Source organism: Mycobacterium sp. IS-1590, assembly GCF_001500025.1.
In the GTDB taxonomy this organism is placed as follows: Bacteria; Actinomycetota; Actinomycetes; order Mycobacteriales; family Mycobacteriaceae; genus Mycobacterium.
Genome location: NZ_LQIW01000002.1, coordinates 57,672 through 170,285, shown reverse-complemented (window position 1 = coordinate 170,285; position 112,614 = coordinate 57,672). Strand labels below are relative to the sequence as shown.

General features: G+C 67.8%; 113 protein-coding genes and 1 pseudogene (1 of these 114 cut by a window edge). 36 read left to right on the top strand and 78 right to left on the bottom strand.

What is annotated here, in order from left to right; genetic code table 11:
* The first annotated feature begins 66 nt into the window (after window positions 1-66).
* Complete coding sequence (locus AU197_RS03570) at window positions 67-1,572, top strand: HNH endonuclease signature motif containing protein (RefSeq protein ID WP_064401142.1); 1,506 nt, start codon at window positions 67-69, stop codon at window positions 1,570-1,572.
* 987 nt (window positions 1,573-2,559) lie between these two features.
* Window positions 2,560-3,216 carry an enoyl-CoA hydratase-related protein gene (locus tag AU197_RS03565; RefSeq protein WP_064401141.1) on the top strand — a complete coding sequence of 219 codons (657 nt, stop codon included), beginning with the start codon at window positions 2,560-2,562 and terminating at the stop codon, window positions 3,214-3,216.
* Here AU197_RS03565 and AU197_RS26755 read toward each other — a convergent pair.
* From AU197_RS26755 to AU197_RS03550, 4 genes are read right to left on the bottom strand one after another with little or no spacing between them, the layout of a single operon-like run.
* Complete coding sequence (locus AU197_RS26755; protein ID WP_286145547.1) at window positions 3,203-3,331, bottom strand: hypothetical protein; 129 nt, start codon at window positions 3,329-3,331, stop codon at window positions 3,203-3,205. The genes AU197_RS03565 and AU197_RS26755 overlap by 14 nt on opposite strands.
* A 21-nt stretch (window positions 3,332-3,352) precedes the next feature.
* Window positions 3,353-4,357, bottom strand: a complete 1,005-nt coding sequence (locus AU197_RS03560; protein ID WP_064401140.1) for an NAD-dependent epimerase/dehydratase family protein — start codon at window positions 4,355-4,357, stop codon at window positions 3,353-3,355.
* Window positions 4,354-4,860 (bottom strand): nuclear transport factor 2 family protein, encoded by a 507-nt coding sequence (locus AU197_RS03555; protein WP_064401139.1) that lies wholly within the window; start codon window positions 4,858-4,860, stop codon window positions 4,354-4,356. Before AU197_RS03555 ends, AU197_RS03560 begins: the two co-directional genes overlap by 4 nt.
* Before the next feature lie 38 nt (window positions 4,861-4,898).
* Window positions 4,899-5,297, bottom strand: coding sequence for a hypothetical protein (locus AU197_RS03550; RefSeq protein ID WP_064401138.1), 399 nt, complete (start codon window positions 5,295-5,297; stop codon window positions 4,899-4,901).
* A gap of 59 nt (window positions 5,298-5,356) precedes the next feature.
* Here AU197_RS03550 and msrB point away from each other — a divergent pair, with 59 nt between their 5' ends.
* Window positions 5,357-5,818: a peptide-methionine (R)-S-oxide reductase MsrB gene (gene msrB / locus AU197_RS03545; protein WP_064401137.1), complete on the top strand. Its 462-nt coding sequence runs from the start codon at window positions 5,357-5,359 to the stop codon at window positions 5,816-5,818.
* Window positions 5,815-6,330 carry a peptide-methionine (S)-S-oxide reductase MsrA gene (gene msrA, locus AU197_RS03540; protein WP_064401136.1) on the top strand — a complete coding sequence of 172 codons (516 nt, stop codon included), beginning with the start codon at window positions 5,815-5,817 and terminating at the stop codon, window positions 6,328-6,330. Before msrB ends, msrA begins: the two co-directional genes overlap by 4 nt.
* Window positions 6,331-6,334: 4 nt before the next feature.
* Here the strand turns inward: msrA and AU197_RS03535 are convergent, their stop codons facing one another.
* Both AU197_RS03535 and AU197_RS03530 read right to left on the bottom strand, forming a co-directional pair.
* Complete coding sequence (locus AU197_RS03535) at window positions 6,335-7,666, bottom strand: cytochrome P450 (protein ID WP_064401135.1); 1,332 nt, start codon at window positions 7,664-7,666, stop codon at window positions 6,335-6,337.
* The gene (locus AU197_RS03530; protein ID WP_064401134.1) at window positions 7,663-9,042 is read right to left on the bottom strand and encodes a cytochrome P450; all 1,380 of its coding nucleotides are present in this window, start codon (window positions 9,040-9,042) and stop codon (window positions 7,663-7,665) included. Before AU197_RS03530 ends, AU197_RS03535 begins: the two co-directional genes overlap by 4 nt.
* A gap of 99 nt (window positions 9,043-9,141) precedes the next feature.
* Here AU197_RS03530 and AU197_RS03525 point away from each other — a divergent pair, with 99 nt between their 5' ends.
* The gene (locus AU197_RS03525; protein WP_064401133.1) at window positions 9,142-9,747 is read left to right on the top strand and encodes a TetR/AcrR family transcriptional regulator; all 606 of its coding nucleotides are present in this window, start codon (window positions 9,142-9,144) and stop codon (window positions 9,745-9,747) included.
* 2 nt (window positions 9,748-9,749) lie between these two features.
* Here the strand turns inward: AU197_RS03525 and AU197_RS03520 are convergent, their stop codons facing one another.
* Complete coding sequence (locus AU197_RS03520) at window positions 9,750-10,319, bottom strand: TetR/AcrR family transcriptional regulator (protein WP_064401132.1); 570 nt, start codon at window positions 10,317-10,319, stop codon at window positions 9,750-9,752.
* Window positions 10,320-10,384: 65 nt separating this feature from the next.
* Between AU197_RS03520 and AU197_RS03515 the strand changes: the two genes are divergently transcribed.
* On the top strand, window positions 10,385-11,032 hold the full coding sequence (locus AU197_RS03515) for a class I SAM-dependent methyltransferase (protein WP_064401131.1): 648 nt from the start codon (window positions 10,385-10,387) through the stop codon (window positions 11,030-11,032).
* Here the strand turns inward: AU197_RS03515 and mmpH are convergent, their stop codons facing one another.
* Genes mmpH through manT form a run of 3 tightly spaced genes read right to left on the bottom strand, consistent with a single transcriptional unit; the run spans window position 11,033 to window position 14,059 of the window.
* Entirely contained in the window at window positions 11,033-12,112 is a 1,080-nt protein-coding gene (gene mmpH / locus AU197_RS03510) for an MMP endo-(1,4)-3-O-methyl-alpha-D-mannosidase (protein ID WP_064401130.1), read from the bottom strand. It abuts the gene before it with no gap.
* Window positions 12,099-12,830, bottom strand: a complete 732-nt coding sequence (locus AU197_RS03505; RefSeq protein WP_064401191.1) for a class I SAM-dependent methyltransferase — start codon at window positions 12,828-12,830, stop codon at window positions 12,099-12,101. The genes mmpH and AU197_RS03505 overlap by 14 nt, the downstream gene beginning before the upstream one ends.
* On the bottom strand, window positions 12,824-14,059 hold the full coding sequence (manT, locus tag AU197_RS03500) for an MMP alpha-(1->4)-mannosyltransferase (RefSeq protein ID WP_064401129.1): 1,236 nt from the start codon (window positions 14,057-14,059) through the stop codon (window positions 12,824-12,826). The genes AU197_RS03505 and manT overlap by 7 nt, the downstream gene beginning before the upstream one ends.
* Before the next feature lie 222 nt (window positions 14,060-14,281).
* Here manT and AU197_RS03495 point away from each other — a divergent pair, with 222 nt between their 5' ends.
* From AU197_RS03495 to AU197_RS03475, 5 genes are all read left to right on the top strand, one after another.
* Window positions 14,282-14,683 carry a DUF3224 domain-containing protein gene (locus AU197_RS03495; RefSeq protein WP_064401128.1) on the top strand — a complete coding sequence of 134 codons (402 nt, stop codon included), beginning with the start codon at window positions 14,282-14,284 and terminating at the stop codon, window positions 14,681-14,683.
* A 212-nt stretch (window positions 14,684-14,895) separates the two neighbouring features.
* Window positions 14,896-16,254, top strand: coding sequence for a type VII secretion-associated serine protease mycosin (gene mycP, locus AU197_RS03490; RefSeq protein ID WP_286145546.1), 1,359 nt, complete (start codon window positions 14,896-14,898; stop codon window positions 16,252-16,254).
* Window positions 16,251-17,648, top strand: coding sequence for a type VII secretion protein EccE (gene eccE, locus AU197_RS03485; protein WP_064401127.1), 1,398 nt, complete (start codon window positions 16,251-16,253; stop codon window positions 17,646-17,648). The genes mycP and eccE overlap by 4 nt, the downstream gene beginning before the upstream one ends.
* Before the next feature lie 26 nt (window positions 17,649-17,674).
* Window positions 17,675-19,204 carry a PPE domain-containing protein gene (locus tag AU197_RS03480; RefSeq protein ID WP_064401126.1) on the top strand — a complete coding sequence of 510 codons (1,530 nt, stop codon included), beginning with the start codon at window positions 17,675-17,677 and terminating at the stop codon, window positions 19,202-19,204.
* The gene (locus tag AU197_RS03475; RefSeq protein WP_231744808.1) at window positions 19,201-19,530 is read left to right on the top strand and encodes a YbaB/EbfC family nucleoid-associated protein; all 330 of its coding nucleotides are present in this window, start codon (window positions 19,201-19,203) and stop codon (window positions 19,528-19,530) included. The genes AU197_RS03480 and AU197_RS03475 overlap by 4 nt, the downstream gene beginning before the upstream one ends.
* On the opposite strand, the gene AU197_RS03470 is transcribed toward AU197_RS03475, so the two are convergent.
* Genes AU197_RS03470 through AU197_RS03455 form a run of 4 tightly spaced genes read right to left on the bottom strand, consistent with a single transcriptional unit; the run spans window position 19,527 to window position 22,633 of the window.
* On the bottom strand, window positions 19,527-20,021 hold the full coding sequence (locus tag AU197_RS03470) for a TIGR04338 family metallohydrolase (RefSeq protein ID WP_064401125.1): 495 nt from the start codon (window positions 20,019-20,021) through the stop codon (window positions 19,527-19,529). The two genes, AU197_RS03475 and AU197_RS03470, sit on opposite strands and share 4 nt — an antisense overlap.
* Window positions 20,018-20,794, bottom strand: a complete 777-nt coding sequence (locus AU197_RS03465) for a DUF2786 domain-containing protein (RefSeq protein WP_064401124.1) — start codon at window positions 20,792-20,794, stop codon at window positions 20,018-20,020. Before AU197_RS03465 ends, AU197_RS03470 begins: the two co-directional genes overlap by 4 nt.
* A 10-nt stretch (window positions 20,795-20,804) precedes the next feature.
* Window positions 20,805-21,761, bottom strand: coding sequence for an alpha/beta hydrolase family protein (locus AU197_RS03460; protein WP_502687852.1), 957 nt, complete (start codon window positions 21,759-21,761; stop codon window positions 20,805-20,807).
* A gap of 32 nt (window positions 21,762-21,793) precedes the next feature.
* On the bottom strand, window positions 21,794-22,633 hold the full coding sequence (locus tag AU197_RS03455) for an alpha/beta hydrolase (protein WP_064401122.1): 840 nt from the start codon (window positions 22,631-22,633) through the stop codon (window positions 21,794-21,796).
* A gap of 16 nt (window positions 22,634-22,649) precedes the next feature.
* Between AU197_RS03455 and AU197_RS03450 the strand changes: the two genes are divergently transcribed.
* Window positions 22,650-23,672: a sigma-70 family RNA polymerase sigma factor gene (locus AU197_RS03450; protein ID WP_064401121.1), complete on the top strand. Its 1,023-nt coding sequence runs from the start codon at window positions 22,650-22,652 to the stop codon at window positions 23,670-23,672.
* Window position 23,673: 1 nt separating this feature from the next.
* Here AU197_RS03450 and AU197_RS03445 read toward each other — a convergent pair whose 3' ends face one another.
* Window positions 23,674-24,594, bottom strand: coding sequence for a DUF8686 domain-containing protein (locus AU197_RS03445; protein WP_064401120.1), 921 nt, complete (start codon window positions 24,592-24,594; stop codon window positions 23,674-23,676).
* 153 nt (window positions 24,595-24,747) lie between these two features.
* Between AU197_RS03445 and AU197_RS03440 the strand changes: the two genes are divergently transcribed.
* The gene (locus tag AU197_RS03440) at window positions 24,748-25,872 is read left to right on the top strand and encodes an NDMA-dependent alcohol dehydrogenase (protein WP_064401119.1); all 1,125 of its coding nucleotides are present in this window, start codon (window positions 24,748-24,750) and stop codon (window positions 25,870-25,872) included.
* On the opposite strand, the gene AU197_RS03435 is transcribed toward AU197_RS03440, so the two are convergent.
* Window positions 25,847-26,311: a MarR family winged helix-turn-helix transcriptional regulator gene (locus tag AU197_RS03435; RefSeq protein WP_064401118.1), complete on the bottom strand. Its 465-nt coding sequence runs from the start codon at window positions 26,309-26,311 to the stop codon at window positions 25,847-25,849. The genes AU197_RS03440 and AU197_RS03435 overlap by 26 nt on opposite strands.
* A 68-nt stretch (window positions 26,312-26,379) precedes the next feature.
* Here AU197_RS03435 and AU197_RS03430 point away from each other — a divergent pair, with 68 nt between their 5' ends.
* Window positions 26,380-27,141 (top strand): pirin family protein, encoded by a 762-nt coding sequence (locus AU197_RS03430; RefSeq protein ID WP_064401117.1) that lies wholly within the window; start codon window positions 26,380-26,382, stop codon window positions 27,139-27,141.
* Complete coding sequence (locus AU197_RS03425) at window positions 27,119-28,423, top strand: PQQ-dependent sugar dehydrogenase (protein WP_064401116.1); 1,305 nt, start codon at window positions 27,119-27,121, stop codon at window positions 28,421-28,423. Before AU197_RS03430 ends, AU197_RS03425 begins: the two co-directional genes overlap by 23 nt.
* 8 nt (window positions 28,424-28,431) lie before the next feature.
* On the opposite strand, the gene AU197_RS03420 is transcribed toward AU197_RS03425, so the two are convergent.
* Window positions 28,432-28,725, bottom strand: coding sequence for a GlsB/YeaQ/YmgE family stress response membrane protein (locus tag AU197_RS03420; protein ID WP_064401115.1), 294 nt, complete (start codon window positions 28,723-28,725; stop codon window positions 28,432-28,434).
* A 220-nt stretch (window positions 28,726-28,945) separates the two neighbouring features.
* Here AU197_RS03420 and AU197_RS03415 point away from each other — a divergent pair, with 220 nt between their 5' ends.
* Complete coding sequence (locus AU197_RS03415) at window positions 28,946-29,971, top strand: phosphodiester glycosidase family protein (RefSeq protein WP_082696487.1); 1,026 nt, start codon at window positions 28,946-28,948, stop codon at window positions 29,969-29,971.
* Here the strand turns inward: AU197_RS03415 and AU197_RS26570 are convergent.
* The 18 genes from AU197_RS26570 to fadD5 all read right to left on the bottom strand — a co-directional run bounded on the left by AU197_RS26570 (window position 29,968) and on the right by fadD5 (window position 51,357).
* Window positions 29,968-32,466 carry an alpha/beta hydrolase family protein gene (locus AU197_RS26570; protein WP_064401113.1) on the bottom strand — a complete coding sequence of 833 codons (2,499 nt, stop codon included), beginning with the start codon at window positions 32,464-32,466 and terminating at the stop codon, window positions 29,968-29,970. The genes AU197_RS03415 and AU197_RS26570 overlap by 4 nt on opposite strands.
* Before the next feature lie 142 nt (window positions 32,467-32,608).
* Entirely contained in the window at window positions 32,609-33,376 is a 768-nt protein-coding gene (locus tag AU197_RS03405; RefSeq protein ID WP_064401112.1) for a fructosamine kinase family protein, read from the bottom strand.
* Between the two features lie 3 nt (window positions 33,377-33,379).
* On the bottom strand, window positions 33,380-34,210 hold the full coding sequence (locus AU197_RS03400) for an SDR family NAD(P)-dependent oxidoreductase (protein WP_064401111.1): 831 nt from the start codon (window positions 34,208-34,210) through the stop codon (window positions 33,380-33,382).
* 9 nt (window positions 34,211-34,219) lie between these two features.
* Complete coding sequence (locus tag AU197_RS03395; RefSeq protein WP_064401110.1) at window positions 34,220-34,903, bottom strand: YoaK family protein; 684 nt, start codon at window positions 34,901-34,903, stop codon at window positions 34,220-34,222.
* 14 nt (window positions 34,904-34,917) lie between these two features.
* Window positions 34,918-35,835 (bottom strand): hypothetical protein, encoded by a 918-nt coding sequence (locus AU197_RS26195; protein WP_064401109.1) that lies wholly within the window; start codon window positions 35,833-35,835, stop codon window positions 34,918-34,920.
* The gene (locus AU197_RS03385) at window positions 35,802-36,353 is read right to left on the bottom strand and encodes an Rv1363c family protein (protein WP_064401188.1); all 552 of its coding nucleotides are present in this window, start codon (window positions 36,351-36,353) and stop codon (window positions 35,802-35,804) included. Before AU197_RS03385 ends, AU197_RS26195 begins: the two co-directional genes overlap by 34 nt.
* On the bottom strand, window positions 36,350-37,324 hold the full coding sequence (locus AU197_RS03380; RefSeq protein ID WP_064401108.1) for an RDD family protein: 975 nt from the start codon (window positions 37,322-37,324) through the stop codon (window positions 36,350-36,352). Before AU197_RS03380 ends, AU197_RS03385 begins: the two co-directional genes overlap by 4 nt.
* Window positions 37,321-37,962, bottom strand: coding sequence for an Rv1363c family protein (locus tag AU197_RS03375; RefSeq protein ID WP_064401107.1), 642 nt, complete (start codon window positions 37,960-37,962; stop codon window positions 37,321-37,323). The genes AU197_RS03380 and AU197_RS03375 overlap by 4 nt, the downstream gene beginning before the upstream one ends.
* A complete protein-coding gene (locus AU197_RS03370) occupies window positions 37,932-39,497 on the bottom strand; it encodes an MCE family protein (protein WP_064401106.1) in 1,566 nt (521 codons plus the stop codon). The genes AU197_RS03375 and AU197_RS03370 overlap by 31 nt, the downstream gene beginning before the upstream one ends.
* 127 nt (window positions 39,498-39,624) lie before the next feature.
* On the bottom strand, window positions 39,625-41,190 hold the full coding sequence (locus tag AU197_RS03365; RefSeq protein ID WP_064401105.1) for an MCE family protein: 1,566 nt from the start codon (window positions 41,188-41,190) through the stop codon (window positions 39,625-39,627).
* A gap of 3 nt (window positions 41,191-41,193) precedes the next feature.
* Window positions 41,194-42,348: a virulence factor Mce family protein gene (locus AU197_RS03360; RefSeq protein ID WP_064401104.1), complete on the bottom strand. Its 1,155-nt coding sequence runs from the start codon at window positions 42,346-42,348 to the stop codon at window positions 41,194-41,196.
* Window positions 42,345-43,985 (bottom strand): virulence factor Mce family protein, encoded by a 1,641-nt coding sequence (locus tag AU197_RS03355; protein ID WP_064401103.1) that lies wholly within the window; start codon window positions 43,983-43,985, stop codon window positions 42,345-42,347. Before AU197_RS03355 ends, AU197_RS03360 begins: the two co-directional genes overlap by 4 nt.
* Before the next feature lie 11 nt (window positions 43,986-43,996).
* The gene (locus AU197_RS03350) at window positions 43,997-45,565 is read right to left on the bottom strand and encodes a virulence factor Mce family protein (protein ID WP_064401102.1); all 1,569 of its coding nucleotides are present in this window, start codon (window positions 45,563-45,565) and stop codon (window positions 43,997-43,999) included.
* Window positions 45,562-46,593, bottom strand: a complete 1,032-nt coding sequence (locus tag AU197_RS03345; RefSeq protein WP_064401101.1) for a virulence factor Mce family protein — start codon at window positions 46,591-46,593, stop codon at window positions 45,562-45,564. Before AU197_RS03345 ends, AU197_RS03350 begins: the two co-directional genes overlap by 4 nt.
* Complete coding sequence (locus AU197_RS03340) at window positions 46,590-47,801, bottom strand: MCE family protein (protein ID WP_064401100.1); 1,212 nt, start codon at window positions 47,799-47,801, stop codon at window positions 46,590-46,592. Before AU197_RS03340 ends, AU197_RS03345 begins: the two co-directional genes overlap by 4 nt.
* 4 nt (window positions 47,802-47,805) lie before the next feature.
* Window positions 47,806-48,675 carry an MlaE family ABC transporter permease gene (locus tag AU197_RS03335; protein WP_064401099.1) on the bottom strand — a complete coding sequence of 290 codons (870 nt, stop codon included), beginning with the start codon at window positions 48,673-48,675 and terminating at the stop codon, window positions 47,806-47,808.
* A 1-nt stretch (window position 48,676) separates the two neighbouring features.
* Window positions 48,677-49,474: an MlaE family ABC transporter permease gene (locus AU197_RS03330; protein WP_064401098.1), complete on the bottom strand. Its 798-nt coding sequence runs from the start codon at window positions 49,472-49,474 to the stop codon at window positions 48,677-48,679.
* 212 nt (window positions 49,475-49,686) lie between these two features.
* Window positions 49,687-51,357, bottom strand: coding sequence for a fatty-acid--CoA ligase FadD5 (fadD5, locus tag AU197_RS03325; protein ID WP_064401097.1), 1,671 nt, complete (start codon window positions 51,355-51,357; stop codon window positions 49,687-49,689).
* 124 nt (window positions 51,358-51,481) lie between these two features.
* Here fadD5 and AU197_RS03320 point away from each other — a divergent pair, with 124 nt between their 5' ends.
* A complete protein-coding gene (locus AU197_RS03320) occupies window positions 51,482-52,174 on the top strand; it encodes a GntR family transcriptional regulator (protein ID WP_231744806.1) in 693 nt (230 codons plus the stop codon).
* Window positions 52,175-52,607: 433 nt separating this feature from the next.
* Window positions 52,608-52,946, top strand: a complete 339-nt coding sequence (locus tag AU197_RS03315; RefSeq protein ID WP_064401095.1) for a hypothetical protein — start codon at window positions 52,608-52,610, stop codon at window positions 52,944-52,946.
* A 10-nt stretch (window positions 52,947-52,956) separates the two neighbouring features.
* Here the strand turns inward: AU197_RS03315 and AU197_RS03310 are convergent, their stop codons facing one another.
* The 4 genes from AU197_RS03310 to AU197_RS03295 form a co-directional block, all read right to left on the bottom strand.
* A complete protein-coding gene (locus AU197_RS03310) occupies window positions 52,957-53,397 on the bottom strand; it encodes an SRPBCC family protein (protein ID WP_064401094.1) in 441 nt (146 codons plus the stop codon).
* 19 nt (window positions 53,398-53,416) lie between these two features.
* Window positions 53,417-53,851 (bottom strand): acyl-CoA thioesterase, encoded by a 435-nt coding sequence (locus tag AU197_RS03305; RefSeq protein ID WP_064401093.1) that lies wholly within the window; start codon window positions 53,849-53,851, stop codon window positions 53,417-53,419.
* Window positions 53,852-53,984: 133 nt separating this feature from the next.
* The gene (locus AU197_RS03300) at window positions 53,985-54,704 is read right to left on the bottom strand and encodes a class I SAM-dependent methyltransferase (protein WP_082696482.1); all 720 of its coding nucleotides are present in this window, start codon (window positions 54,702-54,704) and stop codon (window positions 53,985-53,987) included.
* A gap of 93 nt (window positions 54,705-54,797) precedes the next feature.
* The gene (locus AU197_RS03295) at window positions 54,798-55,841 is read right to left on the bottom strand and encodes an alpha/beta fold hydrolase (protein WP_064401187.1); all 1,044 of its coding nucleotides are present in this window, start codon (window positions 55,839-55,841) and stop codon (window positions 54,798-54,800) included.
* 93 nt (window positions 55,842-55,934) lie between these two features.
* Here AU197_RS03295 and AU197_RS03290 point away from each other — a divergent pair, with 93 nt between their 5' ends.
* Complete coding sequence (locus tag AU197_RS03290; RefSeq protein WP_064401091.1) at window positions 55,935-57,041, top strand: alcohol dehydrogenase catalytic domain-containing protein; 1,107 nt, start codon at window positions 55,935-55,937, stop codon at window positions 57,039-57,041.
* A 3-nt stretch (window positions 57,042-57,044) separates the two neighbouring features.
* Here the strand turns inward: AU197_RS03290 and AU197_RS03285 are convergent, their stop codons facing one another.
* Complete coding sequence (locus AU197_RS03285) at window positions 57,045-58,841, bottom strand: acyl-CoA dehydrogenase (protein ID WP_064401090.1); 1,797 nt, start codon at window positions 58,839-58,841, stop codon at window positions 57,045-57,047.
* Entirely contained in the window at window positions 58,838-59,521 is a 684-nt protein-coding gene (locus AU197_RS03280) for a TetR/AcrR family transcriptional regulator (RefSeq protein ID WP_064348586.1), read from the bottom strand. Before AU197_RS03280 ends, AU197_RS03285 begins: the two co-directional genes overlap by 4 nt.
* 134 nt (window positions 59,522-59,655) lie before the next feature.
* Between AU197_RS03280 and AU197_RS26420 the strand changes: the two are divergent.
* Window positions 59,656-59,772 (top strand): annotated as a pseudogene (locus AU197_RS26420) (CAP domain-containing protein); the annotation flags it as partial.
* On the opposite strand, the gene AU197_RS03275 reads toward AU197_RS26420, so the two are convergent.
* The 8 genes from AU197_RS03275 to AU197_RS03240 all read right to left on the bottom strand — a co-directional run bounded on the left by AU197_RS03275 (window position 59,769) and on the right by AU197_RS03240 (window position 66,711).
* On the bottom strand, window positions 59,769-60,296 hold the full coding sequence (locus AU197_RS03275; protein ID WP_064401089.1) for a DUF2231 domain-containing protein: 528 nt from the start codon (window positions 60,294-60,296) through the stop codon (window positions 59,769-59,771). The pseudogene AU197_RS26420 and the gene AU197_RS03275 overlap by 4 nt on opposite strands.
* Window positions 60,297-60,338: 42 nt before the next feature.
* The gene (locus tag AU197_RS03270) at window positions 60,339-61,148 is read right to left on the bottom strand and encodes an ABC transporter ATP-binding protein (RefSeq protein ID WP_064401088.1); all 810 of its coding nucleotides are present in this window, start codon (window positions 61,146-61,148) and stop codon (window positions 60,339-60,341) included.
* Complete coding sequence (locus AU197_RS03265) at window positions 61,132-62,160, bottom strand: taurine ABC transporter substrate-binding protein (RefSeq protein WP_064401087.1); 1,029 nt, start codon at window positions 62,158-62,160, stop codon at window positions 61,132-61,134. The genes AU197_RS03270 and AU197_RS03265 overlap by 17 nt, the downstream gene beginning before the upstream one ends.
* A 5-nt stretch (window positions 62,161-62,165) precedes the next feature.
* Complete coding sequence (locus tag AU197_RS03260) at window positions 62,166-63,029, bottom strand: ABC transporter permease (RefSeq protein ID WP_064401086.1); 864 nt, start codon at window positions 63,027-63,029, stop codon at window positions 62,166-62,168.
* A 149-nt stretch (window positions 63,030-63,178) separates the two neighbouring features.
* Window positions 63,179-63,796, bottom strand: coding sequence for a DUF3159 domain-containing protein (locus AU197_RS03255; RefSeq protein ID WP_064401085.1), 618 nt, complete (start codon window positions 63,794-63,796; stop codon window positions 63,179-63,181).
* Window positions 63,797-63,824: 28 nt separating this feature from the next.
* The gene (locus AU197_RS03250; protein WP_064401084.1) at window positions 63,825-65,258 is read right to left on the bottom strand and encodes an NAD(P)(+) transhydrogenase (Re/Si-specific) subunit beta; all 1,434 of its coding nucleotides are present in this window, start codon (window positions 65,256-65,258) and stop codon (window positions 63,825-63,827) included.
* Window positions 65,255-65,593: an NAD(P) transhydrogenase subunit alpha part 2 gene (locus AU197_RS03245; protein WP_064401083.1), complete on the bottom strand. Its 339-nt coding sequence runs from the start codon at window positions 65,591-65,593 to the stop codon at window positions 65,255-65,257. The genes AU197_RS03250 and AU197_RS03245 overlap by 4 nt, the downstream gene beginning before the upstream one ends.
* Window positions 65,593-66,711 carry a Re/Si-specific NAD(P)(+) transhydrogenase subunit alpha gene (locus AU197_RS03240; protein WP_064401082.1) on the bottom strand — a complete coding sequence of 373 codons (1,119 nt, stop codon included), beginning with the start codon at window positions 66,709-66,711 and terminating at the stop codon, window positions 65,593-65,595. Before AU197_RS03240 ends, AU197_RS03245 begins: the two co-directional genes overlap by 1 nt.
* A gap of 114 nt (window positions 66,712-66,825) precedes the next feature.
* On the opposite strand from AU197_RS03240, the gene AU197_RS03235 reads away from it, so the two are divergent.
* Both AU197_RS03235 and AU197_RS03230 read left to right on the top strand, forming a co-directional pair.
* The gene (locus AU197_RS03235; RefSeq protein ID WP_231744805.1) at window positions 66,826-67,758 is read left to right on the top strand and encodes a DUF4436 domain-containing protein; all 933 of its coding nucleotides are present in this window, start codon (window positions 66,826-66,828) and stop codon (window positions 67,756-67,758) included.
* Between the two features lie 68 nt (window positions 67,759-67,826).
* Window positions 67,827-68,966: an acyl-CoA dehydrogenase family protein gene (locus AU197_RS03230; RefSeq protein ID WP_064401081.1), complete on the top strand. Its 1,140-nt coding sequence runs from the start codon at window positions 67,827-67,829 to the stop codon at window positions 68,964-68,966.
* A gap of 2 nt (window positions 68,967-68,968) precedes the next feature.
* Here the strand turns inward: AU197_RS03230 and AU197_RS03225 are convergent, their stop codons facing one another.
* Together AU197_RS03225 and AU197_RS03220 are read right to left on the bottom strand one after the other, a co-directional pair.
* Complete coding sequence (locus AU197_RS03225; RefSeq protein ID WP_064401080.1) at window positions 68,969-70,162, bottom strand: sensor histidine kinase; 1,194 nt, start codon at window positions 70,160-70,162, stop codon at window positions 68,969-68,971.
* A gap of 7 nt (window positions 70,163-70,169) precedes the next feature.
* Window positions 70,170-70,820 carry a response regulator gene (locus AU197_RS03220; protein ID WP_286145548.1) on the bottom strand — a complete coding sequence of 217 codons (651 nt, stop codon included), beginning with the start codon at window positions 70,818-70,820 and terminating at the stop codon, window positions 70,170-70,172.
* 178 nt (window positions 70,821-70,998) lie between these two features.
* Between AU197_RS03220 and AU197_RS03215 the strand changes: the two genes are divergently transcribed.
* Window positions 70,999-71,241 (top strand): hypothetical protein, encoded by a 243-nt coding sequence (locus tag AU197_RS03215; RefSeq protein ID WP_064401079.1) that lies wholly within the window; start codon window positions 70,999-71,001, stop codon window positions 71,239-71,241.
* A 56-nt stretch (window positions 71,242-71,297) separates the two neighbouring features.
* Here AU197_RS03215 and ahpD read toward each other — a convergent pair whose 3' ends face one another.
* The gene (gene ahpD / locus AU197_RS03210; protein ID WP_064401078.1) at window positions 71,298-71,831 is read right to left on the bottom strand and encodes an alkyl hydroperoxide reductase AhpD; all 534 of its coding nucleotides are present in this window, start codon (window positions 71,829-71,831) and stop codon (window positions 71,298-71,300) included.
* A 2-nt stretch (window positions 71,832-71,833) separates the two neighbouring features.
* The gene (locus tag AU197_RS03205) at window positions 71,834-72,421 is read right to left on the bottom strand and encodes a peroxiredoxin (RefSeq protein ID WP_064394629.1); all 588 of its coding nucleotides are present in this window, start codon (window positions 72,419-72,421) and stop codon (window positions 71,834-71,836) included.
* A 215-nt stretch (window positions 72,422-72,636) separates the two neighbouring features.
* Here AU197_RS03205 and AU197_RS03200 point away from each other — a divergent pair, with 215 nt between their 5' ends.
* The 3 genes from AU197_RS03200 to AU197_RS03190 are packed head-to-tail and all read left to right on the top strand — an operon-like array spanning window position 72,637 to window position 75,005.
* Window positions 72,637-72,891, top strand: coding sequence for a hypothetical protein (locus tag AU197_RS03200; RefSeq protein ID WP_064401077.1), 255 nt, complete (start codon window positions 72,637-72,639; stop codon window positions 72,889-72,891).
* 35 nt (window positions 72,892-72,926) lie between these two features.
* A complete protein-coding gene (locus AU197_RS03195; protein WP_197415450.1) occupies window positions 72,927-74,201 on the top strand; it encodes an acyl-CoA dehydrogenase family protein in 1,275 nt (424 codons plus the stop codon).
* Window positions 74,202-75,005 carry a tyrosine-protein phosphatase gene (locus AU197_RS03190; protein ID WP_064401075.1) on the top strand — a complete coding sequence of 268 codons (804 nt, stop codon included), beginning with the start codon at window positions 74,202-74,204 and terminating at the stop codon, window positions 75,003-75,005. It begins immediately after the preceding gene.
* Window positions 75,006-75,012: 7 nt separating this feature from the next.
* On the opposite strand, the gene AU197_RS03185 is transcribed toward AU197_RS03190, so the two are convergent.
* From AU197_RS03185 to AU197_RS03145, 9 genes are all read right to left on the bottom strand, one after another.
* Complete coding sequence (locus AU197_RS03185; protein WP_064401074.1) at window positions 75,013-76,176, bottom strand: LLM class flavin-dependent oxidoreductase; 1,164 nt, start codon at window positions 76,174-76,176, stop codon at window positions 75,013-75,015.
* 9 nt (window positions 76,177-76,185) lie between these two features.
* Window positions 76,186-76,671, bottom strand: coding sequence for a DUF456 domain-containing protein (locus AU197_RS03180; protein WP_064401073.1), 486 nt, complete (start codon window positions 76,669-76,671; stop codon window positions 76,186-76,188).
* Window positions 76,672-76,680: 9 nt separating this feature from the next.
* Window positions 76,681-77,424 carry a methyltransferase domain-containing protein gene (locus AU197_RS03175; RefSeq protein WP_064401072.1) on the bottom strand — a complete coding sequence of 248 codons (744 nt, stop codon included), beginning with the start codon at window positions 77,422-77,424 and terminating at the stop codon, window positions 76,681-76,683.
* A 77-nt stretch (window positions 77,425-77,501) separates the two neighbouring features.
* Window positions 77,502-78,209, bottom strand: coding sequence for a haloacid dehalogenase type II (locus AU197_RS03170; RefSeq protein ID WP_064401071.1), 708 nt, complete (start codon window positions 78,207-78,209; stop codon window positions 77,502-77,504).
* The gene (locus AU197_RS03165; RefSeq protein ID WP_064401070.1) at window positions 78,209-79,171 is read right to left on the bottom strand and encodes an NADPH:quinone oxidoreductase family protein; all 963 of its coding nucleotides are present in this window, start codon (window positions 79,169-79,171) and stop codon (window positions 78,209-78,211) included. The genes AU197_RS03170 and AU197_RS03165 overlap by 1 nt, the downstream gene beginning before the upstream one ends.
* A gap of 5 nt (window positions 79,172-79,176) precedes the next feature.
* Window positions 79,177-80,040 (bottom strand): SDR family oxidoreductase, encoded by an 864-nt coding sequence (locus tag AU197_RS03160; protein WP_064401069.1) that lies wholly within the window; start codon window positions 80,038-80,040, stop codon window positions 79,177-79,179.
* 49 nt (window positions 80,041-80,089) lie between these two features.
* On the bottom strand, window positions 80,090-81,490 hold the full coding sequence (locus AU197_RS03155) for an aldehyde dehydrogenase family protein (RefSeq protein ID WP_064401067.1): 1,401 nt from the start codon (window positions 81,488-81,490) through the stop codon (window positions 80,090-80,092).
* Window positions 81,491-81,682: 192 nt separating this feature from the next.
* The gene (locus AU197_RS03150) at window positions 81,683-82,618 is read right to left on the bottom strand and encodes a class I SAM-dependent methyltransferase (protein ID WP_064401056.1); all 936 of its coding nucleotides are present in this window, start codon (window positions 82,616-82,618) and stop codon (window positions 81,683-81,685) included.
* A 64-nt stretch (window positions 82,619-82,682) separates the two neighbouring features.
* Window positions 82,683-83,318 (bottom strand): TetR/AcrR family transcriptional regulator, encoded by a 636-nt coding sequence (locus AU197_RS03145; protein ID WP_064401184.1) that lies wholly within the window; start codon window positions 83,316-83,318, stop codon window positions 82,683-82,685.
* A 147-nt stretch (window positions 83,319-83,465) separates the two neighbouring features.
* Here AU197_RS03145 and AU197_RS03140 point away from each other — a divergent pair, with 147 nt between their 5' ends.
* A complete protein-coding gene (locus AU197_RS03140) occupies window positions 83,466-84,032 on the top strand; it encodes a TetR/AcrR family transcriptional regulator (protein ID WP_064401052.1) in 567 nt (188 codons plus the stop codon).
* Window positions 84,033-84,046: 14 nt separating this feature from the next.
* Window positions 84,047-86,215, top strand: a complete 2,169-nt coding sequence (locus tag AU197_RS03135; RefSeq protein WP_064401051.1) for an FUSC family protein — start codon at window positions 84,047-84,049, stop codon at window positions 86,213-86,215.
* Here the strand turns inward: AU197_RS03135 and AU197_RS03130 are convergent.
* Window positions 86,196-87,164, bottom strand: coding sequence for a pirin family protein (locus AU197_RS03130; RefSeq protein WP_064401049.1), 969 nt, complete (start codon window positions 87,162-87,164; stop codon window positions 86,196-86,198). The genes AU197_RS03135 and AU197_RS03130 overlap by 20 nt on opposite strands.
* 100 nt (window positions 87,165-87,264) lie before the next feature.
* Here AU197_RS03130 and AU197_RS03125 point away from each other — a divergent pair, with 100 nt between their 5' ends.
* Window positions 87,265-87,534, top strand: a complete 270-nt coding sequence (locus AU197_RS03125) for a hypothetical protein (protein ID WP_064401048.1) — start codon at window positions 87,265-87,267, stop codon at window positions 87,532-87,534.
* Between the two features lie 72 nt (window positions 87,535-87,606).
* On the opposite strand, the gene AU197_RS03120 is transcribed toward AU197_RS03125, so the two are convergent.
* Window positions 87,607-87,915, bottom strand: coding sequence for a hypothetical protein (locus AU197_RS03120; RefSeq protein WP_064401045.1), 309 nt, complete (start codon window positions 87,913-87,915; stop codon window positions 87,607-87,609).
* 271 nt (window positions 87,916-88,186) lie between these two features.
* On the opposite strand from AU197_RS03120, the gene AU197_RS03115 reads away from it, so the two are divergent.
* The 3 genes from AU197_RS03115 (at window position 88,187) to AU197_RS03105 (ending at window position 90,816) form a co-directional block, all read left to right on the top strand.
* Window positions 88,187-88,486: a hypothetical protein gene (locus AU197_RS03115; RefSeq protein WP_064401044.1), complete on the top strand. Its 300-nt coding sequence runs from the start codon at window positions 88,187-88,189 to the stop codon at window positions 88,484-88,486.
* A gap of 104 nt (window positions 88,487-88,590) precedes the next feature.
* Window positions 88,591-89,973 carry an acyl-CoA dehydrogenase family protein gene (locus AU197_RS03110; RefSeq protein WP_064401042.1) on the top strand — a complete coding sequence of 461 codons (1,383 nt, stop codon included), beginning with the start codon at window positions 88,591-88,593 and terminating at the stop codon, window positions 89,971-89,973.
* A gap of 30 nt (window positions 89,974-90,003) precedes the next feature.
* A complete protein-coding gene (locus tag AU197_RS03105) occupies window positions 90,004-90,816 on the top strand; it encodes a DUF427 domain-containing protein (RefSeq protein WP_064401041.1) in 813 nt (270 codons plus the stop codon).
* 12 nt (window positions 90,817-90,828) lie between these two features.
* Here the strand turns inward: AU197_RS03105 and AU197_RS03100 are convergent, their stop codons facing one another.
* The gene (locus AU197_RS03100) at window positions 90,829-92,307 is read right to left on the bottom strand and encodes a neutral zinc metallopeptidase (protein WP_064401040.1); all 1,479 of its coding nucleotides are present in this window, start codon (window positions 92,305-92,307) and stop codon (window positions 90,829-90,831) included.
* A gap of 90 nt (window positions 92,308-92,397) precedes the next feature.
* Complete coding sequence (locus tag AU197_RS03095) at window positions 92,398-93,564, bottom strand: FHA domain-containing protein (protein ID WP_064401038.1); 1,167 nt, start codon at window positions 93,562-93,564, stop codon at window positions 92,398-92,400.
* A gap of 281 nt (window positions 93,565-93,845) precedes the next feature.
* On the opposite strand from AU197_RS03095, the gene AU197_RS03090 reads away from it, so the two are divergent.
* The 4 genes from AU197_RS03090 to AU197_RS26750 all read left to right on the top strand — a co-directional run bounded on the left by AU197_RS03090 (window position 93,846) and on the right by AU197_RS26750 (window position 99,228).
* Window positions 93,846-95,027, top strand: a complete 1,182-nt coding sequence (locus AU197_RS03090; RefSeq protein ID WP_064401037.1) for a sensor domain-containing protein — start codon at window positions 93,846-93,848, stop codon at window positions 95,025-95,027.
* Between the two features lie 28 nt (window positions 95,028-95,055).
* Window positions 95,056-95,787, top strand: a complete 732-nt coding sequence (locus tag AU197_RS03085) for a sensor domain-containing protein (protein ID WP_197415447.1) — start codon at window positions 95,056-95,058, stop codon at window positions 95,785-95,787.
* A 156-nt stretch (window positions 95,788-95,943) separates the two neighbouring features.
* The gene (locus tag AU197_RS03080) at window positions 95,944-97,128 is read left to right on the top strand and encodes a DUF7373 family lipoprotein (RefSeq protein ID WP_064401032.1); all 1,185 of its coding nucleotides are present in this window, start codon (window positions 95,944-95,946) and stop codon (window positions 97,126-97,128) included.
* 72 nt (window positions 97,129-97,200) lie between these two features.
* Window positions 97,201-99,228: a serine/threonine-protein kinase gene (locus tag AU197_RS26750; protein ID WP_064401030.1), complete on the top strand. Its 2,028-nt coding sequence runs from the start codon at window positions 97,201-97,203 to the stop codon at window positions 99,226-99,228.
* Between the two features lie 10 nt (window positions 99,229-99,238).
* On the opposite strand, the gene eccD is transcribed toward AU197_RS26750, so the two are convergent.
* The 12 genes from eccD to AU197_RS03015 all read right to left on the bottom strand — a co-directional run.
* Window positions 99,239-100,765 carry a type VII secretion integral membrane protein EccD gene (eccD, locus tag AU197_RS03070; RefSeq protein WP_064401028.1) on the bottom strand — a complete coding sequence of 509 codons (1,527 nt, stop codon included), beginning with the start codon at window positions 100,763-100,765 and terminating at the stop codon, window positions 99,239-99,241.
* Window positions 100,762-102,156 (bottom strand): MinD/ParA family ATP-binding protein, encoded by a 1,395-nt coding sequence (locus tag AU197_RS03065; protein WP_064401025.1) that lies wholly within the window; start codon window positions 102,154-102,156, stop codon window positions 100,762-100,764. Before AU197_RS03065 ends, eccD begins: the two co-directional genes overlap by 4 nt.
* An 89-nt stretch (window positions 102,157-102,245) precedes the next feature.
* On the bottom strand, window positions 102,246-102,545 hold the full coding sequence (locus tag AU197_RS03060; protein WP_064401023.1) for a WXG100 family type VII secretion target: 300 nt from the start codon (window positions 102,543-102,545) through the stop codon (window positions 102,246-102,248).
* Between the two features lie 28 nt (window positions 102,546-102,573).
* Window positions 102,574-102,873, bottom strand: a complete 300-nt coding sequence (locus AU197_RS03055) for a WXG100 family type VII secretion target (RefSeq protein WP_064348547.1) — start codon at window positions 102,871-102,873, stop codon at window positions 102,574-102,576.
* Between the two features lie 85 nt (window positions 102,874-102,958).
* Window positions 102,959-104,257, bottom strand: coding sequence for a PPE family protein (locus tag AU197_RS03050; RefSeq protein ID WP_064401021.1), 1,299 nt, complete (start codon window positions 104,255-104,257; stop codon window positions 102,959-102,961).
* A 46-nt stretch (window positions 104,258-104,303) separates the two neighbouring features.
* Window positions 104,304-104,597 carry a PE family protein gene (locus AU197_RS03045; protein ID WP_064401019.1) on the bottom strand — a complete coding sequence of 98 codons (294 nt, stop codon included), beginning with the start codon at window positions 104,595-104,597 and terminating at the stop codon, window positions 104,304-104,306.
* Window positions 104,598-104,764: 167 nt separating this feature from the next.
* Window positions 104,765-106,522 (bottom strand): type VII secretion protein EccCb, encoded by a 1,758-nt coding sequence (eccCb, locus tag AU197_RS03040; RefSeq protein ID WP_064401017.1) that lies wholly within the window; start codon window positions 106,520-106,522, stop codon window positions 104,765-104,767.
* Window positions 106,519-108,747: a type VII secretion protein EccCa gene (gene eccCa / locus AU197_RS03035; protein ID WP_064401016.1), complete on the bottom strand. Its 2,229-nt coding sequence runs from the start codon at window positions 108,745-108,747 to the stop codon at window positions 106,519-106,521. Before eccCa ends, eccCb begins: the two co-directional genes overlap by 4 nt.
* Window positions 108,744-110,219 (bottom strand): type VII secretion protein EccB, encoded by a 1,476-nt coding sequence (gene eccB / locus AU197_RS03030; RefSeq protein ID WP_064401014.1) that lies wholly within the window; start codon window positions 110,217-110,219, stop codon window positions 108,744-108,746. Before eccB ends, eccCa begins: the two co-directional genes overlap by 4 nt.
* Before the next feature lie 2 nt (window positions 110,220-110,221).
* Window positions 110,222-111,943 carry a type VII secretion AAA-ATPase EccA gene (gene eccA / locus AU197_RS03025; protein WP_064401183.1) on the bottom strand — a complete coding sequence of 574 codons (1,722 nt, stop codon included), beginning with the start codon at window positions 111,941-111,943 and terminating at the stop codon, window positions 110,222-110,224.
* Window positions 111,936-112,406, bottom strand: a complete 471-nt coding sequence (locus tag AU197_RS03020; protein WP_064401012.1) for a hypothetical protein — start codon at window positions 112,404-112,406, stop codon at window positions 111,936-111,938. Before AU197_RS03020 ends, eccA begins: the two co-directional genes overlap by 8 nt.
* 1 nt (window position 112,407) lies before the next feature.
* Window positions 112,408-112,614, bottom strand: partial view of an ESX secretion-associated protein EspG gene (locus AU197_RS03015; protein ID WP_197415449.1) — the end only. The gene runs 573 nt beyond the window's last position; the window shows 207 of its 780 coding nt (coding positions 574-780); its start codon lies beyond the right edge, outside the window; it ends in the stop codon at window positions 112,408-112,410.

Genomic DNA, 112,614 nt, shown 5'->3' with positions numbered 1-112,614 from the left:
AACGCCAACGTACGAGGTGGCGGCTCGATTCCGGACGTGTCATACCCCGGTGGCATACTCGAACACATGTTCGGAGGACAGTTCGCGGAGGTGGACGACGCCGCTCTCGTCGCCGCCATCGCCGACGGTGCGCGTGCGGAGGCCGAGGCCGCGGCGCGCCGGTTCGCGGCCATCGCGGAGCTGATCCGCCGCAAGGTCAGCGATGATGACGAACGCAATCTGTGTGCCTTCGACCCGTGGGACAGTGTCGCCGCCGAGGTGGCCGCAGCGATGACGATCGGGCATCGACGCGCGTCCGGGCAGATGCGGATCGCGCAGGCGTTGCGCGAGCGGCTGCCCCGGGTGGCCGCGTTGTTCGAGCAGGGAGAAATCGGTGCGCGGATCGTCTCGGCGATCACCTGGCGCACCCAACTTGTCGAGGACCCTGAGGCGTTGGCGCTCATCGACACGGCGCTTGCGAAACGGGCGTCTCGATTGGGTCCGCTGTCAGAGCAGCGGCTGGAGGCGGCGATCGACGCGCTCGTCGGCAAGTTCGACCCGCTGGCGGTGCGGAGAAGTCAGTCGACGGCACGCACCCGGGATTTTCGCGTCGGTAATCTCGATGACCCGGCCGGCACCACTTCGGTGTGGGGCAGGTTGCTGGCCACCGACGCCGCGATCCTCAAACGCCGCATCGCTGAGATGATGCAGGGTCTGTGCGACAACGATCCACGCAGTATGGGCGAGCGGCGCGCCGACGCTATCGGCGCCTTGGCCGCCAACCAAGACCGGTTGGGATGCGCATGCGGATCGCCGACGTGCGCCGCGGCCGGTCCGCAGACGTCGAACATCGTCGTCCACGTGATCGCCGACCAAGACGCTTTCGAAAACGCCGCTGCTGCAGCAGGTAACGACGCGACTCCAGAAACGAAAGACGACGAATCAGACGCCGCGGACAGCACCGCCGCTGAAGGCGCCACCCCACCGCAGTCGGACGCGAAAACTTCCGAGAACCGGGGCACCGCAGTACTACTGGGCCACGGGGCGTTGCCCCCGTCCCTGCTGCCCTGGCTGATCAGCCGCGGGGCGAAGGTGCGCCCGATCAAGACCCCGGGACCAGAGGCCGAGTCCCGTTATCAGCCGTCGGCGGCGCTGGCCGAATTCGTGCGCATGCGTGATATGTACTGTCGCGCACCGGGATGCGACGTTCCCGCCGACCTCTGCGATATCGACCACACGATCCCGTGGCCGCTGGGACCCACGCATCCGTCGAACCTCAAATGCCTGTGCCGTAAGAACCACATGATGAAGACGTTCCATGGCGGCCCCGACGGCTGGCGCGACGTACAGCTCCCAGATGGGACCGTCATCTGGACCGCACCAAGCGGCCACACCTATACCACCCATCCCGGTAGCAAGCTGTTCTTCGACTGGGACACCACGACCGCGAACCTGCCTCCGCCGCCAGAGATTCCACCGCCCGCGGCCGATCGCGCCGCGAAGATGCCGAAGCGAAGACGCACTCGCGCAGCCGATTTCGCCGCTCGGATCAAGGCCGAACGGGCACGCAATGTCGATCCTGCACCGTTCTAGTTCGACCAGTTAGGACCCCGGGCCAAACGGTGCCTCCGGCGTCAACCGCTGCACCCCGCGGCCGAATGATTGAGGTAACCGACTTCGGCCTATCCCGCCGGATCAAATGTCATCGATGGATCGATTGGACTGGGGTGCACAAGGGGTGGAGCAGGCTGCACCGGCTGCAGCGTTCCCACGGGCAGGTTGCCCGGAATCTGCGGTGGAACGCTGGCGGGCGGTGCCACGCACTTACGATCGGCCGAACTCCAAACTCCGCCGGATCGATCGCAGCAGAACCGCGCATCGTCTTCGAATTGCGAATTGTTGGTCTCGCCGCGTAAGTGGCGATCCACTGCCTTGTTCATGCAGAAGTCGAAATCAGCTACGTCCCACTCTCTGGGCTCGGCGCCGGCTGTCATAGGCGGCCCCGTCGCAATGCCACCAAGAGTTGCGGCCGCTATTGAAGCGGCGGCGACGGTGTGACGCAGGCGGCGGCGGTGAGTTGCCATCCGTTCCCCTCATTTCGACTTTGGACCTTCACGTCGATCCCCACGCCGGGCGAAGGTCGCGTTTGTGTTTTCAGTAACCTCACAGCATCCTCCCAGCCGATGAGCACTTCAAGCGTTCATTGCTGAATCAAGAATCTTCTTAGTCAGACGCCCGAAACATCAAGCGACTTCGTGCGATTCGGCAACTCCAACCCGCCTGGCTCGGTCGGTCTTCGACCTGCCGGACCTGACGTCCGATCGGCGCTGACGACGATCGTCGCGCGAGCGAATCAGGTCCTTCCTCCGCACAAGCCGAGATCACCATCGATGCCGACCCCGAAGCGATCTACCGCCTCATCTCCGATCTCGCCGCTGGCCTCACTGGCCGAGCAGGCGCACGCAATGGAGTGGCGCAAACGGGTGTGGCGGAGTCCGGCGCGGCGTTTCGGGGGTCCAACCGAAATGGGGCACGAACGTGGTCGTGATGTGATTCGGCAGCAGGTGGTGTAATCGAGTGATGGCTGACCTTCAACGGCGCGGCGCGGTGTATGTGTTGACCCTCGGCGAGGACGAGAACCGCTTCCACCCCGACCGGCTCACCGCGATCAACTCCGCACTCGACGAAGTCGAGGCGGCCGACGGCCCGAGAGCCGTCGTCACCACGGGCAGCGGCAAGTTCTACTCCAACGGGCTCGACCTCGAGTTCATGGCCGCCAATCCCGATGCGGCCGAGGCGAACCTGGCCGATGTGCACGCGCTGCTGGCCCGGGTGCTGGCGTTCCCGGCGCCGATCATCGCCGCAGTACAGGGGCACGCCTTCGCCGCCGGTGCGATGCTGGCGCTGTCTCACGACCAGATCGTCATGCGCGCCGATCGCGGCTTCTTCTGCCTGCCGGAGGTCGACCTCGGTATCCCGTTCACGGCCGGGATGAACGCGCTCATCCGGTCCCGCCTGCCGGTCGCGACCGCGCACGAGGCCATGACCACCGCGCGGCGCTACGGCGGTGCAGACGCCCTCGCGGCGGGAATCGTCGCGGCCACTGCCGGGGAGGGCGAAGTGCTCGACGCGGCGGTCTCCCGCGCCGAGGCATTGGCGGCGAAGGCCGGCGCGGTGTTCGGCGCGATCAAAGCGCGGCTCTACGCCGAGGTGATCGCCGAACTCAACGTCCGCTGATCCCGAAACTGAACTCCTGCACGAAAACTTCAGCAGTCGACATGCAGATGTTCAGTTTCGAGCGAGCCGCCTCAGAAGGCGCACCGGACAGATCGACGGACAGCTTGCCGGGCATCTGTTCGAGCCTGTCCGCGTGCTAGCCGGCCTTGCTTGTGCGTCGCGCATCCCGCAGCCCCGCCCAGAACCTCGCCGCCTCACGGATCGACTCCTCGACAGGCCTTGGCTGCCAACCCAATTCGCGTCGAGCCTTGCTGCAATCGACGGGCGCTTCCGCGCGCATCAGTCGCAGCGAACCGAGCGAGAACTTCTCGTCCTTGCCGGTCATACCCGCCTTGGCGGTACCCAGGGCGGCCATCGCGTACGAGACCGGCAGCGGGATCGACTTCGTCGGCGCAGGCATCCCCGCGGCTTCGGCGGCGATGCGCACCACCTCCGCGTTGCTGATCATCTTCTCCGAGATCAGGTACCGCTCGCCGACCCGGCCGCGTTCGGCGGCCAGCAACATGGCGCGGGCGGCGTCGTCGACGCCGACGGCCTCGAGTTCGATACCGCGCATCACGAAGGGCAACTTGCCGAACGCCGCCCCGGCGATGATCGCGCCGTGCGGGGTGCGGCCCCAGTCGCCGCCGCCGTAGGTGGTCGACACACACATCGCCACCGCGGGCAGGCCGTGCTCGCGCGCATATCGCAACACGAGCGTCTCGGCCTGCACCCGGGAGCGCACATAGGGCGTCAAACCCTTGTCGACGATCACGTCGTCCTCGGTCGCCACGTGCCCGCGCCTGCGGCCCACCGTCACATAGCTGCTGGTGTAGACGAACCGTCGCAGGCGCATGTCCTTGGCGACCTCGAGCACGTTGCGGGTGCCTTCGACGTTCGTATAGAACAGCGGCGTCGGGTCTTTCAGCCAGCCGCGGGTGTCGACGACGCAGTAGTAGACGTCGTCGACTCCCGTCATCGCCACGCGCAGCGTGTCGTCGTACCAGATGTCACCGAGGAAACGCTCGACGGGCAGATCGTCGATGCTCCTGGTGTTCGCGTTCGGGCGCACCATGACGCGGACGTCGTGACCGGCGGCCACCAGCTGGCGGGTGACATGGGATCCGAGGAAACCGTTGGCTCCGATGACCAGCTTGCTCACTTGCCTCCTCCGTACTGCTTCATCCACTCCTCGGCCTCGGGCGGCAAGGTGCCGAGCTCGGCGGCCTTGCGGCACCACTTGACCGTCGCCTTGACGAACCGCAGCGGGTTGTAGATGTCCTCCTGCCGGCGCCACAGTCCGTCGCCGGCGTAGGTGACGATCGAGATGTTGGTGGCGCTGATGACGGTGCCGTCGCCGGGATCGCGCATTGGATTGTCGAGCTCGCAGATGACCCTGCCGGTCGCCTCGTCGATCACCGTCCACAGCGACGGGAACGATGTCATGTAGCTGCCGGGGAACGACTCCATCGTCTTCCAGATCCAGGGGCGCACCTGTTCGCGGCCGCGCATGGTGCCTGCCGCGTGTTCGACGTAGAGGACGTCGTCGGTGTACTGGTCGACCCAGGGATCCCAGTCGCGGGTCTGCGCGGCACGGTCGACCGTCGCCTCGAATTTCTGGAATGCCGCGGCAAGTTCCTCGCGGCTGAAGGTGCTGCCCGTCACACCAGAACTAGAACACGTTCTACCGAGCTTGTCGAGGGTCAGAACGCGGTGAGTACCTGGCGGCTGCCCAGCGGATTCTGCAGCGGGACGTCGAGGATCCCCGCCACCGCGATCAAGATGCAGGGCCGGTCCACGGCTTCGGGGAGCGTGCCGCCGAAGAGTTCGACCGTGACGGCTTCGGGCGTCTCCTGCACGGTCGCGTGGACGCCGTAGCACTGCGGGGTGCCGGTGGTGAAGTGCACGCCGACGGCGCGGTCGCCGGGGACGCGGTTGTACGACTCCGCGCGCAGCGGGTGAGGGTCGACGATCGCGGGGTTGTCGACGAACAACAGGCCCGGATAGCCCGGCCGCTCAGCCAACACCGCCGTCTCCGCCGATGCCACCGGCGCCGCCCATACGGCCAGCGCGGCGGCGATGAGGACGAGGAACAAGCGCATCACACAACCGTAATGAACAGCAGGAACACCGCGTTCGGTTCGGCGGTTATACAGGCACTATGGCAAAGCAATACAACAGGAATCCGGCCGCGGTTAACGCCTTGTCGCCGGAGCAGTACCGGGTCACGCAGCGCAACGGCACCGAGCGGCCCTTCACCGGCGAGTATTGGGACAACCACGAGCCGGGTATCTACGTCGACGTGGTCTCCGGCGAGCCGCTGTTCGCATCGGTCGACAAGTTCGAAAGCGGGTCGGGCTGGCCCAGCTTCACCCGGCCGATCGAGCCGGCCAACGTGGTGGAGAAGCGTGACTTCTCGCACCTGATGATCCGCACCGAGGTGCGCTCGGCACACGGCGACAGCCACCTCGGCCACGTCTTCACCGACGGGCCGCGCTCAGAGGGTGGGTTGCGCTACTGCATCAACTCCGCTTCGCTGAGGTTCATCCACCTCGACGACCTCGAGGCCGAGGGTTATGGCGACTACAAGAAGCTGTTCGTGAATGAGGAGGCGCAGGCATGAGTGAACACAAGAAAGCCATCCTGGCGGGCGGTTGCTTCTGGGGCATGCAGGATCTGATCCGTAAGCAACCGGGCGTGGTGGCGACGCGGGTCGGCTACACCGGCGGCGAGAACGCCAACCCGACGTACCGCAATCACCCCGGCCACGCCGAGGCGATCGAGATCGTCTACGACCCGGCGCAGACCGACTACCGCGCGTTGTTGGAGTTCTTCTTCCAGATTCACGATCCGACCACGAAGAACCGACAGGGCAACGACGTCGGCACCAGCTACCGGTCCGAGATCTTCTACCTCGACGACGAGCAGAAGCGCGTCGCGCTGGACACCATCGCCGATGTCGACGCGTCGGGGCTGTGGCCCGGCAAGGTCGTCACCGAGGTGAGCCCGGCCGCCGACTTCTGGGAGGCCGAACCCGAGCATCAGGATTATCTGGAGCGGTACCCGAGCGGGTACACCTGCCACTTCCCGCGCCCGGGCTGGAAGCTGCCCAAACGCGAAACGGCCAACCAGTAGCGCGCTAGGTGCGGTGCCGCACCACCACGCGGCCGCCGTCCTTCGGGGTGAACGCGATGCCACGGAAGTGCACCTTCTCGTCGGGCTCGTCGTCGGTCTCGATCACGAAGTGGCGCAACACCGTTCGCAGGACGACGTCCATCTCGACGTTGGCGAATGCGGCGCCGATGCAGCGGCGGGTCCCGCCGCCGAACGGCACCCACGCCGTCGGCGGGCGCTTGCCCAGGAACCGGTCCGGGTCGAAGCGTTCGGGGTCGGGAAAGACTTCGGGGTTCGCGTGCATGTTCGCCAGTGCGACCATCACGGTGTAGCCGTGCGGGATCCGCCACGGGCCGACGTCGAAATGCGGTGCCAGGACGTGGCGTCCGGAGAAGTCGATGACGGTCCGGTTGCGCTGCAACTCGTTGATGAAGGCCTGGCGGTACTCGTTGCCGCCGGCGTCGTTCTCCTCGACCAGCTTGGCGAGCACCGCGGGATGGCGGCGCAAGCGCTCAAACGCCCAGCCGAGCGTCGACGCCGTCGTCTCGTGCCCGGCGCCCAGGAGGGTGAGCAGCTCGTCGGAGATGTCCTGGTGCGACATCGGGGTGCCGTCCTCGTAGGTGCTGCCCAGTAGCAGCGCCAGGATGTCGGTGCGCTCCTCGCGGGCAGGATCCTTTTCGGCCTTCTCGATCAGCGCGAAGACGGTGCGGTCGAAGTTGCGCCGGAACGTCTCCAGGCGCCCCCAGGGGCTGAACGGGCCCGTCTTGAACGGCGGTTCGGGCAACGTCGCCATGCGCGAACCGAGTTTGGCCCACGGCGGGATGATCTCGCGCAGATAGTCCAGTTCGGCACCGTCGGCACCGAACACGGTGCGCAGGATGACATTCAACGTGATCCGGTTCATCGGTTCGAGCGTCGCGAACTCGACGCCCTCGGGCCAGGTCGCGGTCTCGCGAAGCGTCTCCTCCTCGATGATCTTCTCGTAGTTCTTGATGCTCTGGCCGTGAAACGGCGGTGCGAGCAGCTTGCGACGCTTACGGTGCTCGACGCCGTCGAGCGCGAACACCGAACCGGGACCGAAGATCCGGGACAGGTTCGGCTGCACGTTGATCAGGTCGTCGGTGCTCGCCAGATACACCGTCCGGATCAGGGCGGGATCGGCGATCACCACGCTGCGGCCGAAGAACGGCACGTTGATCGCGAACACCGGACCGTATCGCTTGAGCGCCTTCCCGAGGAACCAGCGGCGAAATCCCGCCATCAGCACCATCTGAACCGGTTTGGGCAGCGGTACCGTCGGCGGCAACTTGCCGGGCGTGACCGGGGCGTGCTGATCGGTGGCGGTCGCGTTCGTCATCGGTTCCTCGGCTCCTCCTGCGCGAGCGGTGTCTTGCGGCGGTGCACCACGATGCGGCCGCCGTCCTTCGGGGTGTAGGCGACGCCGCGCGAGTGCGTCTTCTCCGCGGGCGCCCCGGTGGTGTCGATCACGAAGTGGCGCAGAACGGTTCGCAGCACGACGTCCATCTCGACGTTGGCGAACACGGCGCCGACACATCTGCGGGTGCCGCCGCCGAACGGAAGGAAGGCGGGCGTGGGGGGCCGGGCGCCCAGGAAGCGTTGCGGGTCGAAGCGCTCGGGCTCGGGGAATTCGGCGGCACTGTCGTGCATCAGCGAGATGCTCGCCAGCATCGTATAGCCCTGCGGGACAACCCATTCGCCCAGCTCGAAGGTCGGCGAGTAGACGTGTCTGCCCGCGAAGTCGATCACGGTGCGCGACCGCTGCACCTCCGCGAGGACGGCCTGACGGTAGCCGTTTTCCTCGGTGTCCGCCTCGGACACCAGCCTGGCCAGGACGTCGGGATGGCGGGTGATCCGCTCGAACGCCCAAGCCAGCGTCGATGCGGTGGTCTCGTGTCCGGCCGCAAGGAGAGTCAGCAGCTCGTCGCCGATGTCCTTGCGGGACATGGCGGTACCGTCCTCGTAGGTGCTGCGCAGCAACAACGCCAGAACGTCGGTCCTCTCGTCGAAGGCGGGGTCCGCCGTGACCCGGTCGATCAGCTTGTCGATGGCCCCGTCGTACTGCCTGCGGTACTCGGCCAGCCGCCCCCACGGACTGAACCGGCCGTAGGTGCGTGACGGTGCGGGCAACGACGCCAGCCGCGAGCCGAGCGTCACCCACGGGGGAATGATGCGGCGCAGGTCGTCCAACTGCTCACCATCGGCGCCGAATACCGCACGCAAGATCGCGTTGAGGGTGATTCGCATCATCGGCTCCAGAGTCGGAAACGCCTGGCCCTCGGGCCAGTTGGCCGATTCGCGCAGGGTTTCCTCTTCGAAGATCGCCTCGTAGTTCTTCACGCTCCTGCCGTGGAACGGCGGCGTCAACAGACGCCGTCGACGCCGGTGTTCGGACCCGTCGAGCGCGAACACCGAGCCGGGGCCGAGCACCCGCGACAGGTTGGGCTGGATGTTGCCGACGTCGTCGGTGTTGGCTGCGAACATCTGCTTGGCCAGCTGCGGATCCCCGACGACGACGGTGCGCCCGAAGACGGGGACGTTCATTGTGAAGACGGGGCCGTAGAGGCGGGCGAACCGGGCGACGGTCCAGCGTCGGGAGACCGCGAAGGCCAGGCCCAGGAGCGGCTTGGGAATCGGCGCCTTCGGCGGCAGGTTGACCGCGGCCCGCGACGGCGCTGCGGGTGTGGGCTTCTCGACGACCAAAGCTTCGCTCATGACGCTCCCAGCCTCTTCCCCGGTACTACGATGTACCGCAGATTCGTGTAGTACGGTACCGCTTGGTACCAGGGGACGCAAGGCTGTCGAGGAGGCGGTATGACCACTGCGCTGGACAACGGCGCGCATACCGCGGCCGACGGCGCATTCCGCGACCGCCTACTCGACGGCATGGCCGCGTCGATCGCCGAACGCGGCTATCGCGACACCACCGTCGCCGACATCGTGCGGCAGGCCAGAACCTCCAAGCGCACGTTCTACGAACAGTTCGCGAGCAAAGAGGAATGCCTGATCGAGCTGCTGCGGCGCAACAACGAGACGATGATCGCCGGCGTCCGCGCAGCGGCCGACCCCGATGCCGACTGGCGTGACCAGGTCCGCTCGGCGGTGACCGCCTACGTCGACCACATCGCGGCGCGACCGGCCATCACGTTGGCGTGGATCCGCGAGGCACCCGCACTGGGCGCCGTCGCGCATCCGCTGCATCGAGAGGCCATGGAGCATTTCACCGACATGCTGGTCGACATCAGCAGCACCCCCGGCTTCCAACGCGCGCAACTGATCCCGGTCTCGCGTCCGCTGGCCCTCATCATCCTGGGCGGTCTGCGGGAGTTGACCGCGCTCTTCGTCGAGGACGGCCACGATCTGCGCGGCATCATCGAGCCGGCCATCACCGCGTCGGTGGCGATCCTCGGATCGCGCTGAGATCAGTTCAGGATCAGTCGCGCCGATTTCTCCAGTCGCTCCGCGATTTCGAGGTACGACGCATATCCCATGCCCGCGCGCACCAGCGCGCCGGAGTAGAGCATCTCCAACGTGTCGATGACGTCGGGATCCGTGTCGGCGCCCAGCGCCGCGGCCAGCCGGTCGCGGATCTCCCGGCCGATGCGCAACCGCAGCACCTCCACGTCGGGGTCGCGACCCAGCAGGGCCGTGGTCACCGCACCGGCGAACGCGGGCTCGTCGGCCACCAGCAGGGCGATGTGACGCAGCACCTCGATGACCCGGGCGGCGGGGTCCTCCGACTCGTGCGCCGCCGGTGGAGACGCCGCGAGCCTGCGCCAGAACACCTCGGCGACAAGGTGTTCCTTGGAGGAGAAGTAGGTGTAGGCGGTGGCCGCGCCGACGCCGGCATCGGCTGCCACGCGGCGCACCGTGAGACCCGCGAAGCCCTCGCGGTGCAGGAGTTCGACCGCAGCGCGGCCGAGGCGGTCGACAGTGTCGGCCTGTTTGGCGGTCAGACGGCGCCGAGTCGACTCCATGGCCGTGTCGGACACATGTCCGGACGCTACTACAACACCCCTGCACCAGCAATGATTCGCGCCGAGTAGGTTCGTTACCGATGCGCACCACAGACGAACTCTTCGCCCTGGCCGAGCAGGTCATCGGATTCATGCCCGCCGACGAGGGCCGTGCCCTGTTCGATGCTGCCGTGAAGTATCTCGGCGACGGTATCGGCGTCGAGATCGGCACGTACTGCGGCAAGTCCACCGTGCTGCTCGGCGCCGCCGCACAGCAGACCGGCGGCGTGATCTACACCGTCGATCACCACCACGGGTCCGAAGAACACCAACCGGGCTGGGAGTACCACGACGAGTCGATGGTCGATCCCGTCACCGGCTTGTTCGACACCCTGCCAACCGCCAGGCACACCCTCGACTCCGCTGGTCTCGACGATCACGTCGTCGCGATCGTCGGCCGGTCCCCGGTGGTGGCACGCGGATGGCGAACTCCGTTGCGCCTGTTGTTCATCGACGGCGGTCACACCGAGGAAGCCGCACAGCGCGACTTCGACGGCTGGGCCAGGTGGGTGGAGGTGGGCGGCGCGCTCGTCATCCACGACGTGTTCCCCAACCCCGACGAGGGCGGGCAGGCGCCGTTCCACATCTACCAGCGGGCGTTGGACACCAACCGGTTTCGCGAGGTTTCGGCAACCGGATCCATGCGGGTGTTGGAGCGCACGGGAGGCACCGTCGGCGAGCCGCTGTAACTAGCGGTCGCTGGTCGCGCACTCGCAGTCGTACTCGCCTTCGAGTCCGCGCGGAAGGTCTGCCCCCCGGAAGATCCCGCTGGCGGCCGACGTCGACGACAGCGCGTCGGCGGCCAGAATCATCGCCGCGCCGGTCCACGTCGTGCGTTCCTCCGGCCAGCGCTTGCCGTCGGCGAACACCAGGCCCGTCCAGTAGGAGCCGTCGCCCTCACGCAGATGGTGCATCGCCGCGAACTGCTCCCTGGCACGCACCGGATCGCCCATCGCATCCAAAGCCAGGACCAGTTCACAGGTTTCGGCACCGGTCACCCACGGCCGGTCGTCGACGCATCGGATACCCAGACCGGGAACCACGAAGTCGTGCCACCGCTCGTCGATCCGCATCCGCGCCGCCCCACCGCGCACCGCGCCGGTGAGCACCGGGTAGTACCACTCCATGGACCAGCGGTCCTTCACCGTGAACGCCTCGGGATGGTGGGCGATCGCATGGCCGAGCCGGCCGACCGCGACCTCCCATTCCGGTTGCGGGTCGTCGAAGTAGTCGGCGAGCGCCAGCGCACACCGGATGCTGTGATAGATGCTCGCGCACCCCGTCAGCAGGGCCTCGGATTCGATGGCCGACGGGCTTCTCGCCCAGGCGATCTCACCGCCACTGAGCTGCATGCCCAGCACGAAGTCGATCGCCTTGGTCACCACCGGCCACATCGTCTCCGCGAACCGCCGGTCACCGGTGACCAGCACGTGGTGCCAGACACCGGTCGCGATGTAGGCGCAGAAGTTGCTGTCGCTGTTGGCGTCCTCGACGACGCCGTTGCGCAACTGAATGGGCCAGGATCCGTCGGGACGCTGATGGGTGCGCGACCACTCGAAAGCCGCGCGCGCCGGTTCCAGCAGCCCGGCGACGGTCAGCGCCATCGCGTTCTCGATGTGATCCCACGGATCGGTGTGGCCGCCGTCGAACCACGGCAGCGCACCCGAGGACTCCTGGGTGGCGGCAATCGATTTCGCGGTCTGGCGGCACTGTTCGGGTGTCAGCACCCCGGCGACGCCCGGGACGCCTTCGAGCTCAGGCGTCAGCACCGGCGCCCACCGGTTTCGTGAAGTACAACGCGACGCTCTTGCCGATCACCGGGTTGAGCAGCGCCTCGGCCGTCCTGGTCAGCCACGGGCGGCTCATCATGTCCCACACCAGCATTCGGTGGTACGCCTTTACCGCCACGTGGTCCGAATTCTCGGTTCCCACCGCACATTTGAGCCACCAGTACGGCGAGTGCAGTGCGTGCGCATGGTGCGTGTGCTCGAGCCGCAGGCCATGGGCGAGCACTTTGTCGCGCAGCCGGTCGGCGTGGTATATCCGCACGTGCCCACCCTCGTTGGCGTGGTATTCGTCGGACAACACCCAGCAGAGCTTCTCGGGCAGCCACCGCGGCACCGTGACGGCCAGCGTTCCGCCGGGCTTGAGCACCCGCACCAACTCGGCAATCGCCTTCTCGTCCTCGGGCACGTGCTCGAGGATCTCCGATGCGATCACACAGTCGAATGTGCCGTCGTCATAAGGCAGATCGAGCGCGTCGCCCTTGACCGCCTCGGCCTTCGCCGTCGCCGGCGCCTCGCCCTGTTCGCGCATGGCGGTCAGGATCTCGTCGACGTCGTTGAGGTCGGCGGCGCTCTGGTCGAACGCGACGACGTCCGCGCCGCGCCGGAAGGCCTCGAAACTGTGCCGGCCCGCGCCGCAGCCCACGTCGATCACCTTCGTGCCGACGCCGACCCCGAGCCGATCGAAGTCGACCGTCAGCATGTGCCCACCCGTTCACGCGCCTTCTCGTAGACCGCAACCGTCTGCGCCGCAACCGATTGCCAGCTGAACACCTCCACCGCGCGCTTGCGGCCGTTCGCGCCGAGGCGGGCCAGCTCACGCGGTGAGTCGAGCAGTTCGCCGAGCACCGCGGTCAATTCGTCGACGTCGGCGGGCTTGACCAGCCGGGCGCAGTCCCCGTCGGCGCCCACCACCTCGGGCAGTGCGCCGGCGCGGCTGGCCACGATGGGCGTGCCGCTTGCCATGGCCTCCACCGCGGGCAACGAGAACCCCTCGTAAAGCGAAGGGATGCAAGCCACTTCGGCCGAGGCCAGCAGGTCGGCCAGTTCGCTGTCGGACAACCCGCTGGAGCTGTGCACGATGTCGGAGATGCCGAGCTCGGCGATCAGCTTCTCGGTGGGACCGTTCGGTTCGAGCTTGGCGACCAGCTGCAGTTCGAGGTCGCGTTCCACGCGCAGCCGGGCCACCGCGTGCAGCAGGTGCCGCACGCCCTTGAGCGGTACGTCGGCGCTGGCGATCGCGATGATGCGGTTGCGCACCCGTCGCTCGGCGGGTTTGAACATCGCGGTGTCCACGCCCAGCGGCACCACGTGCAACTGGCTGGGGGCGACGCCGAAGTCCTCGGCGATGTCGGCCGCCGACGTCGATGACACCGTCAGCAGTTCGGGGATCTGCAGTGCGACTTCCTTCTGCATCTCGGCGAAGCCGTACCACCGCCGCACCAGCGGTTTGCGCCACCACTTGGCGGCGGCGACGTCGACCACCTTGTCGCGGGTGATCGGGTGGTGCACGGTGGCGACCACCGGAAGGCCGAGGCCGGCGATCTTGCGCAGCCCGGTGCCCAGGCACTGGTTGTCATGGACGACGTCGAACTCGTGGCGACGCTCGGCGAGCACCCGCGCGGCGCGCAGGCTGAACGTGCGTGGTTCGGGGAAGCCCGCCGTCCACGTGGTCAGCAGCTCGAGCAGGTCGATCGACGTCTTGATCTCGTTGGGCCACGGGATCCGGAACGGGTCGGGTTCCCGGTAGAGATCCAGGCTGGGCACCTCGGTCAGCCGGACGCGCGGATCGAGTTCCTCCGGATAGGGCTGACCCGAGAACACCTCGACCTCGTGGCCGAGATCGGCGAGGCCGCGGGACAGGTAGCGGACGTAGACGCCTTGCCCACCGCAGTGGGTCTTGCTCCGGTACGACAAAAGGGCGATGCGCATGTTCAACTCAAGACGACGCGCAGAAGCGGGTGAATCCAGGGCCGGTGAGCTGGACAAATCGTGTCACGCAACAACTCCGAACCTTCTGGACATGTGTCCAGACTATAGTTTGACGTGCTAGCGGACGCAACGCGGCCGTGATGCCTTGACTATCACAGTGGCCGGGGGTGCTGCCCGTCGGCCTCTCGGTTCCGCGGTCCCGTTGCCGGGTATCCGCCCGTCATGAGCAGACACATCGAGGCGACCTTCCAGGTCGCCAGCTGGGATGAGACGCCGTTCGAGGACGGCGACGAGACCACCAAGCTCACCGAGGCCCTGGTCACCAAACGCTACGAGGGCGACATCCAGGGCACGTCGACGACCAAATGGCTGTTGGCCTACGCGCCGGACAAGAGCGCGCTGTTCGTCGGCATCGAGCACGTCACCGGGACCATCGCGGGCACCACCGGCGCCCTGGTGTTGCTGCACGACGGCGCCTACCGCGACGGCGTGGCCAGTGGGGAGGTCCGGATCGCGTCGGGCACCGGCGGGCTGGCCGAGGCGGCGGGCAGCGGCAAGTTCCGCGCCGACCCGGCCGGGGCGCTCACCCTGGACGTCGACGGCCTCGACATCGCGGTCACCTAGGGCCCGGAACGGCGTCGGGGCACCCTCGGCGGCCGGGCGTGGGGCACGAATAGTGGAATGAGTCCCCCGAGCGGCCCCTTAAGATTGGCTGCGTGCAATCGGCCCATCGGCGTGACGTGAGCGTTTGCCCTGCGCAACGGGCATATTTGAGTTTGCTGCCGGTGTCCCAGCACGCCTCCGACCAGTCCGGCCGCCGGGGAGGTGTGTAGCGCGTGCGGCGCATTTTCCAACGCCTCAGCGTGCTGACGGCGGTGCTGCTGCTGACATTGGTCGCCGCCCCTCCGGCGGCGGCGATCGAGCCGCCGACGATCGATCCCGCTGCGGTGCCGCCGGATGAGACCGGGCCCGATCAGCCGATGGAGCAGCGCCGGGTCTGTTCGGCACCGACGGTGTTTCCCAATGCGAACTTCGCCGACCGACCCTGGGCGAACGACTACCTGCGGTTGTCCGAGGCGCAGAAATTCGCGACGGGCGCGGGCGTCACCGTCGCGGTCATCGACACCGGTGTCGTGGGCTCACCGCGGGTGCCCGCCGAGCCGGGCGGAGACTTCGTCGACCAGGCCGGCAACGGTATGTCGGACTGCGACGCGCACGGCACGTTGACCGCGTCGATCATCGCGGGTCGGCCCGCACCCAACGACGGCTTCGTCGGCGTGGCGCCCGACGCGCGCATCCTGTCGCTGCGGCAGACCTCCGAGGCGTTTCAGACCGTGGGCACGCGCCAGGACCCCAACGACCCGAACGCCACGCAGACCGCCGGATCGCTGCGCAGCCTCGCGCGCGCGGTGGTGCACGCGGCCAATCTCGGCGCGCAGGTCATCAACATCAGCGAGGCGGCCTGCTACAAGATCACCCGCCCGATCAACGAGACCAGCCTGGGCGCCGCGATCAACTACGCGGTCAACGTCAAGGGCGCGGTCATCGTCGTCGCCGCGGGCAACACCGGCCAGGATTGCGCGCAGAACCCGCCCGCCGATCCCGCGGTGCCGACCGATCCGCGCGGCTGGAAGCAGGTGCAGACGATCGTGAGCCCGGCCTGGTATTCGCCGCTGGTGCTGACGGTCGGCGGGATCGCCCAGAACGGCCAGCCGAGCACGTTCTCGATGTCGGGCCCGTGGTTGGGCGCCGCCGCACCCGCCGAGAACCTCGTGGCGCTCGGCTACGACGGGAATCCGGTCAACGCGCTGCAGGGCCAGGACGGACCGATCCCGATCAGCGGCACCTCGTTCGCTGCGGCCTACGTCTCCGGTCTGGCGGCGCTGCTCAAGCAGCGCTTTCCCGCGCTCACGCCGGCCCAGATCATGAACAGGATCACCGCGACCGCGCGTCACCCGGGCGGTGGTGTCGACAACTATGTCGGCGCGGGCGCCGTCGATCCCGTCGCCGCGTTGACGTGGGACGTGCCCGCCGGCCCGGAGCAAGTGCAGTACCGGGTCAAGGAGGTGCCGCCGCCGGTGTTCACCCCGCCGCCGGACCGCGGGCCGATCACCGCCGTCGTCGTCGCCGGAGCCGGGCTCGCGGCCGCGCTCGGGCTCGGCGCGCTGGCCCGCCGCGCATTGAGGCGCCGATGAACAGGATCCTCGGCATGTTCGGCCTGCGCTTCACCACGGGACACGCGATCTGGGCGGCGGCGCTGATGCCCGCGACCATCCTGGTGTTCGCCGAGCTGAACTTGCTGTGGCTCGGGATCACGATCGCCGTGCTGATCGGGCTGGGCTCGGTGGTGACCATCCGCGGGCTGCGGATCACCGGCTGGGTGGCCGCGGTGTTCGCGTGGCGGCGCAGGCATCGCGACGCCCCGCAGCAGCCGTCGGAACCCGCGGTGGGCGCCACCGTGATGCCGGGCGACCACGTCGCCGTGCGATGGCAGGACGAGCACCTGGTGGCGGCCATCGAGCTGGTGCCGCGGCCGTTCACCCCGACGGTGATCGTCAACGGCGCGGCGTTCACCGACGACGTCGTCGACACCCGGCTCGTCGAACAACTCGTCGCCGCTCACTGCCCCGACCTCGAGGCCGACGTGGTGTCATCGGGATATCGCGTCGGCAAAACCGCGCCCGCCACGCTGATCTCGCTCTACGAACAGGTCGTCGGCCCGTATCCGGCTCCGGCGAACCGGCGCACCTGGATCGTGCTGCGCGCCGATCCCGAGTCCACCCGCAAGTCGTCGCAGCGCCGCGAGTCCGGGGTCGCCGGGCTGGCGCGGTACCTGGTGGCCTCGGCGACGCGGATCGCCGATCAGTTGGCCGGCAACGGAATCGACGCCCGTCCCGCGCGCAGCTTCGACGATCTCGACCGCGCCACCGAGATCAGCTTCGAGCGCGAGACGTGGTCGGCGATCAAGGGACGCAGCACATTCACCGCGGCCTACACCGCGCCGGGCGGACCGGACGTGTGGTGGTCGGCGCGCGCCGACCATACGATCACCCGGGTCCGCATCCGGCCCGGTGAGGCCCCCCGGTCGACGGTGCTGCTGACCACCCTGGCCAATCCCGCTACGCCGCGCGGCTTTTCGTGTCTGTTCGGCGGGCAGCGGGCGGCGCTGCACGGCATCAGCCCGGTCGGCGACCGCCACTACGAACTACCGATCGGGTCGGCGGGGGTGCTGGTCGGTGAGACCGCCGACCGCTACCCGGTCTACCTGCCGTTCGACGACGTCGACGCCAGCATCAACCTCGGCGACTCCCGGCTGTTCACCCAGTTCATCGTGCGGTCCGCGGCCGCAGGCGCCGTCGTCACGCTGACACCGCAATTCAACGAGTTCGCCGGCTACGTCAACGCCAGGATCGGCAACGAGGCCAAGGTGGCCTGGCCGCACGCGACGACCTACCTCGGCCCGCACCCGGGCGTGGGCCGGGTGATCTTGCGCCACAACTACATCGACACGCCCCGCCATCGCCAGCTACCGATACGGCTGATCAATCCGCGCGAGGAGAGCCGCTACCAGATGGTCCTCGAGGGCTGAGCCGCCATGCGGGCGCAGGGGTAGCGATGGGCGAGATCCAGCGGGTCGAACCGGCGGAGCTCACCAGGCAGTCCGCGGAGATGCGCGGGGTGCAGTGGCACAACCCCGTCGCCGAAGCGGTGCTGCCGCCGGACGCGCTGCCCTCCTCGGCGGCCGCGGTCGCCAATCTGAACGCCAACGCGCAGTCGCTGCTGGAGTTTCAGCGCTGGGTCGAGGCGGAGAACCAACGCATCGCCGAGATGCTGCAGATCGCCGCCGACGCCTACTCGGCGGTCGACGAGACCTGCGGGCGGGCCATCGAGGATCCCACTCGCCGGGCAGCCGTCGAAGCGATCGCGGTGCCCGCCCCGCCGACGCCGCCGCCCGCGCTGCCTCATCCGGTCGGCGCTCTGCAGCCTCTCGATGCGGCCGGCTACAGCGACGTGCACAAGACGCAGGCCGATCTGGTGGCGGGGGACGACGGTGCGTCGCTGAAAATGGCCATGCTGCAGTGGGGTCTGGCCAGCACCCGGGTCTCCGGCAACGCCCCGCGGCCGCCCAGCGGCGATTGGGAGGGCCGGGCCGCCGACGCCGCGTACGCCCGAATGGCCGAATTCGGCGGCTGGCTGGAACAACTCGCCGCGGGGTGGCACGACCTGGCCGAGGCCGCGGCGAAAATCGTTGCGGCCCATGACAGCGCCAAGACCGAGCACGCCGGTATCCACACGGAGTACGTCGCGCTGGAGACGCAGCTGCTCGAGTTGGCGGCACAGGCGACCGTGGGCAACTCCGTCGTGGCGGCCACCGAGATGGCGAAGATCCAGAAGCGGATGCACGAGCTGCAGCAGCGGTCCGACGAGGTGCGCCGAGACTATGCGAGCGGGGCGACGTTCTCACCCGTCCGGCCCGCGATGCCGTCCAGCCCGGATACCGACGGCGCCGGCCTCGTCGCTGCCCCCGGCGGTACCGGTGCGCGATCCGGCGGGCAGCGCGCGGGTCTGCCGACGGACGGTACGGCCGGGTCACCGGCGGGGGCCGACGGTGCGACGGGCTCCGGTGCTGCCCCGGCAGGACGTGGCGCTCCCACCGGCGGTGGTGCGCCGTCGGGTGGCGGTGCGCCGTCGGGTGGTGGTGCGCCGTCGGGCGGTGGTGGCACCCCGGGCGGGGCCGCGGCACCGGGCCCGACGTCGCCGACCGATCCGCGGGTGCGCCCCGCCGCCGCCGGCGGTGCCGGAGCAGGTGGCGCGAGGGGCGGCGGCGCCGGCGGCGGTGGCATGCCTGGGACGCCGATGTCGGCACCGGTGACCGCCGAGACGGTCGCGCCCGCACCGAACGCGCCGGCCGGATTCGCCGCGCCGGGATCCTCGTCGGACGGCCGCGCGGGTACGGCGATGGCCGGCGGGATGGCCCCGATGGCGCACGGCGCGGGCGCCCAGCAGGGTAAGGAGAAGCGGCGCGATCCCCGGTTGGCGCCCGACGAGGACCTCTACACCGAGGATCGGCCGTGGACCGAGGCCGTCGTCGGCAATCGCAGGCGCCGAGCGGTCGCCGACGGCGAGAGGCGAGACGCCACGTGACCGGCGAGATGCATCCCGACGTCGCCGCGGTGTTGCGGCAGGCGCAGCAGTTGCAGTCGCTCATGGACGATCAGCTGCAGCGGATGAACTCGAAGACCTTCACCGGAACCGACGAATCCGAGACCGTGCGGGTGGAGCTGGACGGTCACCACAACCTGACGGCCGTCGTCATCGAGGACGGGCTGCTGAGCCTGGGCGTCGAGGAGGTTCAGAAGCGACTCAACGAAGCGCTGGAGGGCGCGACGGCCGCGGCCACCGCGTCGCTGCAGGCCGACCGGGACAGGATCGACGCCGCCGTCGCCGACATCACCGATCAAAACCGCTAGCGCACACCCTCTTTCGCGTACACCACCTGCAACACGTGGGCTACCTCCGGCCCCATCACCGTGCCGGCGAGTTCGCAGAAGGTGGTCACGAACCCCGGGCCGTGCGGCGGCGCCGCCTGGCACAGGTGGTGTGCGATCTCGTGCAGGACCACCAATTCTCTTAGTGCCCAACGGGTCTGGACTTCCGGCACCGCGATGACGGCACCGGTCTCGTCGGCCTCGTAGTGGGCCGCGCCGGCCCCGCGCCGCGGCCGTACGGCGAGGGGGGTCGCGCGCGGCCACCGTTGTCGCACCGCCGGCAGCGCCAGCACCTCGTCGACATACCGCTGCACCGACTCCACCGACGCGAACCGCGCCTCGGGCGGCAGCGTCAACGCGGTCCCGAAGAAATCGATGGCCCGGTTGCCGTGCTCGGCGGCCCTGTCGAACAACGTCCGGACGAACTCCTCGGCGGCGTACACCTTCGCCCGTTGGGTGTCGCGCGGTGTCACGTCTCCCCGGCGGCGCGGCGCCCGTTCTGCGTCAGCGCCGAACGCGCGTTCGCGAGTTCGGGGCTGGGCCCGAGCCTGGCCTTGCGACCTGCGCGGTCACCCGCGCGGCGGGCGGCCGAGGAGTAGCCGGCCGTCGCGCTGGTCGCCCGCCACGTCCCCCGCGCCTCCGACGTCTCGCGGTAGAAGTCGCGCAGCTCGAGGTCCTTGTCCCGCAACGCGATCGCGGTGCCCGGCCGGCTGTCGCGGCTGTTCGTGGCTTCCCGGCGGGCCTCCTCGCGCGCCTCGACCAGTCGCTGACCGATGCGGGCGCCGAACGCCAACTGGAAGTTGATCCGCGCCGTGATGGTGGGCGTGGGGCGGTGGGCACCCGACTCGATGTAGGCCTGCGAGGCCCTGACCATCTGCATGACCAGGCTCGCATAGAGCGCATGGCTGGTGTCGATGTCCTCGGGGAAGCCGTAGGCGTAGACGAACGTCGAGTTGGACGCGACATCGCATTTCACGTCGTTGGCGTGTGCGATCACGGTGAACAACTGCACATACGTCCGCAACCCTCGGGTGCCGGCGTTGCCGATCGTGATCGTGCGCTGCACCGGCATCTGCGCCTTCGTGCGCTGATCGGTGTGTGACCGGGCGACCGCAAGGTCGATGGAGGTGGCCGTGGCCAAGCGCTGCGCAGCGGCCATGAACGCGTCCGCCTCGTGCGGGTTGTCGGTGCCCTCGGCCTGGCGCAGCAGGGCGGCGATGCGGGCCAGCATCTTGTCGTCGGTCATGGGCGCCAGATTAGGGCTGCTCGGCGACAAAGCGGTCCAGCGCTTCGACGACCTGTGGAGAAAGCGGGTCTTGGGAAGCGTAGTTGGCGACGTTGTCGGTCGGGTCGTCGCGCAGCACGTGGTTGACGCCCTCGAGCTCGACGACAGTCAGTGCGGTGTGGCGGAGCGCGTCGGTGAGGGGCCTGATCGAGTCGCACGACGCCTGCGCGTCGGAGTCCGAACAGGTCAGCAGCACCGGCGTGCCCGCGGGCACCTTGGCCGCCAGTGTCAGCGGGTCGATCCTGTCGGCTTCGACGACCGCGTTGACGTTGCCCGGGTTCACCATCGCGCCGAGACCCTCCGGCAGGTTCGCGGGCACCGTCCCCGTGGTGCGGACCTGGTCGACGGCCGCCAGCCAGGCCGACAGCACCTCGGGAGTGGCGTTGGCGCGCACCCGGTTGGTGATGATGTCGAGGTAGCGGCCGGGCAGGGGCTGGAAAAGGCCGAGCGCGTGGACCTTCGGAGCCCCGGCGTCGGTGTCGCCGGCCAGCGTCATCGCATGGATGGTGCCCTCACCCACCGCGTAGACCGAGATGCGGGAGTCGTCGGTCCGCGGCTGGTCGGCCAGGTAGCGCACCGCGGCTTTCGCGCCCGTGGTGTAGACCGAGCTGACCACCTCGGTGGGCCGTTGCGCGTACGGGCCGAGGCCGGTCCGGCCGGTGCCCACCTTGTCGTAGCGCAGGCTGGCCACGTCGCGGTCCGACAGCAGTTCGGCCAGTTGGCGCATGTTGCCGACCGGCCCGGCGACCTGGTTGTCACCGTTGCGGTCGGTGGCGCCGCTCTCGGAGATCAGCAGCGCGGCGGGCCTCGTCGCCTCGCTGTTCTCGTAGCGGTACGTGCCGTGGATGGTCAGCTCGCCGGCGGTGAAGGTGACGTCCTCGTCGAGCCATTGCACCTCGTTCGAGGACGAACATCCCGACAGCACCACTATCAGTGAGAATGCCCCCGCGACAACCGCTTTCAAAGCTTGGCCTCGATCCACGAGGTGACGTCGTCGAGCACGAGGTCACGCTCGGGCTCGTTGAACACCTCGTGGTAGAGCTCGGGATAGACCTTCAGGTGCGCGTCGGTCGACGCGACACACGACAGCAGGTGGCGGCTGCCGGCGACGGGGATCAGCTTGTCCTGCTCGCCGTGCACCACCAGCAGCGGCGCGGTGAGCGCGGATGCCCGCTGCGGCATCGTCTCGCCGACCTTGATCAGCGCCTTGGCGACCCCGGCGGGGAGCTTGCCGTGGTGCACCATGGGGTCGGCCATGTACGCGGCCACCACGTCGGGGTCCCGCGACACCGCCTCGGTGGGCAGTTGCTCGACGGGGAGCCCGGGCAGGATGCCGCCGAGGATTTTGGCGACCGTGATCATGACCGGCGACACCCCGTCCTGGGCGTAGACGGCCGGCCCCGACAGCACCATCGCGGCGTAGTCGTCGGGGTGCTCGACGCCGTAGGTGAAGACGACACCGCCGCCCATGCTGTGGCCGAGGACGATGCGCGGCAGCCGGGGGTGCTCGTCGGCGGCGATCGTCACCAGGGTGTGGAAGTCGCCGGTGTACTCGCCGATGTTGCGCAGATGCACCCGTTTGCCACCGGATCGGCCGTGCCCGCGCAGGTCGAGCGCGTAGGTGAGCAGGCCCGCGTCACCGAACCGCTGCGCGACATGGTCGTACCGGCGGGCGTGCTCGGCGTATCCGTGGCAAAGCACCACCACGCCGCGCGGATCTCCCTCGGGAGTCCAGACGTCGTAGACGATGCGCACACCGCCGATACCGTCGAAGCTGCGTTCGCTGCGGGTCGTGGCCACGCAGCGAGACTATCCGTTGTCGGACCCTCTGATTAAGCTCGGCGACGTGACGGTCCTGGCCCACGATGTCGATGGCAGCAGCGCCGAGGATGCCTTCCTGGCCGACGCCCAGCGGTATCGCCGTGAACTGCTCGCGCACTGCTACCGGATGACCGGTTCCCTGCACGACGCCGAGGATCTGGTGCAGGAAACCTATCTGCGCGCGTGGAAGTCGTACAAAGGCTTCGAAGGCAAATCGTCGGTGCGCACGTGGTTGTACCGGATCGCCACCAACACCTGCCTGACGGCGCTGGAGAGCAGGCAGCGCAGGCCGCTGCCGACAGGTCTCGGGGCTCCGAGTTCGGATCCGCTCGACGACATCACCGCCCGCGAGGAGGTGCCGTGGCTCGAACCGCTGCCCGATCAAGCGGTCGACCCGGCCGACCCCTCGGTCATCGTGGGCTCTCGCGAATCGGTTCGGCTGGCGTTCGTCGCGGCACTTCAGCACCTTTCGCCGCGGCAGCGCGCCGTTCTGGTGATGCGCGACGTGCTGCAGTGGAAAGCCTCCGAGGTCGCCGATGCGGTCGGCGCGTCGACTGCGGCGGTGAACAGCCTGTTGCAACGGGCGCGTGCGCAGCTCGACGCCATCGGCCCGAGCGAGGACGACGAACTGCGCCCACCGGAGTCGCCGGAGGCCCAGGACCTGCTGACGCGCTACATCGCCGCGTTCGAGAGCTACGACATCGACAAGCTCGTCGAATTGTTCACCGAGGATGCCGTGTGGGAGATGCCGCCGTTCGACGGCTGGTATCAGGGCCCGCAGAACATCGTGGCTCTGTCGAAGACGCACTGCCCGGCGCAGGGCCCGGGGGATATGCGGTTCATCCGGACCACGGCCAACGGGCAGCCGGCCGCGGCGTTGTACATGCTCAACCGGGAGACCGGGCTGCACGAGCCGTTCCAACTGCACGTGCTCGACGTGACTGACCGCGGCATCGCCCATGTCGTGGCATTCCACGCCACGACCTTCGCCCCCTACGGGCTGGCCGACACCGTCTGACCTACGGCTTGCGGCCCAGCGCGAATTCGTCGATGCTCAGGCCCGCCTTGGCCGCTTCGGCCCGCTCGTATGCGATGTCGTGCCGGTAGCCGAGCACGACGCTGGTGATCAACGCGATCGAGATGACGCCCTCGGCGATGAAGAACGCCGCGAAGTCGATGAGTGAGCCGATCGGCGGGCCGCCGGGCACGGCGTTACGAAGCGGGATCAGAGCGAACAGGATCGCGGCCATCATCGAGCAGGCCGGCAGCACAAGGCCTCTGCGCCAGCGCAACGCGTAATAGGAGGCCGTGACGGCCGCCGCGGCCAGCCCGAGCATGAGCACCATCACGAATATGGCGAACACCATCGTCGGGGTGCTGCGGTGCATGAAGAGATCCGCGTCGACGCTGTCGCCTTCGACGTCCGGGTCGGGTGCCAGCCCGACCCGGAAGAACGAGTCGTTGTTGAACACGGTGAGCGTCGTGGGCAGCGCGGTGCCGTCGTCGGCCGCGATGTTGAGTCCGAGGAAGGCGCTGTAGCGATCGAAGGGGTAGTCGGTCGGAATCCCCACCATCCCGAACTTCTGCTCGATGACGGGCACGCTCTCCCCACTCGGCAGGTTGACCGAGGGGTTGGTGAAGGAGTTGCTCAGCAGCTTCGTGTCCATGCGCAGATGGCCGTCCGCGTCGGCGTACTTCCCGTTGGCCTCGATGTCGGTGATCGTCGCCGCCACGGTCGTCGTTTCGGTGTCGACCCGATTGACCCACACGGTGAGGTCGATCCGGTCGGGCTTGTCGAAGTCGCCGAGCTGCAGACCGTCCTCGGCCCAGTGCCTGCTGGATGCGTACAGCGCGAGGTTGCCCGCCATCAACAGCACCAACGCCACAGCGAAGACGGCGATCGCCCGCACAGCGCGCCATCTCGGCGAGGGTGTGCTCATCGCGGGCAGCGTATTACGAGCGGCGCTCGCGAACGCCGCTCGACGCGCAGGTCACCCGCCGAAAGCTACTCCGGCGAAGGTCCAGAGCGCTCATCTGCGCAGTTCACGGTCGAATTGGCACCCTTTCTAGAACGTGTTCTATAGTCAGCGGCCATGAAGACCAAGGGCGCACTGCTGTGGGAGCTCAACTCGCCGTTTCGCATCGACGAGATCGAGATCGGCGACCCCGTCGCCGACGAGGTCCAGATCCGCCTGCACGCCGCGGGCATGTGTCATTCGGACTACCACCTGACCACCGGCGCCACCCCGATCGGCCTGCCCGCGCTCGGCGGACACGAGGGCGCCGGCGTCATCACCAAGGTCGGTAAGAATGTCACCGGCCTGGAGGAGGGCGACCACGTCATTCTCGCGTTCATCCCGGCGTGCGGCCAATGCGCACCCTGCCTCAAGGGCCATCGCTCGCTGTGCGACCGCGGCGCCGTGCTGCTCGGCGGCAAGGCGATCGCCGATGGCACCTCGCGCGTGCACGCCGGCGGCACCGAGGTCTCGCCGATGAACCTGCTCGGCACGTTCGCGCCGTACATGACCGTGCACAAGGACTCCGTCGTCAAGATCGACAAGGACATCCCGTTCGAGTCGGCGGCCCTGCTGGGGTGCGCGGTGCCGACGGGCTTCGGGTCGGCCACCAACGTCGCCGAGGTGAACCCGGGCGAGACCGTCGTGATAGTCGGCGTCGGCGGCATCGGCATGAGCGCGCTGCAGGGCGCGGTGATCGCCGGCGCCCGCCACGTCGTCGCGATCGACCCGAACGAATGGAAGCGCGAACAGGCGATCAAGTTCGGCGCCACCCACGTCTACCCGTCGATGGCCGAGGCGATCGCACCCCTCATCGACCTCACCCACGGCGTCATGGCCGACAAGACCATCATCGCCGTCGGGGACATGAAGGGCTCCTACATCGAAGAGGCGCTGACGCTGACCACCAAGACCGGGACCTGCGTCGTCACGGGAATGGGCTCGATGATGGACGTCGACGTCAAACTCAACCTGTTCCTGTTCACGATGCTGCAAAAGACGTTGAAGGGCAACATCTTCGGCGGCGGCAGCTCGCACATCGAGACTCCGAAACTGGTCGGCCTGTACAAGTCGGGCCTGCTGAACATCGACGACATGGTCACCAGGACCTACCGCCTCGAAGACATCAACTCCGGCTATCAGGACATGCTCGACGGCCGCAACATCCGCGGCGTCGTCACCTATGACGAGGCGGACTGGTAACCACCCGCTCCAGCACCGCTTCCAAAACCTCGTCGAAGGCGCGCAACTGGGCGGGCGTCAGCGCCTCGAACACCGTGCTGCGTACCAGTTCTGCGTGCCCTGGTGCCGCTCGCCGCAACGCGGCGTGCCCGCCGTCGGTGATCGTGACGCTGGCGCCGCGCCGGTCGTCGTCGCTGCCGTGGCGCTCGAGCAGTGCGCGCCCGCGCATCCGTCGCAGCTGGTGTGAGAGCCTGCTCTGCTCCCACGAGAGCGCCTCGGCCAGGTCGTTGATGCGCTGTGGGCCGCGCTCGTTCAGCGCGACGAGCACCTCGTAGTCCGCCAGCGACAGTTCACAGTCGCGTTGTAGCTGCCGGTGCATCGCCGTCTGCAATCGGCTCGTCACCGTCAGGTATTTCCGCCAGACCTCTTGTTCGCGCCTCGTCAGCCACACGGAATACATGACACATCATCTATGTTGTCGCGTCCAGTAGCCCCCACCTAGGCTGGGCGCCGAGCGAGAGGTATGCCATGAACGCCCCCACCGTCGACATCCGCCGGGCTGACGACCGCGCGAAGACCACGATCTCCTGGCTGGACTCCAAGCACTCGTTCTCCTTCGGCAGCCACTACGAGCCGGAGAACACCCATCACGGCCTGCTGCTCGTCAACAACGACGACATCGTGAAACCGGGTACCGGCTTTGACACCCATCCGCACCGGGACATGGAGATCGTCACCTGGGTGTTGCGTGGATCGCTGGTGCACCAGGACTCCACCGGGCACTCCGGTGTGATCTATCCTGGCCTGGCGCAACGGATGTCGGCCGGCCGCGGCATCCTGCACTCGGAGAAGAACGACTCGTGGACGCTGACGGGCGCCGAAACCCACACAGAGCCGGTGCATTTCGTCCAGATGTGGGTGGTCCCCGACGAATCGGGGATCGACCCCGGCTACCAGCAACTCGAGATCGACGACGAGCTGCTGCGCGGCGGTCTGGTGACGATCGCCAGCGGGATGCCTGACCACCGCGACCGGACCGCGATCGCCATTCGCAACTCCTACGCCGCCCTGCACGGTGCACGCATGCAGGCCGGCGACAGCGTCGACCTGCCCGATGCCCCGTATCTGCACCTGTTCGTGCCTCGCGGCGAGGTCGCGCTCGAAGGCGCGGGCGCCCTGTACGAGGGCGACGCCGTTCGTTTCACGGGTACGGGGGGCCAGCGTGTCACCGCCACCACATCCGCCGAGATCCTCGTCTGGGAGATGCATGCGAGTTTGGCCGCGGCGTAACGCGATTGCCGGCATCGCCGTCTTGATGCTGGCGACGGGCTGCTCGTCGGATCCCCAGAGCGCGCCGGCGCCGAACCCTGCCCCGAGTGAGCCCCGGGTCACCGCGGAAACGTCCGGCGACCTGGCCGCGGTGACCGTCACCGTCGACCCGGACCTGGCGCAGGCGCCGTTCGACGAGCCGCGCCAGGCGCTCGTTCCCGCCGGATGGTCCATGTCGGTGTGGGCGCGTGTCCCGAAGGCGAGGCTGCCCGCGTGGGCACCCGACGGTGCGCTCCTGGTGTCGCAACCGAGCACGGGTGAGGTGCTGCGGCTGGCACCCACCGATGCGCAACCGCGCCAGTCGACGCTGCTCGCGGGACTCGACCAGCCGCACGGGCTGGCGTTCGCGGGGGACACGCTCTACGTCGCCGAAAGCGACCAGGTCGACGCGTACACCTACGCCGAGGGCGCGGCGACCGATCCACGCACGATCGCTCCGAACCTCCCCGACGCGAAGAGCCCAGACCTGCAGGGCGCGTATGCCCACGCGCTCAAGTCCGTCGCGATCGGCCCCGACGGCAGCGTCTACTTCTCGATCGGCTCGACCGGCAACATCACGGCCGCCGATCGGGACGCCGATCCGCCGCGCGCCTCGATCATGCGGATCCCGCCCGGAGGCGGCCCCGCCGAGCCGTTCGCGACCGGCGTGCGCAACGGGACCGGCCTGGCGGTCGCGCCGGACGGAGCGGTGTGGACCGCCGTCAACAACCGCGACAACGTGGCAGACCCGCAGACCGGCGAGGTCCGCCAGGACTACGTCAGCCTGCATCCGCCCGAGTCGGTGGCGCGGTTGACGCCCGGCCGCGAGCTTGGCTGGCCCTTCTGCAATCCCGACGGCGGGCCGGCGCGCCTACCGTTGATCCGCGACGTGCAGACCAACGCCGACGGCAGCCGCCTCGACTGCGCGGCCCTGTCGCCCATCGAACAGAGCCTCGGCGCGCACGCCGCCCCGCTGGGGATGAGTTTCACCGACGGCGTGTTACCGCCGCCGTACTCCAGCGGCGCCCTCGTCGGGGTGCACGGGTCGTGGAACCGGGAGCCGCCGTATGCCCCCGAGGTGGCGTTCTTCGGCTGGCGCAGCGGCGAACTCGCCGACAAGCAGACGCTGGTCGGCGGGTTCCAGTCCGACGACGGTTCGCGTTGGGGCCGCCCGGTGGGCGCGGTGGTCGGACCCGACGGCGCCGTCTACATCACCGACGACTACGCCGACGCGGTGTACCGGTTGGCCCCGCCGGGGCGTTAGCGGACGGCTTAGCGGACGGCGGTGCCGCGGGTCGTCCCCGAACGCCGGCCGGTGATGCCCAGGTAGATGGCGATCAGCACGATCGCGACGATGATGCCCACGAGGAACGGGATGACCTCCCAGCCGCCATTCGAGTTCGAGTAGCCGAGCTGATAGGTCAGCCAGGACCCGAGGAACGAGCCGAGGGCGCCCAGAACGATCGTCATGATCAGACCGATGTTCTGCTTACCCGGCATGATGAGCCGCGCCAGCGCGCCGACGATCAGACCGACGACGAGCGCGCTCAGGATGGTTCCGATCATTTCTGCTCCCTTTGTTGTCTGTCGCTGGCCGGTTACCCGTTAACCCCGGTTTCACGCGCCGGAGCGATGAGACCGGATCGTGATGCTGCTGTGACGCAAGTTGACGGTGTTCAAGGTGAGATTGAGAGTGTCACCGTTTCATTGTCGTACTTGGGGGCCTCACGTGTCGGCACGATCAGCAAACATCCAGCGTTTCGCGGCATCAGCCGCGGCGCTGCTGATGTGTGCGGTGTTGTCGACGGCCGGAGGTGCGCCCGCCGCCAACGCGGCCGGCGCGCGCGAAATGCTCGCCAACGCCATCGCCGCCACCCGCGGGTCCTATCTGGTCTATAACTTCGGCGGCGGCCATCCCGCCCCGATGCTCAACGCGGGCGGCGGCTGGTACGAGACCACCAGCGGCGGGCGTCTGATGATCATCAAGGCGGCGTCCACCCGCCTTGCGCCCCGTCTGCTGGTCGACTCGCACCGGGGTTACCAAGCGCGTTGCGAACGCGATCCGCGCGCCCGCACCGGAGAGGGACTGCTGCAGGCGTCGGAGATCTTCACTCCGCTGCAGGCCTGGCAGGCGCTCGGACAGCCGACAATCGCGATCAACGCCAACTTCTTCGACGTGCGCGGTCAACGAGGCGGTTCGTGGAAGTCCACCGGATGCAGTTCACCGCTGGGCGCCTACGTCGACAACACCCGCGGCCAGGGTAGGGCGAACGTGGCGGTGACCGGCACCGTCGCCTATGCCGGTAAGCAGGGGTTGTCCGGCGGTAACGAGCATTGGAAAGCGTTGTCCACCATGATTCTTCCGGTGGGCGGCGCACCCTACGTCGTACCGCCTTCCGGCCCCGACGATTACGACGCGGCTTCACCGGTGGTGCAGCGGCTGGTGGACGAGGGGGTGCGTTTCGTCGCGGTCGCAGGCATCGGCCTGCTCGCGCCGGGCGATACGGGTCAGCTCAACGACGGCGGGCCGAGCGCGGCGCGCACCGCGCTCGCCTACGCCAAGGACAAAGACGAGATGTACGTCTTCCAGGGCGGGAGCTACACCCCCGACCAGATCCAGGATCTGTTTCGCGGACTGGGCAGTGACAGCGCGATCCTGCTCGACGGCGGCGGTTCGTCGTCGATCGTGCTGCGTCGCGACACCGGCGGCATGTGGACCGGCGCGGGCGTGCCCCGCGGATCGTGTGACACCCGGCAGGTGCTGTGCGATTCGCGCGAACGCGGACTGCCGAGCTGGCTCGCGTTCAACTAGGCCGCGGCGCTGGCGGACCCTTCGCCGGACGTTCCGCTGCCCGCGTCGCCGGTGCCGGTGGTACCGGTGCCGGAGGTGCCGGTGCCGGTGGCCGGGGAGTCGTTGTCCGGCTTGGCATGTCGCGGTGACGATCCCGGTATCGCCCGGACCGGCTCGCCGTTGTCCGGCTTGGCGTGCTTCGGTCCGGACTTGGCGTCCGTGTTCGGACTGAACTTGTTACCCGGCTTGAAACCGGTCTTCGACGAGGCGGTCTCACCGTCCTTGCCGGTACCGGTCCTGGTCTCGCCGGTCTTCGTGTCACCGGTCTTCGTGTCGGCGGGCTTGGTCTCGGCGGGCTTGGTGTCGGCCGGCTTGGTCTCGGCGGGCTTGGTGTCGGCGGGCAGGGTTTCGCTCTGGAGGGCGTGACCCACGTCGGCCTTCACGTCCTCGACCGTCGTCTTTTCCGTCACGACCGTCTGCTCCACAGGCGTCTGAGCAACGGTTTGGTTCGCCAATTCGTCCTCGACGATGTCGTCTGCGGGCTCGCCTGCGACGACTTCCGCGACGACGCCGGAGGTGATCTCGTCAGCGGGCTCCTGCTCGTCCTCCTGCTCGTCCGTAACAAGAGTGAGCATCCGCGCGCCCGAATCGGGCAGGTCCGTCGGCGAGGGAAGTTCGTCTTCCTCCTGCGTGGCGTCCGCCAGGACATCCTCGGTGGCCTGTTCCACGGCCTCATCGACGATGTTGGTCAGCACGCTGGTTGGCGTTGTGCCCCACAGGGATCCGCCGGTGAGGAACCGGAGCAGGCTGGTCAGGACATTCGGCGTGCCTATGGTCGGGTTGCCGCTGAAGAACTCCTTGAAGATGCCCTGCACCAACTGGTTGAAGATGACACCGGGCACCTGGGCCCAGTCGACGCTCGGGAACGACATGAACGCCGTCGGGTCGCCGGCCTCGGTGAGGGTGCGCTCGTACCCACCCGTCTGCGGGTTGTAGTAGACGTCGGTGTAGCCGAGGTTCACCAAGCTGGTCAACGCCGGGGCCAGCGCGTTGGCCACCATGCTGAACGGGTTGTAGCGCGCGATCGCTCCGAGCGTGACGAGGTTGAGCACGTCCGCGGCCAGGTACAGCGGCTCGAGCAACGGCAGGGTCGCCGAGCGCAGCGTGAGATAGAGGTTGACCGCGAGCGGATCGCCGCCTGCGATGCGGTCTGCGAGGTCGTCGAGCTGCGCCAACTGCTCGGGGTCGAGTGTGACGCCGCGAAGCATGTAGGTCGGGAGCAGCCCCGCAAACAGGTTGTTGGCCAACGAGAACGGGTTCGGCCACGCCGCGAAATCGCTCAACAGGTCGTACTGCACCGTCGCGTCGATCTTGATCGGGATCAGGTTCGCGCCGCCGACGGAAAGTCCGGTGCCGGGCACCGGAAGGCCGCCACTGTAGGAAGCTTCGGTCTCCGGTGTGACCGTCTTGATGCCCGCCAGGCCGAAGAGGGGATAGAACCGGGCGAACATTCCGCCGTTGGCCCGTCCGGGGTTGCGCAGCAGGATCATCGGGAGAATCGTGATGCTGCCCAGCAGCGGGTGCTCGTCGGCGTTCTCCCCGCCCGGTTGGTTCACCAGATCAGCGACGATTCGCTCGTAGGCCGCCCCGGCGGAGAAGGCGCCGAGCCCCATGCTCAGGACGACGGGCACCCGGACCTCGACCACATCGATATCGGGGATGGGGAGGTCGAGCAGGTCCAACACGGGACCGAGGATGTCCAACTTGTTGAGGACATCGCCCAGCCTGACTTCCGCATCCAGGTACGGGGTGTTGTTGACCTCTTCGGCGATGGCGTTCGGCAGGCCCGGCACCCAGCCGAGGTCGACTCCCAGCAGCTTGAGCATGGTGAAGACCGGACCCGCGGTGATCACGTTGACCGGTCCGGGCAGGTTCGACAGGTTGAACGGATCGCTGAGGTCGAGGCCGAGTAGACCGGCCAAGCCGCCGAGCGTCTCGGGCAGCGAACCGGACAGCAGTTCGCTGAGCTGCGCCTCCACGCCGGGTGTGAGTATCCCAAGGGGGTCGATGAGCGCGCCGACAACACCGGGCACATCAATCGGAATTGCGCCGATGACGTCTCCGAGCAAACCCGGCGGGATCTGGCCCAGCACCCCGCCGAGCAGATTGTTCAGAACCGTTTCCGGGTCGGCGCCGGCCGCCTGCGCGAGCACGGCGAGGTTGAAGTTCTCGACCACCAGCCGGATCAGCACCTCGGCGGCGACCTGGCCGAGGTCGTACACCGCAGGGCCGAGGCCGAACGTGAGGTCGGGGATCTCATCCGGCCCGGGCCACTGATTCACCGCCGCGGCCAGGCTGACGTCGGCATCCACCACCGTCTTCGAGCCGTCATCCGGATCGGGCAGGGGTGCGGCACCGATGGTGAGCGCGGTGGCCGTCGCGGTGGCGGCACCTATCGCGGTGATTTTCTTGGAGCTCCGGCTGCGTCTGCGATGCTTGCCGTGTCTGCCAGCCACTGATCCGGTCCTTTCGAACGAAACAGCTATTTACGTGACCGTAACAGGCAGGCTCTCACGCTGGAACGATTTGAGCAAATCCCTTTGCTTGGTAAATAAGGACACTTATTAACCGGCGCGGCCTAATCAGCGGAATCGGCGTTCACCGGGTGAGGACGCTGCGCGCCGCGACGGCTGTTTGCCGCGCATAACCGCCACCGAAGAGCACGACGTGCGCCAGCAGTGGATAGAGCTGATGCAGTCCGACCCGGCCGCGCCACCCCGCCCGCAACGACCGCACGGATTGGTAGCCCTCGATCACTTGGTCGAAATGGGGGCAACCGAACAGCGCAAGCATCGCCAGATCGGTCTCGCGGTGACCACCGTGCGCGGCGGGGTCGATCAGCACCGCGCCGTGCGGTGTCCACATCACATTGCCGCTCCACAGATCGCCGTGCAGCCGGGCGGGTGGGTCGTCGTCGTCGAAATCGCCTTGTTCGCACATGTCCATCACGGTCTCGATGGTCGCGCGGCATTCCGCGTCGAGGCGCTCGGCCGCCGTGCGTGCCATCGGCGCCAGCCGCTCGCGTGCGTAAAAGGTGCCCCACCGTTCGTGTCTCCGCAACGACATGGGCAGCGGTTGGTGCATCGGCCCGAAGAAGCCGGGAGCCTCCCAACCGTCGGGCGGGGCTCCGAACGCCGCTGCTCCCGCGTCGTGGGTGTGCGCGAGCCGGCAGCCGAACTCCCGCGCCGCGGCTCGGCCGGGTGCGACGCTCCGCAGCCGTTCCAGGGTGAGGCTGGTGGCGTCGTAACCGAGCACCGTCGCACACGGCACCCCTCCGGGGGCCATCGAAAGCCATTGCAGCCCAGCTGCTTCACATGCGAAGAAGCCGACGGGCGCGGAAGCATTGCGCTTGACGAACTCCCCCATCGGTCAGGGTTGGCCGGACACCCTGCGCAGCACGGCATCGCGCACCCGGGTCGGCAACTTCGTCACCACGGCGACCTGCAGCTTGGGTCCCAGCCCCACCACGTAGCGCGGTCGTGGTCGGCGCGCGGTGAGCGCTTCCTCGACCACGCCGGAGACCTTCGAGGTCGGGACGGCAATCCGTTGCGAAACCGGCACCATCTTCTTCATACCCGCGATGTGTCTGGCGTACAGGGCGCGGTGCTCGGGGGACAGCGCCGCCTCGGCCTCGGCGACCATGCTGTCGGCGGTGCGCCACATGTCGGTGTCGGTCTGGGCCGGCTCGATCACGACAACCGGTATGCGCCAGGGCCGCAGCTCCATCCGCAGTGCGTCGGCCGCTGCCTCGAGCGCGAACTTGCTCGCGGCATACGCTCCGATCAACGGCATCGAGAGTCGGCCGTTGACACTGGAGATGAACACGATCCGGCCACGGGACTCCCGCATCCGCGGCAGCACCGCCCGCGTGACGGCGAGCTGGCCGATCACGTTGATCTCCAGTTGCTTTCGCCACTCGTCGGGCGTCACCGTCTCGATCGGCCCGCTGACCACCACACCGGCGTTGTTGACCACCGCATCCAGTCGCGCAGGCAGGATGTCGGCCAGCGCGGCGATCTGGCCGGCATCGGTGACGTCGAGGAGCACCGCCGATATCCGCTGCGCGTCGGACGCCGTGACCGCCTCGGCATCTGCGTCCGTGCGGACACCGGCGATCACCTGCCATCCGCGCGCGGCCATGTGCTCGGCGATCGCCCTGCCGATCCCCCGTGACGCGCCGGTGACGAATACCGAAGGCATGCGGCAAGACTAGCCCCGAGTCCGCCTTTCTCCGATCCAGAACAGGACACCACTGAGTGCCACCAGCGCCGCGGCGAGCCCGATGATGGGCGCGACGGTGAAGCGGGTCATCGTCGCGCCCACGACCGCCCCGGCGCACATCGTCAGAACCACGCTGTAGCGCAACTTCTCCCGTTCACCGGTGCCGCCGGCCAGCCGGCTGTCGAAACCGATCCGCACGATGGTCGTCGTCAACACCGTGGTCGACAACTCCTGGATACCGAACTGCTGGGCGCTGGAGTTCTGGACGCCGAACGCCACGGCGAGACCGGCGATCAGGAGCAGTTTCGTGTTGTCCTGATAGTCGAGCACGCCGGTCCCCGCGAGCACCGACAGCGCCGCGAGCAGCACGACCTCGAACGTCATGGTGATCGCCAGCCACCGCCGGACATCGGCGCCGAGGTGGCGGGTGAACCGGCCGCTGACCACCGCACCCGCGACGAAGCCGACGAACGCGACCAGCGCGGCGGTGACGTCCACCCCGGAATGCGGCACCAGCCAGAAGCCCAGGAAGATCACGTTTCCGGTCATGTTCGCCACGAACACGTGGCCGAGCTTCAGCACGCTGACCGCGTCGACCAGGCCGGTCGCGAACGTCATCAACAGAAGACAGGTGATCGTCAACCGTTGCGAGACAGGGGATTCGACCGCCACGCGTCAGGTCCCGACTACAACTGCGGTGTCAGATCCAGCGACGTGATGGTCGACATGTTCGTGATCAGCCACTTCGCGTCGCGGCGTTCCATCGTCAACCGGTAGGACAGGTAGCGCAGCGAGGGGATGTTCTTGCTCATCGGGCTGGTCGCCACCGAGTTGGTGTAGACGATCGCGGTGGCCTCGTCGGGGGCGAGGGTCTCGACCGCGGCGCCCAGCACCTGCGTGGTATTGGTGACCTGCGCCTGTTTGTTCGTCGCGACGATCGCGTCGATGTACTTGCGGTACTCATAGGCGAAGTCGCCGCCGAGGAATGCCGCCGACCGGTCCGGCAACGTCTCCATGTTGTCCGGGGTGTACGTCCACAGCGTGGAGATCGCGCTGGCCGCGGTCCGGGCCACGTCGAGTTTGGTGGCGATCTCGGCTCGCTCCGACAGGTAGGGCTGCAGGCTCGACGCAGCGAACGCGGCGGCACCGACGAACAGCACGGCGGCCGCCGCCACCGCCGCGATGAGCCGCTTGCCTGCGGGCCGGTGCGGGACGAATCGCACTTCCTGTGGCACGACGGACTCGTCGTCCGTGGGATCGGGGTCGACGGTGTCGTCGTCGTCCGTGGGATCGGTGTCGGCGGTGTCGTCGTCGTCCGTGGGATCGGGGTCGACGGTGTCGTCGTCGTCCGTGGGGTCGGGGTCGACGGTGTCGTCGTCGGCCTCCTCGACGCGCGTCCGCTCCCGACGTTTTGCCTTGCCGACCGGTCGAGGCGCGGGCGTGTCCGCTGCGGCCTGCGCCTCCGCCGCGGCCGAATCCGGAGCGGCGTTGACCGATTCTTTCTGTCGACGGCGAAGGAAGGACCACCGGCGGCGCGGTGCCGCGGTGAATTCCGCCGAGGGCCCGGTGGTCAGATCACCTGGATCAGCTGGCTGATCTTCCACTGCTGTCCTTCCTTGATAGCCGTTGCCACCCAACGACTTCCGCTCTCGACTGTCGATTTGCCGTCGGGACCTTTGGTGGACACCTTGGTCGCGACCAGGATGTCGGCGCTGCCGTTGTCGTTCCACCGCTGCACGCCCGCGGCCAGTACGGCGCCGCTGGTCGGCTCCGCCTGCGCAACCTGGATCAGGATCTCGTTCTGCTTCTCCTTGAACATCCTCGCGAAATCACCCGTCCCCTGCGCCAGGATCCGGTCCACGTAGGCGTTGGCGTTGAAGGGGTCCAGCGACGTGTAGTCGGTCATGAATTCGCTGACGTACACCAACGCGGCCTGGTCGTTGGCGACCGTCCGGCGATCGTTCTCGTGGCTGACCAACATCAGCGATCCCGCCGCGATCGCGGCGGCCATCACAAGTGCCGCCGCGGCAGCGATGACCGGCAACCCCCAACGGCGCGGCGGCTTCGGTTTCACCTCGAAGAAGTCCCGCTCGTCGGCGTCGACTCTGCGCCGCGGGCTCATCGGCCCTGCGCATTCATCTGCGGCCGCTTCAGCACCGTGAGATCGGCGACGCGCCACTGGCCGTCACCGGATTTCGCGAACTCGGCCTGCACGGTCGCGGTGATGAACTTCAGCTCCTTGGGGTCATCGCCCCGCTGGCCTTGCAAAGCCAGCAGCATCTCCGCGGTGTCCGGCGTCGCTTTCAGTACCGCGCTGCTGACCGCCCAGTACTCGTTGGAGGTGACACCCGCGCTCTGCCCGGCCTTCTGCTGCTCGATCAACTGCTCGCGGTAGCCGTCGGTGGTCAGCGACTGTGCCCGCTCGAAGTCCTGCGCCATGGTGTCGCTCTTGAAGCTCAGCATCTGCTCGACGATGCGCGGGCCCTGTTCGGCGATGTGGTTCCTGGTCTGCTCCACCGCGCGCTCGTGGCGATACACCACCCAGTAGTTCACCGCCACAGCCGTCGCGCAGGCCAGCGCCGCAACGACCGCCACAGCGGCGGTCAGCTTGCGGACGTTGCGCTCCGGCGGCGACACCGGACGAACCTCGGTGCGCAACAGCAGGTCGGCGAAGGTGCGTCGGCGTCGGTCCCACAGCGGCCACAGCCACCCGACGAACAGGGCCGCGGTGTCGAGCACGTGCGCGACCTCGCGCAGGAGTAGGCGCCACACTCCCGGGGGAGAGCCGTCGCGTCTGCGGACCGCGATACCGAGTAGGGCCCGCCCGAGCGAGAAACCCAGGACCGTCGGCAGCACGAGGCGATTGACCGCCATCGCCAGCACGACCGCCCCCATCGCCACCAGATATCCCCACCACAGCGGGCTGCGCTGCGGTGCGGTCAGCGACACCAGCGCCAGCGTCGTGACCACCGCGAGCCCGATCAGGACGTCGACGGCGAATGCGCCTGCCCGGGCCGACCAGGACGCGACCGGTTCGTCGACGGCCAGGTCGGCGTCGGTCGGGTCCGGCGGCGCTTCGATCAGGGACGTCACGAGGTGACCTGGTCGAGTTTGGCGATCTTGTAGGAGCCTTCGTCGTCGGGCGCCATCTTCACGCGGAGCCGGTAACCCTGCTCCTGATCGGCGACGTCGGAATTGGTCACCTTCACCCGCACCGCGACGAGGACGTCGAACGTTCCGTCGTCGTTGTGCTTTTCCACCGCTGCCCGCATGTCCGACACCTGCACCTGGACCTGCGCCGCCTGGTAGGCCTCGGCCAGCACACCGGCATACAGCGATGACTGCACGGCGAAATCACCCGTCGAGCATTCGATGATCCGGGACTGGGCGGCCGTCATGGCCGCGGTGTCGGGAGCATGCGTCGCGGACACACAGTCCTTGGCCGCCTGCAGAGCGGCGGCCTCGGCGCGATCGGCGGCCGCGACCTTCTGGTCGTTGCGGAACAACAGGTAGCCCGCGACACCGCCCGCGGCGGCCAACAGCAGCAGCGCCGCGCAGATCCCGCCGGCCATACCGCGCCCGATCCGGGACGGCCGGCGGCGCGCATCGTCACGATCTACGGCGTTCGGGTCCTGCGCGGGTGCGCTCTCTGCAGATTCTGCTAACGGCTCGTCTGACGTCTCATCAGCGTCGGTGGGGTTCAGCCGGCGGGTGCCAGCATCTCCTTCCATCCGTCATCTCCTGGGTTGCTCGAGTTGCTGACGTTGTATCGCACGCCGTCGGGTCCGACCACCTGCCCGCTGGCCGGGCTGTAGACCGCTGAGGAACCGGGTGGCCCTGGTGCCGGAGTGTAGATGCACGGGTTGGGTTGCTGTCCACTGCAGGTCACGGTGCCCTGTCCCGGCGGGCTCAACGGGTCGCTGATCGGGGCCGTGACCCGGGGAGGCGGCAGGTCGCTCGCCGGTGCCGGGTTCATGCCGTTGTTGACCGAGGGGGCCTGGATCACCCCGCGGCCGGGGTTCACCCCCTGGTCGCAACGCGCGCCCGGTGCCGGGCACGACAGGACCTGGTTGGGATCGCCGTACCACGGATTGGTACCCAGCGGCACGTACGGTTCGGGGCTTCGGCATTCCGTCGGTGTGGCCGCACGCTTACCGGGCACGTCGACGCACGGATAGTTGCGCGCGCCGCGAACGACGTTGGCCTGGTAGTCCTTCGGGATCTTGCAGTACGTGCCCTTGGGCAGCGGGGCCATCGACACGTCGGCCGGCGCGCGCCATTCGGAGGCGGGCAGGAAGCCGGTCAGACACGGCGGTGGCTGGTTGATCGACAACGCCAGCGGCAACTGGCCGACGTCTTCGAAGAGCAGGCCCGCCTGGGCGACCGATGAACCCTGCGGCAACATCACCAGGACCTGTTCGAGCCCCTTGTGATAGCGCTTGAGCATGTCGATGACGATCGTCAGGTTCGCGAGCGTCTGCGGAAGCGACTCCCGCACCCCGCTGAACACCGCGTTGACCTGATCCAGCGTCGGCGCCGCCTGCTGCAGGCCACTACGCAGCGCCGGATCCTGCTCAGCGGCCTGCGCGGCGATCACATTCAGGTTGCGCGACCACCGCTCGATGTTGTCGCCGGACTGCACCTGGCTGTCCAGGATCGGCCCCGCGTTCTCGATGATGTCGTTGACCTGCGGCAGATTCTCCTGGAAACCCTGCGCGACCTGCGTCGTCGAATCGACCAGGCGCTGCAGCGCCGGACCCAGACCACCCACCGCCTCCGAGGTCTCGGTCAGCAGCCTGTCGATCTTCTCCTTCGGCAACACCGCCAGTCCCCGGTTCGCCGCATCCAACGCCGGACCCACCTCGGAGGGCACCGTGCTCTCGGTGATCGTCGAACCCGGCGCCAGGTACTGACCCGGGCTGCCCGTGGAGACCAGATCCAGATACTGCTCGCCGATCGCCGACACCGAATGCACATTGGCGGTCGCATCGGCGGGGATCTTGTAGCGGTCCTCGATCCTCATGACGGCCACCGCACCGCGCTCGGTCGGCTCCACCGAGGTGACCTTGCCGATCTGCGTCCCTCGATAGGTCACGTTGGCCGTCGCGTACAGGCCACCCGAACGCGGTAGCTCAGCGCGCAGTTCGTATTGGCCGAGCCCCATCAGCGACGGGATACGCAGGTAGTACCACCCCAGCACCACCAACGCGATCACCGTCAGGATGACGAACAACACCAACTGAATTTTGATGAACCGGGTCAGCATGACTCATCACCGCGTCCCACCCTCGAACCATCGCAGCGGTGAACGCCGGATGCGCGCACCGTCCCCAAGACATCGGTCCTCGCCCGGTCACGCCGACCAGTGTTGGCGCTCGGACGACTCGCCATCGTCAGCTGGCGGGGGCCAGCATCTCCTTCCACCCGTCATCCCCGGGCGTGCCCGTGTTGTTGACGTTGTACTTCACGCCATCCGGGCCGACGACTTGACCGCTGGTCGGACTGTAGACCGCTGAGGAACCGGGCGGCCCCGGTGCCGGGGTGTAGATGCACGGGTTGGGCTGCTGCCCACTGCAGGTCACGCTGCCCTGCCCCGGCGGAGTGAGCGGATCACTCACCGGCGCCGAGGAGACCGGCGGCGGCAGGTCGCTCGCCGGTGCCGGGTTGGTGCCACTGTTGACCGAGGGGGCCTGGATCACCCCGCGTCCCGGGTTCACCCCCTGGTCGCAACGAGCCCCCGCGGCCGGGCACGACAGAACCTGGTTGGGGTCGCCGTACCACGGGTTGGTGCCCAGCGGCACGTAGGGCTCGGGGCTTCGGCATTCCGTCGGTGTGGCCGCGCGCTTACCCGGTACGTCGACGCACGGATAGTTGCGCGCGCCGCGAACGACGTTGGCCTGGTAGTCCTTCGGGATCTTGCAGTACGTGCCCTTGGGCAGCGGCGCGGGGCTCGTGTCGGCCGGTGAACGCCATTCGGAGGCGGGCAGGAAGCCGGTCAGACACGGCGGCGGCTGGTTGATCGACAACGCCAGCGGCAGCTGCCCGAGATCTTCGAACAACGTGCCGGCCTGATTCATCGCCGCGCCCTGGGGCCACACGACCAGGACCTGCTCGACACCCTTGTTGTAGCGCTTGAGCATGTCGATGACGACCGTGAGGTTGGCCAGCGTCTGCGGAAGCGATTCACGGACCCCGCTGAACACCGCGTTGACCTGATCCAGCGTCGGCGCCGCCTGCTGCAGGCCACTGCGCAACGCCGGGTCCTGCTCGGCGGCCTGCGCGGCGATCACATTGAGGTTGCGCGACCACTGCTCGATGTTGTCGCCGGACTGCACCTGGCTGTCCAGGATCGGCGCCGCGTTCTCGATGATGTCGTTGACCTGCGGCAGGTTCTCCTGGAAGCCCTGCGCGATATTCGTCGTCGAATCGACCAGGCGCTGCAGCGCCGGGCCCAGACCGCCCACCGCCTCCGAGGTTTCGGTCAGCAGCTTGTCGATTTTCTCCTTCGGCAACACCGCCAGTCCCCGGTTCGCCGCGTCCAGGGCAGGCCCCACCTCACTGGGCACCGTGCTCTCGGTGATCGTCGAACCCGGTTCGAGTGTCTGACCGGGATTACCGGTGGAGACCAGATCCAGGTACTGCTCGCCGATCGCCGACACCGAGTGCACGTTGGCCGTCGCATCGGCAGGGATCTTGTAGCGATCCTCGATCCTCATGACGGCCACCGCACCGCGCTCGGTCGGCTCCACCGAGGTGACCTTGCCGATCTGGGTGCCCCGGTACGTGACGTTGGCCGTCGCGTACAGGCCACCCGAACGCGGTAGCTCAGCGCGCAGTTCGTACTGACCGATCCCCATCAGCGACGGGATGCGCAGGTAGTACCAACCCAGCACCACCAACGCGATCACGGTCAGGATTGTGAACAGCACCAACTGAATCTTGACGAATCTGGTCAGCACAGGTCATTCACCACGTTCCACCAACGGACCATTCGGAGCGTTGTGCGGGTTCGGCGTGAACCTCACGTCCGGGATCATCGTCGCCGGATCGCGTCCCCAGGCCTGCTCGAGTGCGCGCAGCATGCCCGAGACGCCGGTACCGGACAGGATGCCGTTGTCGAGCGCGGACAGCGTCAGGTCCACCATCAGCGACACGTTGAGGTAGTCGCCACGCACGACCTTCGGCACGTTCTCGATCGAGAACGGCGCGGTGAGCATCAACTTGAGCGCTCCGATCAGGTATGGCGAAGCCCGGCCCAGCTGTTTGAGCGGTCGCTGCAGCGCGGCCAGGTTCCTGTTCAGGTCGTCGCTGGCCGGTCCCAGGTAGTCGTTGGTCGCCCGGCTGATGCGCCCGAGCGCCTCGACGGCGTCGGCGAACAGATCGCGGGTGTCCGCGAAATGCTTGATCAGCGGCGGGAATTCGGTCAGCACCCGATCGAGGGTGTCGTTGCGCTGCGCGACGATCGACAGCAGCCGATCGGTGGAATCGATGGCGCGCGTGATGTCCTGGCGCTGCTGGTTCAGTTCGTCGGTGAACGTGTCCAGCTTGTTGAGGAATTCGCGGATCTGGTCGGCCCGGCCGTTGAGCACGTTGAAGATCTCGGTCTGGATGACCTCGAGGTTCTGCACGCCGCCGCCCTGCAGGATGGAGGCGATGCTGGCGAGCACGCGTTCGGTGGAGGGGTAGGCCGACGCGTTCGCGAGCGGGATGGTGTCACCGCTGCGCAGCGGCTCCGGTGACGGGTTCGGCGGCGGTTCCAACTCAACGTGTTGCGAACCCAAAAGGCTGGTCTGGCCGATGCGGGCCAGTGCGTTCTTGGGCAGCCGGACGTCGGACTGCAGATCCAGGGTCAGCGTCGCGACCCAGTTCTTCAGTTCGATGGCGCGGACGCGGCCGACATAGACGTCGGCCACGCGCACGCGACTGTTGACGTTGAGCGCCAACGTATCCGGCATCTGCACATAGATGGTCGTGCTGTCCGAGCCGGTGCCCGGGCCGCCCGGCAGCGGCACGTTGGCGATGCCCTTCCAGGAACCACACGAACTGAGCAGCAGCGCGATCGCGCTCAGCGCGACGGCACGACGGGCGAACCTGCTCCACTTGTGCGCGATCATCATCTACCTGCCTCTGCTGGTAGCGGTGGTCCCGCGGGTGCCGGGGCGGCGGGGGCGGCCGGTGCAGACGCGGGGCCCGCCAATGGCGAACCACCCGGATCGCCCGGAATCACGCCCGGCGCCGGCGGTGGCGGCGGACCCGGCTGCGGGTACCACGGCGGGGGCAGCGGGTTGTTCTGGTCGAAGGCGTTCGGCGGGCCGGGCAGGTTGCCGTCGCGGGTGGTGCCGAATGCCGGCGGAGCGGCCGGGACGGCGCAGTCGGGCCCGCCCAGCAGCTCGGCGAGGCATTCCGGGGTCATCATGTTGGTCGTGAAGGGCTGCACGTCGACGCCCTGCATGCCCGGAGCGGCCACCCAACCCGGTTCGTGGTTGCCGTGCGAGAACAAGGTGTCGCGCGACCAGATGCCCGGGACGGTGGTGTCCTTGTATCCCGGCTGCGGCTGCAGCCGCGGCTCCGAATACGCGATGTGCTTGGGCAGCGTGAGCGCGGAGGCGAACTGGTTCACCCCGAACGGCGGGAAGTTGAACTTGATCGCGTCGAGGATCGGCGCCAGGTACTGCGCGCACATCTCCGCCGACTCCTGGTAGCCCAGGCGGCTGCCCGCCTGGATCGAACTGCAGATGAACTGCAGCGGGTTGGCGAAGTTGTTGATGACGGGGATGCCCATGACGCCACCGGTGGTCGGGGAGACGATGTTCATCAGGTTCGCCCCGAGGTTGGGGAACACGTGCAGGGCGGTCTCCAAGCCGTTGCGCGGCTCGGGCTGCAGGATCGCGTTCGTCACGTCGGCCAGATTGTTTACGTCGTGGGTCAGCACCTCGGCGTTCTCGTCGAGGAACGACCGCGTGGTGGTCAACAGCTGGTTGAGGTCGGCCAGCGCGTTCGCGACCTCGCGGTCGGTGTTGGTGAACGCGTTGGTGAACTCGGCGAGGTCGTTGTTCAGCGCGACGAACTGCTGATCGCTCTGGTGCAGCGCGTTGACGAACAGCGCCAGGCTCTTGACGACACCGAAGAAGTCGTCGCGGCCCTCGTTCAGCGCGAACAGCGCCTCCGAGAGATTGTTCAGCGTCGCGTTGAGTTGCTTGCCCTTCCCGGCGAAACCGTCGGCGGCCGACTCGATGATGTCGCCGAACGGTCCCTTCGGTTGATCCGGCGTCGGCCCCAGATCGGTCAGGATGCGGTTGATCGAGTCACGCAGTTCGTCGTACTCGACCGGCACCTGGGTGCGCTCGATCGGGATGGTCGCGCCGTCCTCCATCACCGGTCCTCCGGTGTAGGGCGGGGACAGCTGGATGTTGCGCGACGCCACCAGGCTGGGGTTCAGGATCGATGCGGTCGCGTTCGCGGGCACCTTGAACTTGTTCTCGTAGTTGAAGGTGACCTTCATCCGGTCACCCGCGGGCTGGATCGACTCGATCTGCCCCACCTGCACACCCATGATCTGCACCTTGTCGCCGGGATAGAGCGCAAGGGTGTCGCTGAAGTACGCGACGACGGTGTTGTGCGTCAACTTCTTGTACAGGTTGTACCCGACGAAGGCGGCCACCAGGGCCAGCACCACGATCAGCGCGCCGATGATGACCGTCGCGCGGGAAACCGCGGGCAGCTTCAGGTTTCGGACGTTGAAGATCGTCGACATCTGCTAACCCCCTAACCCTGCTGCGATCCCGGCGGAAGGAACGGCGGATTCCCGGGAAGTGGCGGCTGGCCCGCGGGCGCCAACTGCTGTCCGGGTCCCGGCACCGCGGGCGCGGGCAGCGCCGGTGGCAGCGGGGCGATGCCGGGCGTGAAGTCCGGCGGTTGCGGGGGCATCGGGCCGACGGGCACGGTACGTGCTCCCGGCGGCGCGGGCGCAAGCTGTCCGTGTGCACCCGGCACGTTCGGCGGGATCTGACCCGGGATGGCCGCGGCGGGCACACCCGGCGACGGCTGCGGACCGTGCACGTTGGGATCCGAGGTCGCCACGTTGGGCGGACCGTAGGCGGGTCCGCCGAACGGACCCACGGACAGGTCCGCACACGGCAGCGGGTCGCCGGGCCGCGGAAGTCCGTCGGCGGGCGGCGTGTACGAGCACGGCGATCCCTTCAGCACACCGGGTCCCGGGTTCTCCGGGGTGCCCTCGAGCACGGCGGGCCCCGGCGGCGGGGCACCGTTGTCGAAGCCCTGCGCGTTCGGGTCCGGGAAGCGCCAGGCGGGCAGGCCCGCGTCGCGCCAGAATTTCTCCGGGTCGATCCCGCGCTTCTTGAAGGCGGCGTCCACGAACGGCTGCAGGATCTGGCCCGGCAGCAGGTTGACGAGCATCACCTTGAAGTACGGACCGGAAGCGACCGCCTCGCCCAGCGACGCCACGAAGCTGGCGGTGGTGACGAGCGTGTCCATCAGGTCGAATCGCCGCTCACGCAGGACGTCGCTGACGACGCGCAGCTGTTCGAGCACCCGGTTGAGGTTCGGGTTGTCGTCGATGAAGCCCTTGACCTGCTCGGAGAACGCGCCGACGCGCTCGAGCAGCATGCTGACCGCGTACTGGCGCTCGTTGATGGCGCCGAGCAGCGACTGGGCGTTGACCAGCAGCCGGTTGATCTGTTCGCTGCGGCTACCGAGGATGCCCGCGATCTCGTTGGCGTTGGCCAGCAGCTTCTTGATGTCCTCGTCGCGCTTGCCGATGGTGTCGGAGAACCGGGCCACCCCGTCGAGTGCGGCGCTCAGGTGCGGGTAGGTCTGGTCGATGGTTTCCGAGAGCACGTTCAACGATTCGCGCACCGTCTTGGTGTCCCATTCGGAGGCGGCCTTCGTGACGTCGAAGAAGGCGTCGTAGATCTGGTACGGCGTCGTGGTCTGGCCGAGCGGGAGCACGCCGTTGGCGCGCAGCGCCTCGGATCCGCGCGGCTCGATCTCGATGTTGCGGCGCCCGAGGATGGTGTCGGTGCGGATCGCGGCGCGGCTGGCCGTGCCGATCTGGGTGCCGTCGAGCGAGAAGCCGATCCTGACCCTGTCGCCCTCGATCTCCATGTCGCGCACCAGGCCGACGTCGACGCCCGCGATGCGCACCTTGTCGCCCTTGGTGATGCCGCCGGTGTCGGAGAACTGCGCGTAATAAGTAGGTGTCGCGAACAGCATCGGCACGCTGGCAAAGCTCTGGCCCACGCCGATGACCACGATCAGGATGACGATGCCCATCAACCCGTTTCGGACCCTGTTCGACCCTTCGAGCGTCCTCATTGCGGCGTGCACCTACCCGACGGCTGGCTGAACAGTTTGACGGTCCGGACGGGACCACCCGGCTGGAGCCCGTTGATGCGAAGCGAGATGTCGCAGGCGTAGAAGTTGAAGAAGTCGCCGTAGATGCCGCCGGCCCGGCCGATGATCTTGAACGCCGTCGGCAGCCTGACCAGGATGTCGTTCAACTGTTCCCTCTGGTCCACCAGCGGTTGCTGCACTGCCTCGAGGTGCCCGACGGTGCTCTGCAGCAGCGGCCGGTTTTCGGCGAGCAGATCGGCGACGGTGCCCGCCGCGTCGCTGATGTCGGCCACTGAACTGGCGACAGGATCCCTGCGGTTGTTCAAGCCGGTGATCAGCTTCTCGAAGTCCTGCACGGTCTGGTCGAACTCGCCCTGGTGCCTGACCGTGGTGTCCAGCACGGTGTTGAGGTTCCGGATGACCTCGCCGATGGCCTGGTCGCGGTCGGCCAGCGCCGCCGTCAGCGAGGCGGTCTGGTCGAGGATGTCGTTGATGGTGCCGCCCTGCCCCTGGAAGACGGTGATGATCGACTGGGCGATCTCGTTGACCTTGTCGGGATCCAGCGCCCGGAACACCGGCCGGAATCCGCCGATCAGCGCATCGAGATCCAGGGCCGGCTGGGTGCGCTCGATCGGGATCGTGCCGCCGGCGGGCATCCGCTTGTCGCTGTCGCCCCGCTTGAGTTCCAGGTACCGGTCGCCGATCAGGTTCAGATAGCGCACCGAGGCGGTGGTGCCTTCGAACAGCGGCAGCGACCGGTCGACGTTGAACTCGACCTTCGCCTGCGAACCGCCGTTGGTCAGTTCGACCTTGGACACCTTGCCGACCTCTACACCCGAAGCGCGGACGAACTGCCCGGAGCGAAGGCCGCTGGCGCTCGAGAAGATCGCGGTGTAGCCGGTGGTGCGGTCGAATCGCACCTGACCGAACACCACCACGATGATCGCGGTGAACAGCAACAGCACCAGTGAGAAGGCGCCGAGCTTGATGGCGGTACCGGTGATTTTCATGGGTTGATCGTGTTCTCCCCGATTTGGCGACCCCAGACGTACTCGATCAGGATCGGTTGGCCCAACTCGAAGTGGTTGTACGGCGCGATGGACGCACCGGTGTCCATGACCAGGTACGGCGCCGGCCACAGATCACGGGTGATCGGCTGCCAACAGCCGGGGCGGCCTTCCGGGCCGCCCTTGGCGTTCACCCGGGGCAGGTTGTCCGGGTACACCCAGGGGTTGCCCGCGCCCATCAGCTCCGACAGCGTCCGCAGCGAATAACCGTTGCCGCCGAGCGACGCCGCGACCTTGGGCTCGGCGTCGTGGTAGTTGCGGATCATGCAGAACAGCGCGGGGCTGTACTCGTCGAGCAGCTCGGAGGTGATCACGAGATCCTCGGCGCCGCGCAACAGGTACGGGCCGCCGCGCTCGAAGACGTCGCCGCCGGTGTTGCCGAACCCGACGGCCGCCATCAGCGCCTGGTCGATGTTGCCCTGCTGCTCGTTGAGCGTGCGGGCGGTGGTGACCGCGTTCTCCAACCCGTCGAACAGGTCGGGCGCCGCGTTGGCGTACACCTCGCCGAGATCGGCCAGCAGCCGGTTGTCCCGCCGGAGCTCGGGCATCCTGGCGTTGACGTCGGTGAGGATCTGGTTGCCGTTGATGATCGACTGGCCGAAGCGATCGCCCAGCCCGTCGAGCGCCTCGGCCGTCGCGCTCAGTGTCTGGTTCAGCTTGATCGGGTCGACCTGCTCGGAAAGCGACACGACGGTTTCGAACAAGGTGTTGAACTCCGTCGTCACCGTGGTCACGTCGATCACGTCCGACGACGTGATGCGTTGCGGTGTCGGGTTTTTCGGCGACGAGAAGTTGATGTACTTGTTGCCGAAGACGGTGGTCGCGTCGATGCTGGCGTCGACGTTCTTCGGGATCAGGTCGAGGTACTTCGGGTCGACGTCGAGCAGGATCTTGGCCCTCGGCTCACCGCCGACGTCGACTGCCTCCACATTCGCCACCCGGCCGATCTCGACGCCGTTGTAGGTGACCTTGGCGCCGGGATCCATGGACAGGCCCGACCGCGCGGAGATGAGGGTCAGCTGTTCGCGCGGCAGGAAGTCGCCGCGGAACTGCATGTACACCAGCACCAGCCCGACGACTGCCAGCAGGCTCAGCACCAGGCCGGCCAGCTTGTAGGGCGGGGTGCGGGGGTTATTGAGTGGGGCGGTCATGGCGCTACACCGTCAGGTTGAAGTTCGGGTCGACGCCGTAGAGCGCCAACGAGGCGAACAGGACCACACAGACGATCGCCACCAGCGAGGCGCGCATCGAGCGACCGACGGCCTCGCCGACGCCGACCGGGCCGCCGCTGGCGAAGTAGCCGTAGTAGCAGTGGTTGAGCATCACGATGACCGAGATGATCACCGCCTGGATGAACGACCAGAAGACGTCGTCGGGACGCAGGAACGTCCGGAAGTAGTGCTCGTAGGTGCCGATCGACTGGCCGTAGAAGAACGTGGTGGTCACCTGAGCGGACAGGAAGCTCATGATGATCGCCATCGCGTACAGCGGGATGATCACGATGAAGCCCGCCATGATCCGGGTCGACACCAGGTACGAGATCGACTTGATGCCCATCACCTCGAGCGCGTCGATCTCCTCGCTGATGCGCATCGCGCCCAGCTCGGCGGTCGCGCCCGCTCCGACGGTGGCGGCCAGCGCCTGGCCCGCGACCACCGGCGCCGCGATACGGACGTTGATCAACGCGGCGAAGAACCCGGTGAATGCTTCGACGCCGATGTTGCCGAGCGAGGCGAAGCCCTGGATCGCCACCAACGACGAACCGGACAGCGTCACGAAACCGACGATCGCGACCGTTCCGCCGATCACGGCCATCGCGCCCGTGCCCATGCCGATCTCGGCGATCAGGCGCAGCGTCTCCTTGCGGTAGTAGCGCAGCGCGTGGCCGATCGAGCCGACCGCGGTGATGACGAACCACGCGACGTGCCCGACGCTGTCGAGGAACCGCGCCGGTGCGCTGGCCACATCCTTGGTGCGCTCGTACGCCCGCGGAAACCGAGATCGCAGGACCGTTGTCGTCGACACGTCAGCTCCCTGTTCCGAACCGGACACCGATCGTGGTCAGCACCACGTTGACCGCGAACAGCGCGATGACGCAGAGCACCAGGGTCTCGTTGACCGCGGTGCCGACGCCCTTGGCGCCGCCGGCGACGGTCAGCCCGCGGTAGCAGCCGACCAGGCCGGCGATCAGGCCGAACGTCATGGCCTTGATGATCGAGATGACGACCTCGGGCAGCCCGGTGATCAGGGTCAGCGTCGAGACATAAGCGCCCGCCGAGACGTTCTGCAGGTAGACGCCGAAGATGAAGCCGCCGACCAGGCCGACCGTGATCACCGCGCCGTTGAGCAGCAGTGCGACGAAGGTGGAGGCGACGACGCGGGGCACCACCAGCCGGTGGATCGGGTCGATCCCGAGCACCTCCAGCGCGTCGATCTCCTCGCGGATGGTGCGTGCGCCGAGGTCGGCGCAGATGGCGGTCGAGCCCGCCCCGGCGACCACGAGCACCGTCACCAGCGGCCCGAGCTGCGTGACGGCGCCGATCGCCGCCCCCGCACCGGAGACGTCCGCGGCGCCGAATTCGGCCAGCAGGATGTTGAGCGTGAAGATCAGCAGCACGGTCAACGGGATGGAGACCGCCAGTGTGGGCAGGAACGCCACCCGCATCAGGAACCAGCTCTGCAGAATGAACTCGCGCCACTGGAACGGCGGCTTGAACAGGGCCTTACCGACCAGAACGCACATGCGCACGAAGCCGCCGACCGCTTCCAGGCCGGGTCTGACCTGATCTCGTACGTAACCGACAACGCCGGTCGACGCCGTCACCAGTGTGCTCCCGTGGCGCAACGGCGACTGTCGCGGTGCACCGGCAGCCCCTGTCGCACGACCCCTCCTTGCCCCGACCTGATTGTTGTTATCCCCGTCTCGCTACCAGTCGGTAGTAAGACAGACCACAGGAATGTACCCGATGCGATTCCCGCCGTGCAGGGCATCGGGCGGATTGTGCCCGTAACCGTTAGCAAACCCGATTCCGTTCTCTAATTCGGCTGTGGCGCAGCAGAAACCGTTCCTCCGGAGCTACTTTCGGCGGCGTCGACCGGCTTCGCGGCCCCAAACCGTGCGCGCAGTTCGGTTTTCAGGACTTTGCCGGCGGGGTTGCGCGGCAACGCATCAACGACCTCGACGGCCTTCGGGTGCTTGTACCGGGCGAGCCGATCGTCGAGGAACGCGTCGAGCTCGCGCAGGTCCAGATCGGTCTGCGCGGCCGCGCCGAGGGCAACGACCGCCACGGGAACCTCGCCCCATTTATCGTCCGGACGCCCGATGACGGCGGCCTCCGCGATCGCCGGGTGGGCGGCGAGTGCGTTCTCCACCTCGGCGCAGTAGATGTTCTCTCCGCCGGAGATGATCATGTCCTTCTTGCGGTCGACCACCCAGACATAGCCCTCCTCGTCCTGGCGGACGAGATCGCCGGAGTGAAACCACCCGCCGGCAAACGCTTCCGCGGTGGCCTGGGGATTGTTCCAGTAGCCGGCCATGAGAGTCGGTGCGCGATAGACGATCTCACCGACCTGACCGACCGGGACGTCGTTCATGTCCTCGTCGACGACGCGCGCCGCCACCGTGGGGATGACCTTGCCGACCGATCCGAGTTTGCGGATGGCGTCCTCACCCAACAGCATGCAGGTCACCGGCGACATCTCCGTCTGGCCGAACGCGGCCAGGATCTGGGTGCCGGGGAAGGTTTCGGACATCTGGCGCAGCAGCGTGTCCGAGGCCGGCGCGGCGCCCCAGGACAGCACCCGCAGCCGTAGCTGACGGGGCCGTGCCTGCTGTGCGGCACACACCGCCTGCCACTGTGCGGGTACCAGGAAGATGCCGGTCACCTGCTCGGCTTCGAGTACGTCGAGCAACTCGTCCGGATTGAACGCACCCAGCGGATAGATGACCGTCGGCCGGCCCAACAGCAGGCCAGGAATCATGTTGCCGATGCCGGCGATGTGGAACATCGGCACGCCGATGAACCCGACGTCGTTGTTGATGTCGGCGCCGTTGGTGAACAGGAACGTCAGCGCCTGGCCGGCGATGTTGGTGTGGGTGAGCACCGCGCCCTTGGGCCGGCCGGTCGTGCCGGACGTATACATGATCAGCGCCGGGGAGTCGTTGGGGATGTCGACGACCGTCGCCGGCTCACCGGCCTCCGCGACGAGCTCGTCGTAGCCGATCACGTCGCCCTCGGTGGCGCCACCGGCCACGATGACCGTGGTCAACGTCGAGTCGATGTCTCGCACCGCGGTGGCGACATTGGCCAGCACCGCCTCGGTGATGACGACCGTGGCCTGACAGTCGCTCACCAGGAACGCGATCTCCGGCGGGGTCATGCGGAAGTTGACCGGGACCGCGACCGCGCCGAGCTTGTTGACCGCGAGGAACGCCTCCACGTACTCGGTGCGGTTGAGCATCAGGATCAGCACCCGGTCGCCAAAGCTCACCCCGCGGCGGCTCAACGCGCCGGCCAGTGCGTTCACCCGAGCGTCGAGCTCACGCCATGTCGTGGTCTTGCCGAGGTGGCGCAGCGCGGTGGCGTCCGGCTGCATCAGCGCATGACGGGCCAGCTGGTTGGTCCAGTTCTGTCTGCGGGCGAGGTACGGCTGGGTTGTGGGGTCGGGGTCCGGCGGTGGAAGGGAACTCACCTGCTGCTGCTCCATCGAATCTCGGGGTTGCGCGCGTTTGACATTTGATCAAACATGGTGTTGCCCCGGTCACACTATGGCCTCGGCCGCTCGGGTACAAGCCCTCGTCAACGATGGCCAGACCGCACCGGAGAACACAGTGAACGCACCGACCGCACGGCTCCCGCGGCCGCGGCGGGGAGTGCGGCGTGAGCAACTGTCCGACGAGGTCGCGGCGCGTCTGCGCGCCGACATCATGACCGGCGTGCTGCGGCCGGGCACCTTCATCAGGCTCGACGAGACCGCCGCCGCCCTGGGGGTGAGCATCACCCCGGTGCGCGAGGCGCTGCGTACCCTGCGCGGCGAAGGCATGGTGCAGCTCGAACCGCACCGTGGCCATGTGGTGGTTCCGCTGTCGCGGGCCGACGTCGAGGACATCTTCTGGCTGCAGGCGACGATCGCTCGGGAGCTGGCGGCCACGGCCGTCGAGCGCGTCACCACCGAAGAGATAGACGAGTTGGACCGGCTCAACGACGAGTTGGAGCTGGCCGTCTCGCGTCATGATGTCGAGGAGATAGCCGCCGCGGAGTTCGTCTTCCACCGGGCCTTCAACCGGGCGACCGGCCGGATCAAGTTGGCATGGTTTCTTCTGCACGTCGCGCGCTATCTGCCGGGGCAGATCTACGCGGGCGATCCACAGTGGGGGGTTTCCGCGGTGGCGACCCACCGCGAGCTCACCGCGGCGCTGCGCTGTCGCGACGTCGACGCCGTCGTCGCCCTGACCGCCGGCGAGTTCACCGACGGCGCCCAGCGGCTGATCGCGCGGCTCGACGAGACGGGATTGTGGAGTTGAGGCTCCCGGACAAGTAAGGCCTCTCGCAGGTCGCCTGTTACTGACCGGCCGTCGCAGCTCGGCTGTTACTGACCCGCCGTCGCAGCTCGGCTATTACTGACCCGCCGTCGCAGCTCGGCTATTACTGACCCGCCGTCGCAGCTCGGCTGTACCTGACCCGCCGTCGCAGCTCGGCTGTTTACGACCGGCCTTCTGCAGATTGTCCGGCCGCAGGTACGAGTCGCCTGGGGACCATTTCGATCATTGCCCGGCTAGCAGCGAATTTTTCGCTGCCAGCGAGTTTTTCGCTGCAAGGTGGGCACTTGGATGAATGGTCGGCGGCAGCACGCCTGGGACCGCCCGGAGACCGCCAGGGGACCGCCCCGGGGACCACCTGGGGATGACGTGACGCGCGCGGGCGCGAACTGTCGGGGGTTGGCGGCACATTCGTGACATGACCAGAAAGCGGCACATCTACGGCGTCGAACTGCGGTACGTGCTGACGTTCTATCTGTCCCAGAACGGCCCCACCACCATCGCCGACCTGATCGACGCACTCGACTACTACAACTTCGCCCTACCCGGACCGGCGCCCAAGTGGGTCTCCGATGCGTTGCGCTGGGAGATCGCACACGGCCGGGTGCGGCGGCTCCGACGCGGCCTCTACGGCCCGGGCCACACACCGCGCTCGACCGCGGATCGGATTCGAAACCGCGTGATGGACCTGCGGGCAGAAGCCGACATGCTCGCGGGCCGCGATTTCGAGAAGTGGCTGGATGCGCTGCCCGATTGACGAACCGGTCCTACGTGGAGGCCAACTGTTCGGCACGGGCCTTGAGATTGTCGGCCAGATAGTCCAGCGTGTCCCCGATCGCCTTCTTCACCATCGGCTTCGGAATGGGCAGCTTGGTCTCGACGTCGAGGTCGACGGTCAGCAGCGACGTCGCCCCGAGGGGGACCACGGAGAACTTCTGCTCCTGCTTCTCGAAGTGGTCGCCCTGCTGCAGGACGGTGAAGATCTGGTTTTCTCCCGGGTAGTAGACCGCGGTGATGAAGGTGCCCGACTGACCCTGCACCACGACGTCGAGGCGCAACTGGCTGGGCCGGCCGTCGTCGTACCGGGCCAGCACCCAGCACCCTTTGATCTCTTCGTTCCACTGGGGGTAGGCCTCGAAGTCGGCGACGATCCCCATGATCGCGTCGGCGGAGGCCGCCACCTCGACGGTTTTGCTCACGAGCGGCATCCGACGAGCATATCGACTACTAAACGCGCGCCTTCTCCAGCAGCTCGCGGATCGGGGCCGGGATCGGTACCGGACGCCGACTGTCCCGCTCGACATAGACATGTACCCAGTGGCCCACCGCGGCGGTCGGGCCGTCGTGCTGCCAGAGCCCCAACCGGTAGGTGACGCTGCTGGTGCCCAGACGGCTGACCGCAAGGCCGACCGTGAGCGGTTCGGGGAACCGCAGCTCCGCCAAATATCGGCACCCCGATTCGGCGACCACACCCAACCACGGCACGGTCAGCGGGTCGATCCCGAGGCTGGTGTTGATCCAGCCGTTGATCGCCGAGTCGAACAACGCGTAGTACACCGCGTTGTTGAGATGCCCGAACATGTCGTTGTCGGCCCACCTGGTGGTCACCGGCCAGTGCACCGGAAACTGCGTTGGGGTCGGCACCTCCGTAGGTTCGGGCATGACAGCAGTCTTGCAGCCCGGCAGGGTTCGAGCCTGCCGCCGCTCCCTAGCAGGGTGAGCTTGCGCAAGCCTCGGCCGCGCGGGAGTAGTTACTGGAGGCCTGGATCGTGAAGCAGTCCAAATGCACGAGCTCTCATGTGGTTTCCGTCGAGATTCGTCGAGGCTCGCCAGATGGTGTGACGGTGCGGGTCGCACGTCCCATGACGAGGGGGTGGACGATCGCCGGCATGGCGCGCCAGACGCTGTGTTGGGCCGAGACCGTGAAGCCGCAGGCGCGCAGGTGCCCGACGGTGTCGCGGTTGCAACGGCAGCCACCTGCGAAGTGGCGCCACGGTTCGGCGAGTCTGTCCTGGCACGCGGCCAGCAATCGCGAGCTTGCGCGCACGTGCTCGATGAACAGCAGCTGCCCGTCGGGCCGGAGCACCCGTGCAATCTCGCGCAACACACGCTCAGGCTCGTCGACCGTGCACAGGGCGAGCGTGGAGACGACGGTGTCCACCGACGCGTCGACGAATGGCAGGTGCTCTGCTTTAGCGTCGACAATCCGTGTGGCACAACCGTGCCGGCGTACACGACGCGAGAGCTTCCTACGCATTCCCGGCTCGGGTTCGGTGAGCACCAGCTCCGTGACAGCCGCCGGATAGTGCGCCACGTTCAGTCCAGTCCCGGCGCCGATCTCGACGACGCGGCCGTAGGCATCGGCCAGCAGCGCAGCGCGCCTGCGACGCATGCCTGCGGTCTCACCCAGCCACAGCAAGGGGTCGTACGCCAGAGCGAAGATCCGCAGCCACGCAGCCGATTGCGGCTTTGCGCCCGATTCGCGGCTCGACTTGATATCGGCGATCTCGGTCATATCGCAAACGTAGGAGCGGGCACTCCAGGCACACATCGCCCGATGCGGCCATCTTTGGCGGATGGCCCTTTTCGGCTACCTCTTTCGGCTACCTCACAGGAGTCCGAGTCGCGCGGCTTCCGCGACGGCGGCAGTGCGTGAGGTGCGGCCGAGCTTGCGGCGGATGTTCGCGACGTGTCGGTGCACGGTGTGCGGGCTCAGGACCAGGTCTTCGGCGATTTCGCGGTCGCTGAGACCACGCGCGATGCACGCCAGAATTTCACGCTCCCGAGAGGACAGCACCTGCTCCTGGCCGGCCGCGTGCCGCGATGACGGTTGCGGCGTCGTCGCCAACGCTTGACGGCATGCGCGGACGACGGAGTCGGCGTCACCGTGCCACGGGAAGTGCGCGTCACCTTTCAGCGGAACGAAGGTGGCACCCGGAATCGCGGCCGCGACCTCGCGCCCGAGCCGGTACGGCACGGCCCGGTCGTCTCGGCGATGCACCACCAGCGTTGGCGCGCGGACGCGCGCGAGAACGTCACGCACATCGAGGCGGTAGACGAGAGCCAAGACGGCGGCGGCGGTCTCGGCCGTGGCCGCCTCACGCTGTAGCCGGCCGAAACGCTCGTGCTCGTCAGCGCCGGCCCTGCCGAGGAAGATGTCGCCGAGAAGACGGGATCCCAGTCCCCAATGTGCTTGTATCGCAGCCAATATCGCGTCCCCGACACCGGGCGCCGTGAGTTGCGTTCCGTCCGGATAGGACCCGTACAACACCAACCGCTCGACACGCTCGGGGAAGGCCGCGGCGAATGCCACTGCCGTGCAGCTCCCCGATGAGCCACCGATGAGCGAAACGCGTTCGAACCCGAGCTCGTCGACAAGTGAACGCAGCGTTGCGACCTCGTTGTCGAGACTGAGATCGGAGTCGCACAGCGTGCGGTCGGACATGCCGACTCCGAGCCGGTCGTAGCGGATCAACGTGTACCCGTCGGCGATTCCCTCCCAGAACCGACGAAAGTCGGCGTTCTGCCAGTCCAGTTCGAGGTGGCTGACCCACCACGTCGGAGCGATCAGCGGCGGGCCGCTGCCCCGAACTTCGTACGCGATGCGGCGCCCGCCGACGGGCAGAAACCGAATCTCGGACCTTTCCGGCACGCCAGCAGCGTAATGCGAACCCGCCCGTCGGATCGTCGGCTTGACCACGCCAGTGGATTGTCGGCCCGGACGACGGGACGGCAAGCTGTAGTGATGAGGATCCGCGGTGCCGTGCTGGAGGAGATCGGCCGCCCCCGGCCGTACGCCGAGTCCAAACCCCTGACAGTCGACGAACTCGACCTCGCCGCGCCCGGTCCGGGCGAACTGCTGGTTCGGGTACAGGCCGCCGGGCTCTGCCACTCCGACCTGTCGGTGGTCGACGGCAACCGGGTGCGGCCCGTGCCCATGCTCCTCGGCCATGAGGCCGCCGGGGTGGTCGAGGCGATCGGCCCCGGCGGTTCCGACGTCGAGGTCGGGACCCGCGTGGTGATGACATTTCTGCCTCGGTGTGGTGAATGTCGAGCCTGCGCGACGGACGGCCTGACCCCCTGCGAGCCGGGCTCGGCGGCCAACGGGGCGGGCACGCTGATGACCGGCGAACGCCGGTTGTCGCGGGACGGTGCACCGGTCCACCACCACCTCGGTGTCTCGGGTTTCGCGACCCACGCGGTCGTCGACCGTCGCTCGGTCGTGCCTGTGCCCGACGACGTTCCCGCGGTGGTGACGTCTCTACTGGGCTGCGCGGTGCTGACCGGTGGCGGTGCGGTCATCAACGCCGGCCGGCCGCGATCGGGCGAGACCGTGGCCATCGTCGGCCTCGGCGGTGTCGGGATGGCCGCGGCGCTGACCGCACTGGCTGCCGACGACGTCCGGGTGGTTTGCATCGACCAGCTGCCCGACAAACTCGAGCGGGCGCGCGACCTCGGGGTGCACGACGCCTACACGCCGGAAGAGGCTCGGGACAGCGGGTTCAAAGCCGCCGTCGTCATCGAGGCCGTCGGTCATCCGAGCGCCCTGGAGACCGCGGTGGAACTCACCGCGCCGGGCGGGCGCACGGTGACGGTCGGGCTGCCTCGGCCGGATGCGCGGGTGTCGTTGTCTCCGTTGGGTTTCGTCGCCGAAGGACGCTCGCTGATCGGTAGCTACCTCGGGTCTGCGGTGCCCGCCCGCGAAATTCCGCACTTCGTGGGGCTGTGGCGGGCGGGACGGTTGCCGGTCGAGTCGCTGGTGTCGTCGACGATCACGCTCGACGAGATCAACTCCGGCATGGACGAACTGGCCGACGGCCGGGCCGTGCGTCAGATCATCCGCTTCGACTAGGCGTCAGAACCAGCCGTCGCGCATCTCCAGCGTCGTGCGATCCAGGCTGGCCAGCAGGTCGAGTTGCGGTGCGGTCTTGGGCAATTCGTACCGGAAGAAGTAACGGGCGGCCTGGCGCTTGCCGTCATAGAAGTCGCCGTTGTGACCGTGCGCGGCGATCTCCTGCTGCAGCCAGATCCAGGCGACGACGATGTGGCCGAACGCCTCGAGGTAGATCACGCTGTTGGCCATCGCGGCCTCGACGTCGCCGGAGCCGAACATCTCGCCGGTGACGGCGGTGAGGCGCTGCCATGCCGCGTCCAGCAGACGTGCGTGTTCGCCGATCGGGCCGCCGAGCGGGCCTGCCTCGTCGACCGTGCGCCCGATGGCCGCACCCAGCGCCGCCAGTCCCGCGCCACCGCGCGCAGGTACCTTGCGGCCCATCAGGTCCAGGCTCTGAATGCCGTGCGTCCCCTCGTGGATCGGGTTGAGCCGGTTGTCGCGGTAGTGCTGCTCGACGTCGTACTCGCGGGTGTAGCCGTACCCGCCGTGCACCTGAATCGCCAGGCTGTTGGCCTCCAGACACCACTGCGACGGCCAACTCTTGCCGACGGGTGTCAACATCTCGAGGAGCAGGGTGGTGGCGTCGCGCTCCTCATCGGAGGTCGCGCTGTGTTGGAGGTCGACGAGCTTGGCGCAGTACAACAGCAACGCCAGGCCACCCTCGGCATACGCCTTCTGCGCCAACAACATCCGCTTGACATCGGCGTGCTCGATGATCGGCACCTGCGGCGTCGACGGATCCTTGTCGCTGACCGGCCGGCCCTGCGGGCGTTCGCGGGCGTATTGCACCGACTTGAGAAAGCCGGTGTAACCGAGCGCCACCGCACCCATCCCGACACCGAGGCGCGCCTCGTTCATCATCGTGAACATGTAGGCGATTCCGCGGTGCGCTTCACCGACGAGGTATCCGACCGCGCCCGGTTTACCCCCAGGCGTGTACGTGCCCTCGCCGAGGTTCAGCACCGTGTTCGTGATGCCACGCTGGCCCATCTTGTGGTTCAGCCCGGCCAACACGACGTCGTTGCGCTCCCCGACCGCGCCGTCGGCGCCGAGCAGGTACTTGGGAACGATGAACAACGAGATGCCCTTGGTTCCCGGTGGCCCGCCGGGGATCTTGGCGAGTACCAGGTTGACGATGTTGTCGGTCAGTTCGTGTTCGGCACCCGAGATCCACATCTTCGATCCGAACAGCCGGAAGGTGCCGTCCTCCTGCGGTTCGGCGCGGGTGACGATGTCGGCCAGCGACGAACCCGCCTGGGTCTCCGACAGCGCCATGGTGCCCGAGAACCGCCCGGCCAGCATCGGTTTGACGAAGCCCTCCACCTGCTCGTCGGTACCGAAACGGGCCAGCAGGTTGGCGTTGGCCATCGTCAGCATGAGGTAGCCCGTCGTGCTGAGGTTGGCCGCCGAGAACCAGGCGAACGCGGCCTGCGCCACGGTCGCGGGCAGCTGCGCGCCGCCGAGGCGCTGTTCCATCGACATCGCGATCAAGTCGGCCTCGGCGAACGCGTCCCACGCCTCCTTCACCTCGGGGATGACGGTGACCTTCTCGCCGTCGAAGGTGGGCTCGTTGGCGTCGCTCTTCTTGTTGTGCGGCGCGAAGTACCGCGTCGCCAACTGCTCGCACAACTCGAGCACCGCGTCGAAGGTCTCGCGCGAATGCTCGGCGAACCGTTCGCGTTCGGTCAGCTCCTCGACCTTCAACCACTCGTAGAGCAGGAAGTCGAGGTCGCGACGCGACAGCAGGAGCGATTTCACGGTGCGGTGGCGGTGTCCGGTTCACCGGGTAGCGCGTCGACCTCGATGCCCAACGGCGACTCCGACCGCACCGACTCGTCGCGGATCAGACCCCGCAGCAGCGCCGTGCTGAACTCGACCGCGATCTCCTGTGCGGTGCGCCTGCCGTGCGGCCGCAGCCAGCGGTACGCACCCAGCGTCATGCCGATGTAGCCGAGCGCGAGGACGTGCGAGTCGCAGTCATAGAACTCGCCGCTGGCGATGCCGCGGTCGATGACGTCGCGCACGTGTTCGTAGACCTGGGTCTCCTTCTCCCGGATGTAGGCCACCTGGTCTTCGGTGAACCACTCGCCGATGTAGGGGCCCTCCTGGAAGTAGACGGCCGCGCGTTCGATGTCGCTGGCGATGCCGACCAGCAGTCGCCGGGTGAAGTGGTAGATCGTCTCGCGGGCCGACGCCGAGGGATCGTCGTGCAGTGCGTCCACGGTGAAGTCGGCGGCGCCCTTGTAGATGTCGTAGAGGATCAGCGACTTGCTGGCGTAGTAGTGGTACACCGTCGCCTTGTTCAGGCCGACCGCATCGGCGACATCGTCCATCCGGGTGCCGTGGTAGCCGCGGGCGGCGAACAGCTTGGTCGCGACCGCCAACAATTCGTCGCGACGGGTCCTCCCGTTCGGGGTGGCGGCGTCCGAAGAGGGCATGGCGACTCACTATATGCAGGCCGGAACCTCGTCCGGGTGTCAATCAACTGGTTGGAAGTGTAGGTGTTGGGGGTGTCGCCGGCCGCAGGGCGGGTCTAGACTTCCCCCATAACCGGCCCGTTACTCGAGAGGTGACCCCCATGGATCCGAATCCGGACTATGACGCGAGCGACGAGCTGGAGTACGGCGTGAACTGGTTCGCCTGGATTCTTCGGGGCGTCTACCCGCCACCGGCCTACCCGCCGGTTTAACCCGTCAACTGCCAGCGGTGCACACCCGCGCCCTGGGCGTAGGACAGGTGTCCGCCGAGCGCGCCGCCCACTGAGACCGCGGTCAACCCGAGCACGCTGAACGCACGCGCCGCACCCACCTTGCCGCGCTTGTACTTTCGATAGGCCACCCAGAACGACACCGCCGCGACCGTGTTGCCCGCCGCGTGCAGGAGCCCGACCCGTCGCTGCCGCTTGCCCAGTGTCGGGAACTCCGCAAGCCCGGCCAGCACGGCGGGTGGCGTGGCCGCCAACCCGATCGCGATGAGCTGCCGCGCGGCATCGCGGTCCTTGAAGATCAGGTCCAGCACCATCGACGACATCCACGCGCCGATCGGCAGGGTGACCATCAGCGGATGCGTGGGATGGCCCAGCCACGAGCCGCGCAGCCCCTGCGCCAACGCGCCGTCGCCGAGCGCCCGGTCGACGGCATCGGCCGTCAGGTCCGCGACCACATCGAGCGAGTCGGCCGATTCGGGGATCTGAAGAAGGGCGTGCATGTCCATGTCGTCGGATTACCCGACCGCCGTCGGCTGAACCGCCCAAGATCAGGCCGCGGCCGCCTTCACCGCGGCCCCCACCTCCGCGCGCAGTTCCGCGTACTCCGGCGAGCGCCGCAACTCGTCGGGGTCGACGCCGGTGCGGGGGAGATCGACGGGGATGTCCAGGGCCACCTGTCCGGGGCGCCGGGTGAGCACCACGATGCGTGAGCCGAGGAACGCGGCCTCGTCGGCGCTGTGCGTGACGAACACCGTCGTGCGCCCGGTGTCGGCGCTGACCGCGCGGACGTCCTCCTGGAGCAGCTCACGTGTCAGGGCGTCGAGCGCGGCGAACGGTTCGTCGAGCAGAAACAGTGGCGTCTCGGCCGCCAGCGCCCTGGCGATCGCGACCCGTTGCTGCTGCCCGCCGCTGATCTCCCAGATCTTGCGGCCCGCCGTGCCTTCGAGCCCGACACGACGCAGCAGTTCGTCGCGCCGCTCGGCGCGACGCTCGCGCGGCACTCCGGCGTATCGCAGCGCCAGGTCGACGTTTCCGCCGACCGTGCGCCACGGGAACAGCCGCGGCTGCTGGAAGACGACGCCTGCGGTGACGCCCGGCGTCGGCGGGGCGCCCGCCACCCGGACCGAACCCTCGCTCGGCGCCTCGAACCCGGCGAGCAGCCGCAGAAGCGTGCTCTTCCCGCAGCCCGACGCCCCGACCAGAACCAGGAACGCCCCGGGTTCCACGGTGAGGTCGACGGGGCCGAGCGCGGTCACGGCGTCGCCGCCGCGGCCGTACCGGTGCGAGACGCCGCTGATCCGAATACCGTCGGTGTTCCGTTGCTGTGCAACGGTTTCGACGTCATGAAGTGAGGACACCCGGCAGACCCTTGGTGTAGAGCGCGGCCTGGAACGTCGACAGCGGTGCGGCCTCGGGAATCTGCTTCTGATCGGCCAGGAACTGTGATGCGCTCTGCAGGTTGACGGCGAGGTTGCCGGGCTCACCGTCGGAGCCGAGCCATTCGGCGGACGCGACTTCCTGCGGGGTCAGGTAGACCGTCTGCTTCAGCTGGCCGGCGACTTCGGCTGGGCTGAGGCCGATTTCGGCGGCGATGGCCTTGGCCGCGGCGTCGGGGTCGTTGTGGAGGATGTCGAGCGCGCGGGCCTGCTGCTGGCGCCAGGTGTCGACGACCTCGGGGTGTGCGCCCGCGAACTCGTCGGCGACCACGGCGAGGTCGAGCGTGGGCTTGCCCGCCGCGGCCAGCTGTCGGCTGGTGATGAGGTCCTTGCCGTTCTTTCGGAGTTGATCCAGCGTCGGCAGCCAGGAGTACCCGGCGTCGATGTCGCCACGGTCGAAGGCCGCCAGAATGGCCTGCGGCTGCAGGTCGACGAGCGCAACATCGTTGGCGGACAGGCCGTTCTGGGCCAGTGCGGCGAGCAGGCTGTAGTGCGCGGTGGAGGCGAACGGCGTGGCGACCCGCTTGCCCCGTAGCTCGGCGATGGTGTTCACTCCGCTGCCGTTGCGAGCCACCAGCGCCTCGTTGTCGCCGGCGACGTCGAGGACGAACGCGACCTTGTACGGGATGTTCAGCGGTGCGGACAGTCCGCGCGCAACCGGGCTCGAGCCCAGAGCACCGAAGTCGAGTTCGTTCGCGACGAACGCGGTGTTGACGTCGGCGCCGGAGTCGAACTTCGTCCACTTGATGTTGTAGTCGGGCAGCGCCTGTTCGAGCCAGCGGTTGTTCTTGACTATCAGGTCGCCGCTCGGGAACGTCTGGTAACCGATCCGGATCGTCGGCTTTCCGGCCGCCTGTCCGGACCTGTCCACCGAGCAGCCCGCCAGGACCAGTACGGCCGAGACCAGGGCTGCGACAAGGGCTTTGGTTCTCATACTTTTCATACCTTTCCGATCCAGGGCACACTGCGCCGTTCAGCGGCCCGAAGCAGGCCGTCGATCAGCAGGCCGGAGATGCCGATGGCGAAGATGCCGACCAGCACGACGGGGGTGTTGTTGTAGTTGCTCGCGTCCTTGACCAGGCCGCCGATGCCCGGGATCCCGTTGAACAGTTCGGCGGCGACCACCGACGAGTAGGCCATGCCCACCGCGAGCCGGATGCCGGTGAACGTCTCGGGTAACGCCGACGGCACGACGACGTCGCGGATCACGTCGCGCCGCGACGCGCCCAGCGCCCGCGCGGCTTCCTGCAGCCCGACCGGCGCGGCGAGCACGGCCGCGGTGGTGGCGACCGCGGCGGGCGGCAGGGCCGCCAGCGCGAGCAGCGTGATCTTCGGGGCCTCGTCGATGCCGAGCCAGATCACCAGCAGGAAGAAATACGCCAGCGGAGGCAGCGCGCGCAGGAACGTCAGCCACGGTTCGAGGACGCTGCGTACCCAGCCGATCGAACCCATCACCAGGCCGAGCAGCACACCCAGGGCCACCCCGATGACGACGCCGGCCAGCACCCGGCGCAACGTCATGTACAGGGGCTCCCACAACAGGTATCCCGCATAGCCGCGGACCCCGTCGTGGGTGGTGGAGATGTCGACGAACGCGCGCCACACCTCGCTCGGGTACGGCACGAACGTCGGATTCCAGACCCCGCTCGCGGCGGCAAGCTGCCAGACGGCGAGAAACACCAGCACCGACAACGCGGGCAGAACCGCACGGGTCAGCCGGCCGCGCCACCAGCGGGTGGGCGCGTCGACGGATGGCGTCCCGACGGCCGGCGCGTGGGGCGCGATGTCAACGAATACGGACACGGTCGGCGGCTTCCTGTGGCTGAAGTGAGGCGAGAAGGGTTCAGCGACAGCAGCAGTCGGCAGGCAGTGTCGCGCTCACCGGGTATTCGTACCGGGTTCTGACACGGCGGTGAACATCTGCGCTCAGCGCGAGCGAAACTGCGCGACGGTCAAGCCGCGCGCGGCAACGTGCGCAGCGCCGTACGGATCGCCAGATAGATCACCGACGAGGTGACCACGAAGATCGGCCAGCCCATCGCGACACGCGCCACGGCGAGCAGCCCCTCCCGGTCGGTGTCGTAGAGGTGGAACTGCACCAGGAAGCGCGACCACGATGCGGTGGCCATCACCGCGGTGGCGATGTCGAAGGCCAGGCGCACCCGCGGCACCCGCCGCCAGGTGCCGTCGCGTCCGGTGATCCACGCCCACACCACTCCCACCAGTGGCCGCCGCACCACCAGCGACGCCGTGAAGGCGATGGCCAGGCCCAGGTACATCCAGATGCCCGGAAGATAGAAGTCCTTGGCGCGGCCGGTGACCAATGCCACCAGCGCGCAGGCCGCCACACCGGCAAAACCGAACAGCGCCGGCCGTATCGAACCTCGTTGCAGCAGTTGCCAAACCGCCACGAGCGCCGCGGCGCCCACGGCGGCTCCGACGGCCACCGGCAGGCCGAGCGTCGGCGACGACACGGCGAACACCGCGACCGGCAGCGCGGAGTAGATCAGCCCGCGGACCCCACCCGCACGGGCCAGCCACACTTCGACCGGCGAACGTCCCTCCGTCACCCGCCCGAGCTTACGGCCCGCCGCTGGACTACAGCGCCTTCAGTTCCTCGATCACCGACGTGACCGACTTCTTGGCGTCACCGAACAGCATGGAGGTTTGGTCGAGGAAGAACAGCGGGTTCTCGATGCCGGCGTAGCCCGCGTTCATCGACCGCTTGAGCACGATCACCGACCGCGACTCGTCGACGTTGAGAATCGGCATGCCGTGAATGGGGCTCGACGGGTCATTGCGCGCGGCCGGATTGGTGACGTCGTTGGCGCCGATGACCAAGGTGACGTCCGTGCGGCCGAATTCGCCGTTGATGTCGTCCATCTCCTTCATCGAGTCGTACTCGACGTCGGCCTCGGCGAGCAGCACGTTCATGTGCCCCGGCATGCGGCCCGCGACGGGATGGATGGCGTACTTCACCTCGACGCCTTTGCTTTCCAGCAGGTCGGCCATCTCCTTAACGGTGTGCTGGGCCTGCGCGACAGCCAGCCCGTAGCCGGGGACGACGATCACCTGGTTGGCATACGCCATCTGGATCGCCGCGTCGGCGGCCGAGGTGGCCTTGACGGTGCCCTGGTCGCCGCCCGGCCCCGCCGCCGACTCGGCACCGCCGCCGAAGGAACCGAACACGATCGCCGGGATCGACCGGTTCATCGCCACGGCCATCAGGTTGGTCAGGATCGAACCCGAGGCGCCGACGATCATGCCCGCGACGATCATCGCGGTGTTGTCCAGCGCCAGACCCGCGGCGGCCGCCGACAATCCGGTCAGCGCGTTGAGCAGGGAGATGACGACCGGCATGTCCGCGCCGCCGATCGGGAACACCACGAAAAGGCCCATCAGGCCGGCGAACACGAGCACCAGCGCGATCGTCCACCCCGGGCTGCCGGTACCGGCGTTGAGCCCGATGTAGATGGCAGCGGCGGTCGCACCGAGCAGCAGCAGCACGTTGGCGGCCTGAAACAGCTTCGCGGAGGCGACAAGTCGCTTCTCGACGTTCTTGGGGATCGACTCCTGCAGTTTGAGGAACGCGACCAGTGAACCCCAGAACGAGACCGACCCGATGATCGCGGCCAGCAGTGACCCCGCCACCAGCGCCACCGTCGGATGCTGGTCGGGCGTGAAATGCGCGAAGCCGTCGGTCTCGATGAACTCCGCCCACGCGATCAACGCCACGGTGCCACCACCGACGCCGTTGAACAGCGCCACCAGCTGCGGCATCGCGGTCATCTTGGTCTTCTTGGCCGGTGGCACACCGAGAATCACGCCGAGCGCCAGACCGGCGGCGATCAACACCCAGTTGATCGGCGCGGTGTCGCGCACCTTGATCAGCGTCGCGATCACGGCGATGGCCATACCGGTGGCGGCGATCCAGTTGCCGCGCACCGCGGTCTTGGGCCCGGTCAGCCCGGACAGGCCGAGGATGAACAGCGAGAACGCGACGATATAGAGGACCGTGACGAGATAGTTCACTTGTCAGCCGCCTCAACAGCTTTGGGCTCGGCATTCGGGGCGGGCCTCCGCCCCTTGAACATCCCGAGCATCCGGTCGGTGACCAGAAAGCCGCCGATCACGTTGAGCGTGCCGAAGATCAGCGCCACGAACGCGATCGTCCGCACACCCCAGTGCGCGTCCGCGGGCAGATCGCCCAGCACGATCAGCGCTCCGAGCACCACGATGCCGTGGATGGCGTTGGTGCCCGACATCAACGGTGTGTGCAAGGTGTTGGGCACCTTGGAGATCACGGCGAACCCGACGAACCCGGCGAGCACCAGGATCGCGAGGTTGGCCAGCAGATTGTCGTACATCAGTTCTCTCCCCGGGTGACGCAGGAGGCCGCCACCACCTCGTCATCGAAATCGGGTGCGAGCTGGCCGTCGCTGATCAGAAGGTCCAGCAGCGAGGTCAGGTTCTTGGAATACAGCTCGCTGGCGTGTTCGGGCATGGTCGCCGGAAGGTTCAGCGGTGAGGCGATCGTGACGCCGTGGCGGACCACGGTCTGCCCCGGTTCGGTCAGCTCGCAGTTGCCGCCGGTCTCACCGGCGAGGTCGACGACGACGCTGCCCGGCTTCATGCCCTCGACCGCCGCGGCGGTCACCAGTCGGGGCGCCGGCCTGCCGGGCACCAGGGCGGTGGTGATCACGACGTCGAAGCCGGTGATCGCCCGCTCGAGTTCCTTCTGCTGTTGTGCGCGTTCCTCGTCGGACAGTTCGCGGGCGTAGCCGCCCTCGCCGGCGGCCTCGATACCCAGCTCCAGCCACTGCGCACCGACCGAGCGGACCTGATCGGCCACCTCTGGGCGCACGTCGTAGCCGGTGGTGCGCGCGCCGAGGCGCTTGGCGGTGGCCAGCGCCTGCAGACCGGCCACGCCCACGCCGAGCACGAGCACCGACGACGGCTTCACCGTGCCGGCGGCCGTGGTGAGCATCGGGAAGAACCGCGTCGACTCGGAGGCCGCCAGCAGCACGGCCTTGTAGCCGGCGACGTTGGCCTGCGACGACAGCGCGTCCATCACCTGGGCGCGCGAGATGCGCGGGATCGCCTCGACGGCGAAGGCCTGCACGCCCGCGGCCTTCAATGCGGAGATCTGGTTGTCGTCGTTGCGCGGGGCGAGGAAGCCGATCAAGGTCTGCCCGCTCGCGAGCCTGGCGACCTCTTCGGCGGTCGGCGGCGCGACCTTGACCACGACGTCGGCGGCCCACGCGTCCCCGATCGTGGCGCCCGCACCGGTGTAGAGGTCGTCGGGCAGCAGGGCCCGCTCGCCCGCGCCGGATTCCACGACGACGGCGACGCCACTGTTCACCAGCGACGCGACGGCCTTCGGCACCAGCGCGACGCGGCGCTCGTCGGCTCCCGACTCGCGCACCACCCCCACCGTTGGGACCGCCCGCCCGGTGGCGACATCGGCATGCGTCTGCTCTGTCATGACGGAACACCTTAACCGCTACCGCTGGTCACATCTAAATCGGTACGGCCCGTCGCGAATTTCCACCGGCACGGCGCACCGGAAACGCCGCCCGCGCGAACTAGCATCCCGAAGGTGCCGGATGACTCGAAGGTGCAGGACGCCTCGACGGTGCCAGGAGGCCCAGCGCCGAGGTCCCGCAGTCGCAGACGCGCCCGGCTGAACGACATCGCCACGGTGCTGATCATCCTGGTCGTCTACATCGCATCGCTGGTCGGTTATCACTATCTCTCCGGCGAGCCCGTGTCCCTGGGGCCTCCGGATCTCGGCACCAGTGAGGACAACATCGTCCAGGTCACCCTGTCGGAGCTGCACACGGTCGCCAACGAGGTCGACGTCAAGGTCGTCGTCTTCCCGTCCGACGACCACATGAACAACGACCTCAACGTGGTCAACACCGATATCGCGGTGCGGCTGTTCATCAACGAGGTCAACATCGACATCCAGGACCTGCAGACCCCGAAGGGCCAGCTGCCCGCCGAGATCAGCGCCACGGTGTCGGCGAAGGGCGACCCGGACAAGTGGCCGTTCGACTCGTACACGGTCGGCGCCCTGGGAGCCGATGTGCTCATCGGAGGCGGCGACGACCGCACGTTCGAGCCCGCACGGGTGGTGGTGACCGGCGGCCTCGACGGGTGGGACATCACCAGCACGCGCAGCGGACCGGCCACCCAATCCGCCCGCGACGGCGACTACGAGACGGTGACGTTGAAGCGGGCGAAGGGACCGCTCGCCTTCGACGTCGGCCTGTGCCTGGTGTTGATCACCCTGCCCGCGCTGGCTCTCTTCGTGTCGATCGAGATGCTGCGCGGGCGGCGCAACTTCCTGCCGCCGTTCGGCACGTGGTACGCGGCATCGCTGTTCGCGATCATTCCGATCCGCAACTTCATGCCCGGCGCCCCGCCACCCGGCGCGTGGATCGATCAGGTCCTGGTGTTGTGGGTTCTGCTCGCGCTGACCGGCGCGATGGTGCTGTACTTCACCGCCTGGTGGAGACGCAGCGACTGACGTCGCATCGGCCCGTGGAAGGGGCCCGCCTATCGTTGTGTCGACCCGCACAACCAGGAGGCCATCGGATGGCTGTCGACCGGCTGCTGCCCACCCCGGACGCTGAAGATCTCATCGCGCTGACCCGCGACGTCGCCGACAAGGTGCTCGACCCCATCGTCGACGACCACGAGAAGGCCGAGCGCTATCCCGACGGTGTGATGGCCCAACTGGGTGCGGCCGGACTGTTGAGCCTGCCTCAGCCCGAGGAGTGGGGTGGCGGCGGACAGCCGTACGAGGTCTATCTGCAGGTGCTCGAGGAACTGGCGGCGCGGTGGGCGGCCGTCGCGGTGGCCGTCAGCGTGCACAGCCTGTCGTCGCATCCGTTGTTGACCTTCGGAACCGACGAGCAGAGGCGTCGCTGGCTGCCCGGCATGCTGTCGGGCGAGCAGATCGGCGCCTACAGCCTCTCGGAACCGCAGGCGGGTTCGGACGCCGCGGCGCTGCGCTGCGCTGCTGCCAAAGCCGCGGACGGGTATGTCCTCAACGGCTCCAAATCGTGGATCACCCACGGCGGACGTGCGGACTTCTACACGTTGTTCGCGCGGACGGGCGAAGGCTCGAAGGGCATTTCGTGCTTCCTGGTTCCCGGTGACGTGCCCGGGCTCAGCTTCGGCAAGCCCGAGGAGAAGATGGGGCTGCACGCGATCCCGACCACCTCGGCGTTCTACTCCGACGCCCACATCGATGCCGAACGGCTGATCGGCGCCGAGGGCCAGGGCCTGCAGATCGCCTTCTCCGCACTGGATTCCGGACGGTTGGGCATCGCCGCGGTCGCCACCGGCTTGGCCCAGGCCGCGCTCGACGAGGCCGTCGCCTTCGCCAACGAGCGAACGACGTTCGGGCGCAGGATCATCGACCATCAGGGCCTGGGGTTCCTGTTGGCCGACATGGCCGCCGCGGTCGCCAGTGCGCGGGCGACGTACCTGGACGCGGCGCGGCGACGCGACCAGGGCCGGCCGTACTCACAGCAGGCCAGCGTCGCGAAGTTGATCGCCACCGACGCCGCGATGAAGGTGACCACCGACGCGGTGCAGGTGTTCGGCGGTGCCGGTTACACCCGCGACTACCGCGTCGAGCGGTACATGCGCGAAGCGAAGATCACCCAGATCTTCGAGGGCACCAACCAGATTCAGCGCCTCGTCATCTCGCGCGGTCTCACGTCCTGACCTCAGTCCGGGTCGCCGAGGGACGGTTCCGGCGGCGACGTGACCGTGACCTGCGTGCCGTAGCCCTCCTCCGAACTCACCTGCAGCGACCCGCCCATGGCGTCGAACCGGGCCAGCAGTGAACCCAGGCCGATATGACCGTCGGCGACGTACTGCTCGATGATCGCCGGGTCGAATCCGCTGCCGTCGTCGGCGACCGTCAGCACGACCCGGTCCCCTCGGCGCGTCAGGCCTACCCGCACCGTCGTCGCGTCGGCGTGCTTGTGGATGTTGGCCAGCAGTTCGCGGGCCGCCCGGTAGAGCAACTGCTGCGATTCCGGCTTCCCGACGTCGTCGAGGTCCGCCTCGATCTCGTAGTGGCCCCGAGACTCGTGCTGTCGCAACAGCTCTCGGAGTGCCGGCGTCAGGCCGAGTTGGGCCAGCACCTGAGGGTGCAGTTGGGTCACCGTCGAGCGCAGCGCCGCGGCGGTCTGCTGCAACGCGTCGCGAACCGCCTCCAGCGCGGGATCGTCGTTGTTCTCCTGCAGTTCGTCGAGGTCGAGTCGCGCGGCGAGCAGAGTCTGCAGCGGTCCGTCGTGCAGGTTCTCGGCGACCTCTCGGTTGTGACGCTCGTCGGCCTGCATCGCCTCGGAAACCAGTTGGCGCCGCACCGCCTGCAGCTTCGCCACCCGGGCCTGGCGACGGACCAGCACGACGCACAGTGCGGTCATCGCCACCGCGCCCCACAGCAGGAAGCCGAAGTGGGTGTAGACGACATTCGGCAACCCGACCGAGTCGTCGCGTTTCGAGTACACCACCCACGCCCCGAGATAGGCCGTGGCCGTGCCGATTCCGAGCAGCGCGGTCAGCATCGGCCGGTCCTGGAACGCCACCGCGATGGGCAACAGGAAGAAGACGGGGAGCAGCGCGGCGGTGGCACCACCCGACACCAGGCACAGCACCAGGATCATCAGGACGTCGACGCCGGTGGAGGCCCAGTCTCCCCACCGGGGCACCGGGCCGCGCAGCACGGCGACAAGCCACAACACGGCCGCGACCGCCCACGACCCGAGCACGACCGCGTACAGCTCCGGGAGCCAGTGGTCGACCTCCCAGATCACCACCAGCGCCCCGATCAGCGCGAGCAGCGGCAGCCGCAGGACCGCCGAGACACGCACGGGCTCCGCGGCGAAGAAGCTCGCGATCCGGTCCACCACGACGGAATCAGTCCAGCAGCTTGCGGCGCATCGCCTCGGCGACGGCAGCGCCGCGGTCGTTGACGCCGAGTTTCTCGTAGAGCCGCTGCACGTGGGTCTTCACCGTCGACGGCGCCAGGAACAGCTGCTTGGCCATCGCCGGGATGCTGGTCCCGGACGCGATCAGCCGAAGCACCTCGCGTTCCCTCGGGCTCAGGGTCGGGCCGTTGGATTCGGAGCGCTTGCGGATCTCACCGGCCAGGCCGGCGGCCAGGCTCGGCGCGACGACATCTCGGCCCTTGGCGCAGTCGAGCACCGCGTTGACGAGTTCGGCTCGAGTGGATTCCTTGGGAAGGAATCCCGCCGCGCCGTTCTGCAGTGCCTGATAGACGATCGCGGACTCGTCGTGCGCGGAGATGAGCAGCACCCGGGTGGGCAGTTCGTCCCGTACGACGGCGGCCGCCACCTCGGCCCCGTCCATGCCGGGCATCCGGTAGTCCAGCAGGGCCACCTGCGGGGAATGCGAGCGGATCGCTTCGAGCGCGGCCACGCCGTCGTCTGCCTCGGCCACCACCTCGATCTGGCCGCTGGAGACCAGCGCGCGGACCACCCCGTCGCGAAACATCGGATGGTCGTCACCCACCACCACCCGGACCTTGTCACCGGTCGTGCCGCTCACCACGGGTGTCAGCTTGGCATAGCGGGGCGGCCGCTTCCCCTATTTGGGGGACATGAGGTTCATCCCGTGCGACCGCCGGTCGCCCGACATACAGCGGGCTCGCGCTGCAGCACGCTTGAGTCATCGCCGGAACAACCCGGTGGTCAACACAAACCAAAGAGAATCAAAGGAGATTCACATGACCACCAACACCAATCGCCGCATCGCCCGTTTCGTCGCGCTGCCGGTCCTCGCAGCCGGAATCCTCGGCGGCGCACTCGGTTTCGCCGGAGCCGCCAGCGCCGGCACCTACTCCCCCGACAACACACCGCGGCCGGGCATCGTGGCGACCCCCGACGTCCACGCTCCGTCGGTTCAGTCGGGCACGCACGGCCACCGCATCGATCACATCGAGTTCGAACAGCCGGGTTACCGCCGCTGACCCGAGACAACACGAGCGGGGGGCACCGATCGGTGCCCCCCGCTTTCGTGTGTTCGTCAGACCGAGGTCAGTACCTCGGCGGTCTGCAGGGCCTGGCCCACGCCGGAGACGATCGAGGCCAGTCGGATCGCCTCGAAGATCACCGTGCGCGACACGTCAGCATCGCGCAGGGTCTTCTCGTGTGCTGCGACGCAGTGGCCGCATCCGTTGATCGCCGAAACCGCCAGCGACCACAGCTCGAAATCCTCCTTGGCGACACCGGGATTGCCGATGATGTTCATCCGCAGCCCTGCCCGCAGGTCGTCATAGGCGCCGTCGAGCTGGCCCTTGGTGCGGTAGAAGACGTTGTTCATCCCCATGATCGCGGCCGCTCCGAGGGCGGCGTTGTAGGCCTCCTGGCTCAGGATGTCCAGGGCGTCCTCGGCGATCTCGCGCAGTAGCCGCTCGTTCTTGGTCGCCGCGGCGGTCGCCACCAGGGCGCCCCACAGCTGCTCTTCGGAGAGTTCCGTGGTCTTGACGATGCTGCCGAAGTTCAGCTTCAGATCCTTGGCGTACTCCGGAAGGGCTTCCTTGATGTTGTCGATGCTCATGGTCACACCGCCTCTGCCAGCAGCTCGGCCGGCTTGATCGTGGGATCGCCCTTCTTCCAGTTGCAGGCGCACAGCTCGTCGGACTGCAGGGCGTCGAGCACCCGCAGCACCTCGTCGACGTTGCGGCCCACGGACCCGGCCGTCACCGACACGAACTGGATCTCGTTGTTCGGGTCGATGATGAACGTCGCCCGGTCGGCGACGCCGTCGGCGTTGAGCACACCGGTCGCCAGCGACAACTCGCGCTTGAGGTCCGAAGCCATCGGGAACGGCAGCTTCTTGAGGTCCTCGTGCTGGGCGCGCCACTGGAAGTGGACGAACTCGTTGTCCACCGACACGCCGATGACCTTCGCGTCGCGGTCCTCGAAGTCGTCGTTGAGTTTGCCGAACGTGGCGATCTCCGTCGGACACACGAAGGTGAAGTCCTTCGGCCAGAAGAAGACGATCCGCCACTTGCCCTCGTGGTCCTCACTGGTCACACGGGTGAAATAGTCGTCGGGCTGCTTGGCATCGACCTCGGAGAGGTCACCGCCGACCACCGCCGCCATGTCGTACCTGGGGAACTGGTCACCGATTGTCAACAATGCCATCGCGAGCACCATCCTTATCGCTTAGTTTGGATTCAGTCCAGATTACGTAGTCGATACTCGGCCTTTCTCGATGCAAAGGCAAGCTAAACGAACGTGATTGTGGCCACACCCACGCTGTGAAATGGGTTCGCTCTCAGCGTATTTCGCCACACGACGAGAAGAGGTGTCGCAGAGCGCGCGACTCGTCGCGGCCGCGGCGTTGCTACGGTCGATGGATGTCGAACATCTCCGAGAACGACCGCATCGAGGACGTCGCACCCGGCGACATCGTCCTCGTCGACCGCGGCGCCGAACCCGTCCCGTGCAAGGTCGTGCACAAGGACATCAACGACGGCACCGCGGTCATCACCTACGAACTCGACGACGGTACGACCTTCCAGGTCGATTACGCCCCGGGCACCCGGGTGACCCGCAGCCTGGAGGCCAAGTGGGAGTCCGGGCAAAGCCCGACGCAGCACAAACCCCTCTGAGGAGGTGACATATCGTGGCGGGCATGGACTTCGCGATGTCGGCCAAAGCCCAGGACTACCACCAGCGCCTGAGCGAATTCATGACGGAATTCGTCTTCCCCGCCGAGGCCGAGTACCACCGCTACCGCGAAGAGGCCGGCCCGAAGGACCACACCGTCCCGCCGATCGTCGAGGACCTCAAGAAGCTCGCCAAAGACCGCGGCCTGTGGAACCTGTTCCTGCCCGCCGAGTCCGGCCTGACCAACCTCGAATACGCGCAGCTGGCCGAGCTGACCGGCTGGAGCATGGAGATCGCGCCCGAGGCCACCAACTGCGCGGCCCCCGACACCGGCAACATGGAGACGCTGCACCTGTTCGCCAACGAGCAGCAGCGCAAGCAGTGGCTCGAACCGCTTCTGGCCGGCGAGATCCGTAGCGCGTTTGCGATGACCGAACCCGCGGTCGCCTCCAGCGATGCCCGCAACATCGAGACAACGATGCTGCGCGACGGGGACGACTACGTCATCAACGGTCGCAAGTGGTGGATCACCGGCGCGGCCGACCCGCGCTGCAAGATCATGATCGTGATGGGCCGAACCAACCCGGACGCGGCCAGCCACCAGCAGCAGTCGATGATCCTCGTGCCCACCGACACCCCCGGCGTCGACATCCAGCGTTCGCTTCCGGTGTTCGGCTGGCAGGACCAGCACGGGCATTGCGAGATCGTCTTCGACAACGCGCGGGTGCCCGCCGAGAACCTGCTCCACGAAGAGGGCAGCGGGTTCGCGATCGCCCAGGCCCGGCTCGGTCCCGGCCGGATCCACCACTGCATGCGCGCGATCGGCGCCGCCGAGCGGGCGCTGGCGCTGATGGTCGACCGGGTGCAGCAGCGCGTGGCGTTCGGCAAGCCGCTGTCCGAGCAGGGTGTCGTGCGCGAGTCGATCGCCAAGTCGCGCAACCAGATCGACCAGGCGCGCCTGCTGTGCCACAAGGCGGCGTGGACCATCGACCAGCAGGGCAACAAGAGCAAGGACGCGCAGGTGCTGGTCGCTCAGATCAAGGCGGTCGCCCCACAGATGGCGTGCGATGTCATCGACCGCGCCATCCAGGTGCACGGCGGCATGGGAATCTGCGACGACGTGCCCCTGGCGCGGCTGTACGCCTGGCACCGTGCGATGCGGCTGTTCGACGGACCGGACGAGGTGCACATGCGGACCATCGCCCGCGCCGAACTGGGCAGGGAGAAAAGCGCTTTCGCCACGGCGGCGAGCCGCCAATCAGCTGCAGCGGCGAGCCAATCAGGTCCCGCGGTGACCGGAGGGACCGCATAGGTGGCGGGCAACCCCGACGCCCTGTCCGGGGCGTGGAACTTCCGCGACATCTCCGAGGAGACCGGCATCCGGCAGGGACGCTTCTTCCGGTCCAGTGAGCTGAGCGGTCTGGACGATGCGGGCCAGGAGTTGTTGCGCCGCTTGAACATCACCGACGTCGCCGACCTGCGCTCGGAGCGCGAGGTCGAGCGGCGCGGACCGGGCCGCGTACCCGACGGCGTCGCGATCCACCGGCTGCCGTTTCACGAGCTGGCCAAGCCCGGCGCCGAGGCCCCGCACGAGCAGAGCTTCCAGCGGATGATGACCGAGAAACCGGACGACGAAGACGTGGCGGTGGCCGCGCGCCGGTTCATGACCGAGGAGTACCAGAAGTTCCCGACGTTGCCCGGTGCTCACCTGGCCGTGCGCCAGGTCATCTCGATGCTCGCCGGGCAGCGCCCGGTGATCGCGCACTGCTTCGCGGGTAAGGACCGCACCGGCTTCACGGTCGCGACGGTGCTCGAGGCCGTGGGTGTGCGGCGCGACGCCATCGTGGCCGACTTCCTGCGCAGCAACGAGGCGGTGCCGCGGCTGCGCGACAGCATCCTCGAGTCCATCCGCAACCGGTCGGAGGACACCACCGACGAGATCGTCACCTTCGCCGAGGCGCGGCTCACCGAGGAGGTGCTCGGCGTGCGCGAGGACTATCTGGAAACCGCGCGGCGTTCGATCGTCGAGAACTACGGCTCGGTGCGCGGCTACCTCGAAGCCGCCGGCGTCAGCGACGACGAGGTGGTACGGCTGCGCGCCGTCCTGCTCGGCTGAAACCCCGTCAGGCCCCGCCCTTTTCGGCCTCGTACTTCTGATTCATGTGCTCGATCGCGGACAGCTGCGTCTGGGCGAGCTCCTGGCGTACATCGCGGGCGCGCGCCGCGGCGTCGAGCGTCGGCTGGGCCTGACCCTGGAAGTGCGGTATGACCTCGGCGGCGAACAGTTCGGCCGAGCGCCTGGTGGCGGCGGGATTGGCCCACTCGTGTCCCATCTGGAGCATGCACCCGAACCCGCCGGACTGGTCCCACAGTCGCTGCACCTGGGCGCGGGCCTGCTCGGGGGTGCCGATCACGCCGGCGCCGGCGCCGTTGATGATGTCGACGACCTCGTCGATGTTCTCGCCGGGCACCTCCATCTGCGGGAACGCCGCGACCTTCTGGAAGTAGCGGTACCAGTGTTCGATGCCGAAGCGGACGTCGGCGCGTGCCTGCTCCTCGGTCTCGGCGATGTGCATGGGGCACACCAGCGACCAGTTGCGGCGGTCGACCGTGGTGCCGAACGCCGCCGCCCGCTCCTCGGCGATCCCCCAGTGATGCGCGAGCGCGTCGAATCCCTCGACGACGAGCGTCGCGCCGATCGACAACAGGCCGATGCCGTGCTTGCCCGCCAGCCGCGCACCGGTCGGCGAGGCCACCGCGGCGACGGCCAGCGGGATGCCGTCCTCGGCATAGGGCGCCAGTTGCAGCCTGGCGGCGTGCAGTTCGTGGGTGGCGGTCTTGGCCGAGACCGTCTCGCCCTTGAGCAACCGCACCACGATGTCGAGGTTGGTCTCCAGGAGTTCGCGGGTGTCGGTGGGCGTCAGCCCGATCATCGCCGAGTCGGTGGGCAGCGAGCCGGGCCCCATGCCGCCGATGATGCGCCCGTGCGTGAGGTGGTCGAGCAGCATCAGCCGGTCGGCCGCCCACAGCGGGTTGTGGTAGGCCAGCGAGATGACGCCGGTGCCGAACCGGATCCGCTTGGCGCGCTGCGCGGCCGCCGCGATGAACACCTCCGGTGAGCTGATGATCTCGCTTCCCGCCGAATGGTGTTCGCCGATCCACGCCTCGTCGAAACCCAGTGCGTCGAGATGCTCGATGAGCTCCAGATCGCGCTGCAGTGCCAGCGTCGGATTGGTGCCGGCGCGGTGGAACGGTGCGATGAAGTATCCGAAACGCAGCTTGGCCATGCCTGCAAGCTACTGCGTCAGGTACACCCCGATGACCCAAACGACGGTGGCGAGCAGCGCTCCGGCCATTTCGACGCCGACCGACAACGCGACACCCTTGAGCGCGTGCTTGGTCGACGCCCACGCCACGCGCCGGTCGTGCCGGTTTGCCAGTTCGGCGAGGTAGATCCCCAGCACGAAGCCGATCGGCAGGCCGAGAACAGGGATCACGAAGAAACCGACGACGCCGAGCGCCCCACCTGCGATCAGGCTCAGGGTGCGCACATCGGCTTCGCGCATCCGCCGCACCGGCCACGTGTACTTGATCAGTGCCGCGGCCCCGAGCAGCACGGTCGCCACGGCCAGCGTCACCCACGCGGTGGGCTCCCGCTCGACGACGGCCCACACCGCGATGGCCCCGAAGATCAGCAGGGTTCCGGGCAGCAGCGGCACCACGATGCCGACGATGCCGACCGCGATGGCCAACGCGACAAGCACGATCCCGCCGGTGGTCATGCGTTGAATCTACGGGCGCTGCGCCCGCACCCATTGCATGTTGCCGATGGTCTTGGTGCGCACACGCTCGAATCCGCGTTGCTCGAACAGGTCGCCCAGTTCGTCTTCGGCGAAGAAGCGCGCCCCGCCGTGCGACAGCCATCGCAGCGGCGGGGGCACGTTGCCGACCGTGGGCACCATGATCGCGATCCGGCCGCCGGGCCGCAGCACCCGGTGCATCTCGGCCACCGCCGCGGCGGGCTCGGGGATGAGTTGCACCACCGCCAGCGACGTCACCGCGTCGAAGCACTCGGCGCGGAACGGCAGCCGCTGCGCGTCGGCTCGCAGGAACCCGACGTTGGGCCCGGCTTGCGCGCTCACCGCGCGCGCCAGCATCGGTTTCGAGATGTCGATCCCCAGCGCCAAGCCTTCCGGTCCGGCCGCGCGGGCCAGCGACGCGGTCACGTTGCCGGGGCCGCTTCCGATGTCGAGCGCAACACCACCGTTCGGGATGTCGAGCCACTCGATCGGCAACTGCCACATGCTCAAGAATCTGCGGGCGAACGCCTGGGAGTAGTCGTAGAACATTGACCCGGGACCCGACGCCCACACGGCCTGGATCAGACCCTTGTTCTCGGGCGGCGCCTGGGCCGGGGATACCGCGTCGTCGAGCACGTCCAGATAGCCGTCTCGCAGATCGAGGCGCGCCGGCGGTTCGGCGAAGAGTTCGACCGCCCGGCGCAGCGCGGGCGGAAGCGAAGTCGTATCGGTCACTCCCCCACGCTACCCCTGCGATTTGTGAGTGATTTCGTTCGCTCAGCGATCGTTTTCACGCACAAATCGCCCGGCGGTCACGCTCCGAGCTGGTCGGCCAGGTCCACGAAATCGGTTGCCATGACGTCGAATTCCCCCTCGGCGATCTTCGATGGACGTCGCCTGCCCGCGCCGTACTCCAGCGGCCGATCCACGTAGGCGGTCATCAGGCCCGCACGCTTGGCACCGCGCAGGTCGCTGGCGTGCGCGGCCACCAGCATCAGCTCGGCGGGCGCGACGTCGAGCAGTTCGGCGCACCCGAGATAAGCCTCGGGATCGGGCTTGTAGTGGCGGAACAGCTCGGCGGAGATCACGCAGTCCCACGGCAGTCCGGCCCGCTTGGCCATGTTCGTCAGCAGTGAGACGTTGCCGTTGGACAGCGTCGTGATGAGGTAGCGCGCCTTCAAGCGGGTGAGCCCGCCGACGGCGTCGGGCCACGGGTCGAGGCGGTGCCAGGCCCGGTTGAGGTGGTCGACGGCGGCGTCCTCGACGTCGGTGATGCCCGCCGCGGCGAGCAGCTCGACGAGGATCATGCGGTGCAATCCGTCGATGTTGGTCCACGGCAGCTCACCGCGGCGCACGCGGTCCATCGCGGGCGGATAGCCGGCCCGCCAGTCGTCGGCGAACCCCGCCCAGTCCCGTTGCACGCCATGGGCGCGACCGAACTCCTCGAGCTCCCGGATGATGCTCGAGCGCCAGTCGACCACCGTGCCGAACGTGTCGAACGCCAATGCGCGCGGCGCCATTACGGCTCCAGCACGACCTTGCCCAGCACGGCGCCGTCCGCCAGCGCCTGCAACGCGTCGGCGCCCTTCGACAGCGGGTAGCGCACGGGCGGCGGCGGGCGCAGTCCCGCCTTGACGAGCTGCGCGACACCGAACTCGAACAGCGACTGCGAACCCGGCTTGCGGTTCACGTATTCGCCGTAGCCCACGCCGATCACCGCGACATTGCGCAGTAGCAGCCGGTTCACCTTCACCGTCGGGATCCCACCCGCGGCGAAGCCGATCACCAGCAGCCTGCCTTCCACCGAGAGCGCGCGGATCGCATCGTCGAACGCGTCACCGCCGATCGGGTCGACCACCAGGTCCACGCCGCGGCCGCCGGTCGCCTCCTGTACCGCCTTCAACCAGCCGTCGGTCAACGGCAGTACGACGTCGGCGCCCAGAGACTCGACGAACTCGACGGCGTGCGGCCGATGCACCATCGCAATCACCCTGGCGCCCAACGCCTTCGCGACCTGGATGCTCGCCACCCCTATGCCGCCCGCCGATCCGAGCACCAGCACCGTCTCGCCCGGCCGCAACGCGCCGCGCTTGGCCAGCGCGAAGTACATCGTCTGGTAGTTGCCCAGCAGCGCAACGGCTTGTGCGTCGTCGAGATCTTCCGGTGTGGGCCTGACGCTCTCGGGCACCACCGCCACCCGCTCGGCCCACCCACCGAGCATCGAAAGCGCGGTTACGCGTTGGCCGGGTTTGAACTCCGACTCGTACGGCGCCGAGCGCACCACCCCGGCGACCTCCATGCCGGGGATGAACGGCGGGTCGAGCCGCAGCTGGTATTCGCCGCGAAGCAGTAACAGGTCGGGAAAGCTGACCCCGGCCGCACCGACGTCGACGACCACGACATCCTCGCCGCCGACATCGTCGACATCGGTGTAGGCCAGCCCAGCCGGTCCGGTGAGTTTTTGCGCGACAAGCGCTTTCATTGAACTCAGCCGAGGCTGAAGGTGGCCCGCTGCGCCGCCGACAGATCGGTGATCTCGCCCCACTTCGCGGCGATGTCCTCGACCGAGGGCACCTCGGAGAAGGTGATGCCCTCGTTCTGGAACAGCGCGGTGCGCTGCACCTTGCCACCGCCGACGATGAACACCGAAGCTGTCTCCGGCAACTCCTCGGTCATCAGGTAGGCCACCACCGGTGCAACGTATTCGGGCGTCAGCTTCTCGAAGACCTCCGGCGGCAGGATGTCCTGAGTCATCCGGGTCGCGGCGATCGGCGCGACCGCGTTGGTCTTGATGTTGTACTTCGCGCCCTCCTGGGCCAACGTGTTGATCAGGCCGACGAGGCCGAGTTTGGCGGCGCCGTAGTTGGCCTGGCCGAAGTTGCCGAACAGGCCACTGGTCGAGGTGGCCACGACGACGCGACCGAAGTTGTTCTCCCGGAAATGCGGCCAGGCGGCGCGGATCACGTTGTAGCCGCCGTACAGGTGGACCTTGAGCACGGCGTCCCAGTTCTCGAACGTCATCTTGTGGAATGTGCCGTCGCGCAGGATGCCCGCGTTGGAGACGACGCCGTCGATCTTGCCGAACTCGTCGAGCGCGGTCTTGATGATGTTCTCGGCGCCCTCGGTTTCGGCCACCGAGTCGTAGTTGGCCACGGCCCGGCCGCCGGCGTCCTTGATCTCCGCGACGACCTGGTCGGCCATGTTGTGGCCGGCGCCGGTGCCGTCACGTGCACCACCGAGGTCGTTGACGACGACGCTGGCGCCCTCCTTGGCGAGCGTCAACGCGTATTCACGCCCCAGTCCGCCTCCGGCACCGGTGACGACGATGACGCGATCCTGCACTCCTGGCATGGGATTCCTCTCCTGCTGTGCTTGTCCCCGGGGCGCTGCGCGCCTCCCCCTAGAAGAGCTTCTTGGCGAGCTTTAGCGCCTTCTCTGTATACGGGGGATAGATGAACGCGCCGACGTCGGGTCGGGTCGGCTTGGTCATCACGGTCTTCTTGTGACTGAACTGCTCGAAGCCGTACCTGCCGTGGTAGGCGCCCATGCCCGACGGGCCGACGCCGCCGAACGGCAGCTTGTTGGTGGCGAAGTGGAACAGCAGGTGGTTGACCACCATGCCGCCGGCCGGCACCTCCTTGATCACCCGTTCCCGGATGCTCTTGGTCTTGGTGAACAGGTAGGCCGCCAGCGGCTTGGGCCGCGAGTTCACGAAACTGATTGCGTCGTCGAGGGATTGGACAGTCACGACGGGCAGGATCGGGCCGAAGATCTCGTCGGTCATCAACGGTTCCGCGGGGTCGGGATCGACGACGACGGTCGGCTGGATGCTGATCTTCGATGCGTCCGAACCGCCGCCGATCACCACCTCACCCTTGGTGGCGGCCAGCGCGTCGGTCAGCCGGCCGAAGTGTCGTTCGTTGACGATGCGCTTGCCGTCGGGGTTCTCGGACTCGAACGTCGTCACCGCCTCTTTGATCTTGTCGACCAGCTTGTCGCGGATCTTGGCGTCGGCCAGAACGTAGTCGGGCGCGATGCAGATCTGCCCGGAGTTGATCAGCTTGGTCCAGGCGATGCGCTTGGCCGCGACGTCGATGTCCGCGTCGGCGGACACGATCACTGGGCTCTTGCCGCCGAGTTCGAGCGTGACCGGCGTCAGGTGCGGTGCGGCGCCCTCGTAGACCTTGCGGCCGATCTCGGTGCCGCCGGTGAAGCAGATGTGGTCGAAGCCCTGCGAGATGAGCTCCTGGCTGACCGAGCCGTCGCCCTCGATCACCGCGATCGCGTCGGAGTCGAGGTAGCGCGGTACCAGTTCGGCCATCAGCGCCGACGACGCCGGGCAGACCTCCGACGGCTTGAGCACCACGGTGTTACCGGCCGCGATCGCCCCGATCGCCGGGCCCAGCGTCAGCACGAACGGGAAGTTCCACGCGCCGATGACAAGGACCGTGCCGAACGGCTCGTATTCGACCCAGCCCCGGCCGGGCAGCTGCGACATCTCCAGCAGCCGATAGCGGCGGCGGGTCCACTTCTTGAGGTTCTTCGCGGCGTCCTTGGCCTCGCCCGCGGTGCTGGCGATGTCGGCCAGCCACGCCTCGAAGCGGTTGCGGCCCAGATCCTGTTCGAGTGCGGCGGCGATGGCCTCCTCATTCTCGACGGCGAGGCGTTCGATCGCCTTGAGCTGCTGTCTGCGCCACTCGATGTCCCGGGTGCGTCCGGTCTTGAAGGTCTCGCGCAGACGGCGGACGACGCTGGGAATGTCTTCGGTGGCTTGTGCCGGCGTGGCGATATCGGTGGTCATGGGGAGTCCTTCCTGACCCGAGGAATGCCCCGATCCTAACCAAGCGGTCGGGCCGCCCAGAAGGCCTCTCTCACTCCGTGTACGCGGCCCCCTCACAAGCGGCCAGCGACCGTGTTTGTCCCTCGACACGCCGCGAAACAGCGTACAAGCGCGGTCGCTCGCGCGAGTTTCGGTGCCCGACGCGCCGGTAGCTCAGACCTTGTACGCGACGACGAACTCCGAAAACCCGTCGTCGTTCGTGTATTCCTCGGGAAGCACCCACCGGTCCAGCCGGCGCATCTCTTGTTGTGAGGTCACCGCGGTCGAGCGCCAGCCGTGCGCGTCGAGCCACGCGGAGACGTCCGCGCGGTCGGGGTCGTTGTACATCAGCTCCGCGACGTCGACGGATTCCTCCATGCCCAGCTGCGCCCGCACCCGCTCGAAACGTTCCCGCATCTGCTCGCGCCGCTCCTCGGCCTGCACCCCGACCGTCTCCACCGAGACGCGGCTACCCGGCGCGCTGAGCGCGGTGATCTGCTCGAAGAGCCGGTCCTGGGCATCGGCGGGCAGGTACATCAGCAGACCCTCGGCCAGCCACGCGGTCGGGGAATCGGGGTCCAGACCCGCCTCGCGCAGCGCGGTCGGCCAGTCTTGGCGCAGGTCGACGGCCACCGCGACGCGCTTGGCGGTCGGTAACGCGCCCTCCTCGGCCAGCCGGGCGGCTTTGTATTCGAGCACCTTGGGCTGGTCGATCTCGTAGACGGTCGTACCCGCCGGCCACTGCAAGCGATACGCGCGGGAATCGAGGCCCGAGGCCAGGATGACGACCTGCCGGATACCCGCCTCGCCCGCATCGGCGAAGTAGGCGTCGAAGAAGTGGGTCCGCACCGCCTGGTAGTTGCCCATGTGCTCGAAGATCGCGGCGACGTCTTCGTCCGCCTGGGCCACCTTGACGCGGGTCTGCGGGTCGATCATGACGTCCCAGACACCGTCCCCTGCACCGGCGACCAGCACCTTCGCGAAGGGATCGCGGATCAGCGCATCGTCGCGGTCGGTCTCGGCAGCGCGCGCGGAGGCCACCATCACAGCGGTGGTGCCCACGCTGGTGGCGATGTCCCAGGTGTCGTCTTCAGTGCGCAGCGAACTCATCGACCGCCATGGTAGCCGAAGAACTTAGGCAGGCTATCGAGCTGTGCGGCAGGTCACGCCGCTGTCAGGGCTGCAGGCGCCACAGGTTGTTCGACATCAGTAGCTCGAACTGGCGCACCACCGCTTTGAGCTCGTCGTGGCTGCCGACGAAGCCGGCGTAGAAGCCCATACCCCACATCACCGCGACCAGCATCTCCACGAGCGAGTCGACCTCGGTGTCGGTGGTGAGCTCGCCGCGTGCGATCGCGTCTCTGACGGCCCAGGCCACGAATTCGCGCGAGTGCCTGAGCGAGTCGTGTTCCTCGTCGCTGAGCTCCGGGTGGCGCTGGGCCTCGAGCACCGAAGTCACCAAAAACGCTGCAGCCGAACGGTCTTCGGAGTCGGCCTGCATCGCCGCCGTAAAGTACGCGGACAACCTGGCGAGCAGTTTGGTTTCGTCCTGCGCGCGCGCTTTCCCCGCGCCGGCGATCGCTGCGTTCGTCTGCTGCACGACTTCGCGCCAGAGAACCTGCTTATTGGCGAAATAGTGGTTGATCGCGGGACGCGTCAGATCCGCGCGAATGGCGATCGCCTGGAAGGTCGCTGCGTCGTATCCGAGTTCGCTGAAAACCTCGCGCGCTGCTCCTATGATGCGCTCACGCGTCTCGGCAGCCTTCGCTGCGGGGGGACGACCCGGACCTCTACTCGCCGTATGCGGCACGGTCAAATTGTGCCACACGTCACTTACCCGTTCAGGCATCAGCTTCCCCGGCGGCTCCGACCTGCTATTTATCAGCAAATTCCGGACTTTCGCGCCCGGGAAATTGAACGTAGAGAATCGGCCCGACTTAGAACTAATGTCCAGGTAATGGGGAGTGTCGTATCGCGGGACGGTTATTTCGACGTGGGGATCGAGATCCTGTCCGATCTGGGGTACGGCGGTCTGAAGCTCGCGGAGGTCTGTCAACGCCTCGGCGTGACGACCGGCTCGTTCTACCACTACTTCCCGAACTGGCCCGCCTACACCAGGGAACTACTCGCGCACTGGACGCAGGAGCGCACCGTGCGGGTGATCGAGGCGGTGCGCGCCGAACCCGACCCGCGCCGGCGCATCGACGCCCTGTTCGAGACCGGTTTGGATCTCCCGCACGGCGCGGAAGCCGCCATCCGGGTGTGGAGCGCGCTGGACCCGCACGTGCACGAAGTACAGGTGGCGGTCGACCAGCAGCGCTTTGACATCCTCTACGAATCGGCGTTCGAGATCCTGCAGCACAAGAGGCAGGCGCAGCTGTTCGCCGAATGCGCGGTGTATGTCTTCGCCGGTTATGAGCAGACGACGTTGCCGCGTGACCCCGACGGGTTGCGATGGATCTCCGGGCAATTGCGCGAGGCCCTCGATGACGGTCGGTTCGCGACGGTCCCCGACGGCGATTAGCGCGGGCAGCGGGGTTGTCGCTCACTGAAGTCGTCGCCCCGGTGTGTCGCCATGCTGAGAACCGACTGCGCCGGCGCGACCCCGAACTCGACGCGCTGCGCCGGGCGATCCGGGCGGCCATCGTGCTGCCGATCGCGGCCGCGGTGAGCTTTGCGGTCGGCGGTGGAACCCAGACGCCGATGATCACGATCTTCGGGTCGGTCGCGCTGCTGATCCTGGTCGACTTCCCCGGAAACCGGCCAGCTCGGGCACTGGCCTACCTGGGGCTCGCCGTCAACGGCGCCATCCTGATCACGCTCGGCACCCTGGTTGCGCCGCATCCGTGGGTGAGCGTCGCGGCGATGTTCGTGCTCGGGGTGGTGGTGACGTTCTCGGGGGTGCTCAGCGAGATCGTCGCCGCCGGCCAGCGTGCGACGCTCATGACGTTCGTGCTGCCCGCGTGCACCCCGGTCGGTCCCATTCCCGATCGGCTGCTCGGCTGGTTCATAGCTCTGGTGTTCTGTGTGCCCGCCGCACTGTTCCTCCTGCCGCCGCGTCATCACGACGAGTTGCGCAGCGGTGCCGCGCGCGTATGCGACCGGCTGGCCGACTGCCTGCAGGGCACCACCCCGGCCAGGAACGTGACCCGGGCGATGAACCAGCTCTGGGAGACGTTCCTCAGTGCCGACTACCGGCCCGTCGCGCTGACCGCGGGCAGCCGCGCCCTGGTCCGGGTGGTCGACGACCTCGGCTGGCTATCGGACCGGATCACCGACGGCACAGGGCGACTCCTCGACGATATGAAGCACCCGCTGATCCGGGTGCTGCGGGATTCGGCGGCCGTACTGCAGATCTCCGACGCCTCGACCCGGGCCGCCCGCACCGCCGACCTCGACGCCGCGCTCACCGATCTCCGCGAGATCGCCCAGGGCCGCTACCGCGAGGACATCCTCGAGATCCTCGCATCGTCGGACGACGCGGACGCGCTCGCCGTCGGCCGCAACCTTCTTGGGCGACGCACATTCTCAGCGACCGTCGGAGTGACCGGCCGCATCATTCGCAACGCCGCGGCTGCCGACGCCCGCCCGGTATGGGCCCGGGTGCTGGGGCGCGGCCTTCCCAAGACCGGCACCGCGGACTGGGTGATGCCCGAGACGACGGCCGTCGCCGCCATCACCAGAGGCTTCCTTGCCACCCGGGCGGTGGTGTTGCGCAACAGCATTCGCACGGGCCTCGGGTTGGCCCTGGCGGTCGCCGTCACTCACCTGTTTCCCCTCGAGCACGGATTCTGGGTCGTGCTCGGAGCGATGTCGGTGTTGCGCAGCAGCGCATTGACCACCGGCACCCGCATGCTCAGGGCGGTCGCCGGCACCGCCATCGGATTTCTGTTGGGCGTCGGGCTCATCGAACTCGTCGGCGTCGACCCGCTCGTCATGTGGATTCTCCTGCCGGTGGTGGCGTTCGGTTCCGCCTTCGTTCCGGAGGTCGCATCCTTCATCGCCGGCCAGGCCGCCTTCACGATGATGGTGTTGATCATCTTCAACCTGATCGCGCCGACGGGTTGGAGCGTCGGCTTGATCCGTGTGGAGGATGTCGTGGTCGGCGCGCTGGTCGGAGTGGTGGTTTCGGTCCTGTTGTGGCCGCGGGGGGCGGGTAACCGGCTGCGGCAGGCCATCGACGACGCGTTCGCCGTCGGTGCGACGTTTCTCAAGGCCGCGGTGCTGCGGGTGACCCGCGGGGCGTCGGAGGAGGCCGACGATCGGGTGATCGCGCTGAGCCAGCAGGCGCTGCGGGCGACGCGAACGGTGGACGATGCCGTGCGGCAATTCCTCTCGGAGAGTAGCGGTCCCACCGATATCCGCGGGCCGGCCGTGCGATCGGCGAACCGGGCCGTCAGGCTGCGTGCCGCCGCCGAGCTGATCGCCGACGTCGTTCCCCCGCCGCACGGGATCTATCCCGGCACCAGGGAGGTGCTCGAAATACACGCCGACGCGATCTGCGCGAAGGTCACCGGCGGCGCGGTCCATTCGCCACCGCCGCTCAGCGATGACTTCGTCACGGCCCTGCGCGCCGAGGCCACCGACGACGATCTCGCGGTTCCCGCGGCACTGCCCCTGGTGGCCGTCGCCGCCCATCTCGGAGCGTTGAACCTGCTGTACACCAAACCCGCCCCGGCGCGATCGGCTAAAGGCGTTGAGGCATAAGGGCGTTCGGGGGAAGCTGGCCGAATTTGCCGGCCTGGTAGTCCTCGAGCGCCTGGATCAGCTCGGACTTGCTGTTCATCACGAACGGGCCGTACTGGAAGACGGGCTCGCGAATCGGGAGGCCGCCGAGCACCAGCACTTCCAGGGCGGGGCGGTGGGCGTCCTGGTTCGCGTCGGCTTGCACCCTGACGCGGTCGCCGGGTCCGAGCACCGCGAGCTGTCCCTGCTGGATCGGATGTGCGACGGGGCCGACAGACCCGCGCCCGGACAACACGTAGACCAGTGCGTTGAAGTCGCGCCTCCACGGCAGATCGAGTTGGGCGCCGGGCTGAATCGTGCTATGCGCCAACGTGATCGGGGTGTGCGTGGCACCCGGGCCGATGTGACCGTCGATGTCACCGGCGATGATCCGCACCAGCGCACCACCGTCGTCGGACGACAACAGCTCGACCTGGCCGCCCTCGATCGCCTGGTATCTCGGCGCCGCGAACTTGTCCTTGCGGGGCAGGTTGACCCACAACTGAACACCGTGGAACAGGCCGCCACTGGCGACGAGTTCGGCCGGTGGCGTCTCGATGTGCAGAATGCCCGAGCCCGCGGTCATCCACTGCGTGGCGCCGTCGGTGATCAGCCCGCCGCCACCGTGGGAGTCTTGGTGCGCGAATCGGCCGTCGATCATGTACGTGACGGTTTCGAACCCGCGGTGCGGATGCCAGTCGGTGCCGCGCGGTTCTCCCGGTTCGTACTCCACCTCGCCCATCTGATCCATGTGAACGAACGGATCGAGCTCGGCGGCCGAGACTCCGGCGAAGGCACGGACCACGGGGAAACCCTCGCCTTCGAACCCGCGGGGTCCCGTGGTGATCGACCGAACCGGGCGGTGGGTGTCCGACGGTCCGGCCGCGGTGATGCGGGGGAGGGTGAGCGTATCGGCGGTAATCGCAGGCATATCCCGATTAACCGGACTGAGGTCCGATTCATTCCCCGAGCCGCCGCACCGACCTGCGGCTCCGCTCGGCTTGTCGTACGCTACCGCTAGCCTTTCGTACATGCGTTCGAATCGAATCTCCGATGTGCTCACCGCGCTGGAGTCGCTGTATCGAGAGCTTGCGACCTTCCGGCTCGACGGTCTGACACGTACCGAGCTGTACGCGCTGATCGAACAGCTCGACAGGCTCGACAACCAGGCGGCGGCACTCGAACAACGGCTGTTCGGCCGGTTGCTCCTCGACCGCGGCGCGACCCCGCGGGATGTGGCTCGGCGCTTGCGAATCTCACCGGGAGAGGCGCAGCGGCGGCTCGGTCAGGCCGCGTCGTAGCCATGAGCGGCGGGCTCGTCCAACGTGTGCGGGTCGTGACGGCCCTCGATGCGTTGCCCCTCGAGGCGGCCGCTACGGCGCCTTGGGCTTGAGCGTCCAGGCGGGGATCCAGTGCGTGACGGGTTTTCGGCGCGCGCCATAGGCGATCTCATAGGTGACCCACCCCCACCAATAGCCCTGCTCGCACAATCCCCAGCAGGTGAGCCGCCCTTCGACCACCGCATGCATCTGCAGACCGGCCGGGTTGTAACCGCCGACGGCGTGCGGCTCGCGGGGAAAGACCGCGGCCAGGTCGACGAGCACGGCGATCGGCGGATCGACCCGCCGGAAGGCTTGCTGAACGGGTTGCCCGTTGTACCCGATGCCTTTCAGCTCGCCCATTGTTCGATCATACGTTCGAAGACGGGGTGGCTGGAGCCGAACCGTCGTCCGGCCGCGCAGCTGCGCCCACACGGGTCACCGGCGGGCCGATTCGGGTCCCCGAACATCGGCGATCGGCCGTCCCGCGGCACGATTCCTGCCATCCGGCAATCAATTTCTGCCATCGGAATTAAATCCTCTGACCACGGGGTTTCCAAGATCAGCTGCAGCTACGAACCGCGACACATGCCACGGCTCGGATACGAAACAGACAAAAGAAGAAGGCTCCGAAATGAAGAAGTTTGGTATCGCTACCGTCGCCGCTAGCGCCTTTGCCGCCGCCCTGATCGGACTGGCCTCGCCCGTCGCGGCCGCACCGTCCGGACCCGGGAACGCGCAGCAGACCATCAGCGAGCTGGAATCGCAGGGCTACCACGTGATCGTGAACCGCATCGGTAACGCCCCGCTGGACAAGGCGTCGGTGGTGGCGGTGCGCCCCGGTCAGACCTACACCCAGACCGACAGCCTGGGCGTCGGCGGTGACCGCAACACCCGGGTGATCAACAAGACGATCTACATAGACGTCAAGTAACTACCCCGCAGGACAGGCCCCCGGATGCACCCCCTGGCATCCGGGGGCCGTCCATTTCAGCGAACAAGTGTTTCGGAACGTGCGGACCTGGCTAACACACTGTCGTGGCCTTCGACCTGACGCCCACCGAGGCGCAGCACGACCTGGCGCGGCGGACCCATGAGTTCGCCGAGCAGTGCGTCCGTCCCGTGGCTCTTGAGTACGACCAACGCCAGGAGTTCCCCTGGCCGGTTCTCGAGGAGGCCGCCGCCCGCGGCTTCTACAGTCCGCTGTTCTATCGCGACCTCATCGGCGACCCGACCGGGCTTTCCCTGCCGATGTTCATGGAGGAGCTGTTCTGGGGATGCGCGGGCATCGGCCTTGCCGTGGTCATGCCGGCGCTCGCGCTGTCGGCCATCGGCCAGGCCGCCTCACCCGAGCAGATGCTGCAGTGGGCGCCCGAATGCTTCGGCACCCCGGGCGATCTCAAGCTGGCGGCGCTGGCGATCTCCGAACCCGAGGGCGGCAGCGATGTGCGCAACCTGCGCACCACGGCCCGCCGCGACGGCGACGACTGGATCATCGACGGCCACAAGATGTGGATCGGCAACGGCGGCATCGCCAACGTGCACGTGGTCAACGCCGTCGTCGACCAGGAACTCGGACACAAGGGCCAGGCGCTGTTCATCGTCCCCGGCGGCACCCCGGGTCTGGAAATGGTCCGCAAGCTCGACAAGCTCGGCTGCCGCGCCTCCCACACCGCGGAGTTGAAGTTCAACAGCGTGCGCATCCCCGGCGAGAACCTGCTCGGCGGCCAGGAAAAACTCGACTACAAGCTGGCCAAGGCTCGCGAAGCCGTCGAAGGCGCCAAGCACTCGGGCTCGGCGACGCTCGGCACCTTCGAGCAGACCCGGCCGATGGTCGCCGCCCAGGCGCTCGGAATCGCCCGGGCCGCATTGGAATATGCGACGGAGTACGCCAACCGGCGAGAGGCGTTCGGCGCCCCCATCATCGACAACCAGGGCATCGCGTTCCCACTCGCCGAACTGGCGACCTCGCTCGACGGCGCTCGCCTGCTCACCTGGCGCGCGTCATGGATGGCCGCCGGCGGCGTTCCGTTCGAACGCGGCGAGGGCTCGATGTCCAAGCTGGCGGCCAGCGAGGTCGCGGTCCGTGCGACCGAACGCGCTATTCAGACGATGGGCGGCTGGGGCTACATCAAGGACCATCCGGTCGAGAAGTGGTATCGGGATGCCAAGCTGTACACCATCTTCGAGGGCACCAGCGAGATTCAGCGGGTCGTGATCGCAAATGCGCTCGGCGCCGCCGACGGGAAGCCGCCGCTGCACTTCGACCTGGAACCCACCGGCGGCCCGTTCAACAAGATGTTCGGCCGTGGCACACCCCTGCGTGGACGCGCCGCCGACGCCGCGCTCAACGCCAAGGACCGGGTACCCGCCCCGATAATGCGCATGGCGATGAAGGTCTTGCGCCCGCCTCGCAAATGAATCGCGGATAAAGCTGACAAGAGGTGCGCGATGGCCGTTCGGATGGCCGACCTGCTCCGCGGAAGCCTCGATGCACTGCGGTACGAGCCGACACCGAAGCGGATCCGGGTGGCCCTGGGCGGTGAACCGCTCGTCGACACCTGTGCCGCGGTGCTGGTGTGGGAGCCGCGCCGCATCCTGCCGACGTATGCGGTTCCCGTCGCCGACCTCGCCGGGCAATTGGTGCCCGCGGGCGCCGAATCCGGCGACGACGACGCGGATCGTCCCGGCGTCGACCGCGCGGTGCTCGATCCGACGGTTCCGTTCGGCGCCCATTCGTGTCCCGGCGCCGAGTTCGACATCATCGCCGGCGAGGAAACGGCACCCGCAGCGGCCTTCCAGCCCGAGGACCCCGACCTCGTCGACTACGCGGTGCTGGACTTCGGCGCCTTCGAATGGCACGAAGAAGACGAGCCGATCGTCAGCCATCCGCACGACCCGTATCACCGCATCGACATCCTGAAAAGCAGCCGCCACGTCCGCATCGAATCGGACGGTCGCCTACTCGCGGATTCTCAGCGTCCGCTGCTGCTGTTCGAGACGCATCTGCCGGTGCGGTACTACCTGCCGCGCGAAGACGTCGTCGCCGACCTCGTCGACAGCGACACCATCTCCTACTGCGCGTACAAGGGCCGGGCGTCATACTTCTCGGTGCCCGACGGGAGGCGCGACGTCGCGTGGACGTACCGCGATCCGCTGCCCGACGGCGAACGCGTCCGCGACCGCATCTGCTTTTTCGACGAGCGCGTCGACGTCACCGTCGACGGTGTGCGCCGGGAACGTCCCACAACTCAGTGGAGTTGAGCGCCGAGCGATTCACGGGAAGCGGGTATAGCAGGCGTCGGCGTCGGGCTTGGTCAGACCCGACCGGAAGGCCATGATGCGGGTGAAGCCGGCCATGACGGTGTTGCCGTTGACGTCGCTGGCCGCCAAGCCGTTGTTCAACAGCCCGGCGACCGCCTCGTCGAGGTCACCCGCGGTCAACACGATGGTGGCACCCGACGGCAGCTCGATCTCGGAGATCATCCCGTGCTGCGCCACTCCGGTCAGGCAGGCGGTCCTCAAGGCCGACGCAGCCGAGTCAAGGTTGGCCTGCCGCTGGTGTTGCAGGGCGAGCACATAGCGAGAGGTGAGCACCGAGATCGCGGTGTTGTCGCCCTGGACGAGCACGCCCTCCTCGGTATCTGCCTGAGTGCCCAATGCCTGCAATTTCGGCAGGTCCACCGAAATGGTGTTGGTGGCAGGGCAATACGACGCCGGTTCGGTCACCTTGGCGTCCACACACGACTGCGCCGGCTGCATCGACAACGTGGGCGGCTGCGCGGGCTTGAACTGCAGGTTGAGAGCCTCGACCACCGTCTTGATCAGACCCTCGTCGAGGGGAGCCTCCCCGGTCTGCAGCGCTCCGCTGTCGTCGACGTCGAGGATGATCGGCAGGCCGGCCCTGCTCTGCTCGATCGAGTCCAAATCGATTGCCGCGCAGGCCGACACACCATCGACGAATCCCGTCTGGAATGCGCTGACCCGATCCAACGCGGTGCCGTGTCCGCCTTCGACCATCTCGGCATCCTCGGGTGTCAGGATCGGGTCGCGGATGGTGATGACGCCTGCGAGCACCCTGTTCAGGCCGTCGCCCGTGTTCATCTCGAAGCGCGGCGACGATCCCTCGGCGACCCAGCGGGTGTAGCTGCCGGCGAAGCAGTCGGCCTGCTGTTCGCGAACGATGGTGGGGACCGTGCGGTCGACCAGGCCCGCCATGTTCTGCACTGCGTGGCCGTACTCGTGCGCGATCAGCGCCGCAACCGACATGTCGCCGAAGAACTTCTGGCCGATCGGCACCAAAACGCCGCGGTCCCAAGCGATCAGGTCGCTGCGGGGACAGAAGAACGCGTTGGGTGACTCGTAGAGGATCTGACCGCACAACACCGGGCCGAGCGGGTCCTCGGAGTCGTAGGAGGCGAGGTTCTCGACCGGTTCGAACGTCCCCTCCAGCGCCTCGCTGTAGTGCTTCTCCCAGTACTCGACCAGATCGTTGACCGCCAACAGCGCCATCCGGTCCACGGGTCCGCCATCGCTGTAGCGAACCTCACCGGTGGGCTCGCCTGCATCGGGCCGCAGGCCGCTCGGGCCGTCGGCGACGGTCAGCCCGCCCACGGTGTTCGGGTTGTACAGGCTCGACACCGCCTGCCCCTTCACCTCCGAGCAGCCGGAGAGCACCACGGCGCTGACTGCGGCCAATACCGCGGCCGGCAACCACCTACGGCGACCGCGCCGCGCTTCACCGGTAACCCTCATGCCCTCCCTTTCGGCCTGCAGCCTTGTTGATCTGATGCTAACGGCGCTGGAAGGGGGCTCCGGACACCAATTTGCGCGGCCGGCGCCTCGTCACCGCGCCTCGGGCCGCTCGAGCATGTCGACGAACCGCTGCAGGGTCGCCGCGGCCGGGTCGGGCACCGCGACTTCGGCCTCCGCATTGGTGACGTCCGAGGCCGATACGCCGGCGGCATTGGCGGTTTCCTGCACCGTCAGCTGGCGCTGGTGGCGAGCTACGTAGAGCCGCTGGCCCAGCGTCGCCGTCGGGGCGGCCGCCGCTCGCCGCATGAGATCGGCGTACGCCTGCCGGACCTCGCCCAGCGTGATCGCCAGCTCGGGCCTGCCGGTGGCGGTCCGCGCGGCGTTGGTCAGCGACGTCTCCAGGCGGCGCAGTTCAGCCAGCAGGGCGGCCGCTTCACCGGCGAAACGCGGGTCCTCACCCATGGGCAGCAGCGCGGCGCGCGCATAGATTCCGCGCAGCGCGATGTCGGCGGCGTCGATGGCGATCGCCACCTGGACGGTCGGCGTGATCGCCTCGGTGGACTCTTCCTCGGGAACCGGCTCCCCCGCCCTGATCCGCGCGAGTGTCCCCGGCGCCCAATGCAAGTACTCCTCGATCTTGGTGCGAGTGCGTTCGCGCGGCCAGTGCCTGCCGCGCTCGAACTTGACCAGCACGCTCTGGCTGATGACGTGGTCGTCGGTGAGTTTGCGTTGAGACAGCCCGAGTTCCTCACGCCGCGCCGCCACCGCGGCCCCCGCGCGCGCGATGTCGGGATCGGGTTGGTCACCGGGATCGTCGGCCGGGTCGTGCGCGGCGCTCTCGGTGACGTCCGCGTTCTCGCGTGCCTGCTCGTCGGGCGGCGGGCCTCCGAACGTCTCGGTCCCTCCGACTGCCGTGAGCGGCCGGGGGCGCACCCGTACCAGGATGCCTTCGGGGTTGCCCAGATACGCGGAGACCTCGCGGTCGAGGACGACGGAATCGACGCGCCGCCCTCCGACATAGGTGCCGTTCCTGCTACCGCAGTCGACGAGGTTCCACTGGTCGCCGGCGGGCTCGATGCGCACGTGCGTGCGGGAGATCCCCGGCTCGCTGACGCGGATCTGCGCGGGTAATTCACGCCCGATGGTGACCGCTCCATCGCCGGGGTGCGCGGTGTAGTCGCTGCCGGCGACCGTGATCACCAGAGAGGGCAACTCTCCGGTCGTCGCGCCGGGGAGCGTCGGCCTTCCCTCATCCATGAACCCTCCTCGCAAGCCCGCTGGGGTGGTCGGCGAAAGGACGCCAATGCGATTATTTGACGCCTCGACGCTATGGTTTCGCTGCGAATCCAGCAACGATGTTCGCCCATCGTATCCCGCTGTTCACGCTGCTGAACGCGCCATTCTGCGCAGTGCGCACCCTGCCCGGAGAATTTCTGCACTGGCGGTGCGATGGTTCATGCGATGATTTTTGGGTTGGCCCAGCCCGTGTGGACCGACCGACGTAGTGGGCGCAGAACACCGAATGGTGAGGGGCGGATATGAACGCGAACGACCCGAGTGATGGGCCGCGCGGTGAGGAGACGACGGACTGGCCGATCGGTCAGAACCCGCCGGCGGATGCGCTGCCGGAGGAGGAGGCCACCCGGCCCACGCCGGCGAGGCCGCGCGGCTTCCATGAGGAAACCACCTTGGACGCAGCGCAATTCCTCCGTTCGCAGCAGCAACGACCCCCGTCGTCCGCCCCCGCGCCGGGCGGTCCCCCGCCGGTTCCGCCGGCCCCGGCCGGTCTTACGCCTTGGGCGACGCCACCGCACCAGCCCGGACCGGGCGGGTTCGCCCCGCCCTACCAACAGCCGACACCCGGACCCGCCGGTTTTCAGCGCCCGCCGGCCATCAATCCGGTGGTGAAACCCACGCTGGCAGAGAGGATTTCGAAGCACCGCTGGTGGGTCGTCGGCGGTGCCGCAGCCCTCGTCGTCGTGCTGGTCATCGCGCTCGTCGCGGTCAGCGGCGGCAACGACAGCTCCTCCGACGACGGTCCTCCGACCAGCCCGGCGCAGGTGCCCGCTGGTCCCACCACCACCGTGCCTGCCACCCCGACCGCCGCGCCGTCGCAGCCGCCCGCTGCGCCGCCTCCACCGCCACCCGGGCCGGTCCTCGCCGTGGAAGCGCTGCCCGGACTGCTCCTGCCCCCTGAGCAGATCAGTGAGCGGATGAACGCCCCCGGCATGGCAGCCGGGCCCGTAGTACACCAACTGCTGCCCGGCTCCGCCACGCCTGAACGTTGCACCGGGGCATGGGGTCCCGCATACGAGGTCACCTACCGCGGATCGGGTTTCACCGGCGTGGCCGTGCAGGGCATCAACGCAGACCCGACGCACAAGGTGGTGCAGGCCGTCGTCTCGTTCCGCGATACGACCGCGGCCAAGGAGTTCTACGTCGCACAGGGTGTCGCGTGGAATGTCTGTAAATCCGAGCACATCAGGTACGAGTACGGCGGCGTCACCGAGGCCGATATCGGCGCCCCGGCCTTCACCGGCGACATCCTGTCGGTGATGATCATTCCCACGACCTCCAAGACCGCCGGTCAGCAGTGCGAACGCGATATGACCGTGCGGGGCAACGTCGTCGTCGATGTACGTGCGTGCTCGCCAACCGTCGGCAGCGCGGGACTCTCGATCGCACGAGCGATCGCGGACAAGATCGCCCCGGCGCCATAGCCGCCCCGGCACTGAAGGGAACGCAGCAGTGAGATACCTCCACGCCGGTGTGGCCGTGTGTGCGGTCGTGATTCTGGCCGGGTGCTCGGCTACCGTCGACGGTGACGCCGGCCGGGCCGAAAGCCCCGTGCCGACAACACAATCGGCGCCGGCAACCCCCTCGACGACTGCCGCCGCGCCGACACCGACGTTGGTGCCGACGGCAGCGGGGGCCGACTTGCTGCTCAAGCGCAGCGAACTCGGTGCCATCATCGGCGACACCGATCTCGTTGAAACGCAGGCGTACACCCAGGCGCAGCGGTCGAACGTGGACATCGAGCCGTGGGCGTGCCGATCGCGCGCGTTGGCCGGCGAGACCGGGGTCTGGGCGAAGAAGCCGACCGTGGTGGGCAACGCCAATCGCGGTACACAGGGACAGGCGGTCACACAGGTGGTGGCCGTCTTCGAAAACCGCGCCGACATCACGGGTCAGGGTGAGGCGATGTGGATCATCGAACACGAATGGCGCAACTGCCCCGACGGCGACATCTTCTTCATCGAACTCGGCCCCGACAACGTCCAGCGTTGGGTGCCCTATCCGGTCACCACCGGGCCCGACCGCATCGGCACGACCTTCCAGCGCGACGGGCTGCCACGCAACTGTCACCACGTGGTCGCACACCGGGCCAACGTGCTGGTCGATGTCGTCGTCTGCACCGACGGTGACAGCACGGCCCCGGCCAACACGCTCGCCGATCGCATACTGGCCAAAGTGCCGTAGGGTTCGCTGACGCGATCGAGCACGTCGTATCGCACGTGTGCCGCTAATGTACGGCTTATGAGGTTCTTCCCGCATCGACCCTCAGCGGGCACATCCAGCGTCACCTCCAGAGCGCTCTGGACGCATCGGTCGCCACGCGCCGTAGGCGCGGGCCTGGTGACCGCGCTCCTGATCACCACAGCGTGCACCGCAGTGGTGGACGGAACGGCGCAGCGGCCAGCGGGGGATCAATCGCTGGCCTCGGTTGACGTGGCTTTGCTCGACACCGGCAATTACGCCACGCAGCCCGCCCCGCCCATGGGCGTCGCAGGCAATCCGGCGAAGGGCGGGCTGATCGAGGCCGGGCGGATGGCCGAACACGTCGTCGGGCCGTGGGAGGTCGATTCCGAACTCGCGCACTATGTCATGCCGACCGCGATTTTGAAGGACTCCGCGGCGCTCAGGATGCTTCTCTTCGAGGAGTCCGCAATGGCCGCGGGCAAGCACAACTTCGTCACGGGTTTCTCCTCGGCCCGGCGCACGGAGGACGATGGCGCGAGCCTGGTCAATGCCGTGCTGCGCTTCCCCGATCCCCAGGCAGCCGCGGCCGCGGCCGCTGAGTTCGGCGATATCGCATTGCAGCCCGGCCTCTTGGACTACGTGCCCCAAGCACAACCCGTCTCCGTGCGCAATCACCCAGGAACCCGCGCCTCCGCTTTCCAACTCCGCCAGGTCGGTTCCGACCTGATGGAAACCACCGTCAGCGCCTATACGGCGCACGGGCCGTTCGTGCTCGTCCAGTCCGCGGAAACCCCTGACGGGGCGGGCCCCACCGCCGACATGGTCGCCAAGACGCTGGATCAGCAGATCACAGCGATAGACGCGTTCACACCCACCGCAGTATCGGAACTCGCCAATCTCCCGGTGGACGAGAGCGAAATGCTGGCGCGCACCGTCCAGGAGACCAGAGACAATCCGCCTGCCGTGACGAATCAGACGTTCGGGCCGCGCGCCGCTACGCACTTCCAGACGTTCCCGCAGGCTTCGGCGGAATTGTTCGCCGACACGGATATGGATGTGTGGTCCAAGGGTAGAGCGTCGGTGTACCGCGTTCGCGATGAGCAATCCGCTGCCGAAATGCTCGAGCAGTTCGCGACCGAGTTGACGGACTCGACCGGCCAGGCGGTTGCATCCGTACCGAATATGCCCGATTCGCCCTGCATAAGGCGCGAGGAGCCGCTGGGCGCCTACGTCGTGTGCTTCGCCGCCACCGACCGGTATGTCATCGAAGCGGCCTCGCCGCAGTTGACCGATGCTCATCAGCTGACCGCCGCGCAATACGTCATGCTGACGGCCCCGTGAGCCGGCCGGCTCCACCGACCGGTCCGCGGTCGGAGGATACGCTGACCGGAACATAGCGAGGGAACGATACAGATGGCGCTCGGCGTGGGCTCGGTAGTGGCCGGTTACCGTATCGAAGCGGTTCTCGGCAGGGGTGGTATGGGCACGGTATATCGTGCCGCCCACCCCACCCTGCCACGCTCAGACGCACTCAAGGTGTTGTCGTCAGACTTGTCTCTCGACAAGCACTTTCGCAACCGGTTCCTTCGCGAGGCTGACTTGGCCGCAACGCTGGATCACCCCCACATCGTGTCGGTCTACAACCGGGGCGAAACCCCCGATGGACACCTGTGGATCGCCATGCAGTACGTCGATGGCAGCGATGCGCACCGCGAGCTGAAGGCCGGACGTATGACGCCGGCGCGCGCGCTGCGCATCACTGCGGCGGTCGCCGACGCGCTCGACTACGCCCATCAGCGCGGCTTACTTCACCGTGACGTCAAGCCTGCTAACTTTCTGCTGGCAGCTAATGACAAGCGAATCTTCCTGGCGGACTTCGGGATAGCCAAGCGTAGTGATGAGGCGGCCGGGCTGACGCAGACGGGGATGGTGATGGCCTCAATCGCCTACGCCGCGCCTGAAACACTCACCGGCGAACCCGCCGACCACCGCGCCGACATCTATGCCCTGGGTTGCAGCCTCTACACGATGCTCACCGGTCAAACCCCGTTCGCCCGCCCGGGCGCCGACGTGGGAGCGACCGTAGCCGGCCATCTGTCGGCGCCTCCCCCAAGGGTCACCGACCGGATACCCCACGCACCGCCGGCGATTGACGCGGTCATCGCCAAAGCGATGGCCAAGAACCCGAACCACCGCTACCAAAGCGCCACCGATCTCGCTGCTGCCGCCGCCGCGGCTCTCGACGACACAACCGTGCAGTTGAGGGCCACACCTGCCCCTGCGCGTCCGCCGGCCGAGTGGTCACCACCGCTACCCACCGCCGGGCAACCGACCGGTCCGCCGCCGGCGTACCTGGCGCCCGGCGGGCCGCCGCGCGCTTCGGATGCGATCACCTATCCGAGCGGTTGGGCGCCCCCCCAGAGCCCACCCCCGGCAGTTACCGCACAGCCCGGCTCCATCGGAATCGGCCGATTCGGTCGCCGCCGGAAACGCGCCCTCATCGCCGCCGGTGTCGCGGTGTTGGTCGTCGTCGCAAGCGTCGCCGGCGTGATGCTGTGGGATCGAGGACCGGACGAACCGGCCTATCAGGCACAGACATTCACACACCAATACGGTGCTACCGAGCTCACCGCTCGTCCGCAACGGGTGGCAGCGGTGAGCCCCGGTGACGGCGATGCGGTGCTGTCCCTAGGGGTGCAACCCGTGGTGATCGGCTCTTCGACCAGTGTGCTGCCGAGTTGGGAGAAGTCGGCGCTCACCGGCGATCCAACTGTGCTGACCGGATTCACCAACACCGCCGCGGTCGCTGACGCCCAGCCCGACGCCATCATTGCCACCGGCCCCATCGACCAGGCCACCTACGACAAACTCGCCGCCATCGCGCCGACCGTGACCAGGCCGAAAGATCAAGCGCCCGAACAATGGACGTGGCAGAACCGGCTGACCTGGATCGGCGAGATCCTCGGCTATGAGACGAAGGCCAAGGAACTCATCAGCGATGTTCGTTCGCAACAGGACGATCTGAAGAATCAGAACCCATCGTGGATCGGTAAATCCGTCGCAGCAGTCATCAATTCGGATACCGGCGTTTCGGAGATACTGACCCCGTCCACGGCCGCCGACTACCTCGAAGCGCTGGGACTGCGTTACAGCCAGGAGCTTGTCCGCGCCGGCACCGACACAGGCGACACGCGGCCGATGCCCGACCCGACCGGTGTCTATCGCATCGAAACCGACGTACTCGTGGTGATCCGCACCGACAGCCGGGCCGGGGGAGGCGGATTCGACGGCTTGCCAAGACCTTTCCTCGGCTATCAAGGAAAGATGGTCGTTGTCGACGAAGCGGACAAAATCGCCGCGCTCACCGGCGCCGGGGGTTACCTCGCAAGTCGGTATCTCGACGCCAACTTCGCACCGGGACTGTCCCGCGAAGTGCGATGATCTCGCACTCCTAGAAGCGCAGATTGCGCAACAGGTCGTACACGCCGGCGATCCACAGCAGCATCGGAATCACGGTGGCGATCGCTGCGCCGTCAAGCAATTCGAGGACGCGTTTCGTGACCGGGGAGATCCGGCGCACGCCCGCCGTGGCGCCGACGACAGTCAACGCGACGATCGCTGCAAGCGTATAGACGGCCAGGACCAGCCACGACTTGTCCGGATGCCAGAGGCACAGACGAACCATGACGCCGGTCGGAATGGCCACGACGGCCGTCAACAACGCCCAGGCGCACCATCTTTCGGCGTACAGCCGGGATCGGAAGCCGCAGATCACCGCGATCAGTCCCGCGACGATCATGCTGTGCACGAAGAAGTGGCCCTGCACCACCACGGTGATCGCGCCGACCGACAGCACGAGCGCCCCCGCCGCGAGGAACCCGATCAACAGCCGCTTGGCCAGCTGGCTGCGTTCGTGCAACCGTGCCGCGGAGTCCGGTACCGAGGCGATGATGGCCTGCCAGGTCGGCGACTCCTCATCGCTGGCGGCCGTCGCGACCGGGTCGAGCAGTTCGTCGTTGGACACGGTTTCGCCCGGTGCCGGTATCGGCGGCAACGCGATACGGGCAACCGCGACAGTCAGTTTCGCCGCGTTGGTGACCACGATCAAGCCGAATGCGATCGCTCCCGCGGGCACCCAGTGTTGCCAGCCGTAGCCGAACGCGATCGCCGCCCCCGTGGCCGCGATCGACGTGACCGCCAAGAACGACGCCAACTCCGCCCGTCGGCGCGGCCCACCCCGGGTGGCCAGCGTCAGCAACAACACCACCGCGGCGGCGCCCGCGATCTGCGGCGCACCGAGTCCGGCGGCGCCGCGCGGTAACGGCACCGCCAGGGCCACCGCCCCCGCAAGGGCGGGCATCGCCGCAATCAGCAGGCTCTCGGCCAGATCGATGTTGCGGTACCGGTTGGTCGCCAGCGCGCTGCCGCCGAGCAGACCCAACCCCAGCACGCCGAGGGCCACCGCCCACCACCAGTCGTGTCCGGCGCGCGACCACGCCAGCAGCACCATCACTGCCATGACAATCGATACGAGCGGAACCGCCACTCCGACAAAGCGGTTCAGTGCCGACCGGTCGAACCCCGGCGACTCGTCCAGCACAGCGATCGCGTCGATCACGTCCTCGACGAGCGGCCGGTATCGCTCGGTGCGGCTGACCGAGACCAACGTCAGCAGCGAGCCGTCGACAACCCCGGCGTCGTCCAGGGATTCGTTGAACTTCAACGGCGGAGCGCCGGGCCGCGCGAACGCCCACACCCCCTGCGCCTTGAAGTCGAACCCGGCGAGCACATCCTTCGGAGTGTCCTCGAGAAGGTCGGCCAACACAGCTACCGTCTCGTCGATGTAGGTCTCGATCGGCGCCGCCGCGGGCAGCACCAGATCGGTCATCCGGCGGCCGGTCAGGATTGTGATCCGAGTGGTCGACGGCCGCCCCGGCGTGACGCCCGACGCGGATGTTGCTGCGGCCGTGGACGTCACCGACGTTCGAGCCTGTCGAAGTCGTCGGACAGGGCGGCGGCCAACTCGATGGTGCGCCGACGGAACGTCTTGCCCAGCAGTTCCAGTTGGATCTCGGTGCCAGCCGCGATGTGCTTGTCGTAGGGCAACACGACGACCCGCCCCGGTGGGACATGGCGCTCGAACTGCGCGACAAGGTCTTCGACATCGATGTTCGGCTTACCCGGCACGGTGTGGTTGATCACCACGCACGACCGGCTCAGCAGATCCTGGTATCCGTTCTGCCGCAACCAGTCCATGGTCATCGCAGCCTGCCGCGCACCGTCGATCGAGGCGCTCGCGACGATGACCAACCCCGAGACCGTCGACAAGACACCGCGGGCGGCGGGCTGAAACAGGCCGGCGCCGCAGTCGGCGAGGACGAGGTTGTAGTAGCGCGACACGATGTTGGTCACGCCCTTCCAGTCCTCGTCGTTGAACTCGCGGCGCGCCCCGCTGTACTCCTCGCTCGAGAGCACCTCGAGGTTCGCGGCGTTCATGCTGGTGTAGGCGCGAATGTCGTTGTAGCGCGCCAGATCCTTGTCGGAGAGAAGATCCGCCACGGTGGCCGCAGACTGTCGTCCGGCACGGTCGGCGAGGTTGCCGCCGTCGGGATCGGCGTCAACGGCCAGAATCCGGTCACCGCGCACCTTGCTCATCGCCGAACCGAGGGCGACGGTCACGGCGGTCTTGCCGACGCCACCCTTGAGGCCGAAGATGCCGATCTGGTAGGAATCCCTGGCGTTGCGCCTTATTCGGCTGTGCAGCTCCATCTCGTAGAGCTCGTCGGGCGACAGGCCGAGATTGATGCGCGTCAGCAGATAGAGCAGGTGCCGCCAGCCCCGCTGTGACGGCATCTTCACCGCTGACTTGACCCCCACGTGGGAGAGGGCGTCGATCGCGCGGTGATTGCCGATGGTGGCCGCCGACGTCTGAGCCGGCGCGACGAAGCCGCCGCTCGTCTCGGCTTGGGGCTCCGCGAAATGCTGGCTGGGTGCAGGGGCGGTCGCGGGCCGCGGCATCTGTGGTGGCGCCGAGCGTGGCGCTTCGAACCGTGCGCCCGCCGGTGCGCCAGCCATCGGCACCCTCATCATCGAATTCGGTTGTGGCGGCGGCGTTGTCGAGCGGGCAGCCGGCATCTGCGTGGTGATCTCGTTCTGCTGCGCCGGCGGCGCTTGCACCTTGGTCTGCGCGACGGGCATCGTGGGCCCCGTCATCTCGACGCGAGAGTGTGCGGGAGGCGTAGGTGTCGCTGCGGGTGCCGGTCCGGACGGCGTCGATCCGGTGGCGTCGTCGCGATCCACTACGTCGTCGTCGGCTGTTTGGACAGCGTCTCCCGCGGAGTGGAAAAGCCGGTCATAGTCTGCCGACATGGGTACCTCTTCTTCTGTAGTCAATGAGTGCGTACGCACGAGGTGGGCAAGACCCCCCGAGGGACGAGCTTGCCCACCCGCGTGCAGCGTTATCCGCCGAACGAGCTCTCGATGAGCCTGTCGGCCTGGAACATGGTTCCGCCGGTGCCGCCGGCCTCCTGGATGGTGGCGGCGAGGTTCTTGAGTGCGGCGTTGAGCTCCATCGAAGCGGTGTCCCAACGCATTTGGACGGCCTGGTAAGCCTCGGAACTGGCGCCACCCCAAACGGCCGCGAGTGCGGTGAGCGAGCCCTTGCCCTCCACGAGCAGATTTTCGGTCTGCGCGACCGCGGCGCTCAACTCGGATGACGAACCGTCGATCCCCGCGTAGTTGTAAACCTTTTCAGTCATGTCATGTACTCCGTTCGCGTCAGTAGGGTCAGAACTGCATCGCCGTGGACAGCGAGGCTGCCCCGTCGTCATCGGTCGCGGCATACTGCACGCCGGCGGTGTGGATGTTGGCCGAGATGTCGGTCAGCGTCTGAACCTGACGAGCGGCCGCTTCCTGGAAACGCATCAGAGCTTTTTGGGCTGCCCCACCGGCGTCGCCCTGCATCTGGACATGCAGAGAGCCGGTCGTCGCCTCGACGTAGCGGATCACGGCCTGCAGTTCCCCGCTGATCCGGTCGAAATTCGCTGCCTCCTTGGCGAGGACAGCAACGTCGGTATTCATTGCCATGCTGGATACTCTTTCTCTCTTCCTCTGTCCTCACCATCGATGGCGAGTCTTTCCGGTCGGGTGACCGGGAAGTCTTGGTGGACGATCACCAGTCGTCGTCCTCGTCCTCGCCGAGGTCCTGGGGTAGGACCCGCGGCGCCGTCAACCCGTTCCTGCTGCCACCGCTGCTTGCCCGCTGGCCCATGTGTCCCATCGGTCCGGTACCGCCACCGCCTGCGCCGACCGGCGCGAGACCCGCGCCGCTTCCGCCTGCCGCGCCGCCCGCGCCGCCGGACGCCGCGGTCGGCTGGCCGATGAGTTCGGCCATCAACGGGGTTCGGGCCATCGTCCCGCCGGCACCGGGCAGCGACGCCGCGCGCACGAGGCCGGCGCCGGAGGCAGCACCGGAACCGCCCGCGAGTGGATGATTCGACAGCGGGCTGGCCCCGACCAGACCCACCTGCATCTTCTCGCTGCCCAAATTGCTTCCGAGCTGGGTGAACAGCGACGTGACCTGCTGCAACGGCTGGGTCATCTGCTGCACCGGCTGCATGACCATCTGCATGCCCTGCTGCGGCACCTGCGCCAGCGTCGAGCCCAGCTGCGACGCCATCTGCACGCCCATCTGCATGCCCTGCTGTGTCATCTGATCGGGGCTCGCCGCCCGCTGGGCGAGGTTCTCGGATTTGCGCACCTGGCCCTGGGCCTGCTGGGCCGACATGCCGATCTGCGCGGTCGCGCGTCCGCCCTGCAGCACCGCCGACTGCATCGAGGCCTGCACACCCACCTGGGTGATCACGGCGTTACGCATGGCGGTCATCGGCGCCGACGCCGCCGCGTGCCCGACCGCGACGGCCGCGCCTGCCGCGGCCACACCGGGAATGACGATCGGCTTCGGCGGCATGATCGGTTCGAAGAGCAGGTTCAGGGCGGTCTCGGCCTGGTAGACGTCCATCGCCCCGGCCGCTTGGTTCCACATCCTGACGAAGTAGTCGAACTCGTTGATGCCGATCGGGACCGTGTTGACGCCGAGGAAGTTGGTGGCCTCGAGCACCGCGTGGGTGATGTGGTTCTGCTCGATCTCGGCAAGCGGCGGCGTGGTGGCCATCGCGAGGCTGTAGGAGTTGGCCTGCGCGGTCGCCTGCAGCGCGCGCTTCTGGGCCTGGGCGGACACGGTCCGCAGCCACGCGACCATCGGCATCGTGGCGGCCACGACCCGTTCGCTGGCCGCGCCGCTCCATACCGAGGTCAGGGAAACCAGGCTCGCCGCCAATTCGTCGGCCTGCGTCTCCAGCGAGATCGCCAACGCCTCCCACCCGGCGGCGGCCTGCAGCATGGGCGCCGCTCCGGCGCCGGCCATCAGCCGCGCGGTGTTGAATTCTGGCGGCATGGCATGCCAGAACATCGTCTCGGTCTTCCCTGGTCAGTCGAATATCGGGTGGCTGCCGCGATCAGAACGTGGCAGCGTTCGCGCCGTCGACGGCGGTGTAGATTCCGGCGCTCTCGATGACGGCCGCTCCCATTCGCGCCAGTTCTTCCTGGGCGAACGTGTTCATTGCCAGCGTTTCCACGCCCTCGGCCGCGAACGCGACCGCTGCCTGCGCCGAGACCTCGTCGGCGCCGGCCGGCACCAGCGCGGTGACCGCGGCACCCGCCGTCGTGCCCGCCGCTAGGCCTCGGGTGCCGTTAGCCACCACTTGTGCCCCGACTCCCACGGCACCGGGATTGTGCATCAACGGTTCCATTTGCAGATCTCCTCGTCGGTCATGAATTCAATGCGTATGAACTTGTGCACGCTCGGACACCGCTGTCCGCCAGCCAGGAACCGGTCCCCCGACCTCTTTGCTATGGCTTCGCCACGGCATTTGCTGGCGCGCCTCGAATCATCTTAACGGCGGCCTGGGGGTGCTCTTTACACAACTTCTTCTGGGGGGTCCACATAAGCCGCCTGGATGACCTCCTTCCCCTCCGGTGAGACCAGAAATCCCTGGCCGGGTGGACGGCGCTTGAGTCGGACCTCGCTCGAGGGGAACTCCTGTTTCTCACCCGATAGGAAAAGCGTCGGAGATCCGGCGCCGTACGCGGCTCCGACGAATTTGTCCATGGTGGCGCGGTGCGCCTGACTCATCTGGCAGGTGACGATGATGTGCAGGCCGATATCGGCGGCCGCGGGCAACAGCGGGAACAACGGAGCCATCGGCGGCACCACACCGCTGGCGGCAACGATCATGTGCCAGTCGTCGACCAGCAGCACCACATCCGGCCCGCTCCACCAGGACCGGGCACGCAACTGGGCCGTGGTGAGGTCCGCAGGCGGAAGGCGCCGCTGCAGGTTGATGGCGAACGCCTTGATCGCCTCTTCCAGGCTCGCGTTGTTGCGGTTGATGGCGCCCGCCGCGAGCAGATGTGACTGTGGCACCGCGTCGAGCAGACCGGACCGGTAGTCCGCGAGCATGAACCGGACTTGATCCGGGCTGTTGCGTGCGCAAATCGCTTGTGCGACAGCATGTGCTATCCGGGTCTTGCCCGATTTGGGCCCCCCGAAGATCAACATGTGCGGAGTGGTGTGCATGTGGTTGTAGGCGACGCCCATGTCGGATTCGCGCAGTCCCAGCGGCACCGTCCACCGGGTGCGGTAGTCGGCGTCCGGGCCGGGCGGGTTGGGATCCAGGTGGTGCAGGTAGATGCGCTCGGGCAGGACACGCACCTTGGGGGCCTGGTCGGTGTGCCGCGCTGCGATCACCTGAACCGCGTCCGACAACGCGGGGACGAGGTTCTCGGCGCTGTGCACCCCGTCGAGGCGTGGCACCCCGATCATCAGGTGGTGCTTTTCCATCGACACCGCGCGGCCGGGCCGGTTGGCCGGTATCTCCCGGGTGATGCGGTCGATCTGGGTCTCGTTGACGTCGCCCAGCCGGAACTCGACCTTCGTGCCCAGGTAGTCGCGCACGCGTGCCTTGAGCTCGGTCCAGCGGGGCGTCGAGATCACCGTGTGCACCCCGAACTGCAGGCCTTGGCCGGCGAGATCCTGCACGACGGACTCGAGGTCACCGAACTCCGCGACGAACGCCGGCCAGCCGTCGATGACCAGGAACACGTCGCCGAACGGATCGGCCGCCAAGGGGTGGTTCGCATCGTCGCGCATCTCGCGATATGCGGCCATCGATCCGACGCGATACTGCTTGAACATCGCTTCGCGTTGCCGCAGTACGCCTTTCATCTCGGCCACGACACGGTTAACCCGGTCCGGCTCGGAGCGTGTCGCAACACCTCCCACATGCGGCAGGTCCTCGAGGTACAGCAGTCCGCCGCCGCCGAGGTCGACACAGTAGAACTGGACCTGGCGCGGCGTGTGGGACGCGGCCGCCGACAGGATCAGCGTCTGCAGAAAGGTGGACTTACCGGTCTGGGGTGCCCCGCCGACGGCGATGTTGCCGCCGGCCGAGGACGTGTCGATGCCCCACACCTCCTGGCGGTGCCGGCGCGGTTCGTCCATGATGCCCAGTCCGAAGCGCAGCGGCTGGCGCTGGCGGTCGTTCGCGATCAGCTCGTCGACCGGTGTCGGATCGGCCAACGGCGGCAACCACATCCGATAGGCGCGGGTCTCACCGGTGGTCAGCTGGTCCAGCACCACCTCGCGGAGCACCCGCTGGTCCGGTTCGATGCTCATGACCGCACCGTCTCCGGGATCGGCGCCGCGGTGAAAGGACGGATGCGCGGCCGGCTCGGCCGTCTGGCCTGCGGCCTGACCTCCCCGTTGTCCTGTCGCCCCGACGTGGGGACATAGTTGACGCCGGTGTAGACGCTGTGGAACTTGACCGGGTCCTCCATGCCCACGCGAAGGAAGCCCACACCGCTCTCCTTGTTCGTGATGTACTGCGCCTCCGGCGTGCCGATCACGGCTTTCGATTCGGCGGAACTGGTTGTGCGCAGCGCGATCCGGTAGGTGAGGTTCGGTTCCAGCTTGTCGATGCGCACACCGCCGGTGTTCAGCGACTGCGTCGCCAACAGCAGGTGTACCCGCAGCGATCGGCCCACCCGGCAGATCCGGTCGAACAGCGCGATGAAGTCGGGATGGTTCTGCAGCAGCTCGGCGAACTCGTCGACAACCACGAAAAGGGTTGGCAGTGGTGGCAGGTCGGCGCCGCGTTCGCGATGCTTCTCGTATTCGGCGACACCGGACAGCGCACCGGCCGCGCCGACCTGCATACCGGCCTGGCGCAGGATGGACTGTCTGCGGTCCAACTCGCCACTGAGCACCTCACCCATGCGGCTGACCAGCTCGGCTTCCTCTTCCATGTTGGTGACGACGGCGGCGGTATGCGGCAGCTTCTCCATGCCCAGGAATGTCGAGCCGCCCTTGAAGTCGGTGAGCAGCAGGTTCACCTGGTCGGGGTGGTGGGTGGCGGCCAGCGAGAGGATCAGGGTGCGGAGGAACTCCGACTTACCCGAACCCGTTGTGCCGATGAGCATCCCGTGCGGACCGGCGCCGAACTCGGCGCCCTCCTTGATGTCGAGGTACATGATGTCGCCGGTCTTGAGTTCATGGCCGAAGGGGATGCGCAACCGGTCGCGGTCGGTGTCGCTGAACATGCGCCACCGTGCCGGGGTCACCTCTTCGATCGACTGGGCTCCGACCAGTTGATGCCACTCGGTGGCGATCTTCTTGTGCACGCGGACGCTCTTGTCGATGATCGTGCCGGTGATCGACCACCCCGCCAGCTTGCGTGCGACACGGGCCGCCTGATCCGATGTCAGGTGGTCGACTCTCGATGTGATCAGCCGGAAGGTCTGGTTGGGCAGCCGGTCGTCGGCGGTGCCGTCGGCCGCCACTCGGATGCGGTACGCCGAGCCTCGGTGGTTGCCGAGCGTGATGACGGTGACGCCGGCCCGGCCGTCGACCGGAAAGCCGGCCTTCCCGCCCGTGAGGTCGAATACGACGACGTAGGGTCCGTTAGGCGCCGCGTCGGCGGAGTGGGGGCCGCGTGCGGTCAAGTCGCTCAGACCGTCGGGACGGGTGAAGATCATGCGGGTGGGACCCGCGGCGTCCGTGTCGGTCTGATGCTGCAGATGCGGTAACCACTTGAGCCAGGCCCAGTTCGGGTCCTCGGGGTTGTCGATGAGCACCCGCATCTGCAGCAGGTCGGGTGGGTGGAACACCGCGAGGTGACAGATCATGGCCGCGAGCAGGCCGGCCGCGCCATCCGGGTCGCCACCGACGGCGATGGTGGGAAACGTGCGCAGCGCGAGGAGTTTCGGGCAGTCGTGGATGAGCCCGTGGGTGCGGAGAAACTTCGTCACCCACATGTGGCTCACGGGTTCCAGGTGCGGTTGCGGCGCGCCCTGCGGACCGGCCAGCTCTCCACCGATCGCCGGCTTGAGCAGTCGGTCGACCGCAGGCTCGGTGCCCAGCCCGATTCGGGTCGCGGCGAAGAAATCGGCGTTGGTCTGTCGGGACCACTGGCGGTTGCCACCGATGAGCGAAAGCAGGTCCTCGGGGTGCGGGGCGTGATAGTTGAAGAACGTCACCTGAGCGGCCGCCGAGGATGTGACCCGCGTGCGGAGCCCGGCCAGGTAACGGAGATATTCCTTACGGTCCGCATTGATTTCGGGAACACGCTTGCCGCCGGGGCCGCCCCCTGCCATGAATCCGACGGTCGCCATGATCATCATCAACGGCATCATCAACATGTACGGCGAGAGCTGCCGGATACCGGTGAAGATCATGATCGCGATCATTCCGAGCATGCCGCCGCCCATCACCCACGGCAGCGCCTTCTGGATGCCCGACGGCGGGATCTCGACGCCCAGGTCCTCGGGCGGTGCGACGTTGATCTCGCCCGGGGTCAGCCGCGGTCCGCGCTTGATGATCGGGGTGAACTTCTTGGTGGTCATCGGCCGCCTCCGGACGGGGCCGCGGCCGGTTGCGCGGTAGGGTCGCCACCAACCTTGCGCGGGTTGGGGTTCGGAGGCAGGGTGTCGTGTTCGATCAGCGCCGCCTCCTTCGACAGAACCGGACCGTCCACCAGACGCCCGACCACCTGCCACGGCGCGGTGGTCGGATTGGACAGCCCGAGCGTGTTGCCGGTGTCCTCGTTGGGCAGCCCGTACCGCACGCCTTGCGGGTCGATGTAGTAGAGGCTCTCGCCGTACCGCGGGTCGGGCGACTGCAACTGGATGTACTGACCGCCATCGATGTAAACCGTTGCATCACCTCCGATCTGCTTGACCCCGGTGCCCATCGCCGACGGCGGGATGGGCAGTCGCCGGCCCGCGATCACCGTCGTCTTCGGCGCCTGATCGCCGGGCTCGCGCTGCCACGCCCAGCACAATGTCGGGGCGTCCTCACGCAGCAGGATCTCCAGAGGTCTGTCGGGTAGCGGTGAGGCGAAGATGTGTTCGGGGATTCGCGCGACCACACTGGCCTCCACCGACGGCGGCGTGACGAGCCCGAACGAATTCGTCGCGCGCAGCGCGGCGGCGGTGGTGTCGTTGATCTGCGCGACACCGTCGGGCAGCACCACGAAATGCTGTTCACCGTCCTCGGTCAACGCCTTGAACACCGAGCCCACCACGAGGTTGGGCGGCAGGCCGACCGAATTGGGGGACCCGAAGGACGGGATGTCGGGAAGACGCCACGGACCCGCGTTGGGAAGCGCGTTGAACAGACCGCGCGAGATCGGCGTCGCCCTCGCCGTCACCGGGATGCCGACCGCCGAGGTGAGCGCGCGGTCGGCGAGATCGATGTCGTGTCTGCCGCTTTCGGTCACCAGCCAGATGTCGTTCTCGTAGGAGACCAACATGCCCTGATCGGGGCGCATCGGCGCGACCGACGCGTCGGCAACCAGGGGCCGGACGATGATCGACGATTCCAGGTTCGGCACCACGCTCTCGGGCTTGGTGACGGTGTCACACAGTGTCCACATCGAATTCGCGCCGCCGACCGGCGTTGCGTAGGGCGCGCCGGGAATCCCGATCGACTGCCCCTTCGGCATGCGGTTCAACTCCTCGGACTTGACCGCCACCGGGGTTCCGGCGTTGCCGAGAACGAGCCGCGCCGACGTCAGGTTGTACACCGGCCGCAACTGCCCGCTGCCGGGGAGCATCACGTAGAGCTGGTTGGTGTTGCGGTCGACGAGAAGCGTGTCGTTGCCTCGTTTGCCGAGCGGTTTGAAGTACGCCAGCAGCGCGGCACCCAGGCAGATGAGCACCGCGATGACCACACCCGCGGACACGGCGCGGCTGTAGAACTGCAAGGGGTCGTCGAACATGCGGGTGTCCCGGCGCACGATCGCGTGCTCGACGCGGCGCAGCAGAAAGCGCCAACCGCTGACCTGGACCTTGGTGGTGAGCCGGAATCCCGCCATAGCTAATCGCCGATGCTCAGACGTGCGTGCACCGCGCCGATGGCGGCGGCCATGTCCTCACCGTTGATCTCGCTGAGCTGTTCGTCGCCGAGGCTGTCGATGTCGATCGAACGGGCCAACCGCATATCGCGGTTCTGTTCGCCGGCCTCGACCAGCTGGCGGGCGTAGCGGCCGTTCCCCGCGATGTCGAGCGCGGGTTTGCCGTTGAGTGTGCGGCTGCTCAGCAGGGTGGCGGCCTCGAGCACCTGTTTGGCGGCCTGCTCATTCAGCGACGAATCATTGGAGCGGGCAATGACTTCGGCGATCTCGACGATCTCGTCGGGGGTGTAGGAGTCGAACTCGATACGGGTGGCGAATCGCGAGCGCAGCCCGTCGTTGGATTCCAGCAGGCGGTCGATGTCGGCGCTGTAGCCGGCGATGATCACCACGAGCCGGTCCCGGTCGTTCTCCATTCGGGCGAGCAGCGTGTCCAGGGCCTCGGTGCCGAACGGGTCGGCGCGACCGTCGCGTTCCTGCACCAGGGTGTAGGCCTCGTCAATGAACAACACGCCGCCGAGGGCGCGGTCGATGGTGCGGCTGGTCTTGACGGCCGACTGCCCTTCGTACTCGGCGACGAAGTCCTTGCGGGAGGATTCGACGAGCTTGGGTTCGGCGGTGACGCCAAGGCCCGCCAGGATGTTGGCGACGACGCGAGCGATCGTCGTCTTTCCCGTGCCGGGCGGTCCGGCGAAGATCATGTGCTTCGACGTCTGCGCGACCTTCATACCGCGCGCCGCGCGGATCTTGGCCATCTGCGTCGCGGCGCGGTAGGCCTCGATCTGCTCCTTCACCCGCGTCAGCCCGATCTGGCGATCGAGTTCGGCTTGCGCGTCGGCGAGCAACCGGTCCCGACCCGTCGTGTCGACTTCGACGCTGCCCGGATCCCACGGATCCCTGCGCGCCGCGATCAGCTCCGCGGTCGTCGTGGTGAGCCGATACGACGGATCCCGCAGGGCTTGCACGACTTTGGGGCCGGGATGGGTGGCCTGCAACCACTCCAGCAGCGCGACCGCCGACTCTTCGTTGCCCTGGCTGCGGCGGGTCATCGCCAGGAACCACGCGATGGCCGGTGCACACGCCTCACCCGCCGGGGAGGAGTTGGACTCGGTGAGCCGTCGCTCGGCCTCGGTGAACAACCCGAGGTTGGCGGCCGCGACGCCGTGCGCCACACCCGCGGCCGCGGCGAGGAACTTGTCGGGCCACGCGGCGGCGCCGCGGACCTGGTCGATCACATCGGTCCAGCGCTCGGCGGCGGCGTAGATCACGGCCTTGATCCAGGACACCAGGTGCTCGGCCCCGGCGGCCGGGGCGTCTTCGAGAGCCTCCATCGCGTCGGCGTAGTTGCCGATCGACGCCTCGCTGGCGGCGAAACCCATGGTGATGGCCAGCGGCGAATTGACCGGGTAGGTGATGTCGCCGAACGGCCCCCCGATAGGCACCCGCGCGTTGAGGCTGTTCATCGAGATCTCGGCCGAGCCGGCGAGCTGACCGAAGTTGGCTCGTGAGTACCAGGCGCGGAACAGCGTGACCCTGTCGGTGTCGCCGCAACGGATGCGGCCCACCCACGCGTCACAGGCTGATTCGTCGAAAGTGGTGATCTCCGTGAAGATCTCGAATGCGCGCGCCGGGGTGCTGGCCAGCATGCCGACCGCGCTTCCGAACAGGCCGGCGAGGTGCTCAGTCATGGTCACCGGCATATCTTGTCGTGAACAAGCGGGTGCGCTCGGCGCGGGCTTGTTCCGGGCTGGGAAGACCCAGATCGCGGGTGAGGAAGTCACGGGTCGCTGCGTCGTCGTGACCCTGTTGACGCATGCCCTCGAGCATGCTGACGTGCTGCGTGCTCTTCGCGTCTTGACTGGCGAGCCCGGCGAGGACGACGACCTCTTCGGCGAGCTTGGCTTCCGTCAGACCACTTGCCTTCGGCGACAGTTCGATTCGACTGATCCGGCCGTCGAGCGAGGCGCTGACGGAGACGGTGCCCGGCGGATTGGTCACGGTGACGACGTGCACCGGCTGTTCGGCGTCGCTTTGTCCACCGGTGCCGTGGACATCCAGGGCGTCGAGGACGGAGTCCTCGGATGCGGCGGGCGGGCTGAAATCGAGCGCGGCCAAGTCGTCGCGCTCGTCGTCGGGATGGCGTTCGGACATCTCAGCCACCGTGCGACGCCTCCGCTGGATCGAGCGTGGCGTGCTCGAACCACGTTCGCGACGGCAGGAATTCGATCAACCCGTCGAGTGCGCGCTGCAGGTTGTCGGTGCTGCCGGGCAGGAAGCTGCCGTACAGTTCCCCGCTGACCCGCCTGGGAATCGACACGATCCGCCCGTACTTGGAGTCGAGCACGCCCGCCGCGACGTC

What these genes read in the sequence shown, in the direction of transcription:
- AU197_RS03350 (WP_064401102.1), bottom strand. Translation starts at nt 45,565, where the DNA reads ATGAGGACGCTCGAAGGGTCGAACAGGGTCCGAAACGGGTTGATGGGC.
- AU197_RS03205 (WP_064394629.1), bottom strand. Translation starts at nt 72,421, where the DNA reads ATGGCATTGTTGACAATCGGTGACCAGTTCCCCAGGTACGACATGGCG.
- AU197_RS03165 (WP_064401070.1), bottom strand. Translation starts at nt 79,171, where the DNA reads ATGAAAGCGCTTGTCGCGCAAAAACTCACCGGACCGGCTGGGCTGGCC.
- AU197_RS26750 (WP_064401030.1), top strand. Translation starts at nt 97,201, where the DNA reads ATGGCGCTCGGCGTGGGCTCGGTAGTGGCCGGTTACCGTATCGAAGCG.
- AU197_RS03185 (WP_064401074.1), bottom strand. Translation starts at nt 76,176, where the DNA reads ATGGCCAAGCTGCGTTTCGGATACTTCATCGCACCGTTCCACCGCGCC.
- AU197_RS03310 (WP_064401094.1), bottom strand. Translation starts at nt 53,397, where the DNA reads ATGCCGCTCGTGAGCAAAACCGTCGAGGTGGCGGCCTCCGCCGACGCG.
- eccCb (WP_064401017.1), bottom strand. Translation starts at nt 106,522, where the DNA reads ATGAGCATCGAACCGGACCAGCGGGTGCTCCGCGAGGTGGTGCTGGAC.
- AU197_RS03115 (WP_064401044.1), top strand. Translation starts at nt 88,187, where the DNA reads ATGAAGAAGTTTGGTATCGCTACCGTCGCCGCTAGCGCCTTTGCCGCC.
- AU197_RS03445 (WP_064401120.1), bottom strand. Translation starts at nt 24,594, where the DNA reads ATGAGCACACCCTCGCCGAGATGGCGCGCTGTGCGGGCGATCGCCGTC.
- eccB (WP_064401014.1), bottom strand. Translation starts at nt 110,219, where the DNA reads ATGGCGGGATTCCGGCTCACCACCAAGGTCCAGGTCAGCGGTTGGCGC.
- AU197_RS03300 (WP_082696482.1), bottom strand. Translation starts at nt 54,704, where the DNA reads ATGACCGAGATCGCCGATATCAAGTCGAGCCGCGAATCGGGCGCAAAG.
- fadD5 (WP_064401097.1), bottom strand. Translation starts at nt 51,357, where the DNA reads ATGGAGCAGCAGCAGGTGAGTTCCCTTCCACCGCCGGACCCCGACCCC.
- eccE (WP_064401127.1), top strand. Translation starts at nt 16,251, where the DNA reads ATGAACAGGATCCTCGGCATGTTCGGCCTGCGCTTCACCACGGGACAC.
- AU197_RS03340 (WP_064401100.1), bottom strand. Translation starts at nt 47,801, where the DNA reads ATGACCGCCCCACTCAATAACCCCCGCACCCCGCCCTACAAGCTGGCC.
- AU197_RS03290 (WP_064401091.1), top strand. Translation starts at nt 55,935, where the DNA reads ATGAGGATCCGCGGTGCCGTGCTGGAGGAGATCGGCCGCCCCCGGCCG.
- AU197_RS03275 (WP_064401089.1), bottom strand. Translation starts at nt 60,296, where the DNA reads ATGGACATGCACGCCCTTCTTCAGATCCCCGAATCGGCCGACTCGCTC.
- AU197_RS03195 (WP_197415450.1), top strand. Translation starts at nt 72,927, where the DNA reads ATGTCGGCCAAAGCCCAGGACTACCACCAGCGCCTGAGCGAATTCATG.
- AU197_RS03240 (WP_064401082.1), bottom strand. Translation starts at nt 66,711, where the DNA reads ATGACAGAGCAGACGCATGCCGATGTCGCCACCGGGCGGGCGGTCCCA.
- AU197_RS03045 (WP_064401019.1), bottom strand. Translation starts at nt 104,597, where the DNA reads ATGGAACCGTTGATGCACAATCCCGGTGCCGTGGGAGTCGGGGCACAA.
- AU197_RS03405 (WP_064401112.1), bottom strand. Translation starts at nt 33,376, where the DNA reads ATGGGGGAGTTCGTCAAGCGCAATGCTTCCGCGCCCGTCGGCTTCTTC.
- AU197_RS03095 (WP_064401038.1), bottom strand. Translation starts at nt 93,564, where the DNA reads ATGGATGAGGGAAGGCCGACGCTCCCCGGCGCGACGACCGGAGAGTTG.
- AU197_RS03215 (WP_064401079.1), top strand. Translation starts at nt 70,999, where the DNA reads ATGACCACCAACACCAATCGCCGCATCGCCCGTTTCGTCGCGCTGCCG.
- AU197_RS03245 (WP_064401083.1), bottom strand. Translation starts at nt 65,593, where the DNA reads ATGTACGACAATCTGCTGGCCAACCTCGCGATCCTGGTGCTCGCCGGG.
- AU197_RS03105 (WP_064401041.1), top strand. Translation starts at nt 90,004, where the DNA reads ATGGCCGTTCGGATGGCCGACCTGCTCCGCGGAAGCCTCGATGCACTG.
- AU197_RS03530 (WP_064401134.1), bottom strand. Translation starts at nt 9,042, where the DNA reads ATGAGCGAAGCTTTGGTCGTCGAGAAGCCCACACCCGCAGCGCCGTCG.
- AU197_RS03150 (WP_064401056.1), bottom strand. Translation starts at nt 82,618, where the DNA reads ATGAGTTCGCTGCGCACTGAAGACGACACCTGGGACATCGCCACCAGC.
- AU197_RS03375 (WP_064401107.1), bottom strand. Translation starts at nt 37,962, where the DNA reads ATGGAAGGAGATGCTGGCACCCGCCGGCTGAACCCCACCGACGCTGAT.
- AU197_RS03385 (WP_064401188.1), bottom strand. Translation starts at nt 36,353, where the DNA reads ATGAGCCCGCGGCGCAGAGTCGACGCCGACGAGCGGGACTTCTTCGAG.
- AU197_RS03050 (WP_064401021.1), bottom strand. Translation starts at nt 104,257, where the DNA reads ATGTTCTGGCATGCCATGCCGCCAGAATTCAACACCGCGCGGCTGATG.
- ahpD (WP_064401078.1), bottom strand. Translation starts at nt 71,831, where the DNA reads ATGAGCATCGACAACATCAAGGAAGCCCTTCCGGAGTACGCCAAGGAT.
- AU197_RS03565 (WP_064401141.1), top strand. Translation starts at nt 2,560, where the DNA reads ATGGCTGACCTTCAACGGCGCGGCGCGGTGTATGTGTTGACCCTCGGC.
- AU197_RS03370 (WP_064401106.1), bottom strand. Translation starts at nt 39,497, where the DNA reads ATGCTGACCCGGTTCATCAAAATTCAGTTGGTGTTGTTCGTCATCCTG.
- AU197_RS03315 (WP_064401095.1), top strand. Translation starts at nt 52,608, where the DNA reads ATGACCAGAAAGCGGCACATCTACGGCGTCGAACTGCGGTACGTGCTG.
- AU197_RS03435 (WP_064401118.1), bottom strand. Translation starts at nt 26,311, where the DNA reads ATGTATTCCGTGTGGCTGACGAGGCGCGAACAAGAGGTCTGGCGGAAA.
- eccA (WP_064401183.1), bottom strand. Translation starts at nt 111,943, where the DNA reads ATGACTGAGCACCTCGCCGGCCTGTTCGGAAGCGCGGTCGGCATGCTG.
- AU197_RS03345 (WP_064401101.1), bottom strand. Translation starts at nt 46,593, where the DNA reads ATGAAAATCACCGGTACCGCCATCAAGCTCGGCGCCTTCTCACTGGTG.
- AU197_RS03525 (WP_064401133.1), top strand. Translation starts at nt 9,142, where the DNA reads ATGACCACTGCGCTGGACAACGGCGCGCATACCGCGGCCGACGGCGCA.
- AU197_RS03305 (WP_064401093.1), bottom strand. Translation starts at nt 53,851, where the DNA reads ATGCCCGAACCTACGGAGGTGCCGACCCCAACGCAGTTTCCGGTGCAC.
- AU197_RS03065 (WP_064401025.1), bottom strand. Translation starts at nt 102,156, where the DNA reads ATGTCGGCAGACTATGACCGGCTTTTCCACTCCGCGGGAGACGCTGTC.
- AU197_RS03060 (WP_064401023.1), bottom strand. Translation starts at nt 102,545, where the DNA reads ATGACTGAAAAGGTTTACAACTACGCGGGGATCGACGGTTCGTCATCC.
- AU197_RS03160 (WP_064401069.1), bottom strand. Translation starts at nt 80,040, where the DNA reads ATGCCAGGAGTGCAGGATCGCGTCATCGTCGTCACCGGTGCCGGAGGC.
- AU197_RS03265 (WP_064401087.1), bottom strand. Translation starts at nt 62,160, where the DNA reads ATGAGAACCAAAGCCCTTGTCGCAGCCCTGGTCTCGGCCGTACTGGTC.
- AU197_RS03125 (WP_064401048.1), top strand. Translation starts at nt 87,265, where the DNA reads ATGCGTTCGAATCGAATCTCCGATGTGCTCACCGCGCTGGAGTCGCTG.
- AU197_RS03055 (WP_064348547.1), bottom strand. Translation starts at nt 102,873, where the DNA reads ATGGCAATGAATACCGACGTTGCTGTCCTCGCCAAGGAGGCAGCGAAT.
- msrA (WP_064401136.1), top strand. Translation starts at nt 5,815, where the DNA reads ATGAGTGAACACAAGAAAGCCATCCTGGCGGGCGGTTGCTTCTGGGGC.
- AU197_RS03280 (WP_064348586.1), bottom strand. Translation starts at nt 59,521, where the DNA reads ATGCCCTCTTCGGACGCCGCCACCCCGAACGGGAGGACCCGTCGCGAC.
- AU197_RS03170 (WP_064401071.1), bottom strand. Translation starts at nt 78,209, where the DNA reads ATGGCGCCGCGCGCATTGGCGTTCGACACGTTCGGCACGGTGGTCGAC.
- AU197_RS03480 (WP_064401126.1), top strand. Translation starts at nt 17,675, where the DNA reads ATGGGCGAGATCCAGCGGGTCGAACCGGCGGAGCTCACCAGGCAGTCC.
- AU197_RS03415 (WP_082696487.1), top strand. Translation starts at nt 28,946, where the DNA reads ATGTGTGCGGTGTTGTCGACGGCCGGAGGTGCGCCCGCCGCCAACGCG.
- AU197_RS03425 (WP_064401116.1), top strand. Translation starts at nt 27,119, where the DNA reads ATGCGAGTTTGGCCGCGGCGTAACGCGATTGCCGGCATCGCCGTCTTG.
- AU197_RS03090 (WP_064401037.1), top strand. Translation starts at nt 93,846, where the DNA reads ATGAACGCGAACGACCCGAGTGATGGGCCGCGCGGTGAGGAGACGACG.
- AU197_RS03355 (WP_064401103.1), bottom strand. Translation starts at nt 43,985, where the DNA reads ATGTCGACGATCTTCAACGTCCGAAACCTGAAGCTGCCCGCGGTTTCC.
- manT (WP_064401129.1), bottom strand. Translation starts at nt 14,059, where the DNA reads ATGCGCATCGCCCTTTTGTCGTACCGGAGCAAGACCCACTGCGGTGGG.
- msrB (WP_064401137.1), top strand. Translation starts at nt 5,357, where the DNA reads ATGGCAAAGCAATACAACAGGAATCCGGCCGCGGTTAACGCCTTGTCG.
- AU197_RS03180 (WP_064401073.1), bottom strand. Translation starts at nt 76,671, where the DNA reads ATGACCACCGGCGGGATCGTGCTTGTCGCGTTGGCCATCGCGGTCGGC.
- AU197_RS03420 (WP_064401115.1), bottom strand. Translation starts at nt 28,725, where the DNA reads ATGATCGGAACCATCCTGAGCGCGCTCGTCGTCGGTCTGATCGTCGGC.
- AU197_RS03430 (WP_064401117.1), top strand. Translation starts at nt 26,380, where the DNA reads ATGAACGCCCCCACCGTCGACATCCGCCGGGCTGACGACCGCGCGAAG.
- AU197_RS03400 (WP_064401111.1), bottom strand. Translation starts at nt 34,210, where the DNA reads ATGCCTTCGGTATTCGTCACCGGCGCGTCACGGGGGATCGGCAGGGCG.
- AU197_RS03515 (WP_064401131.1), top strand. Translation starts at nt 10,385, where the DNA reads ATGCGCACCACAGACGAACTCTTCGCCCTGGCCGAGCAGGTCATCGGA.
- AU197_RS03230 (WP_064401081.1), top strand. Translation starts at nt 67,827, where the DNA reads ATGGCTGTCGACCGGCTGCTGCCCACCCCGGACGCTGAAGATCTCATC.
- AU197_RS03200 (WP_064401077.1), top strand. Translation starts at nt 72,637, where the DNA reads ATGTCGAACATCTCCGAGAACGACCGCATCGAGGACGTCGCACCCGGC.
- AU197_RS03465 (WP_064401124.1), bottom strand. Translation starts at nt 20,794, where the DNA reads ATGACCGACGACAAGATGCTGGCCCGCATCGCCGCCCTGCTGCGCCAG.
- AU197_RS03440 (WP_064401119.1), top strand. Translation starts at nt 24,748, where the DNA reads ATGAAGACCAAGGGCGCACTGCTGTGGGAGCTCAACTCGCCGTTTCGC.
- AU197_RS03130 (WP_064401049.1), bottom strand. Translation starts at nt 87,164, where the DNA reads ATGCCTGCGATTACCGCCGATACGCTCACCCTCCCCCGCATCACCGCG.
- AU197_RS03360 (WP_064401104.1), bottom strand. Translation starts at nt 42,348, where the DNA reads ATGATGATCGCGCACAAGTGGAGCAGGTTCGCCCGTCGTGCCGTCGCG.
- AU197_RS03570 (WP_064401142.1), top strand. Translation starts at nt 67, where the DNA reads ATGTTCGGAGGACAGTTCGCGGAGGTGGACGACGCCGCTCTCGTCGCC.
- AU197_RS03155 (WP_064401067.1), bottom strand. Translation starts at nt 81,490, where the DNA reads ATGACCACCGATATCGCCACGCCGGCACAAGCCACCGAAGACATTCCC.
- AU197_RS03495 (WP_064401128.1), top strand. Translation starts at nt 14,282, where the DNA reads ATGAGCAGACACATCGAGGCGACCTTCCAGGTCGCCAGCTGGGATGAG.
- AU197_RS03140 (WP_064401052.1), top strand. Translation starts at nt 83,466, where the DNA reads ATGGGGAGTGTCGTATCGCGGGACGGTTATTTCGACGTGGGGATCGAG.
- AU197_RS03550 (WP_064401138.1), bottom strand. Translation starts at nt 5,297, where the DNA reads ATGCGCTTGTTCCTCGTCCTCATCGCCGCCGCGCTGGCCGTATGGGCG.
- AU197_RS03505 (WP_064401191.1), bottom strand. Translation starts at nt 12,830, where the DNA reads ATGCTGACGGTCGACTTCGATCGGCTCGGGGTCGGCGTCGGCACGAAG.
- AU197_RS03020 (WP_064401012.1), bottom strand. Translation starts at nt 112,406, where the DNA reads ATGTCCGAACGCCATCCCGACGACGAGCGCGACGACTTGGCCGCGCTC.
- AU197_RS03100 (WP_064401040.1), bottom strand. Translation starts at nt 92,307, where the DNA reads ATGAGGGTTACCGGTGAAGCGCGGCGCGGTCGCCGTAGGTGGTTGCCG.
- AU197_RS26755 (WP_286145547.1), bottom strand. Translation starts at nt 3,331, where the DNA reads ATGCCCGGCAAGCTGTCCGTCGATCTGTCCGGTGCGCCTTCTGAGGCG.
- AU197_RS03535 (WP_064401135.1), bottom strand. Translation starts at nt 7,666, where the DNA reads ATGACGAACGCGACCGCCACCGATCAGCACGCCCCGGTCACGCCCGGC.
- AU197_RS03120 (WP_064401045.1), bottom strand. Translation starts at nt 87,915, where the DNA reads ATGGGCGAGCTGAAAGGCATCGGGTACAACGGGCAACCCGTTCAGCAA.
- eccCa (WP_064401016.1), bottom strand. Translation starts at nt 108,747, where the DNA reads ATGACCACCAAGAAGTTCACCCCGATCATCAAGCGCGGACCGCGGCTG.